The following is a 101228-nucleotide window of genomic DNA, read 5'->3' on the forward strand; positions in this document are numbered from 1 at the left end:
GCATTCATCAACACACGGGGAAGATGCGCGGCGTTCAGCGTGGCCGGACGCAGCGTTGCCACGGGACCTCCGGGAAGGTCTCGCAGACAGAACGGCAGGTGCCCACTCGGTGTGGCAGCAGCGGGAGAAGCGTGGGCGCCGACCAACCCCGTTTGCAGAGGCGGGGCCACGCTGATATCACCAGTCTCCGGCCGCCCGTAGCGGCTGGCAAACGCAACGCGAGCAGAGGACGCCCGGCAGTCCGGTGTCCCCCGGATGTCCTCCGCTCGCGCGGAGACGGCCCGCGCCCGCGCTGTGGGTCAGTCGCCGTGGGTCAGTCGGTGACCAGGGCCAGGATGAGCCCGTCGTAGCCCTTGCTGCCGACGGTCTGCAGGGCGGTGGCGGACAACTGCGGGTGCTCGGAGATGAGTTCGGTGAACCGGCGGACGCCCTGCACGCGGGGGTCGGAGCTGTCCGGGTCGACGACGGCGCCGTCGCGGACGACGTTGTCGCCGATGATGACGCTGCCGGGCCGGGTGAGCCTCAGGGCCCACTCCAGGTACTCGGGGTTGGCCGGCTTGTCGGCATCGATGAAGACCAGGTCGAACGGCTCTTCGCCGGTGAGCGCGGGCAGCAGGTCGACGGCGCGGCCGCGCCGGATTTCGACGACGTGGTCCAGTCCGGCCCGGCCGATGTTGGCGGCCGCGACGTCGGCGCACCGCTCGTCGACCTCCAGCGTGACCAGCCGGCCCCCGGCCGGGAGGGCGCGGGCCAGCCAGATGGTGCTATAGCCGCCCAGGGTGCCGATCTCCAGGATGCGGCGGGCGCCGCGGACGCGGGCGAGGAGGTTCAGCAGCTTGCCCTGGTTGGGGGCCACCTGGTGGGCGGGCAGGCCGGCGGTCTCGGTGGCGGCGGCCGCGGCGAGCAGCGCCTCGTCCTCCTCGACCAGCAGTCCGTCGAAGTAGTCGTCAACGGCCGTCCATGTCTGCTGAGCCATGGGTCGCGTCGCCCCTTCCGGTGATGTGGCGCTTGATAGTTCCTCATGGGAACTTATATGAGGGGAAGGGTTCGCCGCCTACCGGCCCGGCCGCACCGCCGCCCAGCCCTCCGCCGCCTCCACCTGCGCGGCCAGCCCCAGCAGCAGCGGCTCCGAGTCGGCCGGGCCCAGCAGTTGGGCTCCCATCGGCAGTCCGTCGGCCGTGAGACCCGCCGGGATGTTCACCCCCGGCCAGCCCAGCACGTTCCACGTCCAGGCGTACGGGCAGGCCGCTATCATCGCCCGGTCCGTGGCCATGGCCCCCAGCCCGGCCAGGGCGCCGATCCGCAGGGGCGGGGTGGCCGTCGTCGGTGTCAGCACCACGTCGAAGCGGTCGAAGACCTCGCCGACCCGCCGCCGCAGGGCCGTCTCCGCCCGGCGGGAGGCCCGCAGGGCGAGCCCGCCCAGGACGCGGCCCGTCCGTACGGCCTCGTGCGTGCGCGGGTCCAGCAGCGCGGGATCGGGCACCCGCGCCACCCAGTCCCGTACGCCGCTGGTCGCGCGGGGTACGAAGGTCAGGCCGATCGGGCCGTAGCGCGGGTCCTCCGGGATCACCTCGTGACCCAGCGACTCCAGGCGCGCGGCCAGCCGCTCCACGGCGGAACGGACCTCCGGGTCCAGGTGCTTGGGCGTCGCCGTGAAGGCCATCGCGAAGGAGAGGGCGATCCGCAGCCGGCGCGGTGTGCGCCGGGTCGCCTCGACGGCGGAGATCCGTGCCGGGCGGTGCAGGTCCTCGGGGTGCGGGCCGCTCGCGGCGTCCAGCAGGAGCGCCGCGTCGGCGACGGTGCGGGCCAGTACGCCGTTGACCGTGAGCCCGTGGAAGGACTCCGGCTCCGGCCAGGTGGAGATGCGCCCGCGCTGGGGTTTCACACCCACCAGATGGGTCCAGGCCGCGGGGATCCGGACCGAGCCGGCCCCGTCCGAGCCCAGGGCGGCCGGGACCAGGCCCGCCGCCACGGCCGCCGCCGAGCCGCCCGAGGAGCCGCCGGGCGTGTAGGCCGGGTTCCACGGGTTGCGGGTCTCGCCGAAGGCCTCGCCCTCGGTGAAGGGCCACTGCCCCAGCTCCGGCGTCTGGGTTTTGCCGACGATCACGGCGCCGGCCGCGCGCAGCCTTCGTACCGCCTCGCTGTCGGCGGTCTTCGGGGCGAAGGCCCCCGCGCAGCCGAAGGCGGTCGGCTCCCCGGTCACGTCCATGTCGTCCTTGACCGCCAGCGGTACGCCCAGCAGCGGCAGCCGCTCGCCCGCGGCCAGCCGCCGGTCCGCCGCGTCCGCCTCGGCGAGCGCGGCCTCGGCGCGCACGGTCCGGAAGGCGTTGAGCTCCGGCTGGGCCGCGGCGATCCGGCGCAGTGCCTCCTCGGTCAACCGCCGTGCCGACACGGTTCCTCCGGCGAGGGCGCCGGCCATGTCGACCAGGCCGGAGGCCGTCGGTACAGCTGAATCGGACATCGCGTACCACTCCCCATTACCGATCGGTAGGGAGACCGTAATGGGGAGTGGCCGGGTAGTTCTAGAGCCAGCCCTCCAGGGAAGCCATGAACCCGTCGAAGTCGTCCCGGTGGATGGTGTGTCCCGCCCCGGCGACCGAACGCACCTCGAAACCACGGCTCTTGAGCAGCTGCGTCCGCTCCTCATCGACGAGGACGCTCGGATCGGCGAGCTGCACGAGGGAGGGGACCACCGGTGCGGGCGGCATCAGGTCGGCGCCGACCAGCGGCGCGAGGCTCAGCGCGGTCCGCTCGTCCCAGACGGCCAGGGTCTCCAGCTCGATGTCGACGTCCACCTCCTCCCAGCGCGGGCTCATCGCCCGTATCTGCTCCCTGGTCGCCGTCTTGAACTGAGCGAGCACCTCGGGGCCGAAGCCCTCGGCCGGGGCGGCCAGGTGGAACGCGGGGTCGGAGAACACGGCCCGGGCGGGCCGCAGCCGGTCCACCGCGAGCGACAGGGTCAGGCCGCCGAGGGAGTGGCCGATGGCGAGTTCGGCGCCGGCGGGGAGCGTCTCGACCACGTCGTCCGCGAAGAGCTCCGGGCTGTACTCGCCGCGGCCGCTTGCGCCGTGGCCCCGCAGGTCCACGGCGATGACGCGGTAGCCGTGGTCGGCGAGGGCGGGGCCGACCCGGCGCCAGGTGCGGTGGTCGGCCATGATGCCGTGGATCAGGAGGGCGACGCGGTCGCCCTCGCCCCAGGTCTGGCTGTTCAGGTGCACGGTGTGCCTTTCTCGGCGGTGAATTTCGGTCGTGGTGGGAAGTGTGGAAGGTGCGGAGGGTGCGGAGGGTGCGGGCCGCCGGTGCGGCATGCCGGTCGGCGCGTCAGGGCGCCGACGCGTCAGCGCACGCTGCGGATCGGCTTCACGGCCAGGGCCCCCGCCACGGCGAGCACGGCCGCGACGACGAACAGCGCGGTGTACCCGCCGCTGAAGGAGACGACCACCGAGGCGACGAACGGCGTCGTGTCGGCGAGGCCCAGCAGGAACATCGCGGGCACGGCGGCGAGTCCACCGCCGAGGATCCAGGGAGCGCCGTCCGCTGCGGTCGGACAGGGCGCCGGCGACGGGGTTGAAGACCGTGGCGAAGATCGCCGAGACCCCCGCGATCACGCCGAAGTTCGCCACCTTGTCCGCCGGATCGATGTCCTCGGCCTGGAGCGCGAGCAGGACGCCGGCCACGCCGATGCAGAGCGCGTACATGGCGCTGTTGCCGACGAGCAGCAGGGTCAGCAGAGCACGCCGCGCTGGGTCGGGTCCGGTGCCCGGTCCGGGGGACCCGTCGGTGGTGGCGGCGGAGCCGGTGCCGGGGGAGGAACGGGCCACGGTGCCCTCCTGGGCGGATGCGGGCGGATGAGGGAAGAGGGAGGTGCGGGGCGGGGTGGGGTGGGGACGGGTGCGCGCCGCCCGGTCGCGACGGCGGGGGTGCGACGGAGCGCGACAGGACGGCGGCACGGCGGGGCACGGCGTCGGCACATCGGCCGTAGAGGGATGTGACACAGCAGTTACACGTGTCAATGACTCGTGTAACCACTGTGTAGCATTCGTTTCCGGCCATCCGCCAGCCCTCGGCCGTGATCGGTCTGGAAAGATGCCACGGCAATGTCTCAGTCATCGAAACCGCCGAAGCCGCAGCCGGCCGGCCCGGCCTCCGGACCGGCCACCCCGCCGCCGCCGCCCGCTCCGACGAGCGCCGACGTGGCCCGCCTCGCCGGCGTCTCGCGCGCCACGGTCTCGTACGTGCTGAACAACGCGGAAGCCGTACGCATCAGCGAACCGACCCGCCGCAAGGTCCGCGAGGCCGCCGAGGAGCTCGGGTACGTCCCGCACGCCGCCGCCCGCAGCCTGCGCGCCGGACACACCAGGATCGTGCTGCTGCCCACCCCCCACGTGCCGGTCGGGCCCCTCTACAGCACCTTCCTCAACGAACTCCAGTGGGCGCTGCGCCGCCTCGACTACACGGTGGTGCAGTACGGGAGCCTCGGACTCAGCGGCGACGAGGCCGTGCGGGCCTGGGCGGAACTGCGTCCGGTGGCCGTGATCTCCCTCGGCGAGATCACCCTCTCCGCACGCAACGTCGCCACCCTCAAGCGGGCCGGAGCCCGCGCGGTGATCACGATGGGGCCCGTCGGCGTGCCCGGGGCGCACGCGCTCGTCATGGACCAGCAGGAGGTCGGGGTCCGGGCCGCCGCCCATCTCGTGGAGCGCGGACGAGGGCGGATCGGTGTGGTCGTTCCCGAGGAGGAGGGCCTGGAACTGTTCTCCGTGCCCCGGCTCACGGGCGCCCGGTCGGTGGCGGGCGCCGAGGTCACGGCCCTCCCGATGGCCTACTCCGAGGAATCGGCCGCGGCCCTCGCGGCCCGCTGGCGCGGGCTCGGGCTGGACGCGGCGTTCGCGTACAACGACGAGTACGCGATGCTGCTGATGCGGGCCCTCCAGGACGAGGGGCTGCGCGTCCCCGAGGACGTCGCCGTCATCGGCGCCGACGACCTCCTGATCGGGCGGCTCCTGCGGCCGCGGCTGAGCACCGTACGCCTGGAGGTGCCGACCGGCGCCGATCTGGCCTCGCTGGTGGACCACGCGGTGCGCGAGCCGTCGGAGGTCACCGAGCGGCACGACCTGATGGCGGCCGCCGCCGTCCCCCGCGAGTCGACCTGACGGTGCCGGGCCCGGCAGGATCCGGAAGGGGCCGCCCAGGTCCGGGGAGCCGTTGACAGGCGGTGACGTGCGGACGGAGACTGCGGGCGCGCCCCACCGGGCGTGCCCGGCGGCGTGCCCCGGTGTCCACACCGGCACCGACGCGCCACCGCCCGTACGGATCCGCCCAGGAGAGACCCCATGAGCATCCGCACCGTCCGCGACGTCTACGTCGTCGACGCCGTCCGCACCCCGATCGGCAAGTTCGGCGGCGCCCTCGCCGGAGTCCGGCCGGACGACCTGGCCGCGCACGTCGTGCGCGCGCTGGTGGAGCGTACGCCGGACCTCGATCCGGCCCGCATCGACGACGTCGTCTTCGGTGACGCCAACGGCGCGGGCGAGGACAACCGGGACGTGGCCCGCATGGCGGTGCTGCTGGCCGGGCTGCCGGTGAGCGTCCCCGGGGTCACCGTCAACCGGCTCTGCGGGTCCGGCCTCGAAGCCGTGATCCAGGCCGCCCGCGCCATCGCGCTCGGTGATGCCTCCGTGGCCATCGCGGGCGGGGTCGAGTCGATGAGCCGCGCCCCCTGGGTCGTGCAGAAGCCCGAGCGGGCCTTCCCGGCCGGGCACCAGCAGATGTGGTCCACCACCCTGGGCTGGCGCATGACCAACCCGCGCATGCCCGCGGAGTGGACCGGCTCGCTCGGCGAGGGAGCCGAACTCGTCGCGGACAAGCACGGCATCACCCGTGACGCGCAGGACGCCTTCGCCCTGGAGAGCCACCGCAAGGCCGCCGCCGCCTGGTCCGCCGGGCTGTACGACGACGAGGTCGTCCCGTACTCCGGAGCGGACCTGGTGCGGGACGAGTGCATCCGGGAGGGTTCCACGCCCGAGGCGCTGGCCCGCCTGAAGCCGGCCTTCCGGACGGACGGCACGGGCACGGTCACGGCCGGCAACGCCTCCCCGCTCAACGACGGCGCCGCCGCGCTGCTGTTGACCGACGAGGAGGGTCTGGCGGCCACCGGCCGGGAGCCGCTCGCCCGGATCAGCGCGTCCGCCGTCACCGGGATCGAGCCCCAGCTCTTCGGCCTGGGGCCGGTCGACGCCGTCCAGCGGGCGCTCGCCAAGTCCGGCCGCGCCCTGGCCGATCTGACCACCTTCGAGCTGAACGAGGCTTTCGCCGCGCAGGCGCTGGGCTGCCTCGCGGCCTGGCCGGAGCTCGACCCGGCCGTGGTCAACCCGCGGGGCGGCGCCATCGCGATCGGCCATCCGCTCGGAGCCTCGGGCGCCCGCCTGGCCGGTTCGGTCGCGCACCAGCTGGCGGCGGCCGGTTCCGGTACCGGCATGGCGGCCCTGTGCATCGGGGTCGGGCAGGGCATCGCGCTCGTCCTGGAGCGCTGACCCGGGCCGGTGCCACGCGGGCGTCGATCGTTTCCGGTCAGCGCTCGGCGTCAACTGCCCAATAACTGAACAGATGTGGAGCCTCCGGTCTGGCACGATGGCGCGTGCTGCCGCCCCCCGCCCCGCCCATCCCCACCCGGAGGCCCCGCGCCATGCCGCTCCTCGATCCGACGCTCTGGCAGGACGGACCCACCCTCACCGGCGGCCCCGCCCCGGTCGTCGAACCCGCCACCGGCCGCACCCTCGCCACCATCGACCTCGCCGCGCCCGCCGACGTGGCCGAGGCCGCCGTACGGGCCCTCGCGGCGCAGCGGGACTGGGCGCGGGCCGCCCACCCGGAGCGGGCGGCCGTGCTGCGCCGCGCCGGGGACCTGTTCACCGCCCACGCCGACGAGCTGCGGGAGTGGCTGGTCCGCGAGTCCGGCTCGATATCCGGCAAGGCCGACTTCGAGCTGCACGTCGCCGCGCAGGAGTGCTACGAGGCCGCGGCACTGGCCTCGCGCCCCACGGGGCAGGTGCTGCCGAGCGAGGCGCCCCGGCTGTCCTTCACCCGCCGGGTGCCGGCCGGGGTGGTCGGGGTCGTGGCCCCCTTCAACGCCCCGCTGATCCTGGCGATCCGCTCGGTCGCGCCCGCGCTGGCACTCGGCAACGCGGTGCTGCTCAAGCCGGACCGGCGCACCGCCGTCTGCGGCGGCCTCGCCCTCGCCGCGGTCTTCGCCGCCGCCGGGCTGCCGGGCGGGCTGCTGCAGGTCCTGCCCGGCGGCGCCGGGACGGGCGCCGCGGTGGTCGCCGACCCGCACGTGCGGGTGGTGTCCTTCACCGGATCCACCGCCGCGGGCCGCTCCGTCGGGGAACTGGCCGGCCGGCACCTCAAGCGCGTGCACCTGGAGCTGGGCGGGAACTCCGCCCTCGTCGTGCTCCGCGACGCCGACATCGAGGCCGCCGTGGCCCAGGCCTCCTGGGGTTCCTTCTTCCACCAGGGCCAGATCTGCATGACCGCCGGGCGGCACCTCGTCCACGCCTCGCTCTACGACGAGTACGTCGAGCGGCTCGCCGCGCGTGCCGAGGAACTGGCCGTGGGGGACCCGCACCGCGAGCGCGTCCACCTGGGCCCGCTGATCGACCGCGCCCAGCTGGACCGCGTCCACGCCCTGGTGGAGGCCAGCACCGGGCAGGGGGCCAAGCTCGTGGCCGGCGGCACGCACCGGGACCTCTTCTACCGGCCGACGGTCCTGGCGGGCGTCGCCGACGACACCCCCGCCTACACCGAGGAGGTATTCGGCCCGGTGGCGCCCGTACGGTCCTTCGCGACGGAGGAGGAGGCGGTGGCTCTGGCTTCGGCGGGCCCCTACGGCCTCTCCCTCGGGATCGTGACCCGGGACTCGGGGCGCGGGCTCGACCTGGCCGAGCGGATCCCGACCGGGATCGCGCACATCAACGACCAGACGGTCAACGACGAGGCCGTCGCCCCCTTCGGCGGAGTCGGGGCCTCCGGCACCGGTGCCCGCTTCGGCGGCGAGGCGAATCTGGACGCCTTCACGGAACTGCGCTGGACCACCGCCCGCAGCACCCCCGCCGGCCACCCGTTCTAGTGCTGTGACCGGGAAGGTTCACCGGGTCACGACGCCCGGCACGGCACCTCGCCGCGTTGTCGGACCGCGCAAGTACGTCCAGTACGAGCCGCGGTCCTCCGCCTTGCGATGCACCGCACCGGACGCCGCAACCCGGCAAACCTTCCCGGTCACAGCACTAGGCGGTGTCCCGGGCTGTTCCACCGGCACCCCCGCAGAGGCGGAATGCGGAAGGCGGGCCGTTCGTTCAAGGGAGCAGACGGCTCAATCAGGAGGTCTGGACACCGTGGCTACAGTCGAGCTCACCAAGGAAAACTTCGACCAGACGGTCAGCGAGAACCCGTTCGTGCTGATCGACTTCTGGGCGGGCTGGTGCCGGCCGTGCCTGCAGTTCGCCCCGGTCTACGAGCGGGCCTCCGAGGCCCATCCCGACCTCGTGTTCGCCAAGGTGGACACCGAGGCGCAGCAGGAGCTGGCCGGGGCCTTCCAGATCACCTCGATCCCGACGCTGATGATCGTCCGGGACCAGGTGGCCATCTTCGCGCAGCCCGGCGCGCTGCCGGAGGCGACCCTGACGGACCTCATCCGCCAGGCCCGGGACCTCGACATGGACGAGGTCCGCGCGAAGATCGCCGCGGAGCAGGAGGGCTCCCAGGGCGCGGGCAGCGGGGACCCCGGCACTCCGGAGGCCTGAGGATCCGCCGGGCCCCCGAGCCCGGCTGATCGGCGTCGGCCGCGGGCGGCGAGGCCGTCTACTCCGCTGCGCACAGCGGCTGCGCCGGGATGCGGACCGGCAGGCTCCTGCGCTCCTCGGCGGTGAACGTCCGGTTGCCGACGGCCTTGCACAGGTCGCGCTGCCACGCCTGGGGGTCGAGCGGCAGGACACCGCCCGGACCTGCGGGGTCGGCGTAGATCACCGTCCTGGCGTCCTTGGAGATGTCCATGAAGGCGTACGGACGTGCCGAGAAGAGGGAGCTGGAGCTGGAGGCCTCGCTCGGCGGCCGACCGAATTCGTACGACTCCAGGAGGGCGCGTTCCTCGATGCCGTAGGTCCGCACGGCGTTGTTGGCGGCGATCAGGAAGTGGCCGTCACCGTCGAGGAACTGGGTGACGGTCGGGGTCGCGGAGTCTTCGGCGGTGCTGCGCAGCGGACCGATCTCCTTGCGCAGCGGGTCGCGCCGCCACAGCTCGACGATGGAGCCCCGGCGCATCAGCCCGAAGTAGCGGCCGCTGGGGTCGAACTGCACGGCGAGGACGTCCTCGGTGGTGCGGACGGTCTCCGTGACGGTGCCCGTGGTGAGGTCGACGATGCGGACCGAGGGGTCGCCCCAGACGGTCACGGTCACCTTGTCCGGGGCCGGATAGGGGCCGATACCGGTATGCGGCGCGGGCCCCGTGGTGGGCAGCAGGGCCTTCGCGTCGTAGTGGGCGAGTTCGCGTCCCGTGCGCGCGTCCCACTGCTGGACCAGGGTCCCGGAGACGGTCAGGACGTTGCCGGCGACGTCGAAGAAGTGCTGGAAGTCCGGTTCCTCGCTGCCGGCGAGGAGCGGCGGCGGCGTGGTGGCGGCCGGGGCGGGCGGCTCGGCCGCGGTGATGGTGGCCAGCCGGCGCAGGGTGGAGGCATCGAGGACGGACACCACGTGGGGTCCCTCCAGGTCCGCGAGCAGGCGTCCGTCCTTGCTCAGCCTCAGGAGGTCGGTGCTCGCCGGTTTCCGGTACGGCGTCCGGCGCGGGGCCTCGGCGATCAGCTGGTCGTCGGTGCCCGGTGCCGTGGGCCGCACCTGCAGCGCGGATCCGTCGGCGAGCACACTGATCGTCCGGCCGCCGTCGTGGGTGAGGATCTGCTGGCCCCCCTGGAGTACGGATTCTCCGGTGGGAAGTGCGGTGTAGGTGATCAGGGAGTCCTTGAACCCGACGTAGTAGAGCCTGCCGTCGGCCGACGCCAGCTGACGCGACCAGTGCGCGGAGGGTGAGGGGACGGTGGAGACCACCTTGCTCTGGAGCAGGTCGACCAGGCGCAGCGTGTCGTCGAACCACAGCGCCACCCGCGTGCCGTCCGTGCTGACCGCCTGCGGAAGGCAGATTCCTGACCTGTACCGCTTGTCCTGCTCGTTGTACTCCTTCCCCTGCGGGGCGCCGTCGGAGATCCGCACCAGCCTCAGGGACATGCCGTCGCCCTGCTTGCTGCACACCACTGCTGCCCTCCGGTCCCCGGAGAGCTCGATGTCGGCCACCTCGCCGGCGACGACCCGCGTCGCGTCGGTCGCCGGGTCGTAGGCGAGCAGGACCGTGTTGTTGTCGCCCAGCCCGCCCCGCCGCAGCAGCAGGGTCCGGTTGTCCGCGCCGATCCACAGGTCTTCGTTGCTGCCGTCGTTCCGGTCCGCGGGCGCGCGCGTCGTGCGGGCGATGGCACCGCTGTCCAGGTCCCACCAGACCAGGTGGTCCAGCACCCGGTGGACGATCAGTGTCCCGTCCGCCGACATGGAGGGGTCCAGCCCCTTCTCCGTGCCGACGGCCGCTCCCGGGGCCGCGGCCAGCTTGCGCAGCTCGCCCATCGGCTCCTCACGGTCGGCGTGCACCGGGAACCACGCGGCGACCCCGTCCTCCTGGACGTAGCCGGCCCGCTTCCCGTCGGCCGAGACCATCGGGTACTTCACCTGCCCGACCGAGGGAACCTGCGCGCTGCGGACCTTGCCGGTGGTGACGCCCGTGAAGAGCATCGCCCTTCCGTTCTTCGAGGTGGCCAGCACCACGTCGCCGTCCAGGCTGGTCTGCAGGCCCCGTACCGTTCCCAGCAGGCCCGAGACGACTCGGCTCTTGTCCGAGTACGCCAGGTGCTGGCGCAGGAGCTGGTTGCGGGCCTCCTGGGTCGGTGAGGTCCGGTAGGCCGCGAGCGCGAGCATCACCGACTGGGCGGGGTCGGTGGAGGCGACGTCCTGCGATGCCTGCGTCAGGGCGCGCGAGGTGGCGAGCGCGTCGCGCCTGCGGCTCTCCTGCCGCGTGACGACGAACAGCGACCCCAGCAGGACGGCCGCGATCGCGATGAAGGAGACCGCGGACCAGGCGCCGCGCACCCGGCGGGCCCGGGAGCGCTGGTGGGCGCGCCCGGCAGCCAGGTAGGCACGCTCCCCGGGGCTCAGGTCGTCGGCGCGCCCGGGCAGCCACTGGTCGGCGCCCGCGAGGGCCACCTTCGTCGGCAGCAGCTCGGAGGTGCGCTCGGCCCGCTCCCAGCGGTCCATGTCGTGGCGCAGGGACTCCCGCCACACCAGGAAGGACCGGTCCTTCTCTACCCACCGAGCCAGTTTCTCCCAGCCGTTGATCAGGGCCTCGTGGGTGAGCTCGACCGTCTCGCCGCCTTCGGCGCTGCGGCCGGTCACCAGGAGCCGGGTGGCGGCGAGCCGCTGGGCGATCCGCCACTGCTCCTCGCCCAGGTCGGCGCGCAGGGCGATGCGGCGCGTCGCGGCAGGTGAGCCCACGGGGACCCGGATGAGCTGGGTGAACAGCCGCCGGGCCGCCGGCTCGTCCGCTTCGGGGACGTACTCGGTCCAGACCTGGTCGGCGTGCAGGCTCAGCGCCCCGGTGACACCGCCGAGGTCCTGGTAGGCCTGGTAGGTGAGCAGTCCTCCGCGCTGTTTCTGCCAGAGCAGGTCGAGGGTGAAGCCCAGCAGGGGCAGGGCGCCCGGCTCGGTGCCGGTGTCCTGCAGGATGCGGTCCACGAGGCCGGTTTCGTAGCGCACCGCCGGGACGGCGTCCACGGGCGCGGTCACGACCTCGCGCAGCCGCTCGGGGCCCAGGGGGCCGAGGGCGTGGACGCGCCGGCCGATGACGGCCCCGAGCCGGGGATGCGCCAGCGCCATCTCCAGGAAGTCGGCCCGTAGCGTCGTGAGCACCCGGACCGGCTGCGGCAGGGCGTCGTCGAACAGGACATCGGCCAGTTCGTCGACGGCTTGCGGAGCGAGAGCGAGGAGTTCCTCGAACTGGTCGACCACGACGAGCAGCCGACGGCCGCCGGACAGATCGAGTACCCGGGCCACGACGTCGGCGAGGCCGCCCTGGCGCAGTACCGCGGTCAGTTCGGGGATCCGGGCGAGGCGCTGTGTCTCGGACAGTCCGGGCTCCAGCAGCGGCAGCAGCGCGGCCGCGAGGACGGCCAGGGGACTGCTGCCGTGGGTCGGCCGTACGACGACCGCTTCCGCCCCCGATCGCCGCAGCCGGGGGACGACCCCGGCCAGCGCGAGGGAGGATTTGCCGGATCCGGAGGCGCCCACGATGGCCACCCACCGTTCGCCGGCCAGTGCGAGGTCCAGCTCGTCGCTCTCGGCCCGCCGGCCGTGGAAGAGGGGGGCGTCGGACTCCCGGAACGCCGTGAGGCTGCGGAAGGGCGAGGGCGGGAGGGCCAGCGGGCGCAGCTCGGGCCAGGCCCGGAGGATGCCGGCCGTCGGGATCAGGTAGCTGACCGGGGGCCGGCCCCCCTCGGCGACGGCGATCATGCCGACCACGCCGACATGGTTCTCGTCCCAGACCGGCGTGCCGCTGAACCCGCGGGAGACCGGGTAGCCTCCGTCGGCCAGGTCCGCCTGTATCCATCCGTAGGCCTGTGACTCCCGCAGGACTCCGGAGTGCCAGACTCCGCCCGGGCGGCCCGCGGGGAAGCCGAAGGCCCGGACCGGATGACCCCACACCCGCTCGGCCTCGATCAGCCGCACGGGGTGGGCGCCGGGCAGCGGGGCGTCCAGCCGGAGGACCGCCATGTCCCCGCCGCCCGGCTCGCGCGGCGGCAGCCAGCGTTCGACGCCCGCGGTCACCCCGACGGCGTCCGGGGCGAAGGCGGACGACAGGGGAAGGTCGACGCGGATCCGGGAGTCGGGCGCGGGATGCTCGTCCTGCGGCAGGCCGAGCGCCGCGGACACCACGTGGGCGCACGTCAGGGCGAGCTCGGGGGAGATCAGGAAGCCCAGGCCGACGGCATCCCCGCGCAGGTCACGGATCCGCAGCACCGCCGCGTTCAGGGCCTTCGGGCCGACGCCCTCCGAGGCCTGCGGCCCCGTCACGGCGCGGGCTCCGCCGCGTCGGTGTCGGCGTCGGTGTCGGCGGCCGGGCCCGCAGCGGTGCCGGCGGCCGGGCCGTCGGACGGGGAGCGGGTCCAGGTCAGCGAGATCTTGAAGTTGGCCTCGGCCGCCGTACTCGAGATCACGACGTCGGCCTCGGCGGAGACCGACAGCCCGAACTCCAGGTTGAGCTCGTCGGGCGCCTGGGCCATGCCGCGGAAGCCGTCGACGAAACTCTGCGCGACCGGCCGGATCCCGGTCACCATCTCCCCCAGCGACCGTGAGGCGCGCGCCATCACCTGCCCCGGCCGGGCCACCCGGACCAGGCCGTCCTCGCCGGTCTCCACGACCTCGACGCGCACCACGTCCTGTGGCCCGCCCGCCCCGCCGATCGGTAACTCCACGTGGAACACCATGTCTCCCCCTCCTCGTATCCGAACCGCCCCCGCGGTCCCACCCGTTGCCGCGCGCGGCGGCTCCGCTCCCTGGGGAACCCGGCCGCCCAGGCACGGCCCAGGCGCAGCCCAGTGTGGGCCCCCACTCGCAGAATGGAAAGTCTTTCTAGAAAAGAATCTAGTAATGGTGCTTTAGGCTGAACCCGACGAGGATCTGAGGTGATCCGCCGCCGTGAAGAGACCGAGGACGCCTGCCCGATGCCGAAGCAACAACGCGGCGAAGCCACTGTCGAACAGGTCCTGGACGCGGCGCTCCGTCTCTACGCCTCGTCCGGGGAAGCCGGTCTCACCCTCGGAGCCATCACCAGCACCAGCTCGGTCAGCTCCGGGAGCATCTACCACCACTTCGGCAGCCTGGACGGGGTGGTCGCCGCCCTCGCACTGCGCTCCCTGGAACAGCTCCTGAAGGAACTGGGCGCGGCGCTGCTCCAGGAGACCGACGCCCGCTCCGGCATCCGGGCCGTCGTCCTGGCCTACCTGGACTTCGTACAGGCCCATCCCGACGCGGCCCGCCTCGTACACTCCGTCACCGCGGATCGCCTGGGCATGGCCCGCGCGCGCGAGATCCGGGACACCCAGGAGGCCCGGCTGACACCGATCACCCTCTGGATCCACGCGCACCAGGAATCGGGCGAACTCGCCCAGGTCCCCGCCTCCTTGATCGAGTCCCTGGCCCTGGGCCCGGTCGTCGCCGTCGTCCGGCGCTGGCTCACCGTGGGGGACCTCGATCTGGACGAAGCCGCCCGTGAACTGCCCGAGCGGATCTGGCGGTCGGTCGGCAGCTGACCGGGCGACGAGTGGCAGGGCGGCGACGGCCCTGCTTCAACCGATTCGGAGGGGACGGGATCATGGACCTCCTCGCCGCCCTGCTCCGACGGCTGGATGCCGTGCTCGTCGTCCCGGGCGGGCCGACCATGATCCAGCACAACGAAGACCGCGCGCTTCTGCCGGCCTCCCTCAGGGACGAGCGGCCCGTCGTCGTGGCCCGTACCGGCGCGGAGATCGACCGGGCGATCCGGGCTTCCTGAACCGGCCGGGGGTCCGGGCCTCCTCAGCCGAGGGCCGCCAGGACGCGGTCCGGGGTGAGGGGGAGTTCGCGGATCCGGCAGCCGGTCGCGTGGTGGAAGGCGTTGCCGATGGCCGCCGCCGTGCCGACGATGCCGATCTCGCCGATGCCCTTGCCGCCCGTCGGGTTGAGGTGCTTGTCGTGCTCGTCCAGCCAGTGCACCTCGATGTCGGGCACATCGGCGTGGGCGGGCACGTGGTAGGAGGCGAGGTCGTTCTCGGCGAAATCCCCGAAAGCCGGGTCCATGGTGCTGTGTTCGGTGAGGGCCATGCCCAGACCCATGACCATGCCGCCCACGAACTGGGAACGGGCGGTGAGCGGGTTCAGGATGCGGCCCGCCGCGAAGACGCCCAGGAGCCTGCGGACCCGGACCTCGCCCGTGACGGTGTCGGCCTGCACCTGCGCGAAGTGGGCGCCGAACGCGTGCCGGGCGTACGGGGACTTCTGCTTGGCGGAGGCCGTCGTATCGGCGGGGACGGACACTCCGGCCTCCGGGATCGGGCCGGGGCGGCGGGCGAGCAGGGCGACCAGGCTCGTGCAGGCGTCGTGGACCGCCCAGCCCCAGGAGGCCGTACCGGCCGAGCCGCCGGCCACCGCGCCCTGCGGCAGCGCGGAGTGCCCGATCTCCACCTTCACCCGGTCCAGGGCGACCCGCAGCGCGTCGGCGGCGATCTGCGCCAGGACGGTGCGGGCGCCGGTGCCGAGGTCGGTGGCGTTGGTCTGCACGAGGTACGTTCCGTCGGGGAAGGCGTGCGCCCGCGCCGAGGAGGGGGCGACGTACACCGGGTAGGTGGCGGCGGCGACCCCGGTGCCGATCAGCAGTGGGCCGTCCCGGCGCGGCGTGCGGTGCGCGGCCCAGTCGAACCGCGTGGCCCCCTCGCGCAGGCATTCCACCAGATGGCGGCTGCTGAACGGGTGGCCGCTGTCGGGTTCCGCGTCGGGCTCGTTGCGGACGCGCAGCTCGACCGGGTCGATGCCGAGGGCGCAGGCCAGCTCGTCCATGGCCGACTCCAGGGCGTACATGCCGGGGGACTCGCCGGGCGCCCGCATCCAGGAGGGCGTGGGTACGTCGAGGGGGACCACGCGGTGGGTGGTGAGGAGGGCGGGCGCGGCGTACATGACGCGGGTGGGGACGGCGGCCTGTTCGACGAACTCCCGCACGCGGGAGGTGTGGGTGGTGACCTCGTGGGCGACGGCGGTGAGCGTGCCGTCCGTACGGGCGCCCAGGCGCACGCGGTGCAGGGTGGGCGCGCGGTGGCCGACGACGGCCGCGAGGTGGCGCCGGGGCAGGGCGAGGGTGACGGGACGGCCCGTGTGCCGTGCGGCCATGACGGCGAGGACGACGTGCGGGCGGGGGGTGCCCTTGCAGCCGAAGGCACCGCCGACGTGCTCGGAGACCACCGTGACGCGGTCCGCGGGCAGCCCGAAGAGGGCAGCCAGTGTGGAGCGTACGAGTCCGGACCCCTGGCTGGAGTCGTACACGGTGAGGGTGCCGGCGCCGGCGTCCCAGTGGGCGGTGGCGGCGTGCGGCTCCATGGGGTGGTTGTGCAGCGGCGGTACGGCGTACGCGCAGTCCACCTGGACCGGTGCGGCGGCGAACGCGGCGGCCGCGTCGCCCTTCTCGCGGTGGGCCGGATAGCCGCCGTTGACCTGTTCGGGGGTGTAGGCGTCCGGGTGGCCGGAGTGCAGGACGCAGTCGTGGGGTTCGGCGTCGTAGCGGACGCGGACGGCCGCGGCCGCGGCCCGGGCGGCCTCCGGGGTCTCGGCCACGGCCAGGGCCACGTACCAGCCGCGGTGGGGCACTGCGGGGTCCTGGAGCACGCGGAGGGTGGGGTCGTCGCAGGGGCCCAGCCGGGGCGCGTCGCAGTGCGTGAGGACGGCGAGGACGCCGGGCAGTGCGAGCGCGCCGGCGGTGTCGACGGCGGTGACGCGTCCACGGGCCACGGTGGCGGGCACCGGCCACGCGTACGCCCGGTCCGGCAGGGCGTACTCGGCCGCGTAGCGGGCCTTTCCCGTGACCTTCTCCCGGCCCTCCAGCCGGGTGGCGGGGCTGCCGAGGGAGGGCGCCGGGGCGGCGGGGCTGGAGTCCATGGCGGGTCCTCGCGATCGGGGGAGGGGCGTAGGGGGGTTTCAGGAGCGGGAGCCACGGGAGGGGGAATTGCCGGAGAGGGAGTTGAGCACGTCGCAGGCGAGGTTGCGGGCGAGGGGGACCTTGAAGGCGTTGTCGCGCAGCGGCTGCGCCCGGTCGAGCTCGGCCTCGACGGCCTCCCGTACCGCGCTCTCGGTGGGAGCGGCGCCCAGCAGCCGTTCCTCGGCGGCGGTGGCGCGCCAGGGGCGGTGGGCGAGCCCGCCGAACGCGAGCGCGACATGGCGGACGCGTCCCCCGGAGATGTCGAGCACGGCGGCGACGGAAGCGAGCGCGAAGGCGTACGAGGCGCGGTCGCGGGCCTTGCGGTAGCGCGACGGGAGGCCGGCGCGGTCCGGCGGGAGCGTGACCGCCGTGACGATCTCGCCGTGTTCGACGACGGTGTCCCGTTCGGGGTGGTCGCCCGGCAGCCGGTGGAAAGCGGTCGCGGGCACCGTACGGGCGCCGTCGGGGCCCTGGAGCTCGACGGCCGCGTCGAGCGCGACGAGCGCCACGGCCATGTCGGACGGGTGGGTGGCGATGCACTGCGGGGAGTGGCCGAGGACGGCGTGGTCCCGGTGGACTCCGTCGCGGGCGCCGCAGCCGGTGCCGGGCTCCCGCTTGTTGCAGGGTTTGGCCAGGTCCTGGAAGTAGGGGCAGCGGGTGCGCTGGAGCAGGTTCCCGCCGGTGGTGGCGACGTTGCGCAGCTGGGCCGAGGCCCCGGCCAGGAGCGCCTGGGACAGGGCGGGGTACCGGGTGCGGACGAGGGGATGGAGCGCGAGGTCGCTGCCGCGCACCCCGGAGCCGATCCGCAGGCCGCCGTCCGCGGTCTCCTCGACGGAGCCGAGCGGCAGGCCGGTCAGGTCGACGAGGGTGTCAGGAGCTTCGACCCCGAGCTTCATCAGGTCCACGAGGTTGGTGCCGCCGCCGAGGTAGCGGGAGCCGGGCCGCGCGCCGTGGGCGGCGATGGCCTCGGGAAGGCCCGTGGCGCGTACGTACGCGAAGGGCTTCACGCGCCCACCCGCCCGTCACCGGGAGCCGGGGCCGGGGCCGGGGCCGGGGCCGGAGCCGGAGCCGGGGCCTGGGCCCGGGCCGGGGCAGCGGCCTGCGAGGCCGCGGCCACGTCCCGTACGGCGTCCACGATGCGGGGGTACGCGCCGCAGCGGCACAGGTTGCCGCTCATGGCCTCGGCGATCCCGGAGCGGCTGAGGTCCGTGGCCCCGGGGTCGGCGGCCGCCTCGGCGAGCAGGCCGGCGGCGGAGCAGAGCTGGCCGGGCGTGCAGTATCCGCACTGGAAGGCGTCCCGTGCCATGAAGGCCTCCTGCAACGGGTGCGGGCCGCCGGTTCCGTCGCCGCCCAGTCCCTCCACGGTGGTGACCCGCGCGCCGTCGTGGGCGACGGCGAGCAGCAGGCAGCTGTTGGCGCGCCGGCCGTCGACCAGGACGGTGCAGGCGCCGCACTGGCCGTGGTCACAGCCCTTCTTGGCGCCGGTCAGGCCGAGGTGCTCCCGCAGCAGGTCCAGGAGGGTGACCCGGTGATCCACGTCGAGCTCGTGGCGCCGGCCGTTCACATGCAGCCCGACGCTGGAGCGGGTCTCCTGCACTGGATGCGCCACTGGTGCCCCTTTGCCGCGGAATGTCGATGGACCTCCACTCGAATAACCGGCCGGGGCGGATCTCACACCTCCCGTGTGGGACAAGCGGGTGGTCGCTGCAACGTGAGGGGCCGGCGGGTGGCCGGTCCGCCGGAGCTCTTGTACGCGCCCCCGCGGGCGTGCCCGTACCCGGCGCGGCGATGTGACCGCCGTGCCCGCTCGGCAGTTGGCGGCCGTGGCCGCGCGCGGGCAGCGGCCCTCGGCGGGGCGGCCGCGTCACCACGCCGAGGCCGCCCGGCATCTCAGGCATGTCCCGCGGGCCACACGTAGAGTGACGGGACATTAGCCCCTGACCGGGATTCCCATGGGTCCTGGCGGACCCTCTGGAACCCTTGGATGGTGTCTGTGTCGGAAGCGGTGGAGTACGACGTCGTGGTCCTCGGCGGGGGACCGGCCGGTGAGAACATCGTCGACCGGACCCGCGCGGCCGGGCTGAGCACGGCGCTCGTCGAGAGCGAACTGGTGGGCGGCGAGTGCTCGTACTGGGCCTGCGTCCCGAGCAAGGCGCTGCTGCGACCGGCGCTGGCCCGGGCCGACGCCCGCCGGGTGCCCGGCCTGGCCGGTGCCGTCCAGGGGCCCCTGGACACGGCGGCGGTCCTCGCGCACCGCAACTACTGGACCGGCGACTGGAAGGACCAGGGCCAGATCGACTGGCTCGACTCGATCGGCGCCCACCTGTACCGGGGCCACGGCCGGCTCTACGGGGTCCGCAAGGTCGCCGTCACCAGCCCCGAGGGCGAGCACCACATCCTGTCGGCCCGGCACGCGGTGGTCGTCGCCACCGGCACCCGGGCCCTGATCCCGGACCTCCCGGGGATCGCCGGGGCGCGCCCCTGGACCAGCCGCGAGGCGACCTCCGCACAGGAGGCCCCCGGCCGGCTGCTGATCGTGGGCGGCTCGGTCGTGGCCGTCGAGATGGCCACCGCCTGGCAGGCCCTCGGCTCGCAGGTCACCGTCCTCGCACGCGGCTCCGGGCTGCTGCCGCGGATGGAGCCCTTCGCGGGGGAACTGGTCGCCGACGCGCTGCGCGAGGCCGGGGCGGTGGTCCGTACGGGGGTGTCCGCCGAGGCCGTGGTACGGGACGGCTCGACGGGCCCCGTCAGCGTGGTCCTGGAAGGCGGCGAGACGGTGGAGGGCGACGAGCTGCTGATGGCGACGGGCCGCGCGCCGCGGACCGAGGACATCGGGCTGGACACCGTCGGCCTGCCCGCCGGCCGGTGGATCGACGTGGACGACACCTGCCGGGTGCCCGGGCACGACTGGCTGTACGCCGTCGGGGACGTCAACCACCGCGTGCTCCTCACCCACCAGGGCAAGTACCAGGGACGGATCGCGGGTGCCGTGATCGCCGCCCGCGCGGCCGGCACCCCGCTGGACACCGCCCCCTGGGGCGCGCACACGCCGACCGCCGACACCCGCGCCCTCCCGCAGGCGGTCTTCACCGACCCGGAGGCCGCCGCCGTGGGCGTGACCCTGGCCGAGGCCGAACGGGCCGGGCTCCGGGTGCGCGCGGTCGACTACGACATGTCCAAGGTCTCGGGCGCCGGTCTGTACGCCGACGGCTACAAGGGCCGGGCCCGGATGATCGTCGACCTCGACCGCGAGGTCCTCCTCGGGGTGACCTTCGTCGGCCCCGGCGCCGCGGAGATGATCCACGCGGCCACCGTCGCGGTCGCCGGGGAGGTCCCGATCCAGCGCCTGTGGCATGCGGTGCCGTCGTTCCCGACCATCAGCGAGGTCTGGCTGCGGCTGCTGGAGACCTACCGGGGGTGACGCCACCGGAAGTCCCGTATCGGCCGCCGGGGGTGAGGGGGCCGCCGGCGTACCGCAGGGCACCGTCGCGTACCGGGCGGTGGCGCAGTTCACCACAGCGGGCAACCCCGTGACCTGCTGCTGCACCCGGACTCGAAGAAGCTGTCCGTCGGTTCGGACGACCTGCCCGAGACCGCCGGCGTCAACGAGAGCGGGCTGCACGTCCTGGACCCCGCCGACGGCAAGGTGCGCAGCACCGTCGCCCAGGCGCCCGGGCCCACCGGCACGCTCGGCCGGCCGGCCGGCGGGCCGGCGGGCGGTGCGGCAGCTGCTCGCGCCGCTGCCCGGTGACGGGGCGGTCTTCTTCTTCCGCTGCGCGGCATCGGCAGCGCGAAGGACGGCGACGGCGCCGCGGCGGGCGCGTGCGTGCCGGGTGCGGCCGTCACCCACGCCACCGCCGGGCGGAGTTCGGCAACGCCGTCGGCGTGGGCCGCACCGCTGCCGCCAACCTCACCGTCACTATCGCGGACCCCACGACGGGCGGCAGCGGCGACGCCGGATCCGCCACGACCGGGGCGCAGCACCGGCTGAAGGCCGGCAATCCGCAGCGGGCGGGCGGTGGTTCGGCGTGTTGAATGGGTGTCCACCCTCTCTTGACCGGAGACGAAGGAGACACCGCACGTGATCGTGATCGCCCACCTCAGCGACGTCCATCTCGACGGTGACCGGCGCGCCGCCGACCGCACCCGCGCCGTCATGGAATACCTCGACGCACTTCCGTACGACCTTGACGCCGTACTCGTGAGCGGGGACATAGCCGACCACGCCGAGGACGCCGAGTACGAGGAGGCCGCGAAGCTGCTGCGCTCGCGCCACCCCCTGGTGGTCTGCCCCGGCAACCACGACGAGCGCGCCGCCTTCCGCCGCGGGCTGCTGGGGGAGGGGTCACCCGGGGAGCCCCTCCCCACTGGACCCGTCGACCAGGTGCTGCGCGGAGAGGGCTTCGTCCTCGCCGTGTGCGACTCGTCCGTTCCCGGCGAGCACCAGGGCTTCCTGGAGGAGTCCACCCTGGCCTGGCTGGACGGCGTACTGACCGGCACCCCGCAGGAGATCCCGGTCCTGGTCGCCTTCCACCACCCGCCCGTGCCGCTGAACACGCCGTACGTGGACGAGATCCGCCAGTTCGGGGAGGAGCGGCTCGCCGTCCTCGCCGAGCGCCACCCGCACCTGACCGCTTTCCTGTGCGGGCACGCGCACACCGCCGCGGCCACCACCTTCGCGGGCCGGCCGGTGCTCGTAGCACCCGGGGTGGTCTCCACGCTCCGGCTGCCCTGGGAGGCGCCGACCGGGTCCTCCGAGCACGTGCACCTCGACGAGCCGCCGGCCGTCGCCTTCCACGTGATCGGCGACGACGGCCGGCTGACGACCCACTACAGAGTGGTCGTCGCCCGCCGGTAGGTACGTCCGTCACGGGTCCGTGTGAGTCGGCCCGAGGTGATCAGATAGCGCCGCAGCGCCGAGCAGTCCTCGTGCACGGTGCGCAGCGCGTCGTTCACCTCGGGCTCCGTGTACTCCCGGTCCGCCGTGAAGAGGGTCTCCGCGAGGTGGTCGAGCAACTGCTCGCGCCGGGCGGTCTTGCGCGGGATCACGGTGAGGCGGCCGTCGGAGAAGAGGTCGGAGACGTCCCGCCGTGTCGGGCGCGGGGCGGCGGCGGACTGCGACGGCTGGTGTTCGGTGCTCTGGGACATGTCGGCGAGCTTCGTCCGTCCGCGCCGGTGGCGGCAACGCATTTTCCGCACGGAGGTGATCGGCCCAGGCCGTCTCTCAAGAAGTGACGGTCGTTCACCTTACTGAGTGGTAGTTCCGCCAGTACCCTCCCCGTGACCGGTTCCTGCCCCCCACGGAGGAGCACGTATGCGACGTCCCACCGCACGCATGAGAACCGTCGTGGCCACCGGGCTGTTCGCCCTCGGTGCCGCGCTGCTGTCCCCCCTCGCCCCCGCTGCCGCCGCCGCGGACCCCGTACCGCTTCCCATCGCCGACCACTGCGGCAACCAGTGCTCCGACATCCTGCCGCCCGGCCAGAACGGCAACGCCACACTCGCCCAGATCCTCCTGCACAAGGCGTTCGGCACCATGCCCGCCCACGCCTCCGACCAACTCGCCCGCTACGACTCCCTGGTGGCCGGCTATCCCGGACTCACGGACGCCAAGATCAACGACTTCTTCAACACCGCCTCCTTCGGGGTCCCCGCCGACCAGGTCGAGTCCACGACCAGCCCGCGCCCCGACGTCACCATCACCCGCGACAAAAAGACCGGCGTCCCGCACATCAAGGGCACCACCCGCTACGGCACTTCCTTCGGCGCGGGCTACGCCGCGGCCCAGGACCGCCTCTGGCAGATGGACCTCTTCCGGCACGTCGGCCGCGGGGACCTGACCCCCTTCGCCGGCGGCGCCCTCGCCAACCAGGGCCTGGAGCAGCAGTTCTGGCCCCAGGCTCCGTACACCGAGGCCGACCTCCAGGCCCAGGTGGACCGGATCCGCACCACCGAGGGCGAGCGGGGGCGCCTCGCGATGGAGGCCGCCCAGGCGTACGCGGACGGCATCAACCTCTACCGCACCCAGTCGAAGAACGGCCGCTACTTCCCCGGCGAATACGTCCTCACCGGGCACATCGACTCGATCACCAACGCCGGTGAGATCCAGCCCTTCAGGATCACCGACCTGATCGCCCTCGCCTCCGTCGTCGGCGGCCTGTTCGGCGGCGGGGGAGGCGGCGAGGTCCAGGCCGCGCTGTCCCTGCTGGCCGCCCAGCAGAGGTACGGCCTGGAGGAGGGCACCCGGGTCTGGGAGTCCTTCCGCCAGCGCAACGACCCCGAGGCCGTGCTCACCGTCCACGACGGCACCAGCTTCCCCTACGCCCAGAAGCCCGCGAACCCGCAGGGCACGGCGCTCCCGGACGCCGGATCGGTCGTCGCCGAGCAGCTCGTGTACGACCGTACGGGCGCGGCGACCGCCCAGGAGGCCGCCGACCCGCCGAAGCCGGTCAAGCCGAGCATGTCCAACGCCCTGCTCGTCTCCGGAGCCCACACCGCGAGCGGCCACCCGGTGGCCGTGTTCGGGCCGCAGACCGGCTACCTCGCGCCCCAGCTCCTCATGCTCCAGGAGATCCAGGGCCCCGGCATCAGCGCCCGCGGCGCCTCCTTCGCGGGCGTCAGCATGTACGTCCAGCTGGGCCGCGGCCAGGACTACGCGTGGAGCGCCACCTCCGCCGGGCAGGACATCACCGACACCTTCGCCGTCGAGCTCTGCGAACCGGGCGGGCAGGCGCCCACCCGGGCCGGCACGCACTATCTCTACCGCGGCACGTGCACGCCCATGGAGAAGCTGGAGCGCACCAACACCTGGAAGAAGTCCGTCGCCGACCCGACACCCGACGGCTCCTACCGGATGCGGGTGTGGCGCACGCACTACGGCGTCGTCACCCACCGGGCCACCGTCGCGGGCACACCCGTCGCGTATGCGGCGCTGCGCTCCACCTACCGCCACGAGGCCGACTCGATCATCGGCTTCCAGATGCTGAACGACCCCTCCTACGTCAAGGACGCCCACACCTTCCAGCAGGCCGCCGAGCACATCGGCTACGCCTTCAACTGGTTCTACGCCGACTCGCGCGAAGCGGCGTACTACAACAGCGGGTCGAACCCGGTCCGGGCGCCCGGGGTCGACGCCTCCCTGCCCGTGCACGCCCGGCAGCAGTACGAGTGGCAGGACTTCGACCCGGCCGCCAACACCGCCGCCTACACCCCGTCCGCCGAGCACCCGCGGTCCATCGGGCAGGACTACTACATCAGCTGGAACAACAAGCAGGCCAAGGACTACGGGGCGGCCGGCTTCGGCATGGGCGCCGTGCACCGCGGCGACCTCCTCGACCGCCGCGTCAAAGCGCTGGTCGCGGCGGGCGGGGTGACCCGGGCGAAGCTGACCCAGGCCATGGCCGAGGCCGCGGTCACCGACCTGCGCGCCGAGAACCTGCTGCCCGAGCTGCTCGCCGTCCTGCGCAGCGCACCGGTCACCGATCCGGCGGTCGGCGCGGCGGTCGACGAACTGGCCGCCTGGCAGGCGAGCGGCGCCCAACGCAAGGAGACCGCCCAGGGGTCGAGGACGTACGCGCACGCGGACGCCATCCGGATCATGGACGCCTGGTGGCCGCTGCTGATCGAGGCCGAGTTCAAGCCCGGCCTCGGTGCCCCGCTGTACGACGCCCTGCGCGCCTCGCTGACCGTCGACGAGGCGCCCAACGCGGGCCACCGCCCCACCGGTTCGCACGCCGGATCGGCCTTCCAGTACGGCTGGTGGAGCTACGCGGACGAGGACCTGCGCATGGTGCTCGGACGTCCGGTCGCCGACCCTCCGTCCCAGGTCCACTGCGGCGGCGGCTCGCTCCCCGCATGTCGGGACGCCGTGGCCGCGACGCTGAAGCAGGCCGCCGCCGCCACCCCCGCGGCCGTGTACCCGGCCGACGGGACCTGCGCGGCCGGCAACCAGTGGTGCGCCGACTCGATCGTCCAGCGCCCGGTCGGCGGGCTCGCCCACCCGCAGATCAACTGGCAGAACCGGCCCACCTACCAGCAGGTGACGGAGTTCGCCGCGCACCGCTGATCCCGGGGCGCACGGCGGCCCGCCCGGTCCCGGATTCCTCCGGGACCGGGCGGGTTCGTCCGGCGCGCAGCGGGTCAGGGACCGACGGTGATCTGCTGCGCCGGGTCGGTCGTGTCGGTCACTTTGTAGACCGCGTTGAAGGTGGAGGTGGTCGCGCTCGTCGGGCAGCCGAACCCGCCGGTGACCGTGACCGGTACGGAGACGTTCGTGAAGGTCAGCGTCGACGGAGCACCGTTGCCCCAGGTGCCGCCGACGTTCGCCGGGGCGGTGGGGGCGGCGGTGACCGTACAGGAGGCGAGCCCGCTCGTCTGGACCACCAGACCGCCGACCGGCAGACCCATGGTGGCGGTGATCGGGGCGCCGTCCTGCATCGACACCGACCAGGCGCCGCTGGTGGTGACCGTGGGCGTCACTCCCCACATGCTCGAGGTGCACGAGCTGTACGTGGGCGCCGAGATCGGCGAGGACACGGGCCCGGCCGGGTTGCTGTTGCCGGGGGCTCCCGGCACGCTGCCGGTGGCGACGGAGACCGTACAGGTCACGGTGACCGAACCGGCCTTGAGGGTGGCCTTCCCGCTGAGGGTGGCCTTGAACGCGTGCCCGGCCGGGGTGACGGTGGTCGACCCGGCCAGCGGTAAGGGGGCGGCGGAGGCGGTGACCGAGGCGAGCGCGATGGCTCCGGCGACGGCGGTCCCGAGGGCGAGCGCGGTGCGCGTACGGCTCATGGCTGTGCTCCTTGGGGATCGTGGTGCGGGGCGGGGGGAGGGGGTGCGGCAACGGCGGACTCCGCTTTCCCGGCATGCGCGGCTTCCCCGGCTTTGCCGGTTTCCCCGGCTTTGCCGGTTTCCCCGGCTTTGCCGGTACGCCGGGCGGCGTGCGGCTGCCAGGCGAACATCAGGCCGCCGCCGAGGATGCCGAGCAGGGTGCCGATCAGGAACCCGCCGAGGTTCGACAGGACCAGAGCGGCGGTGGCGATCAGGGTGGTGAGGACACCCGCGAGGGAACGCTGAGGGGGAGAGAACCAGGCGGTGAGCCCGAGCACGATCATCACGATGCCCATCAGGACGGACGGGATCCCCGCCACCCCCTGCTGGAGCATGATCTTCAGCGGTGCCAGCGGCAGGACGCAGATCCACGACCCGGCCAGGACCGCGAACAGCCCGCCCCAGAAGGGTCTGCTGCGCCGCCATCGCCGCCATGGCCGCAACAGGTTCAGAAGCATTCCTTCTTGCCCTTGCTGACGTCCATGCTGAGCCCGGAGAGCTTGAAGGTGCCGGCGTTCGTCGCCCACGCCGTCTGCTGGAGATCGGTGATGCTGACCGTGTCGGCCTGCTGGGCGAAGAGGTCCTGCATCCCCTGGGCCTCGGCCGGACCCTTGTCGAGGGTGGAGGCGTCGCGCCCGATCTCGATGTTGCTGAAGACGGCGTCGCCCGCGAGCTGGGTGGCGTCGACGAAGAGGTTGCTCGCCTCGACCGGGGTCTTGCGGCCGGCGGTGAGGTTGAGCGAGATGTCGCCGATCACCGGGAGCGAGGTGACCACGGACTGGCAGAGGCTGTGGAGCTTGGCCTCCCGGATGGCGGTGACGGCCACCGGTATGAGCTCCTGGCGCGCATTGACGTCCACGCTGCCGTACTGGGCGAAGCCCTCGCCCTCCAGGCTGCTCGCCGACACCTTGAACTGCTGTCCCGACACGGCGAACGAGGCGGCCAGCACGCCCTGTGCGAGGGCGATGCCGAGGCCGGCGGTCACGGCCACGGCGGGGATGGTCAGGACGGCGAACCGGCGCCAGCGGACACGGCCGGAGTCATCGTCGGAAGGGTCGGATAAATAGGGGGAACCGGTCATGAGAACGTCCCTTATATCGGCTGTGCACCGTTGTTACCGACGAGTTGAATGTAAGAGTGCCAATGGGGGTTGGCAAGGTTGTGCGAGTGCACCCTTTGAGCCGACTCCTACTGCTCCGTACGCAGCAGTTCGGCGACCTCCGTGTCCACCCGCCGGGCCATCGCCCGTGCGAACTCCGTGGCCACCACCTCACCGGCCACCGGCCGCAGGGCCGCGACCGCCGCCGTGATGTGCTGCAGCTGTGTGGCCGAAAGTCGCTCCAGGCCCTCCCGGCCTTCCGCGCCCTCCCGGCCTTCCGCGCCCGCCGGGCCGTCCGCGCCGGCCGTGCCCTCCGTGCCCTCCGCGCCCGCCGGGCCGTCCAGACCCGCGGCGTCGATCACGTACCGCCGGAACAGCCCCACGAACCGGTCCGCGACCGCGGCCGCCTGCGCCTGTACGAACTCCCCGGCATCCAGGATCTCGGCGAGCGGCACCCCCTGCCGCACCAGCGCCAGCGTCGACTCCAGCAGCCGGCGGTTCGGGTAGGTGACCAGGTCCCCGTCGATCGTCACGTAGCCGAGCTCCGCCGCGCGCCGGGTGTCCGCGGCGGTCGCGGTCGGCCCGAACAGCTCCCGCAGTTCGCCGCGGGAGAGCGTCACCGGCTCCTCCTGGACCCAGTCCCGGGTCATCTCCCGTTCCAGACCCAGCAGTTGGGACAGGCCGCCGCCCTGCTCCCACGCGTGCAGCAGCTCGGCGATGCCGTTGACCGTGTAGCCGCGCCCCAGCAGATCGCTGATCAGCCGCAGCCGGGTCAGGTGATCGTCGGAGTACCAGGCGATCCGGCCCTCCCGGCGCGGCGGCGGCAGCAGCCCGCGCTCCTGGTAGTAGCGCAGGTTGCGCACCTTGACGCCGGCCGCCCGGGCCACGTCCTCCCGGCGGTAGCGCCCGCCACCGCTTCCGTCCTCCACCTGGCTGCTCACGCGCCAGAGTGTAGGAGCTACCGGCAGGTCACATGGGCCGTGGACGGTCCTGCTTGACCGCCCGCAGGACGACGAACTTCGGCTCGCTCGCGACGACTTCGCTGTTGCCGAAGAGCCGGCGCAGATGGGTGTGGTAGCCCATGTGCCGGTTGGCGACGATCCACAGCTCGCCGCCCGGCCGCAGCACCTTGCGCGACTGCGCGAACATCCGCAGCGCCGTCGCGTCCGTCGTGGCCTGGTGCGAGTGGAAGGGCGGGTTGCTCAGCACCAGGTCCACGGAGGCGGGGGAGAGCATCGCGACCCCGTCGCCGACGTGGAACTCGGCGGTGCGCCGGCCCTCGCGGATGTTCGCCCGGTAGGTCGCCCGCGCCGAGGCGACCGCCTGGTAGGACTCGTCGGTGAACACGACCTCGGCGTCCGGGTCGTGGGCCTGGACGGCCGTGCCGACGACGCCGTTCCCGCAGCCCAGGTCCACGACCCGGGCACCGTCGGTGTTGGTCGGCAGGTTCTGCAGGAAGAACCGGGTGCCGACGTCGAGCCGGTCGGCGCAGAAGATCCCGGCGTGGTTGACGACGGACAGGCCGGAGGCCGACCCGGCGTCCTCGTCCACCGTGTACGTCAGCGGCCACGGGTCGGCGGCCGTGGGCCGGATGGCCCCCGGGGTGCCCGGCGTGCAGAAGATCAGCCGTGCCTTCTTCTCCGCGAGCGAGGTCTTCGTCGGGCCGAGGATCTTCTCGAAGAGGCGCAGCGTGGAGGTGTGGATCTCCTTGACCATGCCGGTGCCGACGACGACGGTGCCCGCGTGCACGTGCGGGGCCAGCCGGTACAGCTGGTCCTCCAGCAGCGCCAGGCTCTTGGGCACGCGCACCAGCAGGACGTCGATCCGCTCGGGCGGCGGGTCCTGGGTGGTCAGCAGGGTCACCGTCGACTTGGACGTCCCGATGCCGGCCCGGTCCAGGTTCGCGGCGGTGGCTGCGCGGGTGAGGGCGGAGTCGGTGATCTGCGTCGGGTGGTACGCGGCGAGCGCCGTCGTCAGCGTCCCCCAGCGGTCCCCGAGCACGACGATCCGGCCGGCGGCGGCCAGGTGCACCGGGCCGCGTTCCCCCGTACCGGAGTCGAGGTGACGCAGCAGGTACTCGTCGGCGGCGTCCCAGGCGCGGAGCCGGTCGCGCGGGTCCTCGGGGAAACGGGTGAGCTCGTAGGAGCCGAAGGGTGTGGTGAGGCGGTTCATATGGGCCCCAGGCTATCCGAGCCGGAGGCCCGACCCCGCATGCGCGGGGCCGGGCGGCGCCCTACTCGGGGAACTCTCCCGCCATGGCGGCGGCCATCCGCAGGTGGGGGCGGGCCTCGGCGGCCCGGCCGAGGCGCTCCAGGGTGCGACCGAGCATCAGCTGTGCGTAGTCCTCCACCGGCCAGTGCTCCAGGATGGCGCGGAGCTCGCGCTCGGCCCGGGAGAGCTGGGCGGAGTGGTAGTAGGCGCGGGCCAGCAGCAGCCGCGGCGCAAGCTGCTCGGGGGCCTCGCCCGCCAGCGCCTCCAGGATGCGGGCGGCCGTCGCGTACTCCTTCGCGTCGAAGAAGAGCTGGGCGCGCGCCCAGCGCTCGGCTGCCGTCCCGTGCTCGAAGTACGTCGTCGGCGCGTTCATCGCGTCCCTTCCGCCGTTCGGGTGATCCGTCCGACGCCTCCAACACGCCTTGGCGGTGGAACATTCCGCTCTCCGCCGGTACCGCCTCGGGGCTAGGTTGTCCACATGAGCAATCTCGATCGCCAGCCCGCTCTCTCCGCCTGCGGCGGCCGCGGCTTCGTCGTGGCCGAACCGGTGCGCGAGCTCCTCAGCCCGCGCACGGTCAAGCTCGGAGAGTCCACCGAGGTCCGCCGACTCCTGCCCAACCTGGGCCGCCGCATGGTGGGCGCCTGGTGCTTCGTGGACCACTACGGCCCGGACGACATCGCCGACGAGCCCGGCATGCAGGTCCCTCCCCACCCCCACTCCGGGCTCCAGACGGTGAGCTGGCTCCACGAGGGCGAGGTGCTGCACCGCGACAGCGTCGGCAGCCTCGCCACGATCCGCCCGCGCGAGCTGGGCCTGATGACCTCCGGCCGCGGCATCAGCCACTCCGAGGAGAGCCCGCGCCCACACGCCCGCTTCCTGCACGGCGCCCAGCTGTGGGTCGCCCTGCCGGACGCCCACCGGGACGTGGAACCGCACTTCCAGCACCACGCGGAGCTCCCGCAGGTGACGGCCCCGGGCCTGACGGCGACGGTCATCCTGGGCACCCTGGACACCGCGACCTCGCCCGGTACGGCGTACACCCCGATCGTCGGCGCCGACCTGGCCCTGGCGGCCGGCACCGAGACCCGCCTCCCGCTCGACCCGGACTTCGAGTACGCGGTCCTGTCGATGTCGGGCGAAGCCCACGTGGACGGCGTCCCCGTCCTCCCGGGCTCGATGCTCTACCTGGGCTGCGGCCGCACCGAACTCCCCCTGCGCGCAACCTCGGACGCGGGCCTGATGCTCCTGGGCGGCGAGCCGTTCGAGGAGGAGATCGTCATGTTCTGGAACTGGATCGGACGGTCCCAGGAGGACATCGCCGGCTTCCGCGAGGACTGGATGAACGGAACCCGCTTCGGCGAGGTGAAGGGCTACGACGGCGCTCCTCTTCCGGCTCCAGAGCTCCCCGCAACTCGCCTGAAGCCCCGAGGTCGCGTGCGCTGAACTGCGCCGATGTAGGAACCAGGGTCGTGTGAGCGGCTACGTAGGCCCTTCCGCTTCGGGTGTCCCTTCGGAAGTCGACACGCCTTCCGAAGGGGGCCGGTAGCCCCCTGGCCCTGGGTCTCAAGTGAGACTCCCTGTACGTCACCGCCGCCGGTGGTACGGGTCGCCGAGCCACGTCGCCCATCACCGGGATCCCGGAGCGAAGTCGACACCCTCGTCGTTGAGCTTGTGCCGGACAACGAACGTTTCCACCTCGCCGGTCGGCCAGACCGATCCCTGCTTGCGCAGCGCTTCCAAGTACTCCTGGTTCTGGGGTGCATCGGTCAGGAGGATGTTCCGGTTCCCCTTCGCCAGCCATGGGTTGTCCGAAAGCCGGACCCGGTGTTCGAGGTTCAGCGGTTCGAAGCCTTCCGTGCCGTTGGCGCGACGGACCCTGATCTGGAGCGTGCCGGTCGGGTTGAGCCGGGCGTCACCGGCGGCTACGAGCTCGCCTTCGATCGCCTGGAGATCGGCGTCGGCTCGCAGCCGCCTCATCGCCTTGCCCTGGAGGCTGCTGAAGTCCTCGCGCGCGAGGACACGGGCCTCGCGCAGGATGCCCATCGCCCGGGCCCTCTGCTGCGAAGTCAAGGCGGGGGCATTGCCGACCTCTGCCCGCAGGGCGTCGAACTGGGTGCCGAGCTGCGTCAGGCGGGCCCGCCCGGGGGTGGCCCGTTCCGCGGCCAGGGTCTGGTCGATCACAGTCGGAAGGCGTTGGTTGGCGAGCCGCTCGTAGCGGGCGACCAGCTCGGGGTTCGCGACGCGGACGAAGCGGGTCTGCGCGGTGCGAACCTCGGGAGCCGGCTGTACCAGGCCCGCCGAAGCGGCACCCGTCTTTGTAGCACGCAGCGCCCCGGCAGTGTTGGAGACGAAGGTGTCACGAACGGCCTGTTGACCGGCCTCCTTCTCTGCGTCGACCTGGGACTGGCGGCCGATCCTGGGCACGGTGACGAAGCGGTTCTCCTGATACTCGTGCCTGACGAGGACTTCGTCGAGCACGACGGGTTCCTGGGTGTCCATCCTCACGCGCGGCAGAGTGCCATTTGCCTCCAGCTCCCGCTCCAGCGCACGCGGCGAAACGCTGCCCGGGTCGATCGGGCCCCGGCCGAGACCCAGGACAAGCTGATCGAAACTCTTCCCCATCCGCTTCTCGAGTTCGCTGCGAACCTCGGCGTCGGTCCTCCTGTCCCGTGCCGCTCCCTCCTGGCGTGCGATGACGGCACGGCCGGTGGCGTCGTACTGGACGACGTGCGCCAGCTCGTGCGCCAGGAGGCGGCGACCCGCGTGGCCTTGCAGGGATTCCCCCCGGCCCAGGACGACATTCCGCCCGAAACTGTATGCGCGGGCCCCGAGTAGGTCCGCCATGGCGGCCGCCTCAGGTCCACTGTGCACCCGTACGCCGCTGAAGTCGTGCCGGAAGGCCCGCTGCCACTCCGTCCGCACCGGGAGGGTCAGCTGCCGACCTCCGGACGCGGGGACCACTCCTGTGTCCGGAGCGCTGAGCTCCGCGCCGGGGCCGGCCTGCGCCGTCATCGCCGTGACACCGGTGGCGGTGAAAGCGGCCGCCCGGTCCGGCGCCGTCAGGGCACGGTCGGCCAGCACACCCGCCGCCTGCTCCAGAGTGTCGCCAGGTGTGGTGACGGGCAGGCTGCGTGTGACGCAGGGCAGCCTGTCGGTGGCCCCTGCTGGGGAGGCCGAGGACCGGTGAACATGGCTGAACGAGGGCATCGGGCACCTCCTGGGGCGCCCTGCCGTGATTGTGATCGCAGGGGGCCTGTCGCCACCATAGGACGGGCGGGTCACCGCCGCATTGCAGGGACCTTGCCCGCGCATGCCGTCGGCGGTGGCGGTGATCTGCACACCGCCGTAGTCGGATGGCCGGTGTCGCCCTGGGTGTCGGCGGGACGCCGCCCGCCGCCCGCCTCCAGCTCCGGGGCGGCCGCGCCTCCGGCGCGTCGTGCGCCATACGGGGCAGGTAAACAGGGTCGGCGGTGCGGCGGCCGCACGCAGGCCGCTCCGTGTGCCTACGGTGCTGGGCGCCCGCCGTTCCCGTCCCGGAACCTCGCGCCGACAGCTGGAGAGAGGGCTGCCCATGCCTGTGAACGTCTCGTTCCCCGGCGTCTACATCAACGAAGTCAAGAGCCGGGTGCGGACCATCACCGGAGTTCCGACGTCGGTGGCCGCCTTCGTCGGCCCGGCCCCCCGCGGCCCCTCCGACGGGCCCGTGCGCATCACCGGCTGGGCTGACTACGAGGCCCAGTTCGGCGGGCTCGACAAGAACAGCAAGATGAGCTACGCGGTCTACCAGTTCTTCCTGAACGGCGGCAGCGATGCCGAGATCGTCCGGCTCGTCCCGGGCAGGGCCCCCAGGGTGACGGTCCGGGTCGGCAAGAGGCCCAAGACCGCCGCTGACCAGCGCCCCGAGCTCGAGGCCGCGAGCAAGGGAATCTGGGCCAAGGGCCTGCGGGTCCGCGTCGACCACGACGGGATCCGCGACGAGGACAAGGATCTGTACAACCTGACCGTCCGGGACGCCGCAACGGGTGTGCAGGAGCGCTACACCAACGTCAGTGCCGAGGCGGAGAGTCCTCGCAGCCTGGCGAAGGTGCTCAGCGGGTCACGGCTGGTCGCGGAGTTCGCATCCGGAACAGGGCGACCGCTCCCGCACGACACTCCGGAGGACTCGTCCGGCGACCTTCTGGCAGGTCCGCCGGAGGTACCGGCGAAATCCGACGACGAGGGCAGGCACGAAGACGCGCACGGAGACGGCGACCAGGACGGGGACGAAGACGCGGGTGCCGGGGACGGCGGTGGCAACAGAGGCCGGGGCAACGGCAACAGCAACCGGAGGGGCAAGACGCTGTTCCTCTACGAGGAGACGAAGACGCACCCGCAGGGCGCGAAGGCCGACGGGAGCCTGGAGGTGGCCGACTACCTGGGCAGCCGGCGCGGCGCGGACGGCGCCGCGGAGAAGGAGGGCATGCACCAGCTCCTCAAGACGGACATCTTCAACCTGCTGTGTCTGCCGGACACTCAAGAGGACGCCGTTCTGAGCGCCGCCCTGCAACTGTGCGTCGAGCGGCGCGCGATCCTCCTCGTCGATCCGCCGGACGGCTGGAAGGGCAAGACCGCCGGCAAGGTCGCCGAGCTCGCTCTCAACCAGCCCGTGCTCTCCGGCGACCCCGCCAAGAACGCGGCCCTCTACTTCCCCGAGGTCCTGGCCCCCGACCCTCTCCAGAACGGCGAGGTCAAGCCCTTCCCGCCCTGCGGCGTCATGGCCGGCGTGCTGGCCCGTACCGATGTCCAGCGCGGGGTCTGGAAGGCAGCGGCCGGCACGGACGCCTCGCTGACCGGGGTCACCGGGCTCACCACGGTGCTCACCGACCGAGAGAACGGGCTGCTGAACCCGCTCGGTGTCAACTGTCTGCGTCAACTCCCCCTGGTGGGGCCGGTGGCCTGGGGCGCGCGCACGCTGCGCGGTGCGGACCGGCTCGCCGACGAGTGGAAGTACCTGCCCGTCCGCCGCCTCGCGCTCTTCGTGGAGGAGAGCCTGTTCCGCGGCACCCAGTGGGTGGTGTTCGAGCCCAACGACGAACCCCTGTGGTCGTCGATCCGGCTGAACGTCGGAGCGTTCATGAACTCCCTGTTCCGCGAGGGCGCGTTCCAGGGGCGCACCCCCGACGAGGCGTACCTCGTCAAGTGCGACCGGGAGAACAACCCGCAGAACGACATCGACCGGGGCATCGTCAACATCCAGGTCGGCTTCGCGCCGCTGAAGCCCGCCGAGTTCGTGATCATCCACATCGAGCAGCTCGCCGGCCAGATCCAGACCTAGCAGGAGGACGTCCGATGCCGGACATCACGCGCAGGGACCCCTTCAAGAATTTCCGGTTCCGGGTGAAGTTCAGCGGGTCCACGGAGTACATCGCCGGGGTCAGCAAGGTCAGCGGCCTCAAGCGGACCACCGAGGTGATCAAACACCGCGACGGCGGCAGCCCCGGCACCAGCAGCAAGCTCCCGGGCCGCACCGAGTACGAACCCGTCACGCTGGAACGCGGCTGCACCACCGACACCGTCTTCGAGGAATGGGCCAACACGGTCTGGAGCTTCCGCAACGCCGCCGGATCGCTGGAGACCTCGCTCAAGAACTTTCGCCGGGACCTCATCATCGACGTGTTCGACGAGGGCGGCCAGAAGGTGCTCTCGTACGCCGTGCACGACTGCTGGGTCTCGGAGTACCAGGCGCTCCCGGACCTCGACGCCAACGCCAACGGGGTCGCGTTCGAACACATCAAACTCGAACACCACGGCTGGGTGCGCGAGCGCACCGACCCCCCGCAGCTGCCGCAGTTCAGCGACACGGCCTCGGGCTGACCCGGTGACGGCCGAACTGACCGAAGCCCGGCTCCTGGACATCTGGGAGACGGGCAGCGGACAGGAACCGCCGGCCCGCGCCCTGCTGCTCGCCGCTGCCGCGGCGGCGCTGCCCGGGCTGCTCGGGCCGGGCCCGGCCGGGACCGGACGGCCGGGCCCGCCGGCGGGCATGCAGCCCGTCGCCGAACGCACCCTGGCCGCCCTCAACGCCCTCCTGCTCGACCTGCGCGAACGCTGCTTCGGTACGGCGCTGCCGTGCGCCGCCGACTGCCCGCACTGCGCCGAGCAGCTCGACGTCACCCTCACCACCGCCGAACTGCGCCCGCCCGGCGACGGCACCGCCCCGCCCGACGGGGCACCCGCGACCGGCCGAGTCCGCGTCGACGGGCGCGAGGTGACCTACCGCGCCCTGACCGGGGGAGACCTGCTGGCCGTGGACTCCGGCGCGCCGGGGGCGCGGCGGGCCCTGCTGGGCCGGTGCGTGCTGGGCACCGTACCGCAGGCCCCCGAGGGGCCGAGCGATGCGGTCCTCGAAGCGGTGGCCGAGCGGCTGGGCGCCCTCGACCCGGGGGCCGACACCGCGGTGGCGCTCACCTGCCCGTACTGCCGCCACAGCTGGACGGCGGCCTTCGACCTCGCCGGATACGTGTGGGCCGAGGTCGAGGCGTACGCCCGCCGACTGCTCCACGAGGTGCACGTGCTCGCCCGCGCCTACGGATGGACGGAGGGCGAGGTCCTCGGAGTGAGCCCGGTCCGACGGCAGTACTACCTGGAGGCGACGACCGCATGAGCGACTTCGTGGGCCGGCTGCTGGGCGCGCCGGGTCCCCGGCTGCGCCCCCAGCTGCCGACCCTGTTCGACCCCGGGGCCACCCGGCTCCGGACCCCGGACGATGCCCTTCCGGTGATGGCGGAGGAGACGGCCCCGGCCCTGCCGTACGAGGCTGTGCACCCGGCTTCCCACGCGCTGCCCCCGGCGGCCTCGCGCCCGCAAACCCCGCCCCACGGCCCGCCCGAAGCCGCGGAAGACCCCGGGGCCACCCGGCTCCGGACCCCGGACGATGCCCTTTCGGTGATGGCGGAGGAGACGGCCCCGGCCCTGCCGTACGAGGCTGTGCACCCGGCTTCCCACGCGCTGCCCCCGGCGGCCTCGCGCCCGCAAACCCCGCTCCACGGCCCGCCCGAAGCCGCGGAAGACCCCGGAGGATCCCCGGTCCGGGACCCTGCGCCGGCCTCTCACCGGGCAGCCCCGCCCGCCGGCCACGCGCCGCAGGCGCGGCGTACGGCAGCGGGCGCGGGGCGCCCCGCACCGAGCGCCGCCGAGCGGGCAGCCGTACCGACGGCCGGGTCCGGGGTCGCTGCCGTCGGCGCCTCCGGTGTCCGGGCGCCGGGCGCTGTGCACCCTTCGCCCCCCGCTGGCCCGGCGCCCGTGGCGGCCGGTCAACTTCCGTCCGAAGCCGGGTTGTCGGAGCGACCCGGTGCGGCCCCGGATCCCGTCCCGCCGTCCGCCGCGCGCCCGGCCCCCGGGCACCCCGTCCTCCCGGCGGCACCGGCCGGGTACCCCGTGCGCCCGGTGCGCACCGGGCTGCCCGGCGGACCGCCCGGACCGGCGGCGCGGCGGTACGGGGCACCGGCCGAGGCCGCCGAGCCGGTCGTGCGGATCACCATCGACCGGCTCGAAGTCCGGGCTGCCCCGCAGCCGGCGGCCCCCGCGCGCACCCCGCGCTGGCAGCCGCGGCTCGGCCTCGACGAATACCTCAGGGGGCGGTCATGAGCGACAGCTTCGCCGTGGCCGCCGTGACGGACACCCTGCGGGCGATCCTCCAGGGCGCCGTCGGCAGCCAGGTGCCCGGCGCCGTGGTCACCGCGCGCCCGCCCGACGAAGTCGCCGTAGACCAGCCCAGCGCCGCCCTCAACGTCTTCCTGTACCGGACCGCCGTCGACGGGAGCTGGCGCAACCTCGACCCCGTCGGCACGCGCCCCGGCGAGACCGCGCGACCGGCGCTGCCCCTGGTCCTGCACTACCTCCTGACCCCGCACGCCAGCGGCGACGCCCAGGAGTCCACGGCCCACCGGATCCTCGGCGCCGCCATGGTCGCGCTGCACGACCACGCCGAGCTGGGGCCGGAGGAGATCAGACGGGCGGCGCCCTTCAGCAATCTGCACCTTCAGCCGGAATCGGTGCGGATCACCCCGGTCACCCTGTCGACCGACGACATCTCCAAGCTGTGGACCGCCTTCCAGAGCCAGTACCGCACCTCGGTGGCCTACGAGGTGCGCATCGTGCTGATCGACAGCTCGCTGCCCGGCCGGGCACCCCTTCCCGTGCTGGCCCGCGGGGACCAGGACCGGGGCCCCGAGGCGGCCGCGAACACCGCCGGCCCGCTGCCGGCGTTGACGGCGGTGCTTCCCGGGACTGTGCAGCCTGGTGACGAACTGACGGTCGCCGGGACCCGGTTCGACACGGGGGACGCGCTGCTGCGCCTCACCCATCCGCTGCTGGGCGGACCGTTGGACGTTCCCGCGCGGGAGGCGGATGCCGCCGAGGCGCGCTTCGTACTCCCCGAGGACCTGGCCGCGGGCACCTGGTCCGCGGCCGTGGTGCTCACCGCGGCCGACGGCACCCAGCAGGCCACCAGGCCCCTGCCGTTGGGTGTAGCGCCGCGCCTGCTCGAACCGCTGCCGCTGGAGGTGGAAGCCGAGGTCGGCGGATCGGCACGGCTGGAGGTGCGCTGCGCGCCGCCGGTCCATCCGGGACAGCGGGTCCAACTGATCGTGGGGGACCGGCCTTTGGCACCCGCTGACGCCTTCGCGAACACGACGGACCGGCTGCGGTTCCGCTGGCCGGACGCCCGGCCCGGACGGCACGCCCTGCGGCTGCGGGTCGACGACGTGGAGAGCCTGCCCGCCGTGGACGCGGCAGGGCGCCCGGAGTTCCCGGCCGATGCAGCGGTGGTGGTGGCATGAGGGCCGATTCCTCGTCGGCGCGGGGCGAGTGGGAGGAACACAACAACCGTCACCTGGCCGACTCCCTCGCCGGGCTGCGCACCCTCCTGCGCGAGCGCATCGCGGCGATCACCGGCACACCCGCCGAAGGCGAGGCGGAGCCGACGCCGGCACCCGACGGGCCCCCGGCATCCACCGTCACCGCCGACCCGCCCCCGTCGTCGGATGTGCCCCCGCCCTCGTACGCCCGCCCGCCCGCGCTCGTCGGCCTGGGCGACCTGCTCGGCCTCTCCCCGTTCGAACGTGACACCCTGCTGCTGTGCGCCGCACCGGAGTTCGACCCCGGCATCACCGAGCTGTACGCCAGGGCCCAGGGCAGCCCCCTCGCCGCCCACCCCACGTTCGCCCTCGCGCTGTCCCTCTTCCCCGATCCGGCCTGGGACGTTCTGTCCCCGTACCGGGGGCTGCGCTACTGGCGGCTCGTCGACGTCGATCGGGCGCCCGGACAGCCGCTGGTGACCAGCCTCCTGCGGGCCGACGAGCGGATCGTCCACCACCTCAAGGGCCTCGACCACCTCGACGTACGCCTGCACGCCCTGCTGACCCCCCTCCGGTCCGCCCCGGCCGATGACCCCGGCCGACCGCGGCCGCCGGCCGCCCGGCACTCGGCGGTGGACGAGGCCGTCGGCCACTGGCTCGACCCGGCGCCCGGCGCGGCCGAGGGCCTGCCGGTGATCCAGCTTCTGGGCACGGACCGGGAGAGCAAGCGGTCGGTGGCCGAACAGTGCGCCGCCGACTTCGGGCTGCTGCTGTACGGGATGCCTGCCGGGCTGCTCCCCGACTCGGCCGAGGAACTCGACGCCCTCGCCCGGCTGTGGCAGCGCGAGGCCCGGCTGGCGCCGCTCGCGCTCTACCTCGACGCGGACGACGCACCTGCCGCCGGCGAGCTCCCCGAGCGGACCGGGCAGGTCGCCCGGTTCCTCGAACGCAGCGGCGGCCCCCGCTTCGTGGCCACCCGAGAGGCCAGGGCCGACGTACCCGCGCCGACGGCGACCGTCGAGGTGGCGCCGCCCCCGGCCCTGGAGCGCGCCGCCGCCTGGGGCGCGGTCCTGCCGCCCGCGGACGCGGACCGGCTGGCCGGCCAGTTCACACTGGACCTCTCCGCCATCCACGACGTGGCCACCGCGGCCGGCGGAGACCCCGAACAGGCCTGGCGTGGCTGCCTGGTGCGCACCCGGCCGCGACTCGGCCCCCTGGCGCAGCGGCTGGACTCCCGCGTCGGCTGGGAGGACATCGTGCTGCCCGATGAGGAGACGGCCCTGCTCCGGCAGATCGCCGACCAGGTGGCGCAGCGGGCCACCGTGCACGACCGGTGGGGCTTCGGAGGGCGGATCAGCCGGGGGCTGGGCATCAGCGCCCTGTTCACCGGGGCCAGCGGCACGGGCAAAACCATGGCCGCCGAGGTGCTGGCCGGGCACCTGGGACTCGACCTGTACCGGGTGGACCTGTCGGCCGCGGTGAGCAAGTACATCGGTGAGACCGAGAAGAACCTGCGGCGGCTGTTCGACGCCGCCGAGCCGGGCGGGGCGGTCCTCTTCTTCGACGAGGCGGACGCCTTGTTCGGCAAGCGCAGCGAGGTCAAGGACTCCCACGACCGGTACGCCAACATCGAAGTGAGCTACCTGCTCCAGCAGATGGAGGCCTACCGCGGGCTGGCGATCCTCGCCACCAACCAGCGCCGCGCGCTGGACACGGCGTTCCTGCGGCGGCTGCGGTTCATCGTGCCCTTCGCCTTCCCCGGGGTCGGGGAGCGCCGCGAGATGTGGGCGCGGGCCTTCCCGGAGGGCGCCCCCGTCGAGCCGCTGGACCTGGACCGGCTGGCCGGCCTGCCGCTCAGCGGCGGCATGATCCGCAACATCGCCCTCAACGCCGCCTTCGCGGCGGCTGCTGCGGACACCGCCATCGCCATGCCGGCCGTCCTGGCAGCCGTACGGGCGGAACTGCGCAAAACGGAGACCCCGGTGCCGGAGCACGACCTGGCCTGGCCGGTCCCGGTACCGAAGGGGGCGGGGCTGTGAGGATCGAGCTGCGCATCGGCCGGATCGTGCTGGAGGGCGTCGACCCCGCGGATGCCCCGGCCGTCCGCGCCGCCCTCACCTCCCGCCTCACCGACCTCCTCACCCAGACCCCGCCCACGACCCCCCACCACACCCACCGCCTCACGCCCCTCACCGTCCCCGCACCCGCTGACCCCACGGCCTTCGGCCACGCTCTCGCAGTAACCGTCCACGCCGGCCTGACCTGCCCGACGGGGGTCGGCCGGTGAGCACGAAGGAACCGCGGAGCACCGCCGCGACGCCGTCCGCGCCGACCCACGCCCCCGAGCGCCCGCTGCGACGGGCCGCCGGGCCGGGCCCGGACGAGCTCCGGCGGCCCGGCACATGGGTACGGGACTTCAGTGGGGTGCGGACCCGGTCGGCCGATCGGCCCGTACCCGAGCACGGACTGCCGCAGCCGGCCCGGGACGTGGTGCGCAGCCCGGGTGTCCCGCTGCCCGCGGCGCTGCGCGAGGACGCCGAGCGGCGCTTTTGGCACGCCTTCAGCCACGTCCGGGTCCACACCGACCCCGAGGCGGCCCGCGCCGCCCGAGCCCTGGGCGCCCATGCCTTCACCGTCGGCCACCACATCGCCTTCGCCGCCGGCCGGTTCGCCCCAACCATCCCCACGGGCGCCCGGCTCCTGACCCACGAACTGGCCCACGTCGCCCAGCAGGACCTCGGCGCCGCCGGCCATGCGCACGGCGCGGCCGCAGAATCCGAGGCAGCGCTGCTCTCCCGCGACCCATCGACGCGCAGAAGGGTGCGGGTGGGCGCCCGGGTCGGGGTGCACCGCTCCGAGGACCACCAGATCCTGGAGGAGGACACCCGCGCCTTCTACTACCCGCCTTCCTACCGGCCCCAGATGGCGCAGAAGGGCGTCGACCTCGTCCTCGGCGGCAGCACCCCCGAGTACACGCAGACGACGAACCCCAAGGGCGGGCGGGTCGAGGTCCTCGAACGGGTCACCGGCGGCACCTGGATCCAGATCAAGCGTCTGACGCCGCAGAACGACATGAGCATCGGAGCACTGCAGAAGCGCGTACGGGCCGATGTGGCGGAGGCCGTCGTGATGTTCCGGGGCGCGATCGCCCACCCGGAGGACGCCAAGAACATGCCCATGGAGGGCGCGAAGTGGGAGGGAAAGACGCCGGTCGGGACGTGGAACCGGACGGTGCTCCAGAAGCCCGACCGCCTGCTGATCCACATCGAGGTGCCCGGCTACTCCAGCAAGAGTCCCGCGGACCAGGCGCTGCTCCGGGGGGGCCGCCGAAGGGGCGGCCAAGGGGGCCCGGTTCGGCCGCATCCCGCTGCGGATCGTCCTGGTCGACCCGCCTCCATCGGTGCGGGGCATGGCGCTCGCCCGGGTGAAGCTCGCCGGGCGCCTGGCCGGTCGGCTGCCGGTCGGCCTCAAGGCCCTCGCGGCTGTGTCGACTCTGCTGAAGGTCTACAAGGCGGTGGAGTTCGTCAAGATCCCCTTCGCCGTGTACGACTCGATGCTCGCCACCCAGTGGCAGGCGGAGCAGGCCGGGCAGGGCAGGCCGTTCATCCTCCTCGACGAGACACAGAAGGTCGAAGAGACGTGCAGACTGCTCGCCGACGCCCGGGCCGAGCAGGACACGTACAGCGAAGAACTCCGCGACCTGACCCCGCTGTTCATGGACATCGGCGCTTCGGGGGACTTGGACGCGATCCGCAACACGAGCCTGAGGCTGCTGAGCAGCGCGACGCTCACAGCCTCGCGGCTGACCGACGTCATCGGCGACCTCGACCGCCTGGAGAACTACAAGAAGCGTGCCGAACAGCGCCAGGATGTCGCGGACCGGCTGCTCAAGGTCTCCCACCTCATCCACGTCATTTACCCGAGCACCGGGATGCAGGTCGACCTGTGGCACACGCGCGAGGACCTCCAGAAACTCGCCAACCTGGCCACCAACGCCATCAACGACGCGACCGAGCTGCGGGACCGGCTCGCCGACGACGACAACTGGCTCACGGCGTGGACCACGCTCTTCCGGGTCTGGTACGCGCCCTTCGAAGCCCTGGCACAGCCGCACCCGAACACGCCCGCCGCACCGCCGGCGCCGACACCGTAGCAACGCCCCTTTGACCCGAGCGGAGAACGTCCGATGGCCCCCGTCACCCCCGCCGCGCTGCGCGGCGGCATCGTGTTCCTCGACCCCGAGCACGGGCGCGTGCTGCGTGTCGTGCCGTTCCAGTACAACCCGGACACGGTGACCCGGACGCTCACCGCGCAGGGGGTCGGGGACGAGGCGGGGGCGCGGCTGGAGGCGCTGCGGCTCAAGGGGCCGCCGAAGGAGACGTTCAAGCTCGACGCCGAGTTCGATGCGGCCGACCAGCTCGACCCGATGGGGTGCCGGTCCACGGAGGTGGGGCGGACCGGGCTGTTCGGGGCGCTGGCGGCGCTGGAGAGCGCCGTGTACCCGACCAGCGCGCAGCTGCTCGAAGAAGAGAGCCTCGCCTCGGCCGGGATGATCGAGATCGCGCCGAGGGAGGCGCCGCTGAACGTGCTGGTGCTCGGCACCCGGCGGGTGGTCCCCGTGCGCATCGTCGACTTGACCGTCACCGAGGAGGCGTACGACGGCGAACTGAACCCGATCCGGGCCAAGGTGGGGCTCTCCATGCGCACCCTCACCGTCGACGACGTCGGCTTCCGGCACAAGGCGGGCGTCCTGTACCTGCGCTACCAGCAGACCAAGGAGCGGTTCGCCGACCTCGTCGGCACCGGAGGCCCCGAGGCGGTGGGCCTGTCCGCGCTCTGAGGCCCGCCCCCGGACACGACCCCGAGAACCCCCGAAAGGCAGCGGATGTTCGAGCCCACCAGCCGGTACCACGCGATCGCGACCGCGACCTGGACGGCCCCGGACGGGCGGACCGTCACCTACGTGCGCCGCCGCTTCCTGCCGCAGCCCGACGAGCTCGCACCGCTCGGTGAGCATGTCGTGGTGGGAGGCGACCGGCTGGACCTGATCGCCGCCCGGCACTTCGGCGACCCGGACCAGGACTGGAGGATCGCCGATGCCCACCGGGTGGTACGCCCCGACGACCTCACCGCCACCCCCGGCCGACGCCTGCGCATCACCCTCCCGGCGGGAATCCCCGGCATCCCGGTCACCGGGGCCGCCACGTCATGAGCGCGAACCTGCGGCTGATGCTGCTCATGGGCGCGATGGTGCCCGCGCCCGCGCCGGCCGTGCTGCTGGACGCCCTCCAGTCGGTCCAGGTCACCAACTCCAGCGGCGGGGCCAGCGGCTTCCAGCTGACCTTCGCCGTCGCCAAGCGCTCGCCCGTGATGCGGGTGCTGCTGCCCTCGGGGGCCCTCGACCCCCAGACCCGGGTGGTCGTGGTCGCGGTGGTCGGCGGCGTCCCGCACGTGCTGATGGACGGCGTGGTCACCCGGCAGGAGCTCAACCCCGGTACGTCGCCCGGCACTTCGCAGCTCACCCTGACCGGCGAGGACCTCACGCTCCTGATGGACCTGCGGCACGTCCAGCGCAGCTACCCCGGCCTGCCGTACCACCTGCGGGCGATGGCCGTGTGCGCGAGCTACGCCCAGTACGGCATCATCCCGGCCGCCGTGCCCACGGTGATCAGCAACCTCCCGCCGGACCCCACGAGGGAGATCCCCGCCCAGTCCTCCACCGACCGCGAGTATCTCAAGTCGCTGGCCTCCAAGGCGGGTTACGTGTTCTTCCTCGAACCGGGGCCCGCCCCCGGCGTCAGCATCGCCTACTGGGGCCCCGAGGTGCGCGCCGGACTCCTCCAGCCCGCGCTCACCGTCGACTCCGGGGCGGCCACCAACGTCGAGTCGCTCACCTTCGGCTACGACGGGCTCAGCCGGACCCAGTACACGATCCCGCTCACCGAACCCAACACCAAGATCACGTTCGAGGTGCCGGTGCCGGACATCAGCCTGCTCCGCCCGCCCCTCGCCGTCCGGCCAGCCATCACCATGCGCGAGGAGCCGCTGCCCGACCTGACCGGCCGCACGATCCCCGAGGCGCTGCTGCTGGGACTCAGCCGCACCTCCGCTTCCGCGGACGCGGTCACCGGTAGTGGCAAGCTCGACGTGCTGCGCTACGGCCATGTGCTCAGCGCCCGCCACCTGGTCGGCGTCCGCGGCGCCGGAATCGCGTACGACGGCGTGTACTACGTCCGCAGTGTCACCCATGACATCCGGCGCGGGGAGTACAAGCAGAGCTTCACGCTCACCCGGGACGGACTCGTCTCCAACACACCGGTGGTGATCCCATGACCGTGCCAGCCTCCGCCACGAAGCGATGGGACGGCCTCTACCAGGGCGTCGTCGTCTCCAACGTGGATCCGACCCAGTGCGGTCGGCTCCTGGTGCGCGTGCCCGAAGTGCTCGGCAACGACCCGAGCTTCTGGGCGCAGCCGCTCTCCCCGCTCGCTGGCACGGGCAACGGGGTGTACGTCGTCCCGGCGCTCAGCTCCGGGGTGTGGGTGCAGTTCCTGGGCGGCGACCTGGGTCGGCCCGTCTGGGTGGGCTTCTGGCGGGGCGGCCCGGCCGAGGTCCCCCCGGCCGCCAAGATGACAGCGCCCGGCATCCCGCAGATCGTGCTGGCGACACCGGGCCAGAACGCGCTGGTGATCAGCGACCAGAGCGCGCCGCTGGGTGGTATCACCCTCCAACTCCACGGTCCGGCAGGGCCGTTCATCAAGATCGACGAAAAGGGCATCGAGCTGTCCTGCGGTCCCGGTCTGGCCAGCATCAGGCTCATGGGCAAGCAGGTCATCGTCAACGACGGCGCCCTGATGGTGCAGTGAGGAGTACGCGATGCCGGGACTATTGTTCCACTTCGGGGCCACCATGACCTGCGCCCATCCGCCGGGACTGGTGAACATCCCGACGCCCGTCCAGCAGCGGGTGCTGGTCATGGCGCAACCGGTCGCCACCACCGCGGACACCTTCCTCGTCACCGGCTGCGCCCTGACCGGGACCGGCCCCCCGCCCTGCACGGCCATCCAGTGGACGGGCGTGGCCGCCCGGGTGTTCGTCGGCGGGCTGCCAGCCCTGCTGCAACCCACCCCGCCGCCGTCCCCTGGCGCCGGGCTCAGTGCGTCGGCGACGCCCCTGCCGCCCATCGTGCAGGCCGCCCAGATCCGGGTGTGGGGGATGTGAGCGCCGTGAACGTCGACTTCCCCTACCGCATCGACGCGCGCGGCCGGACCGCGGCCACCGGACACGCGGAGCACGTGCGGAACATGGTGGAACAGGTGCTGTTCACCACGCCGGGCGAACGGGTGCACCGGCCCGACTTCGGCTGCGGGCTGCTGGACCTGGTCTTCGGGCCGGCCGCGCGGGAGGTGGCCGCCACCGTCGAGATGACGGCCCAGGCCGCCCTCCAGCGCTGGCTCGGCGATCTGCTGGACGTCGAGACCCTCGAAGTGACGGTGGAGGAGTCCGCGTTGAACGTGTTCGTTGCCTACCGGCTCCTTGCCACCGGCGAGCGGCAGAGCATCCGCATCGACGGAGGGACCGCGCGATGACCGCAGCGGAGCACCTTCCGAAACAGGAATCCGCTTACGGACCCGCGGACGCCACCTCGTACGGCACCTCGTACGGATCCGAGTTCGGATCCTCGTACGCTTCGCCGCCCGCGGACGGTTCCGGGTCGCCGACGCTGGGCTGCGACAGCGAGCGGCGCCGGACTGCCGTCCGCGAACACGGCCTGGTCGGCATCGAGGACGTATCGGTCGGGGCCGACCGGCGCACGCTGACCGTCATGTTCTTCGGGACGCCGCCCACCGGGCTGAACCGGCAGCACTTCAGGATCGAGGGCGGTCGGCGCGTCACCGACATCCGCGTCACCGCCGTCACCGCGCACGACGACCCCGACGGGGACGGCGACCGCTGCTGCCTCCGGCTGACCCTCGACCGGTGCGGCGACTCGTCCGTCTACCGGCTGTGCGCCCGCGGTGACGGCTTCGACTCCCGCTACAACAGCCGGGAGTTCAGCTTCCGGCCCACCCCGGCGGGTCTGGACTGCGCACCCGCGGTGGAGCCCTGCCCGCCGCTGCCCGAACCGGCACCCGTCATCGACTACCTGGCCAGGGACTTCCCGAGCTTCCGACGGCTGCTGCTCGAACGGCTCTCCCTGACGATGCCGGGGTGGACCGAGCAGCACGCCGCCGACCTCGGCATCACCCTGGTCGAGCTGCTCGCGCACGTCGGCGACCGGCTGAGCTACCAGCAGGATGCCGTCGCCACCGAGGCGTACCTCGACACCGCCCGGCTGCGCACCTCGGTCCGCCGCCACGCCCGGCTGGTCGACTACCCGATGCACGACGGCTGCGCCGCCCGCACATTCGTCTGTCTGGAGGCGCGCGAGGAGGTCACCCTGCGGGGCGGGGACCTGGCCTTCACCGTGCTCCCGCCCGGCCGGTACGCCGGCCCGCTCGGGCCGGTCCTGGCGGCGGCGGAGGTCGACGCCGGGCAGCGGCCCGTCTTCCAGCCGGTGCACGACCGGGACATCACCTTGTACCCCGCCCACAGCCGGATCTCCCTGTGGACGTGGGAGGACCGCGCATGCTGCCTGCCCGCGGGCACGACCACGGCCACCCTGCGCGACACGGCGACGGAAGAGGGGTCCCGGGAACGCGTGCTGCGGCTCGTCCCCGGCGACGTCGTCGTCTTCGAGGAGGTGCTCGGCGCGGGCACCGGATCCCCGGCCGACGCTCTCCCCTCACACCGGCAGGCCGTCCGGCTGACCGGGGTCACCCCGGCTGTCGACGCGCTCACCGACACCCCCGTCCTCGAGATCTCCTGGGCCGCCGAGGATGCCCTGACGTTCCCCTTCTGCGTCAGCGCCACCGACCCGGCCGGCGAGGACCTGGAGGTCGGCATCGTCCGCGGCAATGCCGTGCTCGTCGAGCACGGCCTGTCCAACATGTGGGCTGGCCGCGACCCCGAGAAACTGCCCCCGCCCGTCGGGCGCCGGCCCCACGCATTGCGGGGCAGCCACGTCACCCGGACCGCGCCCTACCCCCGGCCCGCCGACATCGCCGCCGCGCAGGCCCGGTGGCTGGAGCGGCTGCCGGATGCGGCCCGGGACCGGCTCTGGGAGCTCGGCAGGCGGAACGTCCGGCCCGAGGATGGCGACCTCGCCTTCCTGCGGACGCTGTTCGGGCCCCGCGCACTGGACCGGGTCCGCCTCGACGAGTACCCCGGCGCGGCGTTGGAAACCCTGCTCCATCGCTTCGACGAGCTCCTCAAAGGCAAGCTCCGGCGCATCGAAGGCCTGGCCCGGCAGACCCGTTCGGGGTACGTGCTCCAGGAGGCGGACACCGGCTGGGAGCTGGACCACACCTGGGGCGACGGCGCGTGGAGGCTGATCGCCCCCGACAACCACGCCCTGCACGGTCCGGCCCGCGAGGCCCTGCTCCCCGACCCCCGCGAGGCGCTGCCCGCCCTGCGGGTCTGGCCGTGGGACCCCAAGGACGAGCCCGACGGGCAGCACGGGCAGAACGGGCCGGCCGTGCCCGCCGGCCCGTCGGGCAAGGAGCAGACCGGCGGCAAGGCCCAGCAGGCCCACCAGGCATATCAGGCACAACAGACCCAACTAGCCCAACAAGCGCAGACGTCGCACACAGCGCAGACGGCGCAGGCCGCCCCGCCGCACCAGCAGACGACGGCGCCCGACGACCACCACCACACGCGCCACCCCCATCGCCCCCACCACTCAACCGACCGCACCCCCCAAGACGACGACACCGACCCCTCCGACCGCTCCGACCGCTCCGATCGGTCCGGCGAGCCCTGGACCCCGCGCCGCGACCTCCTCTCCAGCGGCCCGCGAGACCGCCACCTGGTCGGCGAGAGCGACGACGACGGCATGCTCACCCTCCGGTTCGGCACGGGCGGCGCCGGGGCCGCACCGCCCCGCGGCAGCGGATTGGTGGCCGAGTACCGGATCGGCAACGGCCGGGCCGGTAACGTCGGCGCCGGCACGATCTGCCTCGTGTCCGCGGGCGCGGCCGACCTGTCGGCCGTCGCCAGGGTGTGCAACCCGCTGCCCGCCACCGGCGGCACCGACCCCGAACCGGTCGCCGCGGTACGGCTCGCCGCCCCCCGAGAACCCTTCCGCCGCCTGCGCCGCGCCGTCACCGCCGCGGACTACGCCGCGCTCGCGGGCCTGCGCCCCGGAGTGCAGCGGGCCGCCGCGGCCCTGCGCTGGACCGGCAGCTGGTACGAGGCGGACATCGCGGTGGACGCCCTGGGCAGCGCCGACGTACCGCACCGGCTGCTGGCGGAGGTCCGGCACGAACTGCACCGCTACCGCTGCATCGGGCACGACGTGGTCACCGGCCCGGCCGTGCACGTCCCCCTCGACGTCGCCCTCGCCGTCACGGCCGAGCCCGACCACATCGGCGGGCACGTGCGGCGGGACGTGCTGCGCGAACTGCGGCCGGGCCCCCTGCCGGGCGGCCGACGGGGCTTCTTCGACCCCGACGAGCTGACCTTCGGAACCCCGGTGCGGGTGAGCCGGCTGGTCGCCGCCGCCGCGGCCGTCCCCGGCGTCCGCCACGTCGAGGTGACCTGCCTGCGCCGGCTGTACGGCCCGCCCGGCCCCGCGCCGAATGCACCCGCCCCGAGCGCATCCGCCGGGACCGCGACCACCCCGGCCGCCCCCGCCCCGCCCCCCACCGCCGAGGCCGTACCGGCCACCGGCGTCCTGCGGCTGCGACCGCTCGAGATCGCCCGGCTCGACGACGACCCGGCGCGCCCCGAGAACGGGCGGCTGACCGTCACTGTGCAAGGAGGACGATGAGCGGCTCGCCCCGCCCTTGCGGCTGCTGCGCCAGCACCCGTTCCGCCACCCCGGCCGCGGTCTGGAACCGCCCCGGTCTGCCCGCACTGGACCGCCGCATCGGCACCCACCGGCAGTTCCTGGACTCCATGCTGGCCCGGCTCTCGGCCACCGACCGCCCCGCACTGGCCCCGCTGACCACCCGCGAGCCGGACGACCCGTCGATCGCCCTGCTCGACGGCTGGGCCGTCATCGCGGACGTCCTGACCTTCTACCAGGAGCGCATCGCCAACGAGGGGTACCTGCGCACCGCCACGGAAATTGACTCGCTGACCCGGCTCGGCCGGCTCGTCGGACACCGCCCCCGGCCCGCGCTCGCGGCCGCCACCCACCTCGCGTACACCCTCGACCCGGGCACCAGTACGACGATCCCGGCGGGCTCGCAGGTCAAGAGCGCCCCCCTGCCGGGCGGGCTGCCGCAGACCTTCGAGACGTCCCAGGACCTCACCGCACGTGCCGAGTGGAACGAGCTGCCGGTCCGACGCACGGCCCCGCCCGCCTTCACCCCGCACCGGGTCGAAAACCTCCGGGAACTCGAACTGACCGGCATGCAGCCCTCGATCCGGCCGGGCGACCGCCTGCTGTTCCGCTTCTCGGCCCCCGAGGACGCCAGAGTGCGCACCGTCTGGGAGGTCCGCCCCGACCCCGCGCGGGGCCGCACCGTCGTGTACTTCGCCTCGGCCAACGGGGAACAGCTGTACGCCGAGACCATGGCCCGGCTGAGCAGCGGGGTACGCGCCGCCGTCCTCCAGGTGCCGACGGGCGAGATCGCCGCCGACATCAAGACCCGGGTACTGGAGCCGCTCCAGGCCACCGGCATGAAGCCGCGGATCGGCCAGTACGTCGAGCAGATCGCCGACCCGCTCCGGCGCCTCGGCGAGCACCTGGCCGTCGCCCGCGTCACCGGGGACGTCGCCGTCGAGGCCTGGCTCGCCCGGATCGTCGAGCGCGGCCGGGAGGTGTCGGCCGCGGCCGCCGCCGTGACCGGGGTGCCGCTGCTCGCCGACCCGGGCATGGCCGTCACCAATCCCAAAGCCCGGTCCGGCGGGGTGCCCGAGGGCAGCCCGGCGCTCGTCGGTCTCGCCCCCGCCCTGGACGCACTGGCCGGCCCCGGATCCCGCCCGCCCACCGGGTCCCGGCTGCGGCCGCCCGGCGTCGCCGACCTGTTCGCCGCCGACTCCGACGGCCTGCCCAGGCTGCTCGCCGCCGTCCGCCCCCGGCTCGCGGCGGGGCTCTACCGCGCCCTGAACACCGTCTCCGTCGCGGCACCCGACTCCTTCGTCGAGGTGCAGTGGCTGCGCGTCCGGGCCGCCCCCGCCGGCACCGCGTTCCGCGAACGGGGCAACAGGGGTGCGCGGCTGATCGACGTGGACAACCACGAGCGCAACAACGGGCTCGCCCCCGAAGGCCGCCAGCTCACCCTCGACGCCGTCTACGACACCGTCGTCGCGCACAGCTGGATCGTCGTGGAACGCGGCGGCAAGGACCCGCTCGTCCGCCAGGTGCAGGAGGTCCGCCAGCCCTCCGCACTGGGCCGGAACCTGGCCGTCAAGTCGACCCAGCTGCGCCTGGAGACCTCGCTGCCGCCGAAGTACTTCACGGACGACGGGCGGCGCGAGACAACGGTGTGGGCGGCCGGCGAAGCCCTCCCCGTGGCCGATGCCCCGCTCCGGGACGACGTCGGGGACTGGGAGATCGACCTGGACGCCGCCTACGAGGGGCTGCGCCCCGGCCAGTGGCTGGTGGTCTCCGGCGAGCGCACCGACGTGCCCTTCGTCACCGGCGTACGCGGCACCGAGCTGGTCATGCTGGGCGGCGTACGCCAGAGCCACCCCCGGCGCCCCGGCGAACGGGCCCGCACCACGCTCATCCTGACGGCTAAGCTCGCCTACCGCTACCGGCGCGACACCGTCGTCGTGCACGGCAACGTCATCCCCGCCACCGTGGGCGAGACCCGCACTGAGGTCCTCGGCAGCGGCGACGCCGGCCGGGGCGGGCAGACCTTCGCGCTGCGCCAGGGCCCGCTCACCTGCCTGCCCGCCGCCACGCCCGACGGCGCGGCCGACACCCTGACCGTCCGGGTCGCCGACCTGCGGTGGCAGCGGGCCGACGACCTCACCGAACTGGGCCCGGCCGACACCGGCTACCGGCTGCGAACCGGCGCCGACGGCGCCGCCGCCGTGGAGTTCGGCGACGGCCGGCACGGCAGCCGACTGCCCACCGGCACGGAGAACGTCGGCGCCCGCTACCGGATCGGCTCCGGCAGCGCGGGCAACGTGGCCGCCGGACAGGTCAACCAGGTGGTCAGCAGGCCCCCGGGCGTCAGCGCCGTCACCAACCCACTGCCCGCGACCGGCGGCACCGACCCGGACGGCGTCGACGACACCCGCAGCCGCGTCCCACTGCGCCTGCGGGCCCTGGACCGGCTGGTCTCCCTGCGCGACTACGAGGACTTCGCCCGAGCCTTCGCCGGCATCGGCAAGGCGAACGCGCAGTACGTCGTCGACGGCCGCCGCCGGATCGTGCTGGTCACCGTCGCCGCCGTCGACGACGCCCCGCTCACGCCGGGCTCGCCCCTGGTCACCGCCCTGGAGACCGCGCTCGCCACGTACGGCGACCCCCACCTGCCGGTACGGGTCGCCGTACGCGAGCGGGTCCTGCTCCTGATGGCGGCCGGGATCCGGGTACAGCCCGACCGCACCTGGGAGTCGGTCGCCCCCGCCGTCCGCAGGGCCCTGAACGACGCCCTCGGCTTCGCCGGCACCGAACTCGCCGCGCCCGCCCACCTCAGCACGGCCTACCGCGCCGCCCAGTCCGTGCCCGGCGTCGACCACGTGGACGTGGACCTGTTCACGGGCGTCCCCGACGACGTCGACACCACCGCCCTGGCCCGGCTCGCCGACACGCTCACCACGGCCCGCGCCTGCGTCACGGCCCGGCCCGCCGGGAACCGGGCCACCCGCCACGAAACGGCCGACCGGGACACCCTCACCTCGGTGGCCCGGCAGTACGGGCTCACGGTCCACCGGCTCCTGCGGCTCAACCCCGGCATCGACCAGGTGGTGCTCCGGGCCCGGCTGAAGGACGCCTTCCCCCAGCTGGTCGTCCGGCGCGGCCTGCGGCCCGCGCAGCTCGCCGTGCTCGACCCTGCGACCCCCGACACCCTCGTCCTGCGGAGGATCCCATGACCCCCGACGAGCTCTACGGCCTGCTGCCCGCGGTCCACCGCCGGCGCGACGAGGAGAGCGGCGGCCGGCTGTGCGCGCTCCTCGCCGTCATCGCCGAACAGGCCGACCTGGTCGAGGCCGACATCGAACGGCTCTACGCCGACTCGTTCATCGAGACCTGCGCCGACTGGGCCGTCCCCTACCTCGGCGACCTCGTCGGTCACCGCATGCTGCCCAGGGCGGCCGGGCTCGACTCGGGCACGGCCGAGGCGCAGCGCTGGCTGGCGGCGGCCGTCCCCCGCCGGGAAGTGGCCGACGCCGTCGCCAACCGGCGCCGCAAGGGCACGCTCGCCCTCCTGGAGGACCTGGCCGCCGATGTGGCCGGCTGGCCGGCCCGCGCCGTGGAGTACCGTCGGCTCCTCGCCGTCACCCAGCCCGTGCGCCGGTACCCGGCCGACGACCGCGGGGCCCGCCGCCGGCTGCGCCACGGCCGGCTGCCGGACCTGCGCCGGGTGGACGCCCTCGACCGGCTCTGCGGGCCCTTCGACGAACTGGCCCGCACCGCGGAGGTCGCCCGCCCCGGATCCGCTCGCCGGGCCGGCCGGCACGGCATCCCCGGCGTGGGCTTGCACGTGTGGCGGCTGCTCGCCCACGCGGTCACCCGCGCCCCGGCCTACTGCGACGACCGCGCGCCCTACCGGTTCACCTTCAGCGCCCTCGGCAACGACATCCCGCTGTTCACCAAGCCGGTGACCGAGCCGTCCCCGTGCCACACCGCGGACGAGATGAACGTTCCGGCGCCGATCAGACGGCGCGCCCTCACCGAGCGGCTCGCCGACTACTACGGGCCGGGCAAGAGCCTGTGTGTGTGGCCCGGCCCCGAGGGCCCCCCGGTGCCGCTCGACCGGATCGTGGCCGCCGACCTGTCGGGGTGGACCTACCGGCCGCGGGCCGGCCAGGTCGCCGTCGACCCGGTTCTCGGCCGGATCGCCTTCCCGGCCCGCGAGGCGCCGGAGGCCGGCGTCCTGGTCACCTACCACCACGGGGCCGCCGCCGACCTGGGCGGCGGCGAGTACCCCCGCCCGGGTGCGGCGGACACCGACGCGGGCGCCCACGTCTACCGGGTCGGGCCCGGCGAGCGGTACCGGCGCATCACCGAGGCGCTGGATCGCTGGCGCGCCGGCTGGCGGCACGGCGGGCGGCGGCCCGAGGCGGTCGTCGAGATCACCGGGAACGGCGCCTACCAGGAGGTCCTCGCGATCGAGCTCGACCCGGGGGACCGGCTGACGCTGCGGGCCGCCGACGGCGTGCGGCCGGTGCTGCGGCTGCTCGACTGGTCCGGCAACCGGCCCGACGCCCTGCGGATCACCGGCACGGGCCGGGGCGAGGGGCCGCTGCCGCGGATCGTGCTGGACGGCCTGCTCATCGCCGGGCGCAGCGTGCAGGTGCACGGGCAGGTGGGCGAGGTCGTCGTACGGCACTGCACCCTGGTGCCCGGCTGGGACCTGGACGAACGGGCCCGACCGCAGCATCCCGAGGAGCCCGGCCTGGAGCTCGTCAACACCCCGGCGCGGCTGCGGGTCGAGCACTCCGTACTCGGCACCGTCGTCGTCAGGCAGGACGAGACGGCAGACGAACCCAACCGCGTCTGCCTGGCCGACTCCGTACTGGACGCCACCGGCCGCGAGTCGGCGGCACTGACCGGCCCGGAGGGCCGCCCCGCCCACGCGGTGCTCGCCGCGCGCCGCACGACCGTGATCGGGACGGTGCGCGTGCGGGCCGTGGAGCTGCTGGAGAACTCCCTCTTCGACGGCGAGGTACGGGTCTCGCACCGGGGCGAGGGCTGCGTGCGGTTCTGCTGGGTGCCGCCGGACTCCCACACCCCCGCCCGGTTCCACTGCGAGCCGGAGCAGTCCGGCGACCCGCGACGCGTCGCACTGCGTTTCACCAGCACCCGGTACGGCACTCCGGGGTACGTTCAACTCGCCGACGGGTGCGCCGAGGAGATCCGCCGGGGCGCGGACGACGGCTCGGAACCGGGTGCCCTGCACGACCTGTTCCAGCCGTTGAGGGAGGACAACCTGCGCACCCGACTCGACGAGTACACGCCCGCCGGCTGCGACAGCGGCCTGTTCTTCGTCACCTGAGCCGCGGCGGCCCCCGGGCCGCGCGCGGACGAGCCACTCCTCACGTCAGGGAGCGCACCACGATGCAAGGCGATTTCTCCCGGGTCACGTTCGACCCGAACCGGCACTTCTCCGCGGTCCTGTCCCAACAGGGGCGCGTGCAGCTCGACTCCGAGATCAACGAGCAGACCGCGATCCTCCAGCACTACCTGCGCACCCTGGTCGCCGACGTCCTCGGCCCGGCGGCCTGTGCGGCAGGACCGCAGCCGACGGACCTCGGCGGGTTCCGGGTCGCCGTCAAGGACGGCGTGCTGACGGTGGCCGAGGGACGTATGTACGTGGACGGCATCCTCTGCGAGTGCGAGAAGGACACGGAGTACTGGAGCCAGCCCGACGGCTACCTCGAACAGGAGCGGGACAAGGCGGGTGGCAAGCTGGACGGAGGCGCGTTCCTGGTGTACCTGCGCGTGTGGGAACGCCTGCTGACGGCCCATGAGGCGCCCGAGCTGCGGGAGCCGGCCCTCGGCCTGCACGGCCCCGACACCACGGCGCGCACCCGCGTCGTGTGGCAGATCGACTGGCTCCCGCTGCATCCGGACGACGACACCCCCGTCCCCGCCCCCGAAGTCGCTCCGCGCTGGCTGGCGGAGGAGCTTGACGCCCGCTTCGGCCCCAAGGCGACGCTCGCGGCCCGCGCCCGGCTCGCGGAGGGCGACACGGACCCGTGCGACGTGGCGCCCGACTCCGGCTACCGGGGGCCGGAGAACCAGCTGTACCGGGTGGAGGTGCACCGCGGGGGCCCGGTGGGCCTGGCCACGTTCAAGTGGTCGCGGGAGAACGCCTCGGTGGTCCTTCCGATCAGGTCGGTCGCCGGGGCAACGCTGGAGCTGGACACGCTGGGCCGGGACGACAAGCTCGGGGTGGAGACCGGAGACACCGTCGAGATCGTCGACGACGCCTCCGTCTGCCGGGCCGCCCGCGACGTGACGGAGGGAGCTCCACGCCTGTACCGCATCACGGAGGTGGACCACGTCGGCCGGCGGGTGGTCCTGGACGCGGATCCGGCGTCCGACCCCCACCAGCCGGGGCTCGGCATGCTCCCCGAACGCCATCCGCTGCTGCGCCGCTGGGACCACCGGCCGCCGGAGCCGGCCACCGGGCCGGCGGGGAGCACGGCGAGTGTGGCCACGGCGGTGTCCGGCGCGGGTGCGCTGCTGATCGAGGAGGGGAGGTGGCTGCCGATCGAGGACGGCATCGAGGTGTTCTTCGAGCCGGTCCCGCCGCCCGCCGCCCCTGCCGCTCCCGTCGACCCCGATGCGCCGCCCCCGCCCCCCGCACCGCCCGCCGCCCCCGCACCCCCGCAGCGGTCCTACCGGGCGGGCGACTACTGGCTGATCCCCGCCCGTGTCGTGAACGGGGACGTCCTGTGGTCGGCCGACGCGAACGGCGACCCGGAGCTCAGGACGCCGCACGGCATCGACTACCACTACGCCCCCCTGGCCCACGTCGGAGCAGCGGACCCCGGCGGCGCCCGGACCCCGCAGGACCTGCGCATGGTGTTCCGCCCGCTGGCCAGGGCCCTGACGTAGGCGCGGCCCGGGCGGCCGGTGGTGACACCCCGCGCCCGCGGTGTTTGACTTGAAGTGTGCGGGCCAGGGGAGGGAAGGACCCGGGCCCGGGAGTACCGGTCCCGTGGGAGGCCCCGTGGAGTTCCAGACCGAGCCCTCGAAGCGGCTTGCTCCTCCCGCCGTGCCACACGCCGAACCCCGTCTCGCGCCGCCCGTCGTCGACGAGGTCGTCCGGACGGGGGGAGAGCCGCTGGACGCATCCGTACGGACCGCCATGGCCCTAAGGTTCGGGCACGACTTCAGCACGGTACGCGTGCACGGCGACGGGCGCGCCGCCGAAGCGGCCGCGTCCGTCGCCGCCAAGGCCTTCACCACCGGCTCCCACGTCGTGTTCGGCGCCGGGCAGTACCAGCCCGGCCGTGACGAGGGCCGGCGCCTGATCTCCCACGAGCTGGCGCACGTCGTACAGCAGCACTCCGCCCCGACCGGCGGCTCGCCCCTCGTGATCACGGACCGCGGCGACGGGGAGGCCGAGGCGGCGGCCAGGACCGCCACCGCCCCGGGCTCCGCCCGCCCCGTCGGCGTACTGCCCCTCGCCGGCCGCGTGGTCCAACGGACCCCTGCCGCCCCCGCGGACGGGCCGGCGCCCGCGCCCCGCGACCCGAAGAGGGTCCAGCTCACGGCCATGACCGAGCTGTACGCGACCGTCGCGGGTGGAGCCGTCACGCTGTCGACGGGCGCGATGATGGCCAAGGTGAAGGTGTTCGAACCGACAGTGAACCACCTCTCGTGGGAGCTCTACGACCCGGCTGACAAGCTCCTCGCCACGCTGCGGACCACGCGCGGCGACGCGGGCGCGCTCTTCCCGGTCTACGCCTTCACCGGTGACGTGTTCCGGGGCACCGTGACCGAAGGCCGCCACACCATCCGCTGCATCGGCCGGCGCGACGGCAAACCCGTCGTCTACAACGACCACACCTTCTTCCTCTGGAACGGGCCGCCCCTGGTCCTAAGGGACCTCCCCGCGCTGCGGGCCGTCACACCCGCCACCCACACCCTCAGCGAGGTGGCCGCCGTCAAGGCACGGTCCATGATGCTCGAGCACCGCGAGGCGCTCACGGCCACCGGGACCGGCACGATCGCCGGAAACCAGGCCACCGGGCCGGTCCCCGCCGGGGCATCGGCGGAGGACTGCACCACCTACGTCCTGAAGGTCCTCAAGTACGCCTTCACCGCCAAGGGCCGCGCCGCGGACTGGCAGAAGATCTTCAAGGAGGCGCAACGCGCCAGCGCGGGCGCCTTCAAGGGCACGGCCCTGATGGCGGCCCTGGAGTCGCAGGCGGGCTGGCGAGGCGTCTTCTGGGCACCGGACCCCCGCCACCCCGCGGACACGGCCTCCGAACACCCCAAGATCTTCAGGGACATTAGCGAGGGGGGTGGCACGTACCACGGGGTCGCCGTCACCAAGGAGAAGTCCGTGGTGGACTACCGGCCCACGAACCCGGACAGGCCGGCGAAGCTGGACCGCCTCGACCAGCTCCGCCGGGTCCCGTTCGGCGTAATCGCCGCACGGGGCGGAACCCACATGACGCTGCTTCTGAACGGGCACGTGTACGAGGTGCATTTCGAGCGCAAGGCCGACGATCCGCACGTGATCGACGAGACCCCGCTCGAAAAGTGGGCCTGGCTCTCGGGCACGGTCGTCATGCCCCCCGAGAGCTTCGCGGCCGCCTTCGGCCCGTGAAGCGGGCCCCGCAGGCGCGGACCGTCGGTGTGCGCCGCTCCGGAGCACCCGGTAGGCTGAGCTCGTTCCGCTTTGACGGACACCGTTGGTGTGTTGTCAGGCCGTGAGGGTGGTCTCGTAGTCGGCGGGGCTGCGGTAGCCGAGGCTGCTGTGCAGCCGCTGCAAGTTGTACCAGCTCTCGATCCACTCGAATATGGCGATGTGGGCGGCGGCCCGGGTGAGCCAGGGACGACTGTCGCCCAGTTCGTTCTTCAGGGTAGAGAAGAACGATTCTGCGAGGGCGTTGTCCCAGCACTGGCCCGTGCGCCCGACGGACGGCCGGATGCCGAACTGCGACGCCAGGACGACGAGTTCACGACTGGCGTACTGACAGCCACGATCCGAATGGAAGATCACCGGCCCGGACGGCCTGCGGCTTCGGCAGGCGGCCTCGAGGGCGTCGGCGACCAGTTCGGTTCGCAGATGGTCGGCGGTGGCCCAGCCGACGACGCGCCGGGAGGCGATGTCGATGACGGTGGCCAGGTAGAGCCAGCCCTCGTCGGTGGCGATGTAGGTGATGTCGCCGCACCAGCGGGTGTCGACCGCTGCCGGGTCGGGCCGGAAGTCGCGAAGGACCAGGTCAGGTCGGGTGGCCGCGTACGGGTCGGGGATGGTGGTGCGGTGGCGTCGCCTGCGGGTTCGGCCGACGAGTCCGGCTTGCCGAATCAGGCGGGCCACGCGACGGCGACCGCAGCCGGCACCCTCGCGTTTGAGGACGGCGTGGACGCGCGGGGACCGGGGACGCCGGCGCGGCGGGCGGAGTAGGCGGTTCGGGAGACCTTGAGTAGTTCACACGCCCGTTTGACGTTGTGACCTGCAGTTTTCTCCGCCTCGATGAACGGCTGCACGTTCACCGGGTCTCCGTCGCGAAGAAAGCCGTCGCACGCTTGAGGACTTCCACGTCCTCCCGCAGCCTTCGGTTTTCCCGCCGGAGCGCGGCCAGTTCCTCGCGCTCGCTGCTGGTCAGGCCGTCTCGTTCGCCCGCGTCGACCTGGGCCTGCTTCACCCAGTCCCTCACCGCGGTCTCGGTCAGGTCGAAGTCAGATGTCCGTCAAAGCGGATCAAGCCCAGGGGCGGCCTTCTTCGCTTTGTAGGCATTCGTCAGTCGATCGGTGACCTCGTCTTGCGTCAGGAAGCCCGACTCCTCGACCTGGTTTCCGCCAGGACCCCTTGTAGCGGACCTTGTAGAAGTGAGGGCACCTTGCCCATGGGTTGCCGGGTGCTCGCAGTCCTTGTAGAAGGTGCCCATTCCTCGGGCGAGCGCTTTGGACGCCATGCGCCTGGGGCTCCTCGGATTCCGATGCTGACGGTTTGCTGACCGTCAGCGATCCGAGGCCCACTTGACCTGCGAAAACGTTGCTGTGCCGCGCTTTGTTCTGGAACTGGATTGGCCGCTCCCATGAGGAGATCGCACAGGCCCGCGAGGAGTGGATGAATGGGACCAGATTCGGCGAGGTGAAGGGGTATGACGGACCTCCACTTCCGGCTCCTGACCTGCCCCCGGCCCACCTCAAACCGCGTGGCCGAGTGCGTTGACCTGCAATAGCTGGGAAGAGACGGCCCCGCGGGGCGCGGGTCCGGAGCCTTCCGGTTGATGAATCCTCGGCGCTTGCGATCACGCCCCGCGCTCGCCCTTCGATGGTGCGGGGCCTTCCCCCTCTATGGGCGTCCGTGGGTCTACGAATGCTGACCCATTGCTAACTTTCCTGACGGGGTGTCAGGTAGGGCTTCGGGCAGGTACAGACGTTGAAGCGGCTTCGTCGGCGGAGCAATGCTCATGACCTGTGCATCGGCCTCGGGTCGGACGCGAAGGGCGTACCTTCCCGAGTGATCGACTTCTGGTCATCGAGTAGGCCGACGTTGCACCGTCGGTTGGGAAGGCACGCCCGTGCTGAGCGTAGTGAATGCCGATGGAACGACCGAGACCGGCTCTCTGATCGACGACATCGTCCGCGAGGGCGCGAGGCGGATGCTGGCCGCCGCCCTGGAGGCTGAAGTCAATTCCTACATCGCCGAGTTGGCCGACCAGCGAGACGAGAGCGGGCGCCGCCTGGTGGTCCGCAACGGCTATCACCAGACCAGGAAGGTCGCGACCGCGGCCGGGGTGATCGAGGTGAAGGCCCCACGCATCAACGACAAGCGCATCAACGAGGCAACCGGCGAGCGCAAGAGGTTCTCCTCGGTGATCCTGCCGCCGTGGTGCCGCAAGTCCCCGAAGATCAGCGAGGTGCTGCCGCTCCTCTACCTCCACGGCCTGTCCAGCGGGGACTTCGTGCCCGCGCTCGAGCAGTTCCTCGGCTCCTCGGCCGGCCTGTCGCCGGCCACCATCACCAGGCTGACCGCCCAGTGGCAGGCCGACCACAAGGCGTTCAGCGAGCGCGACCTGTCCACCACGGACTACGTCTACGTCTGGGCCGACGGTATCCACCTGCGCATACGGCTGGAGGAGGCGAAGGCCGCGGTCCTGGTCGTCATGGGCGTGCGCGCGGACGGAACCAAGGAGCTGATCGCGATGGCCGACGGCTATCGCGAGTCCTCGGAGTCCTGGGCGAGCCTGCTGCGGGACTGCCAGCGGCGCGGCATGCGCGCTCCCGTCCTCGCCGTCGACGACGGAGCCCTGGGCTTCTGGAACGCGTTGAACGAGGTCTTCCCCGAAACCCGCCACCAAAGGTGCTGGGTTCACAAGACGGCCAACTGCCTCGACAGCCTCCCGAAGTCAGCTCAGCCCGCGGCAAAGAAGGCCATCCAGGACATCTACAACGCCGAGGACAAGGAGCACGCGGCCGCCGCGGTCAAGGCGTTCGCCAAGCAGTACAGCGCGAAGTTCCCCAAGGCCGTCAAGAAGATCGTCGATGACGAGGATGAGCTGCTGGCGTTCTACGACTTCCCCGCCGAGCACTGGATCCACCTGCGGACAACCAACCCCATCGAGTCGACCTTCGCGACCGTCCGTCTGCGAACCAAGGTCACCAAGGGCGCCCGATCCCGGGCCGCCGCCCTGGCGATGGTCTTCAAGCTCGTCGAGTCCGCCCAGGCCCGCTGGCGAGCCGTGAATGCACCCCACCTCGTTGCCCTCGTCCGCGCCGGGGCCCGCTTTGAACGCGGCCAGCTCCTTGAACGGCCGAAGACGACCGCGGCGTGAATAGGGTGGCGGACGTGCCTCGAAGTTCGAGAACATCCGGTCATGTTGGATGGCACGGCAGGACAGGACCTTCCGGTCGGCCTCGGGTTCCGGCCGTATCGCGGCGACGAAGACCACGGCGCCATGGCCGCGGTGCGGCTGGGGTGTGTTGAACGGGACCGGGTCGATGTCCATTCGGTAGTGGAAGGGCTCCCGACAGCCGCCGAGATCGCCGAAGCTTCTGCCAAGTTGGAGGCGCCGTCCAGGAACCAGATCCTGGTGGTGCTCGACAAGAGCGTCGTCGGCTACGCGACGATCCGGTGGTGGCAAGAGCGGGACGATACGTGGCTGTACCTGCACCGCGGCTACCTCTTGCCCGAGCATCGCGGCCAGGGCATCGGCTCAGCCATGCTGAGCTGGGCCGAAGAGCGGATCCGCCAGCTCGTCAAACAGCATGGAACGGCGCGGACGGCAGTGATCGGCGCGAACGCCATGGCCTCCGAGCAGGACGCCACGGCACTTCTGCGCGCAGCCGGCTACCGACATGTCTTCAGCCTGGTCGAGCTGGAACTAGGCGATCTGCAGCAGGTGCCCGAGGGCAGCGAACTGCCAGCCGGGATACGGACAGGGCCGATCGGGACAAGACACTACCGTGCAGCCTGGAGGACGGTCGTCGATTCGTACGCGGACCGCGGTTTCACTCAGAGATGGCCTTTCCAGGACTTCGTCGACACCGCCGACCCGGCATGCTGGAGGGCTGCCTGGAACGGGCAGGACATGGTCGGCGTCGCCCTGTGCTCCATCCGCCGTCACGACCACACCGTGGGCGAGGTGGAAGAGCTGAGTGTCCGGACGGACCAGCGACGCCTCGGAATCGGCCGGGTCCTGCTGCTGGACGGGCTGCGGAGCCTTCGCGAGCAGGGTGCAACGACCGCTCGGCTGTTCACGGGCGCGGCAAATCCACACCGGTCCTACGACCTTTACGAGAGTGTGGGGTTCCGGCGGCGGAACGAGTACGTCCGTTACCGCAAGCTGCTTGCTTGATCGACCGGCCATTGGGCTGTCGGGTCAGTCCACAGGATTTGACAATTCCTCTCGTCGGCGATCGGCGCTCGTCTGGAAGTTGTCCCGGCTGCGCGCCGGTCGGGTTGCCCACTGCGCTTCGCAAGAGCCGGACCGAGAGTCTGATCGCCTGGGTGTCACTGCTTGTAGAAAGCCGACAACCCCTGCAGCGGTCATCGCAGCGGCGTCCTACAGTCTCGGCGAGGTGGGCTTCCGGGAGGCAACGCTCGCGCGGCGGGACTGCTCACCTTCGGCTCCTCACCCGTGCACGGCGGCGAACTGGCGCGCTCACCACGCCCGGACTGGCCGAGCTCATCAGGTGCCCTGGGCTTCCCCGGCCGCCGCCTGTCTCCTCGCCGACATCTCCTGTCCGAGCCTGGACGTGGTACTGGTATCCGCCAGCACCCCCGAGAACTGGGCCGCCGCGCAGCAGGCCACCGCCGACCCGCTCGGCCCCGGCCGGTTGAGGAAGGTCAACGATGTACTCGCCCAAGGATGACGATCCGTGGGGCATGGACGAGGACGCGCCGCTCGCGGGCCGGGACCACTCGCGCCTGTTGCCGGCGCCGGTGCCGGGCACGATCGGTGGCTGCATCTGCGGACTTCCGCAGTGGAGGAACAGCGCTGACGGGAGCCATGTGAGCCTCCGCTCTGGCCGGCCTGCTGGTGCACAAGCTGGGTTTCCCCATTCGCTCGCCTCGTACAGAGCTCTGCCCGTCGGCAATGCTTCCGGGCCGGATGACAGGGCCGAACGGCCGAAGGGGGTTACCCGAGATCGTCCTGAGGCTGAAACCGCTCGGCCTGGAACGGGGCGCTCCCGTGGCCCGCGGAGCGGTACACGTGGTGCGACACCCAGGCTGCTTCACTCGACCCTGACGACCCAGTCGAGCTCGCCTTCTGGCGTCGGCCCGGGCGGGCAGTGCGGTGGTGTGGGCTGGGGTGCGGTTCCAGGATCTGCTACGCGCTGGGGATGCGTGTCGCCCCGGGACGACGATTCCGCTGTCCCGGCGGTCTTGCGGGGGCGGTTCCGTCCAGGGAAACGCCCAAGAATGAAAGGAGGATCATCAGGGCTCCCCCGCAGACAATCGCCGAGTCGGCGAGATTGAAGACCGCGAAGTGCTGAACAGAGATGAAGTCGACGACGTGTCCTCGGAGGACCCCAGGTGCCCGGAAGGTCCGGTCGGTCAGATTGCCGAGCGCACCCCCCAACAGCATGCCCAGGGCGAGAGCCCACGGGAGGCTGTGGAGCTTGCGTGACGCACGCACGATGACCACGACGACCGCGAGCGCGATCGCCGTGAACACAGCAGTGAACGCCTGGCCCATACTGAACGCCGCGCCCGAGTTGCGTATCACCTGGAGAGTGAGCACGCGGCCGACAACGTCGACGGGGTCGTGGTTCTCCAACCGCGAGACGGCCAGGAACTTGCTGCCCAGGTCCAATGCGTAGGTGAGACCAGCTGCTGCCAGCAATGCGGCCAGATGGCTCTTGCTCAGAGCTCGGGCGCCGGCTTCGGGCCCTGCTGTTTTCCGCTGGGGTTGCGAGGAACTGCGGGTAGGCATGATCCACTCCACTGATACCGAGCCGCCATGACGAGACGGCATTACGACACAATAGCGCCTGCCCTGCTGAAGGCAGGCAAACGCGGACAGTATGTACCTGGCCGGCCACTATCAGTCACAAATACCGGCTTGGTCGACTTAGCCGTATGCGTCGAAGCACTGGAAAAGGACTGACGGGAAATCCCGGAAAGCGTTCACTTCTGTTTCGATTCCGATCCCCCTCGGATCTGAGGGGGATCGCGGAAGACGGTGATCAAGAAGTGGTCCCAAGACGGTGGAACGGCGGAACGCGGTCCAGTAGCTGAGCCAGGCCTTCGGCCACCTCGGGTCGGCGACGCCAGGCGGACTCCGACTGGTTCCCCACGGGAAACTGGTGCACCGGGCCAGGTCGGCCTGCGGCATTCCGACAGCGGCGAGCTGATCCTTGAGCGTTTCACAGGGTGGTCTGGCGGAGTCAGGGGTGTAGGCGGCGTAAGCAGTCGGCGGCGTCCCGAGGACCTCTCTCAGTTCGTACGGAATGCTCATCGAGCAGACCGAGAGAGGTCAGCCGGACGAAAGAGCAATCAGCGGTCAGGGCTGGCCATTTGGCGTCGGCGCCACCGCGCGCACTTCGGCCCACTTCCCATCCGTCATGTCGGGGGTGCCGTCAGCCAGGAGACCCCGGGCCCGGTGCGTCCAGGGCGCCCGGAAGCCGGGCGGCAGGGTGGCGACCACCGTGCCAAGGAGCGAATAAGAGTCACTCGGAGTAGCGTTGGCGATAAATGTAACCAACGGGGAGGGGTGGGGCAGTAGGCGCCATGGGTGCTACTGCCTCATCTCGACAGGACCAGGCCGGCGATGGGGCTCGCGTTATGAAGAGCACGCTCAATCGACTGATAGAACGCACCTACTTCCGCGGATTGGTATTCAACCAGTCCTGGGAGGATCCGCTTCTCGATCGTGAGGCGCTCCACATATCGGCGGACCAGGACACCGTTCTGTCCATCACGTCGGGTGGTTGCAACTGCCTGAACCTCCTCTGCCTACGGCCCCGCCAGCTTATCTGCGTCGACCCCAACCCCGCTCAGACGTACCTGCTAGACCTCAAGCTGGCAGGCATCCGACACCTCGACCATGCCGACTTCCGCTCTCTCCTCACGTCCTGCGGCAGCACAGAGGCGGTCGACATCTATCGGCGAGCACTGCGAGCCACGTTGCCTGATGGCGCACGAAATTACTGGGACAGTAACACTCGGGTACTGGAACGCGGGATACTTACCCAGGGCAAGCTGGGGTTCTTCTTGAAGTGGATTCGCTGCTATATGCGATGGCAACTCGGGGAGCGGCGGATGCGCCAGTTCTTCGAGGTTGGCGACATCGATGACCAGCGCGATTTCTATTACCGCGAGATCCACCCGCGATTGTTGCGCGATTCGGTACTCAAAATCCTCGGCTCCCGATGGGTACTTGCCTGTGCCGGCATGCACCCCTCCCAGTATGAGCTGATTCAAGACCGCCATGGCATAGGGCGATACATACGCGATCGCATGGAATATGTGCTGACCACCGTCCCGATACGTGACAACTATTTCATCGCCCAGGTATTTTTGGGCGCCTACCTGGACGCGGAGAACGTTCCTCCCTACCTGCTCGAACGGAACTTCGACACCTTGAAGCAAACGGCCGATCGCGTAGTCAACACCACGGCCTGGCTCACCGAGTACCTCGATTCACTGCCCGAGTCGTCGGTCGACAAGTTCAACCTTCTGGACATATTTGACTGGATGAGCCGGGAGTCCCTCCATACGACGGTGCGCAGCGTGCTCAGGGCTGGTACGCCAGGCGGCCGCTTCATCTACCGTTCCGCCGTACGCTCACTTCCTGTCCCTCCGGAGCTCCGAAGTGCGGTGGTCAGCGAGGACGATCTCGCCCACCGGCTCTTCGCGCAGGACCGGTCCTTTACGTACAGCAGCTTCTACATCTACCGAATTGACCCGCAGCGAGTCGCGGATCAATTGCACCGGACGTAACCTTGGGGGGCCAGCCAGACCTTCACAACCTTGGGGGGCCAGCCACACCTTCACAGGCCAGATGTAGCTCGCTTCTCCTGGCCGGATGCCGGACCAACTTTCACCCGAAGGAGTGAAGTCTTGCTCGAGCAGCTCAGCATTTCAGGCACCGGTCATGCCGTCGGCTCCAGGATTGTCTCGAACACCGGATTGGCTGTTTCGATGGGGCTGTCCACGGATTGGTTCACGAAGCGAACTGGAATTGATGAACGACGGGTTTGCGGGGAAGGAGAGGACGTACTCACGCTCGCGGTGTCCGCTGTCGAGTCGGCTCTTCAGTCGAGCGGGCTGAAACCTGACATGTTGGGCCCCGAAACAGTTCTCCTTCACGTCCAGAACGGCCTGACGGCCTTCACCCCGCCGTCCGGGGTCATCTTGGCGAATGCGCTGGGGCTCAAGGGTCTACGAGTGCTCTCCCTTGACGGAGTGTGCGCTGAACCTGTGGCCATGTTCGAGATGGCTCTGCTCATGTTGTCGAGCAATCGTTGCAGTCGGGCCGTCATCTCGTCGAGTGTGGATTTCCTGCCGATCATCAGCTCGGAGGACAGGGGCACGGTCGGGCTCTTCGGCGCTGGTGCGGGCGCGGCCGTGGTCGAGCGGCACAGCACGTCACAGGGCATGTCGGCCAAGGTCATGAGCATCCAGTGGGAGACTCACGCCGACCATGCGGCCCTCGGGAGCATCCCGGTACGGGGCTACAACGCCGGCCCCGAAGGGGTCAGCGTGCAAGCCGGTTTCTACGACATGGACGGCTCTGGCCTGGTTCGTACGGGGGTACGCGTCATCCCTCCCCTGGTTTCCCGTGTACTCGAAGAAGCCGGGTGGGGCCACGACGACGTCCACCTCGTCATCTCCCATCAGCCGAACGTTCGCATGCTGCACGTTCTCATCGAGGCTCTGGGCTTCCGGCCGGAGATTTTTCCGATGCCTGCCAGCCGCCTGGGGAACATGGGTCCGGCCAGCCTGTTGGTGAATCTCTCCCTGGCCAGAGATGAAGGCCTACTCCGTCCAGGGCAAAGGCTGTTGCTTCTCGCCTTCGGCCTCGGGTTCTCCTGCGGCGCAGTGGCAATCGAGCTCCTGCCCGACGAGGCGGGGTGCAATGACTGACGCGCGCACATGGGTGCGACCTCCCGTCTCGGACTCGCTTCGCACGAGGATGACCGAGGACCAAGGAGCGATCGCGGCGGCCATGCGTCCCGTCACGCTTCCCGACGGCAGAACACTCCGCGTACTCGACTGCGGAGAGGGGGACGCCGTTGTACTCCTGCCCATGGTCACCGAACTGAACTTCGTCTACGCACCTCAAATCGCAGAGTTCCAGCGCGACCACCGCGTCGTGCTCTATGAACCGCTGCTCAGCACGAACACGCGAGTCGGCATCAAGGACAGGGCCCACGAGGTCCGCTGTCTGCTTTCCGCCCTCGGTATCAGCCGCGCGCACTTCGTCGTGTGGGGCGACACGGGTGCGGCAGCCTATTATCTCGCCAAGCATCATCCCGAGTTGTGTCGCTCGATGGTCTTCGTCGGGCTGGCCGATCGTTACCGGTTCCCGCAACCCTACGGCTTCTGGCTGAAGATGCTGGAACACCTTCCCATCGAGCGAGTGGTGTCATCGCGTGTGTTTGCGACACTCCTTGGGCGCTTCGTCGGAGGGACCCAGATCAAACCGGAGTGGATCGTCCAGGAGGCGCTGGTCGTCCTTCGGTTGACGGCGCTGTTCAAGCACAGCATTCTTCCCAACCTGACCGAGCATCGCCCGACGCCGGGCGAGGTTCACGTGCCGAGCCTGGTCATCTCCGGCGACAACGACCACATTGTCTCGGTCGCCCAGGCCCGCCGCATGGCCGCGCTGCTTCCCAACGCGGGTGCAGCGGTCATCAAGCCAGGTGGTGAGCACTTCATCACCTACGTAGACGACTCATTCGTCAACGAGACCGTTCGCCGCTTCATCTCAAGCGTGGAGTAGCTGATGAGACCATGGCGAACGTAAGGAGACCCGCGGTTCCGGACGCGCAAGCCGCCGACCCCACCGCACCCGTCGGCGGACTCCACCCGCTCACCGTTCTTTGCATCGGTGTACTGGTCACCGCGGTCGCCCTTCCGGAGTCATGGCAAGGCTGGCCCTACGCGCCGTTTCCCGTCTTTCACGCGTGCCTCGCCATTGTTATCCCGCTTTGGTTTCGGGTTCGCCCCACCGGTCGACCCTGGCCTGAGATTCGGGCGCATCTTCCGAAGCAGGGCCGGCCGTTTGCTGCCGCCATCGTGTTCATCGGGGGCTTCATCCTTCTGTACAGCCTCGCTATGACCGTCCTCGGCAAGACGCGGGATCCCGCATGGAACCTGCTTGCGACCTATGGGAAGTTCGCGGATCTGTACGCCGCGCGTTATGGAAGCTGGTTCGCGCTGATCACCGTGTACGTCTTCCTGGGACTTTGGCCCATGTTCGGAGAGGAACTTTTCTACCGGGGATTCCTCCAAGGCTCGCTGTTGGGGCGCTACTCGCTGCCGATCGCCTCGGTCGTCACGTCCACCCTGTTCGGACTCCGCCACTCGGCCCAACTGGTCTACCTTTTGCCTGCATACCCGTATGTGGCCGGCGCAGCGTACTTTGTATGGGCTTTCGGCGTGAGCATGATCTGGTGCTGGGTGCACGCACGGACGGGCTCTCTGTGGCTCTGCATGGCGACACACGGGGTGAACATCGTCCTCGCCCCCATTGTTGTGGCCCTCGTGGTTTGGTAGGTCCGCTCGTGCCACGTCCCGCATCACCGCTGCGTGCATTCACTCTGCGCGGCGTACGCGCTATTCATCGAGCCGGGGCCTGGGGGTTCGACCGTTCTGGTCCCCTTGCGCCACTCCTTGCCGAACTCGGCGCGCCCCTGCATCGGTGGCTGTTTCCCCACTCGCTTCTGACGGATCCGGCCATCCCCGTCGAGGTCGACGGCTTTCGGCTCTACCACGAAGGGCGCCCCTCGTATCACCTGCAGATGCTGGCGATGGGCATGCACGACCGCGACGTCGCGGCACTCATCCGGCACCTCGTCAGGCCGAACATGTCGGTCGTGGACGTCGGTGCGCACCTCGGCTACTTCACGCTGCTGTGCGCGCGCCTCGGCGGATCGGCGAGCACGGTCTGGGCATTCGAGCCGTCGTCGGCACTGCTCCCCATCCTGCGGAGAAACGTGGCGGAGAACGACGTCGGCGGCGAGATCCACGTGGTGCCGAGTGCCGTGGGAGATTCGGTCGGTGCAGTGACGCTGTTCGCGGGCACGTCCGACAGCATGCTGTCCAGCATGCACCGGGCCGCGGCGGCTGGCGATGGCCCGGGGCCGAGGGAGATCGTTGCGTGCACCACCTTGGACGCATGGGCCGAACAGAGTCTGTGGCCCCGAGTGGATCTGGTCAAGATCGACATTGAAGGGCATGAGGTCGCGGCGTTGGCCGGTATGCGGGAGCTGAGCCGTCGAAATCCCGGTCTGGTTCTGATCATCGAGCTCAACGAGCGGACGTTGGCCGCTGCAGGTGAGTCGATCGACTCGTTCTGGGCGGCCCTGGCCGCATGCGGATTCGACGACGTCTCCCTGGCGGGGCCCCCTCCTCGACCTGTGACGTTCCCCCAGGACCGGGACGCCATCCGGCGGGAGATCCGGCGCCAGGGAAACGGGCGGGTCAATCTGATGTGCCTGCGGAGGCCGGGGTAGCCGGCCGGTGACCGGCTCGTCGGATCTCCGATCCGCTCCTCGCACTCGCGACCAGGAAAGCCCCTGCCAGGGACGAGAGCAGGAAACACGATTCGGCGTAGCCGCGCACGACGGACAGCAGCCCGGCCGAGAGGAACACGACACCCAGGCCCAGTTCACACCATGCGATCCGCGAGGCGGTTCCGACCCACTTCGCTTCGCTCTTCCGGATAATGCCTGACGACCCTTCCTTGGGGGTTCTCACGAACTCCGGCTCGTCTCGCTTGATCGTGTCCCGGAAGCCGGCCAGGATGGAGACCGATACGCCGATGGCGAGCGGCAACGACAGTGGGAGACGCAGACACCGCCGCGCCCAGTCGGCGTAGAGAATTCTCTGCGAGAGCACGCATTCCTGCAGCGGCGGGAACAGTACGAGAAACGCGCTGAGGCCGACTTGGGTGATCGCCCAGTACGGAGTGCGTGGGAGCCCGAGAACGACATATGCACTGGAGAGCACTCCGGTCAGGACGAGTACCGGTGTGCCCAGAACCAGGTGCAAGGAAGAAAGCTCAAGAAATCGACGTCTCTTGCCCTGTGGCGGACTGAGCGCCTTCTTCCCATAGTCGAGGAAGAGTCGGAATGCCGCGCGCGCCCAGCGGCGTTGCTGGTTTTTGTAGCTGAGGTAGGTGTCGGGAAGGTCGCTGCTGGCCAATGCCTCGTTGACGAAGACGACCCGCCATCCCGCGAGCTGGGCACGGAAGCTGAGGTCGATGCCGTCGTCGGTGAACGGTGCTTCGCGCCACCCGCCGAGCTCTTCGATCGTGCGCTTCCGCCAGACCCCACTGGTCCCCAGATATATGGTGGACTCCCCCCTGGCCTGGCGGATCCCGCTCGAAAAGCAGAACAGGCTGTCGAGGACCGCCGCTTGGAACAGCGTCAGAGTGGACGAAAGACCGTTGCGGTGCCGCCATCGCGTATGGACTGCAGCGACGCAAGCATCCTCGAACAGAGGTACGGTTTTGATGAGGAAGTCACGATCAGGTGTGAAGTCCGCGTCGAAAATCGCCACAAGGTCGCAATCGACCATCCGCGTACCGTGGTTGAGCGCCCCTGACTTGTACCCGTCGCGGCTTGTCCTGTGGACGTATTCGATCGGGACGGAGCCTCCGTGATGTGCGTCGACGACGGCCTTGGCCAGCGCGGCCTCTTCCCCCTCGGAGTCGTCCAGAACTTGCACCGCGAGTCGGCCATCCATATAGGCGAGGTTCGTTACCGCCGTGAGTACCCGGTGAAGAACTTTGTGTTCTCGGTAAATGGGGAGTTGCACCACTACCGTCGGCCAGGAGCAACTGGTCGGCCGGGTGAGTTCGATGGGCTGCGCTCCGACGCCCTTCATCTGGGCATATGCGTGAATGACCAGTATCCGCAGTTGAGCTATGGCGAAGAACGCCAGCATGGCGGAAAGAGTTATCACCAGCATCCCATCAGTCTAACCCGAATTCCGTATAAGGGCTCGCCGGCTTACTGACGCGACAGTGGTGCGTTCGGGTGATGAGCCGACGAGCTCCCGGTGAGGAAGGGGAGCCAAGGTGGGTTCTCACTCATCATGGTGACGTAACTGTTCGCAACCGTTCGCTCCGCTTCTTTGTTCATGAGTAGTCGAGGAGGCTGTCGCGTGAGGCGTCACTCACCATTTGGTCGGCACCTCGAGGAAGCCAGAGACGAAGCAGTCTTCGTCACCGGTACATCCAGCGGGATCGGCAGGGCAATCGCTCTGGACCTCGCCGGGCGAAGTGTGACCGTATTCGCCGGTGTGCGTAGGGCTGGGGAAGCGCCGAAGGGCGACGGACTACCAGGTGCGGTGCACGAGATCCTCTTGGACGTCACCAGTGGCAGCCAGATCACGGAGGCGGTCGATTCGATCCGCCGGCTCCTGGGCCGGCAGCGCCTCCGCGGAGTGGTGAACAACGCCGGCGTCGCGACAGGCGGCCCCCTGGAATACGTGACCATCGATGAGATGCGACACCAGTTCGAGGTCAACGTCTTCGGCCAGTTGGCCGTGACTCAGGGGGTTCTTGACCTGATCCGCGATCACGGGGATGGACGCGTACTTTTCACGAGCTCTATCGGAGGACACATCGCCGCACCCTGCTTCGGACCCTACGCCGCGTCAAAGCACGCACTGAACGGCATGGCGGAGTCGATGCGACGCGAGCTGCGGCCATGGAACATCCGCGTGTCCGTCCTCGTGCCCGGAGCGGTGGCGACCCCGATCTGGAGTAAGGCAGACCATTCTGTGCAGGGCTTGACGGACCGACTGCCGACGAGAGCGAAGGAGTTGTACGGCAGCACACTGGAGAACATGCGGCGATACGTGGCTTCCGCCGCGGCGGGACGGAGCATCTCACCGTCGGTGGTCGCCCGTGCCGCCCGTCATGCGCTCTATGCGCGACATCCCAAGGCCGTCTATCTCATGGGCGCGGAGGCACGCGCGGGGGTGGCCCTGTCCACCGCTCTGCCCACGCGTGTCTTCGACGCGCTGCTTGCAAGGCAGCTGAGCAGATCCCCGTCGAGATAGACCTTCAGTGCCGTGGGCCGGCCCCTCTCAACAAGCCGCGGGCACGACCTCCCAGTCCGGCGTGTAGCCGCAGTGCCAATACAACACGGAACCTTTGCTGCGCCCCTGGGCTAGACAAGACTCCATGATCGACCAGGTCTTACCTCCGAATACCGGGTCGAGTTTCAGTCCTGTCTCTTCCTTCACGGATGTGCACAGCTCGACCAAGTCGGCCGGGTAGCGACCGAATTCGCGATAGGTCCTGGTCGTCGTCAGGTCGATGCGTCCACTGGGCACCCGGTCGGACACCGACAAGTAGTGCTCGGTCCACCGGACGAGTCCGTGGATCCACCAGCGTGCTGGGCCAGGGTAGACCTGAACGCCGACGACATGGATCGGACGATGTCCTTGCAGGCGCAGGATGTTCTCCGCCAGTACGAAACCCGCGAACGCCGTGCCCGACGCGGCCGTGATGAACACCGTCTGCAGCGGCGGCACCCCTAGGGCGTCGACCTGACCCACCATTTCCAGGAAACCGCGCGCAGCAGCGATCACCGCTGCGGGATGTGCGAGGCTCGGCGGGGCGAAGAACGGCCGCCGTCCCGCTCTGCGGCTCCGGTGATAGGCACCGGCCAGCGCACCGGCTGCCTCGATGTGGCCCGGACCGATCAGACGCACGTTGTTTCCGAGGCCGCCGAACATCCTCCGTCGTTCACCGGGAGGAAGGGGCGGAACGTCAGCGACGACGATTTCCCATGCGATGTCGAACCGTCGAAGAACCGGGAGGATGTCGTGTACGAGGTTGGTCACGTTGCCCACCGGGGTGACGAGGCTGCCGTACCCCTTCTCCAGCATGTGCCCGACCAGATGCTCGATCTTGCGTGTCTTGACGCCTCCGCGGCCGTGACCGGAGAGGTCGTCACGCTTGACCAGGACATCCACCCCGTTTGATCGGGAGATTGCCGAGATCGGCGTCGGCCACTGTCCCAGAGGGACGAACGGGGCCTCCAGAATGCGCTGGATTCCGTTGTGGTCGCGCATAGCTGGTCCCTCAACCTGCTGTCACGGTTGGTCCGGGCACGGGATGGAGAATCACAATGGGAAGCTCTCGGGCTGTGCGCTGCCGGTAATCCTCGTACCCGGGGAAAGCCTTGACGAACCGGAGCCACAGTTCCGCACGTTTCCGTTGGTCAGCTTGCTCGGCCCTGACATGGAAGGTGCGACCTCTGATCTCGACCGTCGCGAAGGGATTTTCTCCGAGGTTCAGCCACCAGCCCGGCGGCTGGTCCAGGCCCCCATGAGAAGCGATGACCGCGAGGTCTTCGCCGTGCTCGACAGCGAGGAGGGGAACCGTCCGCGGCTCGCCGGTCCTACGGCCCGTCGTCGTGATGATCACGATCTTGCCGTGCTTCAGACCCAGTCGTCCCAGCAGACCACCCGTCCGTCGATAGGCGCCGAGATGCAGCACGCTCATGACGACGATGAATCTGCGAAGGGCAGGGCTGGACTTCTGCCCGATCCGGAACATGACCGCGCGCAGGAGGGCCACCCCGAGTCTGTGCATAGGGACTCCCGATGTCAGTCGATCTCATGTTCCAAGTTACGTCGGACCGCCTACGTCCGCATGACGGCGGATTGATGCCTGCACAGCAGTCGTGAGCCATGGAATCCGAGAGCGTTCTACGCCCCTTTCCGTCTGTGGTCCCCCGCGCCTGTTCCGTGAGGGCCGACAGCGGCAGGTCGAACGCGACCTCGAAGGCCGAACCCGCGCTCAGGCGGGCCGGAACAGGGGTGTGGTGCGGAGGCGTGCGCGTGTCGTCAGGACTGCGTGCCGGGGGCGTGTGTGGCCTGGGCGATGACGGCGGCCACGACGGCCGGGCGGGAGACGTGTGTTGGATCCTTCCCCCGGCCTTCCGGCGCGGCGCGCCACTCTCACTGCCCAAGCAAGCCGACGCCAAGGCGTGAGCCAGATCGATGCAGGGACAGCTTCCCCGGAGTCGGTCTGGTCGGAGATGGGGCCAGGGCGTCGTCGACCAAGGCAACGTCGTGCGTCCTCTCGGCGGTGAACGCCTTGGGGGTCCCCCTACCGTCGGCGCTGCCGACCCGGGTTGACGTGGCCGTCGGTGGGAAGGGGGCGCCACTTCGGCAGGGCAAGAAGTCGGTCGGCGCGCACGAACAGCCTGCCCCAGTGCTGTGTGACGCCGACTGCCTCGCCACTCGTATGGCGCTGAGGTTCCGAACGAACGTCGCGGAGGTTCAAGTACGTGCCGTGTCGGTGTTCCTAAGATTCGACGGCAGAAGGGAACCCGGGCTGTTCCTGGACGGGTACACACCAAGGACCAGAAACTCGTGAAGCAAGAGAAGTCCAGCCGCATGGCCGTCATCGCAGGCACCGGCGCCGACTTGGACATCCCCAACCGGGCGATCGGCAATGCCCGGACCGGGCGCGCCCAGGCCCGTCGGATCAAGGTGATCGTTTGCCACCGGGCCACCTCGGTGTCCGTCAGTACCAGCGGCGCGCGCGGCCTGCCTCCGGATAGCCCTGCTCCACTGGAGCCCGCTCCCTGCTGATCAGCCGGTTCCACGCCTTCTGCGCGCCGAGCTCGGAGGCGGCCGAGCGAGGCACAGGGCCGACCTGAAGAGAACCATCCCAACTTTTCGGCCCCGTCAGTACATGCAAGCAATCAGCTCTTTGATCGTCGAGGAGCCTTTTCCTGAAACCCGGTGGCCGGACAGTGCTGCCGTGGGAAGCGGAGACATGATGGGCCAGAGTCCTTATGACTATGTCGTTGTGGGAGCGGGGACGGCGGGGTGCGTGATTGCCTCCCGGCTTTCGGAACGCCCCGGCGTGCGGGTTTTGTTGATGGAGGCGGGCGCCCGCGACGCGACCCAGGCGATGGCATCTCCTTGGGGGTTCCTGGGGTTCGACCCGTCATCCCTCTGGCTGGGCGCCGCGACCGTGCAGGCCGGTACAGGCAGGGCCGCTGACGTGTTGCGCGGTAAGGCGCTCGGCGGATCGTCAAGCATCAACGGCCTCTACCACCTGCGGGGGCACCGCTCCGCTTACGACGAATGGCCCGGACTCGGTGCTCCGGGCTGGGGTTTCGACGATCTGCTGCCCTATTTCCGCCGCAGCGAGAGTACTCGCAGTCGTGATGCCTCCGTGCGGGGCACGGACGGGCCGGTCGTGGTCGCCCCGGTTCCGGAACCCCATCCGCTTGCCACGGCGTGCGTCGACGCCGCGGTGCAGGCTGGGTTCACACGCGCCGATGACATCGGCGGCGGGCTGGAGACCGGGTTCGGGTGGAGTGACATGAATCTGCCCGGCGGCGCCCGCCAGAGCGCGGCCGACGCCTACATCCGTCCGTTCCTCGACCGGCCGAACCTGGACGTCGTCACGGACGCGACCGTACAGCGGCTGCGCATCACCGAGGGCCGCTGCACCGGCGTCGAGTACACCCTGGGGGGCGAGCACCTGTCCGTCGAGAGCGCCGAGGTCATATTGGCCGCGGGGGCCATCGGTTCCGCGCACCTCCTGATGCTGTCGGGGATCGGCCCGGCACGACACCTTGGCGAACACGGCATCGGCGTCGTCGCCGACCTGCCAGGAGTGGGATCCCATCTGCAGGACCATCCGATGGCGGCAGTGGTGTACGAGGCCGCCCAGCCCGTACCGTTCGTTCCTGCCAACCCACCGGCCGAAATGATGGGCCTGCTGTACAGCGACCCGGCCGCGGCCCGGCCGGACCTTCAGGTGTACATCGTCGCCGCCCCGCTCCCGTCGGCATGGGGCCAGCCGCCGGCGGGCGGCTACTCCATAGCCTTCTCCGCGGTGGCTCCGCACAGCAGCGGCACCGTGCGCCTGGCGGACGCCCGTCCCGCCAGCGCTCCCGTTGTCGACCCGGGCTACCTGAGCGACGACCGTGACCTGGAGGTCATGCGCAAGGGGCTGGCAGTGGCACGCCGCATCGGCGAGGCCGACGCGTTCGCCGACTGGCGCAAGCAGGAAGCGGTGCCGGGCTCCGGGACGAGCGGCGAATCCGTGGAAGAGTTCATCCGAAAGGCTACCGGCCCCTACTTCCACTTCACCGGCACCTGCCGCATGGGAACCGACGCCGATGCCGTCGTCGATCCTGCGAACCTTCGCGTACATGGGATCGCCGGGCTGCGGGTCGCCGATGCCTCGGTGATGCCGTCCATCCCCTCGGCCAACACCAACGCGACCGTCTACGCCATCGCCGAACGGGCTACCGAACTGCTCGACTGAGCCTTCATCCGCGCCCACGGCGCTTCCACGACGCCCTTCATCCCCCCCGCCGTGCGCCGAATGCGGCCCAGACTCCGGCTTGCCGCTGAGGCGGTGACGTGCAGGCGCGCGACCGCCCCGGCCACACAGCCCTCTTCCAGCAGCGCGTCGAACGCGCGGGCAGGTTCGAATCCAATTGCATGCGAGTAATCCTTGCCGTTCCTCACATGCATTTGAAGTCAATGGTGGGGCCATATACCTTCGAGACGAAAGCGCGAGAAGCAACGCGCAGTTCGGCCCCGACCGGTCTCATCACCCCTCCTCAGACAGGAGCACCACCATGTCCGAAACCCTTCAGGCCACTGACATCGCCATCTCCGACGCCGACCTGCTCGACCGCACCGCGACCGCCGTGCGCGCCGCCGGTGCCGCGCTGCGGGAGCGCTTCGGCGACGTGGTCCGCTACGAGACCCGCGAAGAGCTGATGCACGCGCTCGCCGTCAACGACAACACGGCCCTCGACATCCTGCGCCCCCGTCTCACGAGCCTGCGCCCGGAGGCCGGTTGGGTGGAGGACGAGCTGGACGGCGGGGCGCTGCCGTCCGGCGAGTGGTGGGTCGTGGACCCGGCTGAAGGCAACGTCAACCACCTGCACGCGCTGCCGGAGTGGGCGGTGACCGCCACCCTCGTACGGGAGAACCAGCCGGTGCTCACCGTGGTCCACCTGCCGCTGACCGGCGAGACGTACACCGCGCTCAGCGGCGCGGGCGCCTACCTCGACGGCCGGCCGCTGCACGTCTCCGGGACCGAGGACCTCGGCCTGGGCATCGTGGCCACCAGCCAGGCTCGGCCGGACGAGGACGAGAAGGTCGTACGGCGCGTCGGCTCCTCGATCACCGCGATGCTCTTCGACGCGCTCGTCGTCCGCACCGCTGTGCCCGCGACCCTGCACCTGACGAACGTGGCCGCCGGCCGGATCGACGCCTTCTGGCAGTTCGCCGGCGCCCGAGCGGACCTGCTGCCCGGCGCGCTGCTCGTTACCGAGGCCGGCGGACGGATCTCCGACGCCGAGGGCCGTCCCTGGACCCCGGAGAGCGACAGCTTCCTGGCTGCCGCGCCCGGCGTCCAGGCCGAGGCCGTCGCCACACTCTCCCGCTGACCCCCTACACCACAACCCGCACCCACGCAAGGACCACATCATCATGACCACGATCGCAGTTCTCGGAAACGGCCGCGTCGGCGGCAATCTGGCCGCAGCCCTCACCCGCGCAGGACACGAGGTGACGGTGGCGGACCGCGCGCCGGGCGCCGCCGCCAATGCCGCCCGGACGGCCCGGATCGTCATCAACGCCACCCCGGGCGCCGGCTCCCTGGAACGTCTCGCCGCCCTGCGCGAAGAGCTGCACGACAGAATCCTCGTGGACGTCTCCAACGCCACGACCGACGGACCGGACGGACTCCCCGCCGACCTCATCTACCCCGGATCGAGCCTCGCCGAACAGCTCCAGGAAGCACTGCCCGAAACGCATGTCGTCAAGACGCTCAACACCATGCTCTTCCCGGTGATGACCGCGCCGGACACGCTCACCCAGACGCCAACCGCCTTCCTCTCAGGCGAGGACCCGCTGGCCAAGCAGACTGTCCGTGAACTGCTCGTCGACCTCGGCTGGCACAAGGAATGGATCACCGATCTCGGCGGGATCCAGACCGCCCGCGCCACGGAGGCCGCGATATTGTTCGTCCCGCACGTCATCCGGTCCACCGGATTCGCTCCCTTCGCGATCTCGATCGCCCGCTGACTGCCGAGCCGCGCCAGCTGCAGGTGACGGGAGCCGTCACCGGCACGGACGGGCTCCCGGTGGGAAGCGATCGCGGCAGGCACTCTCCGACTTGGTCGCGGAGTTGACGTAGACATGAGGTCGTCATGCATGAACTCTCCTGAAAATCGGAGTGCCGGCGTCCAGGTCGACGTCCCGGTGCGACAGGCTGATCTTGGCCGAGACGGCTTGGCAAGCACGATCGGCATGGCCCGCTGGCTCGAGGACGCCCGGATCCGGCTGCCGCTGCACCGCTTCGAACGCCTCATCGCTGAGGATGGGTTCGGCCCGTTCCAGATACTGCTCGTCGGCCAACGGGTCAGCCGACTCACTCCAGTTGGACCGGTCGGTACCCGCGTGCAGGTGCACACTGGCGTTCGCCGGGTCGGGCGCTCCTCCGTCACCTTCGGGCAGGAGGTCATGGTCGGCGACAAGCGTGTGGGCAGCGGCGACGCGACGATCGTGCTGGCCGACAACTCGGGGCCGCTCCAGCTTCCGGACGAGCTGATCGCCGATCTCGACGACATGCAGCTACTGGAGACAGGGGTGGCAGGAAGGCCGACCGCCACCCGTCCGCGCCCCGAGCGCCTGCACCGTGCCCACTACTCGTACTGGACCCCGCTGCGTTCCCGGATCGGTGACGTCGACTCCAACCAGCATGTCAACTTCATCGCACTGGCCACTTGGTACGACGAGGCCGTCGCCGCATTCACTTTGGACTCGATCGGGACGGCTGTCGGGGGCTCGGTGCCGGATCTGCCGCCATCGTCGTACCAGATCCAGTATCTCGGCGAGGTGACCTACCCGGGCACCTACGAAATCGCGCTCACGGTCCGTTCTGTCGACACCGGGTCTGTGCACTACGAACTCGGTGTCTTCCGAGGCAGTACCTGCCTGGGCGTGGCCGACGCCATCGGCCCACGCGACGAACTGCGCGCCAGTGACTGACCGTTACCTCCGGTGGAAGAGAAACGAAGCCCGGCCGGCAGCTCCATCGTGGTCGGCATGTAGTGGCCAGTAGCCGGTCGACGAACGACAGCCGGTGCTTCGCACCGGCGCCGACGACCGCCTTCCGTGACTGCGAGGCGAGCCTGGCCTGATGCCGTACCTGCCACAACGGCCCCCTCGGCGCCTCAATGGCTCACCGCCAACCATGCACGGGCTCATTACGGAGGATGGAGCGCTATTGCGACCCCTGACGCTCAGGCTGCGAGAGGCCTGAGCGTCAGGGGTCGCGTCTCTCGTTGCCGAACGGGGCGAACCGACCACCGCGGTGCGTTTTCAGGCGATCAGCTCATCTCGCCGAATCAGAAGCATCAACTCTGCCTCCTGACCGCCGCAATGCGATCCGCCCATAGGAAGATTGGCGCGGTATTCACACGAGTCATGGCAGCGTCCTGCGGAACACGAACACCACAGGACGGCGCTGAAGCAATGAAGTACGAGAGGATCGGAAAGGGATGCACGCTACTGGAGCGGAGGTCGACAGCGCGCGCGGCGTGTTCGCAGTGGACTCGACCGCCCCGGGTGCCGCACCGCGGGGACTCGACGTCTTCCGGCGCGGGTGGGAGACGCAGGTCGGCGACGATGTCTTCCAACTGCCGGCTTTCAGCCCGGACACGGTCGGTGACTTCCGGGTCAAGGGCAACGTGGCCAAGGTGCACGGCGCGGCGATCGCCGATCTCCACGCCGCGTCGCCAACCCGGACCGCGGACGTCCCGGGCGGCGATCAGGACCTGGTTGCCATGTACGTCGTGCGGCGCGGCGCATGGACTCTGGGCGGCCCGCCCGGTTACGGCGACCAGACCGTGTCGGCCGGGCAGTTCCTCGTCCGGCACCTGGGGGGCCTGACGGCCTTCGAGACGACGGCGCACCTCACGGCGAAGTTCCTCGTCCTGCCCCCCGGCGAGCTCAAACCCCTGCTCGGGACCCGGGTCATCACCGGGCCGGCGGACTCGGCCGAGATGCGCTTGCTGACGGCCCTTACAGACATGATTCACACCACCGTGGCCGACCTCGGCCCGGCCGGTGTCGCAGCGGCCCAAGGCACTCTGATCGAGCTGACCAAGGCGGTGGCGAAGGGCCGGTTCGACGATGTGGAACCCCGGTTGGCGCCCGCGCTCACCCAGGCAGCCAAGGACCTCGCGGACCGTCGGCTCGCCGACCCGGAACTTTCTCCGGCGATGCTCGCCCGCGAACTCAACGTCTCCGTCCGTACGCTGCACCGGGCATTCGCCGCGGTGGGTGAGCAGGTGACCACCTACATCCGCCACCGGCGACTGCATGAGGCCCGGCTCGCCCTCGTCTCGCCGTCAGGGCGCTTGAGCATTTCGGAACTTGCCGCACACTGGCAGTTCTCGGACGGCAGTCACTTCACCCGGGCCTTCAAGAAGCAATATGGTCAGACTCCCACCGAGTACGCCCGCTCGACCGGAGCAGCCTCGCTCTCGCCGAACCGGCACCCGGCGGGCCGCGGGTCGGCCGAAAGCGCGTGACCAGAGCTATGGCCACAGTTCAGCGGATGTCGCCGACTCACGTCCCAAGCAAGGCGGTGCGGCGCTTTAGGCGGCCTGGGCAGCGACTGGAGGCTCGACGACCTGCATCGCACGCGACCCTCCGACAACGAGGGCCGGGTAGGCCGGCCAGACGTCATTCCACGCCCCCCAGTGTGCGCAGCCGAACGGAACACGATGTTCGCAGGCCAAGACGGGAGACGAACCCCCCCCGTAAGTGTGATGATCCCTCATCACGGCACAAGGTCGCTGTGGGCCGGGCAGTTCCGCGGAAGCGTGGAGAAGTCGGTGCGACAGCAGCAGGAGCTTCGAGTCTGGTGCCGGGCGGTCGGTACGAATCGGTGACCTGGTGGTGGGCATCGGATGCTCGCCTGCCCCGGCAGGGGGCGTCCGGAAGTCGGCCGTGTGGCTTTGACAGTGACTTGAACTCGGGTCTGTCACCGTCAAAGCCAGCTGGCGGAGAGCGCTACTCGAACTGCCCGGGCCGGAAGACGACGCGACGTAAGGCTCACGTCATCTGGATGCCCAGGCGTACGCATTCGATGAGGTAGTCCCCGGTGTCGGCATCGATGGTGACACCGTGGGCCTCGCTGTGGAACCCGGGGAAGGCCCGGTCGAACGCCTCCAGCGCGCACAGATAGCGCAGGACCGGGCCGCCCGGCGCGCCGAGCGCTTCTCCGGGCATCAGGACGGGGATCCCCGGGGGAGTCACGGTCACCATGGCCGCGGCCACCCTGCCGGCGGCCTGGGCGAGGGGGAGCCGTTCCGTGCCGCCCCGGATCAGCTGCCGGTAGCACGCCTGGGGCGGGACGACGGGTTCCGGCAGCTGCTGGAAGGCGGTGTCCAGGGCGTCGATCAGTTCCGCCCGGGTGAGGTGTTCGTGCATGTCCTGGCAAAGACCGCGCAGGGTCGTGCCGCTGTAGCGCTGCGGGTAGCGCTCGACGAGGTCCGGCAGTACTTGGCGCAGCGGGGTGTCTGCGTCATGGAGGGCCTTGAAGTCCATGAGTGCGTCCATCAGGGTGCCCCACTTGCCCTTGGTGATGCCCATGGAGAACAGGACGAGGGTGGTGTAGGTGTCGGTCTTCTCCACGACGATGCCGCGGCCGGCCAGGTACGCGGTGAGGATCCGGGCGGGGATGCCCCAGGCGTCCGCCTCGCCGCGCGCATTGACGCCGGGGCAGGTCAGCGTCACCTTGACGGGGTCCAGCAGGCACTGGCCCTCGCTGAGTCCCTCGAAGCCGTGCCAGTCGGCCTCTGGGACGAGCTCCCAGCAGCGGGGATCGGAGGCCAGGAGTGTCGGGGAGGCGTCTGCGAAGGCCACGGTGGTCCCGTCGGCCGGGTCGGTGACGGTGTCGGGCTGCCAGACGCCGAAGAACCACGGCAGCCGGTCCCCGGCCTCCGCGATCCGGCGCCCGGTACGGACGACGGCCTGCCGGAACCGCACGGCCTCGGTCACCGCCTCGTTCACCAGCCACTCACCCTGCGGTCCGTCCATCATCGCCGCGGCCACGTCCAGCGAGGCGATCACCGGGTACAGCGCCGAGGTGGTGCCGTGCATCATGAACGTCTCGTTGAACCTGTGGTGCTCGACCGGCGCTCGGGGTGAGGACTTCACGTGGACCATGGCGCTCTGCGACAGGGCGGCCAGCAGCTTGTGCGTCGAATGGGTCGCGAAGACCGTAGGACGCTCGTCACCCTCGAAGGTGTCCGGCCCCACGGCCATGCCGTACCGGCCGGCGTACAGGGGATGGAAGCGTGCGTAGGCGAACCAGGCCTCGTCGAAGTGCAGCCGTGGAGTACTGGGTGCCAGTGTGCGCGCCGTCTCCACGGTGTCGTAGCACAGGCCGTCGTACGTCGAGTTCGTGATCACCGCGTACTGGGCCTGGGGCGATACCGCGCCGGGCGTCAGCGGGTGGGCGGCGATCCGGGCGGCGACCGCGGCAGGCGCCGTCTCGCGTGCCGGGAGCGGTCCGGCCAGCCCGTATCCGTTGCGGGTCGGGACGAGGTAGACCGGGCGCGCGCCCGAGATCACCAGCCCGTGCAGCACCGACTTGTGGCAGTTGCGGTCAACCAGGGCGATCTCGTCGGCGGTGACGCAGTAGTGGCCGACCATACGGTCCCCGGTGGAGTCGCCGTGGAGCACGAAGTACGTACGGTCGGCGCCGAAGATGCGGGCGGCGTTGCGCTCGGCTTCCCCGATGGGGCCGCTGTGCTCGAAGAGGGAACCCAGCTCGCCCACCGAGATCGACAGGTCGGTGCGGAAGAGCCGCTCACCGTAGTAGTCGAAGAAGGCCCGGCCGACGGGCGACTTCAAGAAGGCCACGCCGCCCGAGTGCGCCGGGGTGTGCCAGGAGTACTCGTGGGCGTCGTCGAACCGTCGCAGCGCTTTGAAGAACGGCGGCAGGACGGAGTCGCCGTACTCCCGGGCGGCGTTGAAGACCCGGCCCGCGATGAAGGACGGCGTGTCCTCCAGAGGCCAGATGTATCCGACGGCGGTCTCCGCCACCCACAGGGGGAGGCGGTCCAGGCCGTGGTCCGATTCCTCGCTCATGACGACGAAGACGGGCAGGGCCGTGAACCGGCGGGTGATCTGGCGCAAGACGGCCGCTCCCCGGCCGTCGCTGTCCTCGCCGGTCTCGGACGGCAGGTCCCAGGCGACGACCGCTGCCGACAGGCCCGCCTCCGTACGCAGGGCGGCGCAGGCCGCCTCGACGGTCCGCGCCCACCGCACCTCCAGTCCGCGGTTCTCCAACTCCTTGCCGATCCTTCGCAGTTGGTCACCGCCGACACCCCGGCCCAAGGGGTCCTCGCGCAACGCCAGCAGGACACTACCGTTCGCCATGACACTCTCCACGTGCGTCAATCCATCCCGACTTGCCAAGTGTCGAGTTCAAACACCACGGACCGGGTCGACTTCCGGCGACCCTCACCCGTTCGGCGGGGGCGCACGACAGGGCAACCCGCGTTCCGCAGACCTAAGGCCGAGCGAATGACGGCTCGCGCAGGTCTGGTTGTCCGTTATCCGTTATCCGTTGTCCGGGTCGGGCGCCGCCGGGCCTCTTCCGCGACTCTGCGACTCCGCGGCGCATCGCCGCAGCCGACCGGGGGCAGCGGTCCGGGTGTCACCCGAGGGTGCAGGCCCGGGAGCCGGTCGTACGTCTTGAAGGTGTAGACGGAGGAGAGGGCTCACGGCAGCGCAGGAACAGAGCTGGGAGGCTGTGGTGGTGGCTACTCCACAGGGTCAGCTGTTCCTCTACTCCGATGATTTCGGCAAGACCACCGAGCACGCAACCTCGCACGAAACCAACACGGTCCTCGTCGCCGGCTCTCGACGGCCTAGGAGCCTTCCCTGCTCGCCGGCCTCCACGGCGGCAGCGTCTACCGCCTGTGTCTGCAGAACCCCGTGCCGGGTCAGGCTCCCGCCCCCTACCCTGGCCCGAGCCTGCTCCTCAGGGTTGTCCCGTCCCGGAGAGGTGCCGGCTTTGACGGCACGTTGCGAGCTCACGGACGCGTTCCGTACGGGTGTCGATGCCGCCCACCGCACCGAGTACCTGCCGGCGATGGTACGGATGAGGTGCCAGCTGGCCCGGCCGCTGTGGGAGCAAGGGCAGCACGAGGAAGCGGCCGAACACCTGCGGCACGCCTCGGCCGCCTCCGCGTCGCTGGGGGAGTCGGTTGCGGAACGGAAGCTGAAGGCTTCGGCGGCCGAGTTCCAGGGGCTACTGAAGGCCGAGACCGGGGACCTGGCCGGTGCGGCGCCGGACTTCGAGGCGTCGAAGGCGATCCACACGGAGATCGGCAATGCGTACGGGGTGCTGTTGCAGACCTGCCTCCTGGGCCGGACCGCGTTGCGGGCCGGACAGCACCAGGAAGCGGTCGAATTGCTACGTGAGGCTCACCAGGCGGCCAAGGACCAGGAGCGGGAGCGCATGACCGCACGGACGGGCTTCGAGCCGCCGCTACCGGGTCGTCGCCGTCGACCAGCGCGGCCACGGCGCGAGCGAGCGCCGACCGGGCGATGTCTCCCGCGCTGCGTACGTGGCCGACGTCGGCGCTGTCATCGGACAGCTCGACCTGCGCCGGCCGGTCCTGGTGGGGCAGTCGCTGGGCGGCCACACCGCCATGCTCACCGCCGCCGCGCACCCCGACCTGCTGCGCGCGCTCCTCCTCATCGAAGCGGGACCGGGCGGCTCCGACCCGAACGTGCAGGCCGAGATCGGCGCAGCGCTCGGCGCGTGGCCGACGCCGTTCCCCTCGCGCCGGGTCGCCGTCGAGTTCTTCGGCGGCGGTGCTGTCGGCGAGGGCTGGGCGGCCGGACTGGAAGAGCGCGCCGACGGCTGGTGGCCGCGCTTCGACCGTGACGTGATGGTCGACGCACTGACGGAGAATGCCCGGCGTTCCTTCTGGGACGACTGGACAACCATTGCCTGCCCGACGCTGGTCATCCTGGGGCAATCCGGCATCATCCCCGCGCACGAGACGGAAGCCATGCTCCAACAGCGCCCCGAGACGGTGGCCGTGAGCGTCCCCAAAGCGGGGCACGACGTACACCTGGAACACCCTGAGATCCTGCGGCAAGTCCTTCAAGAATTCCTTGAGCACGTTGCCGGCCAGCCTGTTCGTGGGCAGGTCTGACCCCGACACCTTGGGACGCGTCCACGTATCAGCAGCGCGGCCTTCCTGTCTGCCGGGCCGTCTGTCTGCTGGCCTAGTGGGCTGTGCCGAGCCGCGTTCGAGGCCCGGACGACCTGGTGCCAGCGGGAACGCACGGAATCCGGGTCGTCACACCAGATCGTGGAAGACGGCGCGGGCAGAGGCAGGCCGGCCATGTAGTGGGCGCTGTCGGGGCTGGGCAGGGTGCCTGCGTCGCGGACGAGCGCGGCGATCCGCAGGGTGAGGCGGGTGGCGCGGAGGTCGAGGCCGGTGAGGTACTGCTCTGCAAGGTGGAGCTCGTCGTCCGCGCGGTCGCGCTCATCGAAGCCGAGTCCGCCGGCTCCTTGGACGTATCCGCCGGCAGCGGCGTGGGTGGGGCCGGAGCGGGTTACCGGGTGCGGAGGGCGTACACGGCGATGCCGGCGGTGGTTCTATTCGATGGCGCCGACCTTGTTGCGGAGGGTGGGCAGGGTACCGGTCTTTCCCGCGACGTGGACGTCGTCGAAGGGGAAGGAGTGGCACCGCGATCACCTCGACCCCTGCATGTTCCAGCTGCGAAGCTCCAGCGGCCTGATGGCGGGCTGCACCAAGGGCGAGCACCAGATCGGCCACCGGATGCCCGGCAATGGCGCCCAGTGCGTGGAGCCAGGGCGACGAATGAACCTCACCTGGAGCGACCGCGGCAACGCCTGCTGCCAGAGAAGGCCGCGTCGAGCTTCACCCAGCGGGGTGCGGTGATCGGCTCACAGGCGAAACGCCACTGCACCCCTTTGCCAGGCCGTCAGCCGCAGCCCGTCAGGACGGACACGCCTTCGTCACGAATGCTGGATGTCCGCTACGTGATATAGGAACCCTGTTTCCCGGGCCGACAGCGATGCCCGCCAGGCAGGTCCAGACGAGGTGCTCGTGAGTAAGAAGCCGAAGCCAGTAGGTGAGCCGCCGCCCCACGATGACCAGGCGGACCAGATGGCCCTCTTCACCGCGACGGCCGGGGCGGGCAAGACGGCGCAGACACGTCCCAGTGCTCCCCCCAGCCTCAACAAGGTGCTGAACAACTTGGTCACCGCCATTGCGCGCATGACCGGGATCGGCTACCCGGAGGTCAACCGGCGGCTGAACCGGAAACTGGGCGTTACCAGCAGAGCGGGCGCCTCCGACGCGCTCTTGGAGCGCGGCATCGCCTTGGCCGAGCAGTACATCGACCACGAATCTCGCCGCGCCGTGCGAGCAGCCACCCCTGCCGTCCCGCCCCAAGCCCCCCGCGCAGATCCCCTCAAGGCACCGGTGCAGCATCCGCGCACACCTCCTCGGCGTCCCGTTGGCCCCCCTCCGACGGACGAACAGCAGTGGGCGATCGAAACCAAACAGGCCGGCGCGCACTTCGCTCTGCAAGCAGGAGCCGGTACGGGCAAGACCACCACACTGGCGATGCTGGCCAGGAGCGACCGCGGGCGCGGTATGTTCCTGGCCTTCAACAGGCCAGTGGTCGACGACGCAGCACGCAAGTTCCCCCCACACGTCAGGTGCCTCACCGGGCACTCACTGGCGATGCGCGAGGTAGGCGGTCTCTACCGTGCACGTCTCGGCAAGCCACGCGAACCAAGCTGGAAGGCCGGCCTTCGCCTGGGCATCGCCACCACCATGCTGGTGCGCCTCGGCGAACGCAGGATCACCAACAAGACACTCTCCTACGTGACACTGGAGACCCTCGGCCGGTTCTGCCACTCAGCCGACACAGAGCCCTCGCCGTGGCACGTTCCCCGGTTGCGTGGCCTGCCCGACGAATACCGGCCCGAACTCGCCCGCATCGTGCTGCCATATGCCCGCAGGGCCTGGGCGGATGTGCAGGACCCCGATGGTCAGCGGGTGCGGTTCGACCCCAACCACGCCCTGAAGATCTGGGCCCTGACCAGGCCGCGCATCCCCGCCGACTACCTCCTCCTCGACGAGGCGCAGGACACGAACCCGGTGATGGAAGAGATCTTCAACGCGCAGCGGTCGCATGCCCAACTGATCATGGTGGGCGATTCCGCCCAGGCCATCTACGGATGGCGCGGCGCCCGCGACGTGATGACCGGCTTCGACGGCCTCCAGCTCACTCTGTCGCAGTCATTCCGCTTCGGTCCCGCGCTTGCCGAGGAAGCCAACCGGTGGCTACAGATCGTTGAGTCGCCCCTGCGCCTGCGCGGAACCCCCACCATCGATACCCGCATTGGACCGCTCCAGGAAGCGGACGCCGTGCTCTGCCGCACCAACAGCGGTGCGATCGCCGAGATCTTCCGGCTACTGGACGAAGGCAAGCGCGTCGCCCTGGTGGGCGGCGAGAGGGGGCTCAGGGACTTGGCTCGCGCAGCTGGCGAACTCAAGGCCGGACGCCGTGCCACTCACCCCGAACTCGTCTTGTTCCAGACCTGGGCGGAACTGCAGGAATACGCCGAAGAAGACCCGGCAGGGCACGATCTGCTGCCCCTCGTCGACATCATCGACAAGCACGGCGTCACTAAGGTCCTCGACGCGATGGACTGACTTCACGCGGAAGAGGACGCGGAAGTCACCCTGTCCACTGCACACAGGGCTAAAGGCCGGGAGTGGCCCGCAGTCCGCATCGCGAACGACTTCGACCCCCCTCCCTCCCGAGAATGTGACGCGGAAGGCACACCGGTCCCCGGCGTGCTCAGTCTTGAGGATTCGCGCCTGGCCTACGTTGCCGTCACACGTGCCCGCCAGCACCTTGACCTCGGAGGTCTCTCCTGGATCAACGACCACCCCGACGGCAGGCCCGGCATGCCCAGCACGACAGATCCCGGCCGCACGCAGAACGGCCCGCACCGCGCCGGCCCCGCCTCCTCGCCGTGGGACCGCCTCGGACCGCCGACCTGAGTCTCCCCGTCTCCGCTCGCCAGACTTCCGAGGCCCGTCAGGGTGAATCCCCGCGCGTCCTTGGGGCTTTGCTCCCACCCCGCACCTTTAGGGTCGCGGTGTGGCCGACTGGTTTCCCCCCATCTCTGAGTACGCCATTGCCCACGCGTGCCCTCGCTGCCGAGCCCAGCCCGGCGACCCCTGCACCGCCCCGCGGAAGAACGCCAGGCTGGCCCGCATCGATCAGATCCGGGCCGACGCAGGCCTGGAAGGTGTCACGCACGAGGCGGTCAAGCGGATGCACGCCCGGCGAATCGACGCGGCGATCCGGCACTACAACAGCGACGTGGCCAAGGCGCCGTGGCCCGAGGAGCGCGTGCCGGGCGAGCGCTACGACTCCCTGAGCCAGCCGCCCGTCAAGCCGAAAGTCGTCCTCCTACCCGCGCCCCGGGCCGACCGACCTCTGGCTCTCCGTGCTGCAGACGTCTTCGGTCGGCAGGGCGGACGGGTGTGCTGGCCCTACGGACTCCATCGGCCAGCCCCACCGAAGGCGAAGACCGAGGAGGCCCTCAGCCAGCACGAGGCCGCCGTCGCGGACCGGGATGCCGCCCAAGAGCAGATCACTTCCTGGGCCGAGTCCCTGGGTCTCAAGCAGAGCCAGTCCGGCTGCTGCCCCCGCTGGCTCCAGCGCGGCCGTAGCAGCCGATGCATGCCATGGGCGTGCACACAGTACGGCGGCAACGGCCTGGACCACGACTGGCTGGATCATCTCATTGCCTGGACCCGGGCCGGGAAGCCTGCTGCGATCACCACCGCGCCCTACGGCATCAGCCCTAAGGACGAGGCACGGCTGAGCTGGTGGACGGAGTCCGACTCACGACTTTCCGTGGCCCGAGGTGCTGGCTGGTACGGGTTCGGCACCTCTCAAATTGTCATGTGGCGCTCGGACCTGGTGAGCGCCACTGCATCGAACCCCACGGGCAAGAAGACCGCTTCCGCAGCCACGCAGCTCTGAGCGCGATCATGCCTGGCCGGCAGCGTGATCAACATGCCACGGCCGGAAGGAGCCGTCGAGCACGTGCGGGTGGTGCGCGACCCCGCGCCACATGTGGACGCTGTTCCCCTTCGGGGTGCCCTCGTGCGGGAAGAGCCGGGCGCGGACCACGGAGTCGATGCCGTCGGTGCCGACCAGCACGTCGGCCTCATCGACCACGGGCAAAGGGCTCGACCGGTCCAGGAAGTGGGCGCGGACGCCGAGCGAGGTCTGCTCGAACCTCTTGAAGAGCAGGCCGGTACGGACCGAGTCCGGCCCCAGCCGCTCACGCACCGCCGCCAGCAGCAGCATCTGCAGACGGCCACGGTGCACGGAGTACTGCGGCCAGTGGTATCCGGCCGCGCGTCCCAACGGCTCCTCCCAGACCACCTCGCCCGCCCGGTCGCGGTAGCTCAGCCGGTGCGGGGCAGCGCGACGGAGGCCAGCCCGCCGGCCAGGCCGAGTTCGGAGAGTTCCCGGACGGCGTGCGGCAGCAGATTGATCCCGACACCGATCGCCTCGACCTTTCGCGCCGCTTCGTACACCCGTGGCTCGAAGCCTGCGGCGTGCAGGCTCAGGGCACAGGTCAGCCCGGCGATGCCGCCGCCGACGACGGTCACTTTCATCGGTCTGTCCTCGCCCTTCGCCGGGGCCACGGGCATGGCCGACAGTCTCGTATCACCCTCGGGACAAGGACTCACGCCCGCGCCTGTCTGGCGGCGGCCGCATCGGCCGTCCTGGAGTTCGCCGACCGCTCCGGTCTGCTCAGCGGTTCGCTCGCGCTGGGGACGGTGGGCGGTCTGGAAGGCACCGTCGTTCCCCGACTGCTGGGGGAGTACCACCGGCGGTATCCGCGGGTGGCGGTGAGTCTCACCGGGGCGTCGAGCCCGGCCCTGCTCGGGAAGGTCCGCGACGGGGAGATCGACGCTGCCGTGGTTGCGGGACCGCCGGAAGGCGAGCCGGCCGGCGTCGCCTCGCGGGTGCTCCTGGAGGATCGGATCGTTGCGGTCCTCCCCCCCCCCCCCGGAGGCCGCCCCGCGAACCTCGCGAACCTTCCGATGACGCTCGACGAGGTGGTCCGGGGCCCGGTCATCAGCTACGGCCCCGACAGCGGAGTGCACGCGTACATCCGCGAGGCCTTCGCCGCGAAGGAATTGCGGCTGGACATCGCCTATGCGACGAACGACGTAGCGCTCCAACTCGCGCTGGTCGCCGAGGGGATCGGCACCGCTCTTACCTCCCACGCGAGTCCGGTCCTCGCAGCCGACCCGCGGTTCGTCGTCGTGCCGCTGGAGCCCGCCATCCGATGGCGGAAGGTGTTCGTATGGCGCGCAGGTGCCCGGCCGCCTGCGCCACTGCGAGCTTTCCAGGGCCTGTGGACGGAGCTGTCCGAGTAGCGCGAGCCGACGCGGCGGTTCAGCGCACCGCCATCGCTTCGATTCCGGGGAGGACGCCGGGCCCCCGCAGAACCACCCCCGCGCAGCCTGGAATCTGGCTCGGTCCCCCTCGCCCGGGTCCAACCGTCGGCGGACCCCCTGCCGCCGTATCGCCGAACTCTCTTCCGGGTGAACGTGTCCCCACCCTTGACTCCAGCCTTCAGAGCCCGCCGGATGGGCTCTACCCCAGCGGCGCTCCTGTGCAGGTCGCCGAGCTGACGGGGTCGGGGAAGGACTCCACCTCCTCCATCGGCAACAGCACGAACCTCTCGATGTGCTTCTACGAGCACAAGAACTACGGCGGTCTCGAGTTCCGTATCGGCCCCGGCGAGTGGTGGGCCGCGATGCCCTCGTGGATCGACAACAAGATCTCGTCCTACGGTCCCTGCTGACCGAGGGGCACCCGCTCAGGGCTTCGGATCCGGTCTTCGCCGGCCCTCTCGCGAGAACAGCGGGGCTGGACGGCCGCCGGGAGATTCGACCTCTTGCCGGGGTCATCAGCACCCCGTCGGGGCCCGTAGGAAAACCGCCACGAGTGTCGGGGAAAGACGCACGCCCGGGCAGCACCGCCCTGGCGAGGGACTCGGACGCTCCCGGGGCGGTCTGACCTGCAAGATTCACCCGCCGGATCTAGTTGCCGGTCGTGCCGTCGAGCATCTCGCGCAGGATGTCCAGGTGGCCGTTGTGGCGGGCTGTCTCCTCGGTGAGATGGAGGAGGATCCAGCGCAGGTCGACATAGAGGCCGTCGCGGATGGCTCGCTGGGCCTGCTTGTCCAGGCCATTCCCGGCGACCAGTGCGCGGTAGCGGGCGCTTTGTTCGGCGTATTCGTCGAGCAACTGCGTGAGTGGGAAGTCGACGGCGATACGCATCTCGCGGTCGGGGTCCTCATCGGTCCAGGGACCCCGGTCTTCCTCGCCGAGGAAGACCACTTGGAACCAGTGGTACTCGACCCAGCGGAGGTGGTTGATCACTCCGCTCATGGTCATCAGCGGTGAGCCCGGCAGGAGCGCCTTGCGGGCATTCTCTGCCGAGACGCCATCGCACTTGGCGCGGGCGGTGTTACGTGTGTAGTCGAGAAACGTGGTGAGCTGGGTGCGCTCGTCCCACGCGGGTGGCGTGTCGTCGATTCTTGTCATCGCGCGAAGCGTCCCCGATCATCGCGCCCGGTGTCGAGGCATTTAACGGCGGGCCCAACCTGCCCCACCAGCCTCCTCGTCCTCGTCCTCGGCCGCCATGGCACCGGCGGCCGGCTGCGCGCGGTCGGCCGGACCGTACCGCTGCGCCCGGACGCGGCCCGACAGGTCTCCGAGGCGTCGACCCCCAGGCCCTGCCAGCCTCACGGCAGAGCCCCGGAGGTACCCCGTATGGCCAGCAGGAATGGCAGTGTCTCCCGAGCCAGGTCCCAGGGGAGGCGTGTGTCCGACAGCCGCGCCATGGAGATCCTGTCCAGGGTCGGGCTCTGCGCACGGGGTGTGAGCTACGTGCTGGTGGGGCTGCTGGCCGTGCAGATGGGTTTCGGCGGCGAAAGTGGCAAGGAGGCCGACCGGTCGGGTGCGGTCCGGACCATCGGTGAGCAGCCGTTCGGCCGGGTGCTGCTGTGGGCGCTGGTGGTGGGGCAGCCGGCGATGGCGCTGTGGCGGCCGGGCGTCGTCTGGACTGCGGCCATGGCTTCTGGGACTGTGAGGGAGACAACCAGCCTGGTCTGGTGGGAGACCCCGCGCCGCCCCTACGGCCATGCAATGGCCAAGGCCTGGTACGGGTGGTCTCGCTCGGCTGCGCGTGGCCCTACGCCACGTGCTCAGCGGCTCTCTCTCCCGCATCGGCGGGCGACCGTGATGGGCTCGACCCCTGAACGGGGCGAACCATGGACAACAACATCCGCGTCACCATGAACCAGGGTCCAGAAGGCACATTCATCACGGTGGCCGGCGAACTGGACATGGACACCTGCCCGACCCTGCACCAGGCCACCGCCGCCGCGGCAGCCCATGGCACCCCCTTACGCCTGGACCTCATCGGCGTGCCCTTCATGGACGTCATCGCACTGAACCTGCTGCTCGACCTCCAGCGTGACTTCCAACGACGTCGAGCACCGTTGGTCATCAGTGGATTCCAGCGGCAGCCCACACGGCTTCTCACCCTCACCTCCAGCGACCACTTGCTCCCATGCACCCCGCCACGCAATGTCGTCTTCCCGCCGGTCTTCTGGGAGTTGGGGTCCCGCCTGACGCCGGCCCTGTGGCATGGAGCCGCGCATGCTGTCGACGTCGCGACGCGCAGGTGTTGACCGCCACAGCCGAGGGGACTGTGGCGAGCCCGGCTGAGCGGTCGAACCAGTGTGGTGCGTCCTGCGGGGCGAGGACGGTGAACAGGGCGCGGCGGGTCGCTCGGAACGACCCCGCGGCCGGCTGGGGAGGTTGGACGGGCGAGACGGTCCTGCCTCCGAGCGGGTTGCTGTTTCCACGGCCGCCTCCAGATCGTGCCGCGCGAGAGGCCGGGCAGGTGAGGCCGCAGAGATGCCGGGTACCCGTCTGCCGCCGCGACGTCCTGGACCCCGTCCTTGTCCGCCCGGAGTCGGTGGCGGAGATCAGCGCCGACCGGGCCGTGGACCGGGGCGGTGTCTTCCGGCACTCGGTCCGGTGCAAGCGGCTGCGCCTGGACGGACGTGGGGACGGAGGACGTTCCCCGGATCGGGCAGGGTCCGGCTGCGACGGCCGGCTGAGAGGTGCCCGGGCTCTGTGGTAGCCGCCGTCGGTCATCGGCGTGCCGCGACGCCGGGGCTGAGGTTCGGGCCGCCGCGGGCCGGCTGCGCTGCGGTGTGATTCGGTCGACCTTGCCGGCCCGTTCCCAGGGGAAGTGACCGGAGTCGAAGGAGACGAGCCGGCTTCAGCGGTGCGGGTCCGTGGTGCCTGTGGCGGGAGTGTCGATCTGTTCGGCGATCCAGGAGGCTGCGAACCGGGTCCAGAGCGCCGCCTCGCCGGCCCCTGGGGCAAGCCCGAGACCGTGGGGGCCGTGCGCGAAGACATGGACGGTGTGCGGGACGCCGTGCGCGGACAAGGCTGCCGCGAGGCGGTAGGTGTGCTCCGCGGGCACGTAGACGTCCTCGGCGGTGTGCCACAGGAAGAACGGTGGCGACTGGGCGGTCACGAGCCTGTCCAGCGACGTCCGGCGCCGCAGGTCCGGCTCGGCGTCCTCGCCTAGCAGGATGATCCGCGAGGGCCGGTACGTCTCGGTCTCCATCGACGTGTGTCAGGAGCCCCAGCGGGAGGCCCGTGCCGCGAGCTCGAGGGCGGTCACGCCGCCGGGTTCGCCGCGTTCGCGCAGGAATTCGCCGGGGACGGTGTAGCGGGCGCCGGCCTGCGGGGAGCGGGCGGCCTGCCGCACGACGTCGTCTACCAGGACGCTGGCCATGTCCAGCCGGGGATGGCGGCCGTGGAGCGCCTCCCCCTGGGCGTCGGTGACGAACTCGGTGCCGAAGCCGATGTCGACGCCGATGCCCCGATGGGTGAGGTAGGCCAGCACGCCACGGCGCTCCGCGATGCCGTCCGAGGTGTGCAGGGCGATCGCCTCCCACACCGGGTCGGTCTTGTCGGCGCCGTAGCCGTGCTCGGTGAGGAACCGGGCGGCCATGTCGGCGCCCTCGACCTCGAAGCGCGCCTTGCCCGGGGCCGACGGCGAGGCCCCGAGGTCGTGCAGGACACAGGCGTGGAAGAGGAGATCGGCATCGAAGTCGACGCCGGGCCTCAGCCCTTCGTGTTCGGCCAGCAGCGCGGCGAACACGAAGCTGCGGATGCTGTGGTTCGCGACCGGCTCGCTCTCGCTCGACCGGACGAGCTCGACGGCGGCACGGGCGACGGGTGTGTCCGGGAGCGCCGGCAGGAGGCGGAGTTCAGTGTCCATGGGACGACCGTAGGCGCGTATCGGACCCAACCGTCAGTGGCACCCATGCCATGAGGCGATAGAATCGTGCCATGACTGGTCGGGCATCAGGCGGAGCACACCACGTGGTCGTGGTGGCCCTCGACAACGTCCTCGCGCTGGACATCGGGATCCCGACGCAGATCTTCGGGAGCTGGCGGGACAGCCCGTACACGCTGACGGTCTGCGCGGAGCGGCCCGGCCCCGTCCCGATGCACGGCGGCCCCGCACTGTCCGTCGCGCACGGTCTTGACGCCCTGGCATCCGCTGACACCGTGATCGTCCCGGGCTACCTGGAGCCGGACGTGCCCGGCGGCGAGGTGACCGCCGCACTGGCGGGGGCGGCAGCCCGTGGCACCCGCATGGTGTCCATCTGCACCGGCGCGTTCGCCCTCGCCGCCGCCGGTCTGCTCGACGGCCGCCGGGCCACCACGCACTGGCTGTACGCGCAGGCGCTGGCCAGGCGGTACCCCAGGGTGACGGTCGTGCCCGAGGACCTGTACGTCGACGAGGGCCAGGTGCTCACCTCGGGCGGCGTGTCCTCCGGACTGGACCTGTGCCTCCACCTCATCCGCCGCGACCACGGCCCCCGCCTGGCGAACCAGCAGGCCCGCCTGCTGGTGGCCGCCCCGCACCGTACCGGTGGCCAGAGTCCGTTCATGGACCTGCCGGTGCGACCGGAGCCCTCCGACGGTGCAGCGCTGTACGACTGGGCCCTGCGCAACCTGCACCAGCCGCTCACCGTCGACCAGTTGGCGCGCCAGGCCGGCATGTCCCGCCGCACCCTGATCCGCCGCTTCCATACCGACACAGGCCTGCCACCCATGCGGTGGCTGCTCGATGCCCGGCTGGCCCGCGCACGCGAACTCCTCGAATCCGGCGACCTCACCGTCGAGGCCATCGCACGCCACTGCGGCCTGGGGACCCCAGCCAACTTCCGCACGCTGTTCAAGTCACACGTCGGAATACCGCCCAGCGTCTACCGAGAGACGTTCGCCGACTGACGGACGCCCAGGCGCAGTCTCCTCCTCGGCCACTACCGCTACAGGCGGTCGGCGTTCAGGGCTGGACCGCCAGGCCACCCCGGTCTCGCGGACAAGGGCACCGGTTCACGCCTGGCTGCCCCGCCCCGGCAGCGTTGATCGCCTCCAGGCTGAGCGACAGCGTTCCTAGAGGAAGCTGACCATCGCCCAGCACCGCGACGTCTCCGGTTCGTGGCTACGACAGGTTGCACGTGGCGAGCAACTTCCACCGGGCTTCGGCCCTTTCGGGCCGACCGGGCACCGCCGCTTCACCGAGTGGAGCCTGGACCGGTCGCGGTGCGCGATCGACTCAGTGAACATGCGGGCCCTCAAAGGGGGACCTGACGGTCCGAATCCCGTAGATCGCGGCAAGAATGGATCAAGATCCACTTGATCATGGAGCGGACCGGTCTGCCCCTCCCTATCGGGATCTCGGCTGCGAACACCCACGACAGCCAGGGTCTGCAGCCCTTGGTTCGCGGCATCCCGTCCATCGGGTCCCCGCCTGGAGGCTGCTCACCGGCGGGTAGCCGGGCCTGACTTTTGTCCGCGGACAGAAGTCAGGAGCCCGAGCCCGAGCCCGAGCCCGGGGGCGGGGGCGCGGGCGGGTGAGGGTGAGGGTGCTTGAGTGTGGGGCGCGGACTGGTCGCCGGTGGGTCAGGGGCAGGTCTCTTCGGTCTTGGCGACGGTGAAGGAGACCGGCTGGCCGCTGAGCGCGGTCCCGGGCTTCGGGTCCTGGCTGCACACCTTCCAGTTCGACTCCTGGAGCACCATGCGGCTCTGCACCGCGTCCTTCACCGTGATGCTCGCGTTGGACGGCAGGGATCCCCGTACAGCCTTCATGCCCTGGCCGGCGAAGTTCGGCATGGTGTCGCCGGCGGGCTTGGGGGCGGGGGCGTCGGTGGCCGGACAGGTCTCCTCCAGCTTGACTGCGCCGAAGTCGACGCTCGTGCTGGTGTCGATGCTCGCGCCGGCGGCGGGGGTCTGGGAGCAGACCTTCCAGTTCCGGTCGAGGGCCTGGAGCCTGTCGCGGCCGAGGGCGTCGTGGGACTTGAGGGCGTAGAACCCGGCGGCCTGCGCCTCGTCCTGGGCGGTCTGGAGGCCCTTGCCGGCGAAGTTCGGGAGCGTGGCGGTCTTTGTGGCGGGCGCGGCGCTGGAGGGCGCGGACGAGGCACCTGGGGCCGGTGCGCTCGGCGCTGCGGGCTTCCCGTTGCCGGAGGTCTGGGGGTTGCAGGCGGTGAGGGCGAGGGCGGTGGCAGCGGCGGTGGTGAGCAGGGTGATCGTGTGGTGTGTGCGCATCGCGCCATGTTCGCCGGGGCTGGGTGCCTGTGTGGTGGCTGTGACCGTTCTGTGACGCGCGAAAGCCCCGCGCGGTAACGGGCTTCGGTGTCTGGGTGCGCCGGACGTGAGGCCAGGATGGCCACGGCGGCTGATTTTCCAACGGGGCGCCACCTGGCTGGACTTGATGATCACCCAGATGATGAAGAGGAGCAGGGGGAGGACGGTCAGGCAACCTGCGCAGGCCATGCAGCTGTCGTCTGGCAGCTCCTCGCCGTTGGCTCGCCGGTTCATCGGCAGAGGGTCCGCCACGAACACGTCATCGCCTATGCCGGTGATGGTGGACATGCTCTTTCCCTTCGCTGAGCGCGTGCGGTCGCGCAATCGGTGTGGGCGTCAGGGCTGTTCACTGGCGGTCGAGGAATTGGACGACGTCAGTGGCGAACTGTTCGTGGTACTGGAAGAGGAAGCCGTGTGCCGAGTCCGGGTAGATCTTGATCTCCGCGCCGGGGATGAGCCCGGCCAGCAGGTGGGAATAGCGGGGGAGGATCATGGGGTCGCTGTCGCCGTTGGCGACGAACACCGGTGCCTGGATCGCGGTCACCCGTTCCAGGAGCGAGAAGCCGGGGATGCCCCAGGCGCAGACCGCGTCGTACTGCGCCTGGCGCGTCTGCCACGTCGCGGGCGCGTCCAGCTCTGCCCGGGTGAACATCCGCCCCATGGCCTTCTCGCCGGCCGACCGGCTCTCCGGCGATCGGGTGTAGAAGACGTCGAGCACCGATGGGGGGTCGATCTGCGGCCGGCCCACCGCGTCGATGACCCATTTCGCCCACCCGTGCATACCGGGTGCACCCTGCGGTGCTGCCGAGGCGAGCACGACGCGCCGCGCGAGCGCGGGCCGGATCAGCGCGATCTCCTGGGCCACGAAGGAGCCCAGGGAGAAGCCGAGGATGTCGACCTGGGCCAGGTCCAGGGCGTCGGTGAAGGCGATGGCGTCCAACGCCATCTGCGTGATGGTGCCGGGTGTCCGGCCGCTGGACCGGCCGACGCCGGCGTTGTCGAAAGCGATGACGCGCCGGCTCTGGGCCAGGGTGTCGACCAGGGCGGGATCCCAGTTGTCGAGGTTGCCCCGGAAATGCATGAGCAGGACCAGCGGCACACCGCCCTCGCCGACCTCGCGGTACGCGTACTCGATGCCGTTGGCGGCAGACACCGTCGTGATGGGCGCCTGCGCGTAGGACCGTGCCATAGGAGTCTCCCTTCAGGCCCGTCCTGTATGGGTCGTGATCGACGCTGGGACGGGCAGGAGCCGGTAGTAGGCCACTGAACCCCATCAATGTATAGCGATCGCTTTACCTGCTGTCGACGCTACGCCGCCCGGTATTGGTTGTAAAGCGATCGCTATACTTATGGGTATGGGGGCAACGACATCCATCAGCGGGGCGATCCGCGGCGGGCGCGGTGCGCGTGAGCGCATCCTGCGGGCGGCGGAGGAGCTCTTCTACACGCGCGGCATCCACGCCACCGGCGTGGCGGCGCTCATCGAGGCCGCGCACGTTTCGTCCCGCACCTTCTATGTTCACTTCCCGACCAAGAACGCGCTGGTGGAGGAGTATCTCCGCCGGTTCGAATCCGAGACGCCGATCGCCGCCGAAGCAGAGCTGGAGCGCGACGACCTCCCTCCCGCCCAACGGCTGCTGGCGATCTTCAACCCCCTTGAGGGGGACCCGCCAGCGCTCATTCGCGGGTGCCCCTTCCACAACGCCGTCATCGAGGGCGCTGGAGAACTCCCGGAGGTCGCCCGCCTCGCGCAACGCCACAAGCAAGCCTTCCGCGATCGCCTCGTGGCCACAGCCGCAGAGGCCGGAGCAGCCGACCCGGAGGCCTTCGGCAGGCAGCTCGCCGTGATCTTCGAAGGCGCCAATGCGCTGGCAGCCTCCTGCAACGACGCGCAGGTGTTCACGGATGCCCGGCGAGCCGCCAAGACGCTCCTGGACATTGCTTTGAGCGCTGCGCCCGGAGGGTGAACGTTCCGTGACCCAGGCGGACGCTTGCGGCCGTACCGGGCGGCCGCGTCGCGGCTTGTGCCGACGAAGCCCAGGCCGCCGACGCCTCGTCGGGCCTGGGCGCTGTCGCGCTCGCGCGTGCGACGTGCGCGTTTCCCCAGGGGGAGCGCCGCCGCTCGGTGGAAGACCGGCTCCTGTGGAGGGGCGGACTGGGCCACGGCGTGGCGGACGACGCGCAGTGCCACCTTCCCGCCTTCAGCGACAGAGGCCTAGGACGGCCGGCGGATCTCCGTGACGATCGTGTAGAGCTCGACGATGACGCCCCGCCGGCGCGGACGATGTCCATGCCGCTGACCATCGGCGGTCGACCGTCGGCCGGGCCGTAATGGAATCCGAGGTGGCCGATGTCGTCGAGCCCCGACGTGGTGCCTGCGGGTCGCAAGACCCAGTCCGGGTTCTCGGCACGCAACTCCGTGGCGCGGCGCGTGAGGTCCGTGCGCCCATGGTTGATGCGGTCCGGTTCGTGCCACACCACGTCTTCGGCGTAGTTCTCGGCGATGACCGCGGCCCGGCGCTCCGGGTCGGGTTCGTTGAACACCTCGAGAAGGTTGACTCGCATCAGATCGGCGGCGGATCTGGTCACGGTGAGTCCGTTCGTGGGGCTGGTCGGTCGGTGTGGCGGGGGGCCACCGGTCCGCGCGGCCGAGTGGGTCAGTTCGCGACGGCTGGGGCCGTCCGTAGCGGGGCGAGAGCCGAGGTCCAGGCGATGACCTGGTCGAGCATGGTGTCGAGGGTGCGCAGGTTGTGGTCGCCGGGCTTGAAGACGCTGAAGTTCTCGAACTCGGTGATCAGGGAGAGCGTGACCTGCTGGCGTACGTCGGCCATCTGGAGCTCGGCGGCGACCAGGCGCAGGTGCTCGGCGGACCGTACGCCGCCCGCGGCGCCGTAGGAGACCAGGCCGAGGGCCTTGTTGTTCCACTCGGCGTAGAGGTAGTCGAGGGCGTTCTTCAGTACGCCGGGGATGCCGTGGTTGTACTCGGGGGTGACGATGACGAAGCCGTCGTACGCGGCGATCGTCTCGGCCCAGCGCCGGGTGTGTCGTTCTGGTACTGGCCGAGCGAGGGCGGCATCGGCTCGTCGAGGTGGGGGAGGGGGTGGTCGCGCAGGTCGAGCAGCTCGAACGTGGCGTCGGTCCGGCGCGAGGCGTGGTCGAGGACCCAGTGGGCCACCTGGTCGCCGACGCGGTGGGGTCGGGTGCTGCCGAGGATGACGCCGATGGTGGTCATGGTTTGCCTGCCTCTTCGTGGTGCCTTGCGCCTGGGGGCCACGCGCTGCCCGGAAGGTCGGTGATCGGGCGGGCGCGCTGCCCAGCAGCATGTTGCCGGGTTTCAGAGAGAGGTTCGGGTCACCTCCGCGCGGCGGGCGGCGCCGTGACGGCGGAGGAGAAGTCGGGCTGCACGCCGAGCTGGGCGAGCATGACGCTGAGGCCGACGTAGCAGTTGAACTCCTTGATCCTGCCGTCCTCGACGTACCAGAATTCGGCCGTCGGGATGCTGAGCCGGGCGCCGGTGGGCCGGATGGTGCCGGCGGGTGTCTCGAACGGCCCGGTGACGGTGCCCTGGATCACGGCCGGGGCGGCTTGCCGGAACGGTGCCAGGTGTCCGGTCATCCTCATGGCGCCCTGAAAAAGACGCTTGACCTCGACCAGGCTTGAGGTGTGACGATGATCCACATGACCACGGAATCCACATCCCGCGCGGCAGACATCGAAGCGATCGGCCGACTCGTCGCCACCGTCGAGCACTCCCAGCAGAACAAGGACCCCGAGGAGTTCCTCGGCCTCTTCCATCCGGAGGCGATCTGGACGACGGCCCACGGCAAGGTCCTCATCGGACTCGACGCGATCGCGGAGTTCACCCGCAAGGTCCTCCCCGCGGCGAACTGGGACGGCAAGGTCACCTACGAGGTGGACCACGTGCTCTTCATCCGCCCCGACGTCGCGGCGGTCAAGGTCCGTCAGCGTTACCTGGCCCCGGGCGAGGAGAGCGAGGGCGCCCCGCTGTACGTGATCTCGAAGCAGGCCGACGGCCGCTGGCTGCTGACCGCCTGCCAGAACACGGGGGTCGTCGCCGACTAGTGCTGTGACCGGGAAGGTTCACCGGGTCACGACGCCCGGCACGGCACCTCGCCGCGTTGTCGGAGCGCGCAAGTACGTCCAGTACGAGCCGCGGCCCTGCGCCTTGCGATGCTTCCCCCAGGCCCTGCGGGCCTGGGGATACCCCATGCACCGGACGCCGCGACCCGGCAAACCTTCCCGGCCACAGCACTAGGGGAGTTGAAAGGCTGTCGCAGCTTGATGAGTAATGGTCTTAGGCCCTGAGCACCCCTATACTTCGGCCTATGCAGTCCATGATGATCAGGCGTGCCACTGATCAGGATGCCGAGGGCCTCACCGCGCTGGTGCAGAGGTCCAGCGCCTATCAGGGGCAGTACGCCACGGTGATCTCCGGCTACCGTGTCACGGCTGACTACATCGACCGGCACCAGGTCTTCGCGGCGGTCGAGACGACCGGCCGGCTCCTGGGCTTCTACGCCCTGGTCCTGGAACCGGCCGAACTGGACCTGGCGTTCGTATCGGATGAGGCACAGGGAACGGGGGTCGGCCGTCTCCTCGTGGAGCACATGATCGACCAGGCCGGGAGAGCGGGCCTGGCGCACGTGCGTGTCGTATCGCACCCTCCGGCCGAGCAGTTCTACCGGCGCCTGGGCGCCGAGGTGGTGGGGAAGGTTCCTCCCTCACCGCCGAAGGTGACCTGGGAACGCCCGGAATTGCGGTTCGCCATAGTTGACCGAAGCATCGAGCACCCGGACGTCACAGCCACTCGTTGACCGCGGCGATGGCGACGGTGGCTTCGAAGCGGACCCCGGGTTGGTCGAACCGGGCAGCCACGGGCCGGTTGCGTTTGGGCCGATCGATGCCGCACTCGACCGCGTCCTGGGCCCTGTAGTCCTTGAGGCCGATGAAGCAGGCCCACGTCTGCGACCTGGGCCTGTTTGCTGCGGTCATCGGTTTGGCCGGAC

The 101228-nt window shown here is 71.0% G+C and carries 87 protein-coding genes and 10 pseudogenes; 62 read left to right on the forward strand and 35 right to left on the reverse strand.

Features of this window, described 5'->3' with window-relative positions; all coding sequences use genetic code 11:
* Positions 1-313: 313 nt before the first annotated feature.
* From ACZ573_RS07375 to ACZ573_RS07390, 4 genes are all read right to left on the reverse strand, one after another.
* On the reverse strand, positions 314-976 hold the full coding sequence (locus ACZ573_RS07375) for an O-methyltransferase (protein WP_471300280.1): 663 nt from the start codon (positions 974-976) through the stop codon (positions 314-316).
* 78 nt (positions 977-1054) lie between these two features.
* Entirely contained in the window at positions 1055-2461 is a 1407-nt protein-coding gene (locus ACZ573_RS07380; protein WP_471300283.1) for an amidase, read from the reverse strand.
* Between the two features lie 61 nt (positions 2462-2522).
* Positions 2523-3218, reverse strand: coding sequence for an alpha/beta fold hydrolase (locus ACZ573_RS07385; protein WP_471300286.1), 696 nt, complete (start codon positions 3216-3218; stop codon positions 2523-2525).
* 119 nt (positions 3219-3337) lie between these two features.
* Positions 3338-3496: a hypothetical protein gene (locus ACZ573_RS07390; RefSeq protein ID WP_471300289.1), complete on the reverse strand. Its 159-nt coding sequence runs from the start codon at positions 3494-3496 to the stop codon at positions 3338-3340.
* 80 nt (positions 3497-3576) lie between these two features.
* Here ACZ573_RS07390 and ACZ573_RS07395 point away from each other — a divergent pair, with 80 nt between their 5' ends.
* From ACZ573_RS07395 to ACZ573_RS07415, 5 genes are all read left to right on the forward strand, one after another.
* A complete protein-coding gene (locus ACZ573_RS07395) occupies positions 3577-3852 on the forward strand; it encodes a hypothetical protein (protein WP_471300291.1) in 276 nt (91 codons plus the stop codon).
* 245 nt (positions 3853-4097) lie between these two features.
* Entirely contained in the window at positions 4098-5153 is a 1056-nt protein-coding gene (locus ACZ573_RS07400) for a LacI family DNA-binding transcriptional regulator (protein ID WP_471300294.1), read from the forward strand.
* A gap of 180 nt (positions 5154-5333) precedes the next feature.
* Positions 5334-6533: a thiolase family protein gene (locus tag ACZ573_RS07405; protein WP_471300297.1), complete on the forward strand. Its 1200-nt coding sequence runs from the start codon at positions 5334-5336 to the stop codon at positions 6531-6533.
* Between the two features lie 152 nt (positions 6534-6685).
* Complete coding sequence (locus ACZ573_RS07410) at positions 6686-8125, forward strand: aldehyde dehydrogenase family protein (RefSeq protein ID WP_471300300.1); 1440 nt, start codon at positions 6686-6688, stop codon at positions 8123-8125.
* A 265-nt stretch (positions 8126-8390) separates the two neighbouring features.
* Positions 8391-8798, forward strand: coding sequence for a thioredoxin family protein (locus tag ACZ573_RS07415; RefSeq protein ID WP_471300303.1), 408 nt, complete (start codon positions 8391-8393; stop codon positions 8796-8798).
* Positions 8799-8856: 58 nt separating this feature from the next.
* On the opposite strand, the gene ACZ573_RS07420 is transcribed toward ACZ573_RS07415, so the two are convergent.
* Both ACZ573_RS07420 and ACZ573_RS07425 read right to left on the reverse strand, forming a co-directional pair.
* The gene (locus ACZ573_RS07420; RefSeq protein WP_471300306.1) at positions 8857-13155 is read right to left on the reverse strand and encodes an nSTAND1 domain-containing NTPase; all 4299 of its coding nucleotides are present in this window, start codon (positions 13153-13155) and stop codon (positions 8857-8859) included.
* Positions 13152-13568 (reverse strand): CU044_2847 family protein, encoded by a 417-nt coding sequence (locus ACZ573_RS07425; protein ID WP_471300309.1) that lies wholly within the window; start codon positions 13566-13568, stop codon positions 13152-13154. Before ACZ573_RS07425 ends, ACZ573_RS07420 begins: the two co-directional genes overlap by 4 nt.
* A 237-nt stretch (positions 13569-13805) precedes the next feature.
* Between ACZ573_RS07425 and ACZ573_RS07430 the strand changes: the two genes are divergently transcribed.
* Both ACZ573_RS07430 and ACZ573_RS07435 read left to right on the forward strand, forming a co-directional pair.
* On the forward strand, positions 13806-14393 hold the full coding sequence (locus ACZ573_RS07430) for a TetR/AcrR family transcriptional regulator (RefSeq protein ID WP_471300312.1): 588 nt from the start codon (positions 13806-13808) through the stop codon (positions 14391-14393).
* A gap of 62 nt (positions 14394-14455) precedes the next feature.
* Complete coding sequence (locus ACZ573_RS07435) at positions 14456-14635, forward strand: hypothetical protein (protein ID WP_471300315.1); 180 nt, start codon at positions 14456-14458, stop codon at positions 14633-14635.
* 23 nt (positions 14636-14658) lie between these two features.
* On the opposite strand, the gene ACZ573_RS07440 is transcribed toward ACZ573_RS07435, so the two are convergent.
* The 3 genes from ACZ573_RS07440 to ACZ573_RS07450 are packed head-to-tail and all read right to left on the reverse strand — an operon-like array spanning position 14659 to position 18413.
* Positions 14659-16764 carry a xanthine dehydrogenase family protein molybdopterin-binding subunit gene (locus tag ACZ573_RS07440; RefSeq protein WP_471300318.1) on the reverse strand — a complete coding sequence of 702 codons (2106 nt, stop codon included), beginning with the start codon at positions 16762-16764 and terminating at the stop codon, positions 14659-14661.
* A 39-nt stretch (positions 16765-16803) separates the two neighbouring features.
* Entirely contained in the window at positions 16804-17811 is a 1008-nt protein-coding gene (locus ACZ573_RS07445) for an FAD binding domain-containing protein (RefSeq protein WP_471300320.1), read from the reverse strand.
* Complete coding sequence (locus tag ACZ573_RS07450) at positions 17808-18413, reverse strand: (2Fe-2S)-binding protein (protein WP_471300322.1); 606 nt, start codon at positions 18411-18413, stop codon at positions 17808-17810. The genes ACZ573_RS07445 and ACZ573_RS07450 overlap by 4 nt, the downstream gene beginning before the upstream one ends.
* Positions 18414-18788: 375 nt before the next feature.
* Here ACZ573_RS07450 and ACZ573_RS07455 point away from each other — a divergent pair, with 375 nt between their 5' ends.
* The 3 genes from ACZ573_RS07455 to ACZ573_RS07465 all read left to right on the forward strand — a co-directional run bounded on the left by ACZ573_RS07455 (position 18789) and on the right by ACZ573_RS07465 (position 21662).
* Positions 18789-20225 carry a dihydrolipoyl dehydrogenase family protein gene (locus ACZ573_RS07455; RefSeq protein WP_471300325.1) on the forward strand — a complete coding sequence of 479 codons (1437 nt, stop codon included), beginning with the start codon at positions 18789-18791 and terminating at the stop codon, positions 20223-20225.
* A 464-nt stretch (positions 20226-20689) separates the two neighbouring features.
* A complete protein-coding gene (locus ACZ573_RS07460) occupies positions 20690-20839 on the forward strand; it encodes a hypothetical protein (RefSeq protein ID WP_471300328.1) in 150 nt (49 codons plus the stop codon).
* 46 nt (positions 20840-20885) lie between these two features.
* Positions 20886-21662 (forward strand): metallophosphoesterase, encoded by a 777-nt coding sequence (locus ACZ573_RS07465; RefSeq protein ID WP_471300330.1) that lies wholly within the window; start codon positions 20886-20888, stop codon positions 21660-21662.
* On the opposite strand, the gene ACZ573_RS07470 is transcribed toward ACZ573_RS07465, so the two are convergent.
* Positions 21635-21952 (reverse strand): DUF2087 domain-containing protein, encoded by a 318-nt coding sequence (locus tag ACZ573_RS07470; protein ID WP_471300333.1) that lies wholly within the window; start codon positions 21950-21952, stop codon positions 21635-21637. The genes ACZ573_RS07465 and ACZ573_RS07470 overlap by 28 nt on opposite strands.
* 166 nt (positions 21953-22118) lie before the next feature.
* On the opposite strand from ACZ573_RS07470, the gene ACZ573_RS07475 reads away from it, so the two are divergent.
* The gene (locus ACZ573_RS07475) at positions 22119-24869 is read left to right on the forward strand and encodes a penicillin acylase family protein (protein WP_471300336.1); all 2751 of its coding nucleotides are present in this window, start codon (positions 22119-22121) and stop codon (positions 24867-24869) included.
* Between the two features lie 74 nt (positions 24870-24943).
* On the opposite strand, the gene ACZ573_RS07480 is transcribed toward ACZ573_RS07475, so the two are convergent.
* The 6 genes from ACZ573_RS07480 to ACZ573_RS07505 all read right to left on the reverse strand — a co-directional run bounded on the left by ACZ573_RS07480 (position 24944) and on the right by ACZ573_RS07505 (position 29316).
* Positions 24944-25594 (reverse strand): hypothetical protein, encoded by a 651-nt coding sequence (locus tag ACZ573_RS07480; RefSeq protein WP_471300338.1) that lies wholly within the window; start codon positions 25592-25594, stop codon positions 24944-24946.
* Positions 25591-26091, reverse strand: coding sequence for a DUF6114 domain-containing protein (locus ACZ573_RS07485; protein ID WP_471300341.1), 501 nt, complete (start codon positions 26089-26091; stop codon positions 25591-25593). Before ACZ573_RS07485 ends, ACZ573_RS07480 begins: the two co-directional genes overlap by 4 nt.
* Positions 26082-26714, reverse strand: coding sequence for a DUF6230 family protein (locus tag ACZ573_RS07490; RefSeq protein ID WP_471300344.1), 633 nt, complete (start codon positions 26712-26714; stop codon positions 26082-26084). The genes ACZ573_RS07485 and ACZ573_RS07490 overlap by 10 nt, the downstream gene beginning before the upstream one ends.
* A gap of 107 nt (positions 26715-26821) precedes the next feature.
* On the reverse strand, positions 26822-27673 hold the full coding sequence (locus ACZ573_RS07495) for a MerR family transcriptional regulator (protein WP_471300347.1): 852 nt from the start codon (positions 27671-27673) through the stop codon (positions 26822-26824).
* A gap of 28 nt (positions 27674-27701) precedes the next feature.
* Entirely contained in the window at positions 27702-28904 is a 1203-nt protein-coding gene (locus tag ACZ573_RS07500; RefSeq protein ID WP_471300349.1) for a methyltransferase, read from the reverse strand.
* Between the two features lie 61 nt (positions 28905-28965).
* A complete protein-coding gene (locus ACZ573_RS07505; protein ID WP_471300353.1) occupies positions 28966-29316 on the reverse strand; it encodes a tetratricopeptide repeat protein in 351 nt (116 codons plus the stop codon).
* A 105-nt stretch (positions 29317-29421) separates the two neighbouring features.
* Between ACZ573_RS07505 and ACZ573_RS07510 the strand changes: the two genes are divergently transcribed.
* On the forward strand, positions 29422-30387 hold the full coding sequence (locus ACZ573_RS07510; RefSeq protein ID WP_471300356.1) for a pirin family protein: 966 nt from the start codon (positions 29422-29424) through the stop codon (positions 30385-30387).
* 183 nt (positions 30388-30570) lie between these two features.
* On the opposite strand, the gene ACZ573_RS07515 is transcribed toward ACZ573_RS07510, so the two are convergent.
* On the reverse strand, positions 30571-32517 hold the full coding sequence (locus ACZ573_RS07515) for an eCIS core domain-containing protein (protein ID WP_471300359.1): 1947 nt from the start codon (positions 32515-32517) through the stop codon (positions 30571-30573).
* Between ACZ573_RS07515 and ACZ573_RS07520 the strand changes: the two genes are divergently transcribed.
* The 20 genes and pseudogenes from ACZ573_RS07520 (at position 32516) to ACZ573_RS07615 (ending at position 57295) form a co-directional block, all read left to right on the forward strand.
* Complete coding sequence (locus ACZ573_RS07520) at positions 32516-34258, forward strand: phage tail sheath family protein (RefSeq protein WP_471300362.1); 1743 nt, start codon at positions 32516-32518, stop codon at positions 34256-34258. The genes ACZ573_RS07515 and ACZ573_RS07520 overlap by 2 nt on opposite strands.
* Before the next feature lie 14 nt (positions 34259-34272).
* The gene (locus tag ACZ573_RS07525; RefSeq protein ID WP_471300364.1) at positions 34273-34797 is read left to right on the forward strand and encodes a phage tail protein; all 525 of its coding nucleotides are present in this window, start codon (positions 34273-34275) and stop codon (positions 34795-34797) included.
* A 4-nt stretch (positions 34798-34801) separates the two neighbouring features.
* Positions 34802-35587 carry a hypothetical protein gene (locus ACZ573_RS07530; protein WP_471300367.1) on the forward strand — a complete coding sequence of 262 codons (786 nt, stop codon included), beginning with the start codon at positions 34802-34804 and terminating at the stop codon, positions 35585-35587.
* Positions 35584-36570, forward strand: a complete 987-nt coding sequence (locus ACZ573_RS07535; RefSeq protein WP_471300369.1) for a hypothetical protein — start codon at positions 35584-35586, stop codon at positions 36568-36570. Before ACZ573_RS07530 ends, ACZ573_RS07535 begins: the two co-directional genes overlap by 4 nt.
* Entirely contained in the window at positions 36567-37763 is a 1197-nt protein-coding gene (locus tag ACZ573_RS07540) for a Pvc16 family protein (protein WP_471300372.1), read from the forward strand. The genes ACZ573_RS07535 and ACZ573_RS07540 overlap by 4 nt, the downstream gene beginning before the upstream one ends.
* On the forward strand, positions 37760-39820 hold the full coding sequence (locus tag ACZ573_RS07545; protein ID WP_471300375.1) for an ATP-binding protein: 2061 nt from the start codon (positions 37760-37762) through the stop codon (positions 39818-39820). Before ACZ573_RS07540 ends, ACZ573_RS07545 begins: the two co-directional genes overlap by 4 nt.
* Positions 39817-40068: a hypothetical protein gene (locus tag ACZ573_RS07550; protein WP_471300377.1), complete on the forward strand. Its 252-nt coding sequence runs from the start codon at positions 39817-39819 to the stop codon at positions 40066-40068. Before ACZ573_RS07545 ends, ACZ573_RS07550 begins: the two co-directional genes overlap by 4 nt.
* 203 nt (positions 40069-40271) lie before the next feature.
* Positions 40272-40505 (forward strand): annotated as a pseudogene (locus tag ACZ573_RS07555) (eCIS core domain-containing protein); the annotation flags it as partial.
* A gap of 685 nt (positions 40506-41190) precedes the next feature.
* A complete protein-coding gene (locus ACZ573_RS07560) occupies positions 41191-41934 on the forward strand; it encodes a hypothetical protein (protein WP_471300380.1) in 744 nt (247 codons plus the stop codon).
* A 33-nt stretch (positions 41935-41967) separates the two neighbouring features.
* Positions 41968-42621, forward strand: a complete 654-nt coding sequence (locus tag ACZ573_RS07565) for a hypothetical protein (protein ID WP_471300383.1) — start codon at positions 41968-41970, stop codon at positions 42619-42621.
* Between the two features lie 45 nt (positions 42622-42666).
* Complete coding sequence (locus tag ACZ573_RS07570; protein ID WP_471300386.1) at positions 42667-42993, forward strand: hypothetical protein; 327 nt, start codon at positions 42667-42669, stop codon at positions 42991-42993.
* Positions 42990-44114 (forward strand): hypothetical protein, encoded by a 1125-nt coding sequence (locus tag ACZ573_RS07575; protein WP_471300389.1) that lies wholly within the window; start codon positions 42990-42992, stop codon positions 44112-44114. The genes ACZ573_RS07570 and ACZ573_RS07575 overlap by 4 nt, the downstream gene beginning before the upstream one ends.
* Positions 44111-44647 (forward strand): phage baseplate assembly protein V, encoded by a 537-nt coding sequence (locus ACZ573_RS07580; RefSeq protein WP_471300392.1) that lies wholly within the window; start codon positions 44111-44113, stop codon positions 44645-44647. The genes ACZ573_RS07575 and ACZ573_RS07580 overlap by 4 nt, the downstream gene beginning before the upstream one ends.
* Before the next feature lie 10 nt (positions 44648-44657).
* Complete coding sequence (locus tag ACZ573_RS07585; protein WP_471300395.1) at positions 44658-45002, forward strand: hypothetical protein; 345 nt, start codon at positions 44658-44660, stop codon at positions 45000-45002.
* The gene (locus ACZ573_RS07590; protein ID WP_471300398.1) at positions 44999-45370 is read left to right on the forward strand and encodes a GPW/gp25 family protein; all 372 of its coding nucleotides are present in this window, start codon (positions 44999-45001) and stop codon (positions 45368-45370) included. Before ACZ573_RS07585 ends, ACZ573_RS07590 begins: the two co-directional genes overlap by 4 nt.
* Positions 45367-48651 (forward strand): putative baseplate assembly protein, encoded by a 3285-nt coding sequence (locus ACZ573_RS07595; RefSeq protein ID WP_471300400.1) that lies wholly within the window; start codon positions 45367-45369, stop codon positions 48649-48651. Before ACZ573_RS07590 ends, ACZ573_RS07595 begins: the two co-directional genes overlap by 4 nt.
* Positions 48648-51878, forward strand: coding sequence for a putative baseplate assembly protein (locus ACZ573_RS07600; protein ID WP_471300403.1), 3231 nt, complete (start codon positions 48648-48650; stop codon positions 51876-51878). The genes ACZ573_RS07595 and ACZ573_RS07600 overlap by 4 nt, the downstream gene beginning before the upstream one ends.
* The gene (locus ACZ573_RS07605) at positions 51875-54004 is read left to right on the forward strand and encodes a hypothetical protein (RefSeq protein WP_471300406.1); all 2130 of its coding nucleotides are present in this window, start codon (positions 51875-51877) and stop codon (positions 54002-54004) included. Before ACZ573_RS07600 ends, ACZ573_RS07605 begins: the two co-directional genes overlap by 4 nt.
* 62 nt (positions 54005-54066) lie before the next feature.
* Positions 54067-55572 carry a DUF6519 domain-containing protein gene (locus tag ACZ573_RS07610; protein ID WP_471300409.1) on the forward strand — a complete coding sequence of 502 codons (1506 nt, stop codon included), beginning with the start codon at positions 54067-54069 and terminating at the stop codon, positions 55570-55572.
* 115 nt (positions 55573-55687) lie between these two features.
* A complete protein-coding gene (locus ACZ573_RS07615) occupies positions 55688-57295 on the forward strand; it encodes an eCIS core domain-containing protein (protein WP_471300412.1) in 1608 nt (535 codons plus the stop codon).
* A 96-nt stretch (positions 57296-57391) separates the two neighbouring features.
* Here the strand turns inward: ACZ573_RS07615 and ACZ573_RS07620 are convergent.
* Together ACZ573_RS07620 and ACZ573_RS07625 are read right to left on the reverse strand one after the other, a co-directional pair.
* Positions 57392-58057, reverse strand: a pseudogene (locus ACZ573_RS07620) (IS3 family transposase); the annotation flags it as partial.
* Positions 58058-58184: 127 nt separating this feature from the next.
* Positions 58185-58340, reverse strand: coding sequence for a hypothetical protein (locus ACZ573_RS07625; protein WP_471300415.1), 156 nt, complete (start codon positions 58338-58340; stop codon positions 58185-58187).
* 365 nt (positions 58341-58705) lie between these two features.
* Between ACZ573_RS07625 and ACZ573_RS07630 the strand changes: the two are divergent.
* The 4 genes and pseudogenes from ACZ573_RS07630 to ACZ573_RS07645 all read left to right on the forward strand — a co-directional run.
* Positions 58706-58870: pseudogene (locus tag ACZ573_RS07630) on the forward strand (pirin family protein); the annotation flags it as partial.
* A gap of 352 nt (positions 58871-59222) precedes the next feature.
* Positions 59223-60476, forward strand: a complete 1254-nt coding sequence (locus tag ACZ573_RS07635) for an IS256 family transposase (RefSeq protein ID WP_471300418.1) — start codon at positions 59223-59225, stop codon at positions 60474-60476.
* A 42-nt stretch (positions 60477-60518) separates the two neighbouring features.
* Positions 60519-61499 (forward strand): GNAT family N-acetyltransferase, encoded by a 981-nt coding sequence (locus ACZ573_RS07640; protein WP_471300421.1) that lies wholly within the window; start codon positions 60519-60521, stop codon positions 61497-61499.
* Between the two features lie 337 nt (positions 61500-61836).
* Positions 61837-62016, forward strand: a complete 180-nt coding sequence (locus ACZ573_RS07645; RefSeq protein ID WP_471300424.1) for a hypothetical protein — start codon at positions 61837-61839, stop codon at positions 62014-62016.
* A 458-nt stretch (positions 62017-62474) separates the two neighbouring features.
* On the opposite strand, the gene lspA is transcribed toward ACZ573_RS07645, so the two are convergent.
* Entirely contained in the window at positions 62475-63080 is a 606-nt protein-coding gene (gene lspA, locus ACZ573_RS07650) for a signal peptidase II (RefSeq protein WP_471300427.1), read from the reverse strand.
* 851 nt (positions 63081-63931) lie between these two features.
* Between lspA and ACZ573_RS07655 the strand changes: the two genes are divergently transcribed.
* From ACZ573_RS07655 to ACZ573_RS07675, 5 genes are all read left to right on the forward strand, one after another.
* Entirely contained in the window at positions 63932-65089 is a 1158-nt protein-coding gene (locus ACZ573_RS07655) for a BtaA family protein (RefSeq protein WP_471300430.1), read from the forward strand.
* A gap of 120 nt (positions 65090-65209) precedes the next feature.
* On the forward strand, positions 65210-66235 hold the full coding sequence (locus tag ACZ573_RS07660; protein WP_471300433.1) for a 3-oxoacyl-ACP synthase III family protein: 1026 nt from the start codon (positions 65210-65212) through the stop codon (positions 66233-66235).
* A 163-nt stretch (positions 66236-66398) separates the two neighbouring features.
* The gene (locus ACZ573_RS07665) at positions 66399-67094 is read left to right on the forward strand and encodes an alpha/beta fold hydrolase (protein WP_266616295.1); all 696 of its coding nucleotides are present in this window, start codon (positions 66399-66401) and stop codon (positions 67092-67094) included.
* A gap of 11 nt (positions 67095-67105) precedes the next feature.
* On the forward strand, positions 67106-67870 hold the full coding sequence (locus ACZ573_RS07670; protein ID WP_471300437.1) for a lysostaphin resistance A-like protein: 765 nt from the start codon (positions 67106-67108) through the stop codon (positions 67868-67870).
* Positions 67871-68115: 245 nt separating this feature from the next.
* A complete protein-coding gene (locus ACZ573_RS07675) occupies positions 68116-68829 on the forward strand; it encodes an FkbM family methyltransferase (protein WP_471300439.1) in 714 nt (237 codons plus the stop codon).
* Here the strand turns inward: ACZ573_RS07675 and ACZ573_RS07680 are convergent.
* Entirely contained in the window at positions 68798-70288 is a 1491-nt protein-coding gene (locus tag ACZ573_RS07680) for a glycosyltransferase (RefSeq protein ID WP_471300442.1), read from the reverse strand. The two genes, ACZ573_RS07675 and ACZ573_RS07680, sit on opposite strands and share 32 nt — an antisense overlap.
* A 171-nt stretch (positions 70289-70459) precedes the next feature.
* Between ACZ573_RS07680 and ACZ573_RS07685 the strand changes: the two genes are divergently transcribed.
* Entirely contained in the window at positions 70460-71386 is a 927-nt protein-coding gene (locus ACZ573_RS07685) for an SDR family NAD(P)-dependent oxidoreductase (RefSeq protein WP_471300445.1), read from the forward strand.
* A 27-nt stretch (positions 71387-71413) separates the two neighbouring features.
* Here the strand turns inward: ACZ573_RS07685 and ACZ573_RS07690 are convergent, their stop codons facing one another.
* Positions 71414-72406, reverse strand: coding sequence for a pyridoxal-phosphate dependent enzyme (locus tag ACZ573_RS07690; RefSeq protein ID WP_471300448.1), 993 nt, complete (start codon positions 72404-72406; stop codon positions 71414-71416).
* Between the two features lie 10 nt (positions 72407-72416).
* Entirely contained in the window at positions 72417-72914 is a 498-nt protein-coding gene (locus tag ACZ573_RS07695; protein WP_471300451.1) for a nitroreductase/quinone reductase family protein, read from the reverse strand.
* 306 nt (positions 72915-73220) lie between these two features.
* Between ACZ573_RS07695 and ACZ573_RS07700 the strand changes: the two genes are divergently transcribed.
* The 3 genes from ACZ573_RS07700 to ACZ573_RS07710 all read left to right on the forward strand — a co-directional run bounded on the left by ACZ573_RS07700 (position 73221) and on the right by ACZ573_RS07710 (position 75632).
* Positions 73221-73718 (forward strand): hypothetical protein, encoded by a 498-nt coding sequence (locus ACZ573_RS07700; RefSeq protein ID WP_471300658.1) that lies wholly within the window; start codon positions 73221-73223, stop codon positions 73716-73718.
* The gene (locus ACZ573_RS07705) at positions 73715-73936 is read left to right on the forward strand and encodes a hypothetical protein (protein WP_471300454.1); all 222 of its coding nucleotides are present in this window, start codon (positions 73715-73717) and stop codon (positions 73934-73936) included. The genes ACZ573_RS07700 and ACZ573_RS07705 overlap by 4 nt, the downstream gene beginning before the upstream one ends.
* Before the next feature lie 190 nt (positions 73937-74126).
* Entirely contained in the window at positions 74127-75632 is a 1506-nt protein-coding gene (locus tag ACZ573_RS07710; protein ID WP_471300661.1) for a GMC family oxidoreductase, read from the forward strand.
* 44 nt (positions 75633-75676) lie between these two features.
* On the opposite strand, the pseudogene ACZ573_RS07715 reads toward ACZ573_RS07710, so the two are convergent.
* A pseudogene (locus ACZ573_RS07715) lies at positions 75677-75813 on the reverse strand (helix-turn-helix domain-containing protein); the annotation flags it as partial.
* Between the two features lie 138 nt (positions 75814-75951).
* Between ACZ573_RS07715 and ACZ573_RS07720 the strand changes: the two are divergent.
* From ACZ573_RS07720 to ACZ573_RS07735, 4 genes are all read left to right on the forward strand, one after another.
* Entirely contained in the window at positions 75952-76770 is an 819-nt protein-coding gene (locus ACZ573_RS07720) for an inositol monophosphatase family protein (RefSeq protein WP_471300457.1), read from the forward strand.
* Positions 76771-76813: 43 nt separating this feature from the next.
* Entirely contained in the window at positions 76814-77410 is a 597-nt protein-coding gene (locus tag ACZ573_RS07725; protein WP_471300461.1) for an NADPH-dependent F420 reductase, read from the forward strand.
* Between the two features lie 129 nt (positions 77411-77539).
* A complete protein-coding gene (locus tag ACZ573_RS07730) occupies positions 77540-78376 on the forward strand; it encodes an acyl-CoA thioesterase (RefSeq protein ID WP_471300463.1) in 837 nt (278 codons plus the stop codon).
* A 701-nt stretch (positions 78377-79077) separates the two neighbouring features.
* Positions 79078-79923 carry a helix-turn-helix domain-containing protein gene (locus ACZ573_RS07735; protein ID WP_471300465.1) on the forward strand — a complete coding sequence of 282 codons (846 nt, stop codon included), beginning with the start codon at positions 79078-79080 and terminating at the stop codon, positions 79921-79923.
* A 526-nt stretch (positions 79924-80449) separates the two neighbouring features.
* On the opposite strand, the gene ACZ573_RS07740 is transcribed toward ACZ573_RS07735, so the two are convergent.
* Positions 80450-82783 (reverse strand): Orn/Lys/Arg family decarboxylase, encoded by a 2334-nt coding sequence (locus ACZ573_RS07740; RefSeq protein WP_471300467.1) that lies wholly within the window; start codon positions 82781-82783, stop codon positions 80450-80452.
* 1103 nt (positions 82784-83886) lie between these two features.
* On the opposite strand from ACZ573_RS07740, the pseudogene ACZ573_RS07745 reads away from it, so the two are divergent.
* From ACZ573_RS07745 to ACZ573_RS07755, 3 genes and pseudogenes are all read left to right on the forward strand, one after another.
* Positions 83887-84576, forward strand: a pseudogene (locus tag ACZ573_RS07745) (alpha/beta fold hydrolase); the annotation flags it as partial.
* A gap of 1302 nt (positions 84577-85878) precedes the next feature.
* A pseudogene (locus tag ACZ573_RS07750) lies at positions 85879-87474 on the forward strand (UvrD-helicase domain-containing protein).
* A 100-nt stretch (positions 87475-87574) separates the two neighbouring features.
* Positions 87575-88468 carry a hypothetical protein gene (locus tag ACZ573_RS07755; RefSeq protein WP_471300470.1) on the forward strand — a complete coding sequence of 298 codons (894 nt, stop codon included), beginning with the start codon at positions 87575-87577 and terminating at the stop codon, positions 88466-88468.
* Between the two features lie 6 nt (positions 88469-88474).
* Here ACZ573_RS07755 and ACZ573_RS07760 read toward each other — a convergent pair whose 3' ends face one another.
* Positions 88475-88858: a hypothetical protein gene (locus ACZ573_RS07760; RefSeq protein WP_471300473.1), complete on the reverse strand. Its 384-nt coding sequence runs from the start codon at positions 88856-88858 to the stop codon at positions 88475-88477.
* A 41-nt stretch (positions 88859-88899) separates the two neighbouring features.
* Positions 88900-89148, reverse strand: coding sequence for an NAD(P)-binding protein (locus tag ACZ573_RS07765; RefSeq protein ID WP_471300475.1), 249 nt, complete (start codon positions 89146-89148; stop codon positions 88900-88902).
* Between the two features lie 129 nt (positions 89149-89277).
* Between ACZ573_RS07765 and ACZ573_RS07770 the strand changes: the two genes are divergently transcribed.
* The 3 genes and pseudogenes from ACZ573_RS07770 to ACZ573_RS07780 form a co-directional block, all read left to right on the forward strand.
* Complete coding sequence (locus ACZ573_RS07770; RefSeq protein WP_471300478.1) at positions 89278-89883, forward strand: LysR substrate-binding domain-containing protein; 606 nt, start codon at positions 89278-89280, stop codon at positions 89881-89883.
* Between the two features lie 239 nt (positions 89884-90122).
* Positions 90123-90314 carry a hypothetical protein gene (locus ACZ573_RS07775; protein WP_471300480.1) on the forward strand — a complete coding sequence of 64 codons (192 nt, stop codon included), beginning with the start codon at positions 90123-90125 and terminating at the stop codon, positions 90312-90314.
* 82 nt (positions 90315-90396) lie between these two features.
* A pseudogene (locus ACZ573_RS07780) lies at positions 90397-90543 on the forward strand (IS5/IS1182 family transposase); the annotation flags it as partial.
* A gap of 9 nt (positions 90544-90552) precedes the next feature.
* On the opposite strand, the gene ACZ573_RS07785 reads toward ACZ573_RS07780, so the two are convergent.
* Positions 90553-91059, reverse strand: coding sequence for a DinB family protein (locus ACZ573_RS07785; RefSeq protein WP_471300483.1), 507 nt, complete (start codon positions 91057-91059; stop codon positions 90553-90555).
* A 297-nt stretch (positions 91060-91356) separates the two neighbouring features.
* Between ACZ573_RS07785 and ACZ573_RS07790 the strand changes: the two genes are divergently transcribed.
* Positions 91357-91815: a DUF1206 domain-containing protein gene (locus tag ACZ573_RS07790; RefSeq protein ID WP_471300486.1), complete on the forward strand. Its 459-nt coding sequence runs from the start codon at positions 91357-91359 to the stop codon at positions 91813-91815.
* Complete coding sequence (locus ACZ573_RS07795) at positions 91788-92210, forward strand: STAS domain-containing protein (protein WP_471300489.1); 423 nt, start codon at positions 91788-91790, stop codon at positions 92208-92210. The genes ACZ573_RS07790 and ACZ573_RS07795 overlap by 28 nt, the downstream gene beginning before the upstream one ends.
* Positions 92211-92809: 599 nt before the next feature.
* Here the strand turns inward: ACZ573_RS07795 and ACZ573_RS07800 are convergent.
* Positions 92810-93163, reverse strand: coding sequence for an alpha/beta hydrolase (locus ACZ573_RS07800; protein WP_471300491.1), 354 nt, complete (start codon positions 93161-93163; stop codon positions 92810-92812).
* 9 nt (positions 93164-93172) lie between these two features.
* Positions 93173-93823, reverse strand: a complete 651-nt coding sequence (locus ACZ573_RS07805; protein WP_471300494.1) for an HD domain-containing protein — start codon at positions 93821-93823, stop codon at positions 93173-93175.
* Between the two features lie 71 nt (positions 93824-93894).
* Here ACZ573_RS07805 and ACZ573_RS07810 point away from each other — a divergent pair, with 71 nt between their 5' ends.
* Positions 93895-94845, forward strand: coding sequence for a GlxA family transcriptional regulator (locus ACZ573_RS07810; RefSeq protein ID WP_471300498.1), 951 nt, complete (start codon positions 93895-93897; stop codon positions 94843-94845).
* 387 nt (positions 94846-95232) lie between these two features.
* Positions 95233-95403, forward strand: a pseudogene (locus ACZ573_RS07815) (hypothetical protein); the annotation flags it as partial.
* 117 nt (positions 95404-95520) lie between these two features.
* On the opposite strand, the gene ACZ573_RS07820 reads toward ACZ573_RS07815, so the two are convergent.
* Both ACZ573_RS07820 and ACZ573_RS07825 read right to left on the reverse strand, forming a co-directional pair.
* On the reverse strand, positions 95521-96162 hold the full coding sequence (locus tag ACZ573_RS07820; RefSeq protein ID WP_471300501.1) for a hypothetical protein: 642 nt from the start codon (positions 96160-96162) through the stop codon (positions 95521-95523).
* A gap of 385 nt (positions 96163-96547) precedes the next feature.
* Positions 96548-97390: an alpha/beta fold hydrolase gene (locus tag ACZ573_RS07825; protein WP_471300504.1), complete on the reverse strand. Its 843-nt coding sequence runs from the start codon at positions 97388-97390 to the stop codon at positions 96548-96550.
* Positions 97391-97556: 166 nt separating this feature from the next.
* On the opposite strand from ACZ573_RS07825, the gene ACZ573_RS07830 reads away from it, so the two are divergent.
* Positions 97557-98168, forward strand: a complete 612-nt coding sequence (locus ACZ573_RS07830; protein WP_471300507.1) for a TetR/AcrR family transcriptional regulator — start codon at positions 97557-97559, stop codon at positions 98166-98168.
* Positions 98169-98858: 690 nt separating this feature from the next.
* Here the strand turns inward: ACZ573_RS07830 and ACZ573_RS07835 are convergent.
* Positions 98859-99433: pseudogene (locus ACZ573_RS07835) on the reverse strand (NADPH-dependent FMN reductase).
* A gap of 119 nt (positions 99434-99552) precedes the next feature.
* The gene (locus ACZ573_RS07840) at positions 99553-99816 is read right to left on the reverse strand and encodes a hypothetical protein (protein ID WP_471300510.1); all 264 of its coding nucleotides are present in this window, start codon (positions 99814-99816) and stop codon (positions 99553-99555) included.
* A gap of 54 nt (positions 99817-99870) precedes the next feature.
* On the opposite strand from ACZ573_RS07840, the gene ACZ573_RS07845 reads away from it, so the two are divergent.
* Together ACZ573_RS07845 and ACZ573_RS07850 are read left to right on the forward strand one after the other, a co-directional pair.
* Positions 99871-100284 carry an SgcJ/EcaC family oxidoreductase gene (locus ACZ573_RS07845; protein WP_471300664.1) on the forward strand — a complete coding sequence of 138 codons (414 nt, stop codon included), beginning with the start codon at positions 99871-99873 and terminating at the stop codon, positions 100282-100284.
* 263 nt (positions 100285-100547) lie between these two features.
* Positions 100548-101036, forward strand: a complete 489-nt coding sequence (locus ACZ573_RS07850; protein WP_471300512.1) for a GNAT family N-acetyltransferase — start codon at positions 100548-100550, stop codon at positions 101034-101036.
* On the opposite strand, the pseudogene ACZ573_RS07855 reads toward ACZ573_RS07850, so the two are convergent.
* Positions 101020-101228: pseudogene (locus ACZ573_RS07855) on the reverse strand (hypothetical protein); the annotation flags it as partial. The gene ACZ573_RS07850 and the pseudogene ACZ573_RS07855 overlap by 17 nt on opposite strands.

The sequence above is a fragment of the Streptomyces sp. NPDC040545 genome, assembly GCF_055595065.1.

What these genes read in the sequence shown, in the direction of transcription:
- ACZ573_RS07375 (WP_471300280.1), bottom strand. Translation starts at nt 976, where the DNA reads ATGGCTCAGCAGACATGGACGGCCGTTGACGACTACTTCGACGGACTG.
- ACZ573_RS07380 (WP_471300283.1), bottom strand. Translation starts at nt 2,461, where the DNA reads ATGTCCGATTCAGCTGTACCGACGGCCTCCGGCCTGGTCGACATGGCC.
- ACZ573_RS07400 (WP_471300294.1), top strand. Translation starts at nt 4,098, where the DNA reads ATGTCTCAGTCATCGAAACCGCCGAAGCCGCAGCCGGCCGGCCCGGCC.
- ACZ573_RS07405 (WP_471300297.1), top strand. Translation starts at nt 5,334, where the DNA reads ATGAGCATCCGCACCGTCCGCGACGTCTACGTCGTCGACGCCGTCCGC.
- ACZ573_RS07410 (WP_471300300.1), top strand. Translation starts at nt 6,686, where the DNA reads ATGCCGCTCCTCGATCCGACGCTCTGGCAGGACGGACCCACCCTCACC.
- ACZ573_RS07425 (WP_471300309.1), bottom strand. Translation starts at nt 13,568, where the DNA reads ATGGTGTTCCACGTGGAGTTACCGATCGGCGGGGCGGGCGGGCCACAG.
- ACZ573_RS07430 (WP_471300312.1), top strand. Translation starts at nt 13,806, where the DNA reads ATGCCGAAGCAACAACGCGGCGAAGCCACTGTCGAACAGGTCCTGGAC.
- ACZ573_RS07435 (WP_471300315.1), top strand. Translation starts at nt 14,456, where the DNA reads ATGGACCTCCTCGCCGCCCTGCTCCGACGGCTGGATGCCGTGCTCGTC.
- ACZ573_RS07440 (WP_471300318.1), bottom strand. Translation starts at nt 16,764, where the DNA reads ATGGACTCCAGCCCCGCCGCCCCGGCGCCCTCCCTCGGCAGCCCCGCC.
- ACZ573_RS07455 (WP_471300325.1), top strand. Translation starts at nt 18,789, where the DNA reads ATGGTGTCTGTGTCGGAAGCGGTGGAGTACGACGTCGTGGTCCTCGGC.
- ACZ573_RS07470 (WP_471300333.1), bottom strand. Translation starts at nt 21,952, where the DNA reads ATGTCCCAGAGCACCGAACACCAGCCGTCGCAGTCCGCCGCCGCCCCG.
- ACZ573_RS07475 (WP_471300336.1), top strand. Translation starts at nt 22,119, where the DNA reads ATGCGACGTCCCACCGCACGCATGAGAACCGTCGTGGCCACCGGGCTG.
- ACZ573_RS07480 (WP_471300338.1), bottom strand. Translation starts at nt 25,594, where the DNA reads ATGAGCCGTACGCGCACCGCGCTCGCCCTCGGGACCGCCGTCGCCGGA.
- ACZ573_RS07485 (WP_471300341.1), bottom strand. Translation starts at nt 26,091, where the DNA reads ATGCTTCTGAACCTGTTGCGGCCATGGCGGCGATGGCGGCGCAGCAGA.
- ACZ573_RS07490 (WP_471300344.1), bottom strand. Translation starts at nt 26,714, where the DNA reads ATGACCGGTTCCCCCTATTTATCCGACCCTTCCGACGATGACTCCGGC.
- ACZ573_RS07500 (WP_471300349.1), bottom strand. Translation starts at nt 28,904, where the DNA reads ATGAACCGCCTCACCACACCCTTCGGCTCCTACGAGCTCACCCGTTTC.
- ACZ573_RS07505 (WP_471300353.1), bottom strand. Translation starts at nt 29,316, where the DNA reads ATGAACGCGCCGACGACGTACTTCGAGCACGGGACGGCAGCCGAGCGC.
- ACZ573_RS07510 (WP_471300356.1), top strand. Translation starts at nt 29,422, where the DNA reads ATGAGCAATCTCGATCGCCAGCCCGCTCTCTCCGCCTGCGGCGGCCGC.
- ACZ573_RS07520 (WP_471300362.1), top strand. Translation starts at nt 32,516, where the DNA reads ATGCCTGTGAACGTCTCGTTCCCCGGCGTCTACATCAACGAAGTCAAG.
- ACZ573_RS07515 (WP_471300359.1), bottom strand. Translation starts at nt 32,517, where the DNA reads ATGGGCAGCCCTCTCTCCAGCTGTCGGCGCGAGGTTCCGGGACGGGAA.
- ACZ573_RS07525 (WP_471300364.1), top strand. Translation starts at nt 34,273, where the DNA reads ATGCCGGACATCACGCGCAGGGACCCCTTCAAGAATTTCCGGTTCCGG.
- ACZ573_RS07535 (WP_471300369.1), top strand. Translation starts at nt 35,584, where the DNA reads ATGAGCGACTTCGTGGGCCGGCTGCTGGGCGCGCCGGGTCCCCGGCTG.
- ACZ573_RS07540 (WP_471300372.1), top strand. Translation starts at nt 36,567, where the DNA reads ATGAGCGACAGCTTCGCCGTGGCCGCCGTGACGGACACCCTGCGGGCG.
- ACZ573_RS07545 (WP_471300375.1), top strand. Translation starts at nt 37,760, where the DNA reads ATGAGGGCCGATTCCTCGTCGGCGCGGGGCGAGTGGGAGGAACACAAC.
- ACZ573_RS07560 (WP_471300380.1), top strand. Translation starts at nt 41,191, where the DNA reads ATGGCGCTCGCCCGGGTGAAGCTCGCCGGGCGCCTGGCCGGTCGGCTG.
- ACZ573_RS07565 (WP_471300383.1), top strand. Translation starts at nt 41,968, where the DNA reads ATGGCCCCCGTCACCCCCGCCGCGCTGCGCGGCGGCATCGTGTTCCTC.
- ACZ573_RS07570 (WP_471300386.1), top strand. Translation starts at nt 42,667, where the DNA reads ATGTTCGAGCCCACCAGCCGGTACCACGCGATCGCGACCGCGACCTGG.
- ACZ573_RS07575 (WP_471300389.1), top strand. Translation starts at nt 42,990, where the DNA reads ATGAGCGCGAACCTGCGGCTGATGCTGCTCATGGGCGCGATGGTGCCC.
- ACZ573_RS07580 (WP_471300392.1), top strand. Translation starts at nt 44,111, where the DNA reads ATGACCGTGCCAGCCTCCGCCACGAAGCGATGGGACGGCCTCTACCAG.
- ACZ573_RS07585 (WP_471300395.1), top strand. Translation starts at nt 44,658, where the DNA reads ATGCCGGGACTATTGTTCCACTTCGGGGCCACCATGACCTGCGCCCAT.
- ACZ573_RS07595 (WP_471300400.1), top strand. Translation starts at nt 45,367, where the DNA reads ATGACCGCAGCGGAGCACCTTCCGAAACAGGAATCCGCTTACGGACCC.
- ACZ573_RS07600 (WP_471300403.1), top strand. Translation starts at nt 48,648, where the DNA reads ATGAGCGGCTCGCCCCGCCCTTGCGGCTGCTGCGCCAGCACCCGTTCC.
- ACZ573_RS07605 (WP_471300406.1), top strand. Translation starts at nt 51,875, where the DNA reads ATGACCCCCGACGAGCTCTACGGCCTGCTGCCCGCGGTCCACCGCCGG.
- ACZ573_RS07610 (WP_471300409.1), top strand. Translation starts at nt 54,067, where the DNA reads ATGCAAGGCGATTTCTCCCGGGTCACGTTCGACCCGAACCGGCACTTC.
- ACZ573_RS07640 (WP_471300421.1), top strand. Translation starts at nt 60,519, where the DNA reads ATGTTGGATGGCACGGCAGGACAGGACCTTCCGGTCGGCCTCGGGTTC.
- lspA (WP_471300427.1), bottom strand. Translation starts at nt 63,080, where the DNA reads ATGCCTACCCGCAGTTCCTCGCAACCCCAGCGGAAAACAGCAGGGCCC.
- ACZ573_RS07655 (WP_471300430.1), top strand. Translation starts at nt 63,932, where the DNA reads ATGAAGAGCACGCTCAATCGACTGATAGAACGCACCTACTTCCGCGGA.
- ACZ573_RS07665 (WP_266616295.1), top strand. Translation starts at nt 66,399, where the DNA reads ATGGTCACCGAACTGAACTTCGTCTACGCACCTCAAATCGCAGAGTTC.
- ACZ573_RS07670 (WP_471300437.1), top strand. Translation starts at nt 67,106, where the DNA reads ATGGCGAACGTAAGGAGACCCGCGGTTCCGGACGCGCAAGCCGCCGAC.
- ACZ573_RS07675 (WP_471300439.1), top strand. Translation starts at nt 68,116, where the DNA reads ATGCTGGCGATGGGCATGCACGACCGCGACGTCGCGGCACTCATCCGG.
- ACZ573_RS07680 (WP_471300442.1), bottom strand. Translation starts at nt 70,288, where the DNA reads ATGCTGGTGATAACTCTTTCCGCCATGCTGGCGTTCTTCGCCATAGCT.
- ACZ573_RS07685 (WP_471300445.1), top strand. Translation starts at nt 70,460, where the DNA reads ATGAGTAGTCGAGGAGGCTGTCGCGTGAGGCGTCACTCACCATTTGGT.
- ACZ573_RS07690 (WP_471300448.1), bottom strand. Translation starts at nt 72,406, where the DNA reads ATGCGCGACCACAACGGAATCCAGCGCATTCTGGAGGCCCCGTTCGTC.
- ACZ573_RS07700 (WP_471300658.1), top strand. Translation starts at nt 73,221, where the DNA reads ATGACGGCGGCCACGACGGCCGGGCGGGAGACGTGTGTTGGATCCTTC.
- ACZ573_RS07710 (WP_471300661.1), top strand. Translation starts at nt 74,127, where the DNA reads ATGGGCCAGAGTCCTTATGACTATGTCGTTGTGGGAGCGGGGACGGCG.
- ACZ573_RS07720 (WP_471300457.1), top strand. Translation starts at nt 75,952, where the DNA reads ATGTCCGAAACCCTTCAGGCCACTGACATCGCCATCTCCGACGCCGAC.
- ACZ573_RS07725 (WP_471300461.1), top strand. Translation starts at nt 76,814, where the DNA reads ATGACCACGATCGCAGTTCTCGGAAACGGCCGCGTCGGCGGCAATCTG.
- ACZ573_RS07730 (WP_471300463.1), top strand. Translation starts at nt 77,540, where the DNA reads ATGAACTCTCCTGAAAATCGGAGTGCCGGCGTCCAGGTCGACGTCCCG.
- ACZ573_RS07740 (WP_471300467.1), bottom strand. Translation starts at nt 82,783, where the DNA reads ATGGCGAACGGTAGTGTCCTGCTGGCGTTGCGCGAGGACCCCTTGGGC.
- ACZ573_RS07765 (WP_471300475.1), bottom strand. Translation starts at nt 89,148, where the DNA reads ATGCCCGTGGCCCCGGCGAAGGGCGAGGACAGACCGATGAAAGTGACC.
- ACZ573_RS07785 (WP_471300483.1), bottom strand. Translation starts at nt 91,059, where the DNA reads ATGACAAGAATCGACGACACGCCACCCGCGTGGGACGAGCGCACCCAG.
- ACZ573_RS07790 (WP_471300486.1), top strand. Translation starts at nt 91,357, where the DNA reads ATGGAGATCCTGTCCAGGGTCGGGCTCTGCGCACGGGGTGTGAGCTAC.
- ACZ573_RS07795 (WP_471300489.1), top strand. Translation starts at nt 91,788, where the DNA reads ATGGACAACAACATCCGCGTCACCATGAACCAGGGTCCAGAAGGCACA.
- ACZ573_RS07800 (WP_471300491.1), bottom strand. Translation starts at nt 93,163, where the DNA reads ATGGAGACCGAGACGTACCGGCCCTCGCGGATCATCCTGCTAGGCGAG.
- ACZ573_RS07805 (WP_471300494.1), bottom strand. Translation starts at nt 93,823, where the DNA reads ATGGACACTGAACTCCGCCTCCTGCCGGCGCTCCCGGACACACCCGTC.
- ACZ573_RS07810 (WP_471300498.1), top strand. Translation starts at nt 93,895, where the DNA reads ATGACTGGTCGGGCATCAGGCGGAGCACACCACGTGGTCGTGGTGGCC.
- ACZ573_RS07820 (WP_471300501.1), bottom strand. Translation starts at nt 96,162, where the DNA reads ATGCGCACACACCACACGATCACCCTGCTCACCACCGCCGCTGCCACC.
- ACZ573_RS07825 (WP_471300504.1), bottom strand. Translation starts at nt 97,390, where the DNA reads ATGGCACGGTCCTACGCGCAGGCGCCCATCACGACGGTGTCTGCCGCC.
- ACZ573_RS07830 (WP_471300507.1), top strand. Translation starts at nt 97,557, where the DNA reads ATGGGGGCAACGACATCCATCAGCGGGGCGATCCGCGGCGGGCGCGGT.
- ACZ573_RS07840 (WP_471300510.1), bottom strand. Translation starts at nt 99,816, where the DNA reads ATGACCGGACACCTGGCACCGTTCCGGCAAGCCGCCCCGGCCGTGATC.
- ACZ573_RS07845 (WP_471300664.1), top strand. Translation starts at nt 99,871, where the DNA reads ATGATCCACATGACCACGGAATCCACATCCCGCGCGGCAGACATCGAA.
- ACZ573_RS07850 (WP_471300512.1), top strand. Translation starts at nt 100,548, where the DNA reads ATGCAGTCCATGATGATCAGGCGTGCCACTGATCAGGATGCCGAGGGC.